This window comes from Achromobacter sp. EG18 (assembly GCF_059759395.1).
Genome location: NZ_CM186213.1, coordinates 390,960 through 501,547, shown reverse-complemented (window position 1 = coordinate 501,547; position 110,588 = coordinate 390,960). Strand labels below are relative to the sequence as shown.

103 protein-coding genes and 1 pseudogene (1 of these 104 only partly in view) are annotated in these 110,588 nt (G+C 69.7%); 61 read left to right on the top strand and 43 right to left on the bottom strand.

The genetic code is table 11. The features are described from left to right. Nucleotides 1–10 precede the first annotated feature (10 nt). Nucleotides 11–1,000: a methyltransferase gene (locus tag AC6CR5_RS02415; RefSeq protein ID WP_238920392.1), complete on the bottom strand. Its 990-nt coding sequence runs from the start codon at nt 998–1,000 to the stop codon at nt 11–13. A 341-nt stretch (nt 1,001–1,341) separates the two neighbouring features. On the opposite strand from AC6CR5_RS02415, the gene AC6CR5_RS02410 reads away from it, so the two are divergent. After that, the gene (locus tag AC6CR5_RS02410; protein WP_006386411.1) at nt 1,342–2,106 is read left to right on the top strand and encodes a sulfite exporter TauE/SafE family protein; all 765 of its coding nucleotides are present in this window, start codon (nt 1,342–1,344) and stop codon (nt 2,104–2,106) included. A gap of 123 nt (nt 2,107–2,229) precedes the next feature. Then, nucleotides 2,230–2,931 (top strand): YoaK family protein, encoded by a 702-nt coding sequence (locus tag AC6CR5_RS02405; RefSeq protein ID WP_052102861.1) that lies wholly within the window; start codon nt 2,230–2,232, stop codon nt 2,929–2,931. Here AC6CR5_RS02405 and AC6CR5_RS02400 read toward each other — a convergent pair. The 3 genes from AC6CR5_RS02400 to AC6CR5_RS02390 are packed head-to-tail and all read right to left on the bottom strand — an operon-like array spanning nt 2,919 to nt 4,865. Continuing rightward, nucleotides 2,919–3,122 (bottom strand): hypothetical protein, encoded by a 204-nt coding sequence (locus tag AC6CR5_RS02400; RefSeq protein WP_054438901.1) that lies wholly within the window; start codon nt 3,120–3,122, stop codon nt 2,919–2,921. The genes AC6CR5_RS02405 and AC6CR5_RS02400 overlap by 13 nt on opposite strands. Beyond that, complete coding sequence (locus tag AC6CR5_RS02395) at nt 3,119–4,183, bottom strand: Lnb N-terminal periplasmic domain-containing protein (RefSeq protein WP_006386413.1); 1,065 nt, start codon at nt 4,181–4,183, stop codon at nt 3,119–3,121. The genes AC6CR5_RS02400 and AC6CR5_RS02395 overlap by 4 nt, the downstream gene beginning before the upstream one ends. Beyond that, nucleotides 4,167–4,865, bottom strand: a complete 699-nt coding sequence (locus tag AC6CR5_RS02390; protein WP_006386414.1) for a MarC family NAAT transporter — start codon at nt 4,863–4,865, stop codon at nt 4,167–4,169. The genes AC6CR5_RS02395 and AC6CR5_RS02390 overlap by 17 nt, the downstream gene beginning before the upstream one ends. 183 nt (nt 4,866–5,048) lie before the next feature. On the opposite strand from AC6CR5_RS02390, the gene AC6CR5_RS02385 reads away from it, so the two are divergent. Then, complete coding sequence (locus tag AC6CR5_RS02385) at nt 5,049–6,440, top strand: lysozyme inhibitor LprI family protein (RefSeq protein WP_054514134.1); 1,392 nt, start codon at nt 5,049–5,051, stop codon at nt 6,438–6,440. Between the two features lie 7 nt (nt 6,441–6,447). Here AC6CR5_RS02385 and AC6CR5_RS02380 read toward each other — a convergent pair whose 3' ends face one another. Together AC6CR5_RS02380 and AC6CR5_RS02375 are read right to left on the bottom strand one after the other, a co-directional pair. Beyond that, nucleotides 6,448–7,836, bottom strand: coding sequence for an amidase (locus tag AC6CR5_RS02380; protein WP_024068572.1), 1,389 nt, complete (start codon nt 7,834–7,836; stop codon nt 6,448–6,450). Next, complete coding sequence (locus AC6CR5_RS02375) at nt 7,833–9,125, bottom strand: MFS transporter (protein WP_024068571.1); 1,293 nt, start codon at nt 9,123–9,125, stop codon at nt 7,833–7,835. Before AC6CR5_RS02375 ends, AC6CR5_RS02380 begins: the two co-directional genes overlap by 4 nt. Before the next feature lie 188 nt (nt 9,126–9,313). On the opposite strand from AC6CR5_RS02375, the gene AC6CR5_RS02370 reads away from it, so the two are divergent. Beyond that, nucleotides 9,314–10,354: a LacI family DNA-binding transcriptional regulator gene (locus AC6CR5_RS02370; RefSeq protein ID WP_006386418.1), complete on the top strand. Its 1,041-nt coding sequence runs from the start codon at nt 9,314–9,316 to the stop codon at nt 10,352–10,354. A 76-nt stretch (nt 10,355–10,430) separates the two neighbouring features. Here the strand turns inward: AC6CR5_RS02370 and AC6CR5_RS02365 are convergent. After that, nucleotides 10,431–10,628: pseudogene (locus AC6CR5_RS02365) on the bottom strand (SAM-dependent methyltransferase); the annotation flags it as partial. A gap of 105 nt (nt 10,629–10,733) precedes the next feature. Here AC6CR5_RS02365 and AC6CR5_RS02360 point away from each other — a divergent pair. From AC6CR5_RS02360 to AC6CR5_RS02350, 3 genes are all read left to right on the top strand, one after another. Further along, nucleotides 10,734–11,117, top strand: coding sequence for a DUF4180 domain-containing protein (locus AC6CR5_RS02360; RefSeq protein WP_047992830.1), 384 nt, complete (start codon nt 10,734–10,736; stop codon nt 11,115–11,117). Nucleotides 11,118–11,326: 209 nt separating this feature from the next. After that, nucleotides 11,327–11,908, top strand: coding sequence for a TetR/AcrR family transcriptional regulator (locus tag AC6CR5_RS02355; protein ID WP_047992962.1), 582 nt, complete (start codon nt 11,327–11,329; stop codon nt 11,906–11,908). A 92-nt stretch (nt 11,909–12,000) separates the two neighbouring features. Then, entirely contained in the window at nt 12,001–13,209 is a 1,209-nt protein-coding gene (locus AC6CR5_RS02350) for an MFS transporter (RefSeq protein ID WP_498085250.1), read from the top strand. A gap of 58 nt (nt 13,210–13,267) precedes the next feature. Here the strand turns inward: AC6CR5_RS02350 and AC6CR5_RS02345 are convergent, their stop codons facing one another. Beyond that, on the bottom strand, nt 13,268–14,461 hold the full coding sequence (locus AC6CR5_RS02345) for an MFS transporter (protein ID WP_241145420.1): 1,194 nt from the start codon (nt 14,459–14,461) through the stop codon (nt 13,268–13,270). 176 nt (nt 14,462–14,637) lie between these two features. Between AC6CR5_RS02345 and AC6CR5_RS02340 the strand changes: the two genes are divergently transcribed. The 3 genes from AC6CR5_RS02340 (at nt 14,638) to AC6CR5_RS02330 (ending at nt 17,553) form a co-directional block, all read left to right on the top strand. Then, complete coding sequence (locus AC6CR5_RS02340; RefSeq protein ID WP_498085249.1) at nt 14,638–15,582, top strand: LysR family transcriptional regulator; 945 nt, start codon at nt 14,638–14,640, stop codon at nt 15,580–15,582. 136 nt (nt 15,583–15,718) lie between these two features. Beyond that, nucleotides 15,719–16,519: an N-formylglutamate deformylase gene (hutG, locus tag AC6CR5_RS02335; RefSeq protein WP_006387048.1), complete on the top strand. Its 801-nt coding sequence runs from the start codon at nt 15,719–15,721 to the stop codon at nt 16,517–16,519. 20 nt (nt 16,520–16,539) lie between these two features. Beyond that, nucleotides 16,540–17,553 (top strand): LysR family transcriptional regulator, encoded by a 1,014-nt coding sequence (locus tag AC6CR5_RS02330; RefSeq protein ID WP_054438884.1) that lies wholly within the window; start codon nt 16,540–16,542, stop codon nt 17,551–17,553. A gap of 39 nt (nt 17,554–17,592) precedes the next feature. On the opposite strand, the gene AC6CR5_RS02325 is transcribed toward AC6CR5_RS02330, so the two are convergent. Then, the gene (locus AC6CR5_RS02325; protein ID WP_054471060.1) at nt 17,593–18,780 is read right to left on the bottom strand and encodes an NAD(P)/FAD-dependent oxidoreductase; all 1,188 of its coding nucleotides are present in this window, start codon (nt 18,778–18,780) and stop codon (nt 17,593–17,595) included. 225 nt (nt 18,781–19,005) lie between these two features. Further along, on the bottom strand, nt 19,006–19,971 hold the full coding sequence (locus tag AC6CR5_RS02320; protein WP_006387045.1) for a LysR substrate-binding domain-containing protein: 966 nt from the start codon (nt 19,969–19,971) through the stop codon (nt 19,006–19,008). Nucleotides 19,972–20,064: 93 nt separating this feature from the next. Here AC6CR5_RS02320 and cydC point away from each other — a divergent pair, with 93 nt between their 5' ends. Further along, on the top strand, nt 20,065–23,679 hold the full coding sequence (cydC, locus tag AC6CR5_RS02315; protein WP_498085248.1) for a thiol reductant ABC exporter subunit CydC: 3,615 nt from the start codon (nt 20,065–20,067) through the stop codon (nt 23,677–23,679). Here cydC and AC6CR5_RS02310 read toward each other — a convergent pair. Next, nucleotides 23,645–26,233: a penicillin G acylase gene (locus AC6CR5_RS02310; RefSeq protein WP_498085247.1), complete on the bottom strand. Its 2,589-nt coding sequence runs from the start codon at nt 26,231–26,233 to the stop codon at nt 23,645–23,647. The genes cydC and AC6CR5_RS02310 overlap by 35 nt on opposite strands. A 150-nt stretch (nt 26,234–26,383) precedes the next feature. Between AC6CR5_RS02310 and AC6CR5_RS02305 the strand changes: the two genes are divergently transcribed. Continuing rightward, nucleotides 26,384–27,346 carry a LysR family transcriptional regulator gene (locus AC6CR5_RS02305; RefSeq protein WP_024068561.1) on the top strand — a complete coding sequence of 321 codons (963 nt, stop codon included), beginning with the start codon at nt 26,384–26,386 and terminating at the stop codon, nt 27,344–27,346. Here the strand turns inward: AC6CR5_RS02305 and AC6CR5_RS02300 are convergent. The 7 genes from AC6CR5_RS02300 to AC6CR5_RS02270 all read right to left on the bottom strand — a co-directional run bounded on the left by AC6CR5_RS02300 (nt 27,333) and on the right by AC6CR5_RS02270 (nt 33,290). Further along, nucleotides 27,333–27,677 (bottom strand): hypothetical protein, encoded by a 345-nt coding sequence (locus AC6CR5_RS02300; protein WP_053498039.1) that lies wholly within the window; start codon nt 27,675–27,677, stop codon nt 27,333–27,335. The two genes, AC6CR5_RS02305 and AC6CR5_RS02300, sit on opposite strands and share 14 nt — an antisense overlap. 74 nt (nt 27,678–27,751) lie before the next feature. Continuing rightward, the gene (locus AC6CR5_RS02295) at nt 27,752–28,144 is read right to left on the bottom strand and encodes a PPC domain-containing DNA-binding protein (protein ID WP_006387040.1); all 393 of its coding nucleotides are present in this window, start codon (nt 28,142–28,144) and stop codon (nt 27,752–27,754) included. Nucleotides 28,145–28,146: 2 nt separating this feature from the next. Continuing rightward, on the bottom strand, nt 28,147–28,710 hold the full coding sequence (locus AC6CR5_RS02290; RefSeq protein ID WP_049054485.1) for a PCC domain-containing protein: 564 nt from the start codon (nt 28,708–28,710) through the stop codon (nt 28,147–28,149). A gap of 58 nt (nt 28,711–28,768) precedes the next feature. Then, nucleotides 28,769–29,533 carry an SDR family NAD(P)-dependent oxidoreductase gene (locus tag AC6CR5_RS02285; protein WP_006387038.1) on the bottom strand — a complete coding sequence of 255 codons (765 nt, stop codon included), beginning with the start codon at nt 29,531–29,533 and terminating at the stop codon, nt 28,769–28,771. An 84-nt stretch (nt 29,534–29,617) separates the two neighbouring features. After that, nucleotides 29,618–31,249 (bottom strand): acyl-CoA synthetase, encoded by a 1,632-nt coding sequence (locus AC6CR5_RS02280; protein WP_054499892.1) that lies wholly within the window; start codon nt 31,247–31,249, stop codon nt 29,618–29,620. Then, complete coding sequence (locus AC6CR5_RS02275) at nt 31,246–32,418, bottom strand: acetyl-CoA acetyltransferase (RefSeq protein ID WP_020927227.1); 1,173 nt, start codon at nt 32,416–32,418, stop codon at nt 31,246–31,248. Before AC6CR5_RS02275 ends, AC6CR5_RS02280 begins: the two co-directional genes overlap by 4 nt. Before the next feature lie 44 nt (nt 32,419–32,462). Continuing rightward, a complete protein-coding gene (locus tag AC6CR5_RS02270) occupies nt 32,463–33,290 on the bottom strand; it encodes an IclR family transcriptional regulator (RefSeq protein ID WP_035200224.1) in 828 nt (275 codons plus the stop codon). Between the two features lie 235 nt (nt 33,291–33,525). Between AC6CR5_RS02270 and AC6CR5_RS02265 the strand changes: the two genes are divergently transcribed. From AC6CR5_RS02265 to AC6CR5_RS02255, 3 genes are all read left to right on the top strand, one after another. After that, on the top strand, nt 33,526–34,539 hold the full coding sequence (locus AC6CR5_RS02265; RefSeq protein ID WP_026383642.1) for a TRAP transporter substrate-binding protein: 1,014 nt from the start codon (nt 33,526–33,528) through the stop codon (nt 34,537–34,539). Beyond that, nucleotides 34,536–36,428 (top strand): TRAP transporter large permease, encoded by a 1,893-nt coding sequence (locus AC6CR5_RS02260; RefSeq protein WP_047992840.1) that lies wholly within the window; start codon nt 34,536–34,538, stop codon nt 36,426–36,428. Before AC6CR5_RS02265 ends, AC6CR5_RS02260 begins: the two co-directional genes overlap by 4 nt. Before the next feature lie 396 nt (nt 36,429–36,824). Beyond that, complete coding sequence (locus AC6CR5_RS02255) at nt 36,825–38,735, top strand: ABC transporter ATP-binding protein (RefSeq protein WP_047992841.1); 1,911 nt, start codon at nt 36,825–36,827, stop codon at nt 38,733–38,735. Between the two features lie 91 nt (nt 38,736–38,826). Here AC6CR5_RS02255 and AC6CR5_RS02250 read toward each other — a convergent pair whose 3' ends face one another. Continuing rightward, complete coding sequence (locus tag AC6CR5_RS02250) at nt 38,827–39,456, bottom strand: LysE family translocator (RefSeq protein WP_026383643.1); 630 nt, start codon at nt 39,454–39,456, stop codon at nt 38,827–38,829. Between the two features lie 132 nt (nt 39,457–39,588). Here AC6CR5_RS02250 and AC6CR5_RS02245 point away from each other — a divergent pair, with 132 nt between their 5' ends. Next, the gene (locus tag AC6CR5_RS02245) at nt 39,589–40,071 is read left to right on the top strand and encodes an Lrp/AsnC family transcriptional regulator (protein ID WP_006387030.1); all 483 of its coding nucleotides are present in this window, start codon (nt 39,589–39,591) and stop codon (nt 40,069–40,071) included. On the opposite strand, the gene AC6CR5_RS02240 is transcribed toward AC6CR5_RS02245, so the two are convergent. Beyond that, on the bottom strand, nt 40,028–40,732 hold the full coding sequence (locus AC6CR5_RS02240; protein WP_047992842.1) for a DJ-1/PfpI family protein: 705 nt from the start codon (nt 40,730–40,732) through the stop codon (nt 40,028–40,030). The genes AC6CR5_RS02245 and AC6CR5_RS02240 overlap by 44 nt on opposite strands. On the opposite strand from AC6CR5_RS02240, the gene AC6CR5_RS02235 reads away from it, so the two are divergent. Further along, a complete protein-coding gene (locus AC6CR5_RS02235; protein ID WP_020927220.1) occupies nt 40,727–41,698 on the top strand; it encodes a GlxA family transcriptional regulator in 972 nt (323 codons plus the stop codon). The genes AC6CR5_RS02240 and AC6CR5_RS02235 overlap by 6 nt on opposite strands. Before the next feature lie 91 nt (nt 41,699–41,789). Further along, nucleotides 41,790–42,176, top strand: a complete 387-nt coding sequence (locus AC6CR5_RS02230; RefSeq protein WP_047992963.1) for a hypothetical protein — start codon at nt 41,790–41,792, stop codon at nt 42,174–42,176. A 42-nt stretch (nt 42,177–42,218) separates the two neighbouring features. Here the strand turns inward: AC6CR5_RS02230 and AC6CR5_RS02225 are convergent, their stop codons facing one another. Beyond that, nucleotides 42,219–42,941, bottom strand: a complete 723-nt coding sequence (locus tag AC6CR5_RS02225) for an SDR family NAD(P)-dependent oxidoreductase (protein WP_047992843.1) — start codon at nt 42,939–42,941, stop codon at nt 42,219–42,221. After that, nucleotides 42,938–43,942 (bottom strand): Bug family tripartite tricarboxylate transporter substrate binding protein, encoded by a 1,005-nt coding sequence (locus AC6CR5_RS02220; protein WP_006387025.1) that lies wholly within the window; start codon nt 43,940–43,942, stop codon nt 42,938–42,940. The genes AC6CR5_RS02225 and AC6CR5_RS02220 overlap by 4 nt, the downstream gene beginning before the upstream one ends. 158 nt (nt 43,943–44,100) lie before the next feature. Between AC6CR5_RS02220 and AC6CR5_RS02215 the strand changes: the two genes are divergently transcribed. The 4 genes from AC6CR5_RS02215 (at nt 44,101) to AC6CR5_RS02200 (ending at nt 48,955) form a co-directional block, all read left to right on the top strand. After that, the gene (locus AC6CR5_RS02215) at nt 44,101–45,135 is read left to right on the top strand and encodes a cyclase family protein (RefSeq protein ID WP_024068548.1); all 1,035 of its coding nucleotides are present in this window, start codon (nt 44,101–44,103) and stop codon (nt 45,133–45,135) included. A gap of 4 nt (nt 45,136–45,139) precedes the next feature. Then, nucleotides 45,140–46,747, top strand: coding sequence for an AMP-binding protein (locus tag AC6CR5_RS02210; RefSeq protein WP_047992844.1), 1,608 nt, complete (start codon nt 45,140–45,142; stop codon nt 46,745–46,747). A gap of 11 nt (nt 46,748–46,758) precedes the next feature. Beyond that, complete coding sequence (locus tag AC6CR5_RS02205) at nt 46,759–47,502, top strand: GntR family transcriptional regulator (RefSeq protein WP_020927213.1); 744 nt, start codon at nt 46,759–46,761, stop codon at nt 47,500–47,502. Between the two features lie 175 nt (nt 47,503–47,677). Beyond that, nucleotides 47,678–48,955, top strand: a complete 1,278-nt coding sequence (locus AC6CR5_RS02200; protein ID WP_498085731.1) for an ABC transporter substrate-binding protein — start codon at nt 47,678–47,680, stop codon at nt 48,953–48,955. A 130-nt stretch (nt 48,956–49,085) separates the two neighbouring features. On the opposite strand, the gene AC6CR5_RS02195 is transcribed toward AC6CR5_RS02200, so the two are convergent. The 5 genes from AC6CR5_RS02195 to tet all read right to left on the bottom strand — a co-directional run bounded on the left by AC6CR5_RS02195 (nt 49,086) and on the right by tet (nt 54,227). Next, nucleotides 49,086–49,685: a 2-hydroxychromene-2-carboxylate isomerase gene (locus tag AC6CR5_RS02195; protein ID WP_498085246.1), complete on the bottom strand. Its 600-nt coding sequence runs from the start codon at nt 49,683–49,685 to the stop codon at nt 49,086–49,088. 7 nt (nt 49,686–49,692) lie between these two features. Then, nucleotides 49,693–51,021: an MFS transporter gene (locus tag AC6CR5_RS02190; protein WP_026383651.1), complete on the bottom strand. Its 1,329-nt coding sequence runs from the start codon at nt 51,019–51,021 to the stop codon at nt 49,693–49,695. 43 nt (nt 51,022–51,064) lie between these two features. Next, nucleotides 51,065–51,850, bottom strand: coding sequence for an aldolase (locus AC6CR5_RS02185; protein WP_020927209.1), 786 nt, complete (start codon nt 51,848–51,850; stop codon nt 51,065–51,067). Between the two features lie 162 nt (nt 51,851–52,012). After that, entirely contained in the window at nt 52,013–52,888 is an 876-nt protein-coding gene (locus AC6CR5_RS02180) for a LysR family transcriptional regulator (protein WP_006387017.1), read from the bottom strand. A gap of 142 nt (nt 52,889–53,030) precedes the next feature. Beyond that, nucleotides 53,031–54,227 (bottom strand): Tet(A)/Tet(B)/Tet(C) family tetracycline efflux MFS transporter, encoded by a 1,197-nt coding sequence (tet, locus tag AC6CR5_RS02175; protein ID WP_047992846.1) that lies wholly within the window; start codon nt 54,225–54,227, stop codon nt 53,031–53,033. A gap of 81 nt (nt 54,228–54,308) precedes the next feature. Here tet and tetR point away from each other — a divergent pair, with 81 nt between their 5' ends. Genes tetR through AC6CR5_RS02160 form a run of 3 tightly spaced genes read left to right on the top strand, consistent with a single transcriptional unit; the run spans nt 54,309 to nt 56,208 of the window. Then, the gene (gene tetR, locus AC6CR5_RS02170; protein ID WP_047992847.1) at nt 54,309–54,908 is read left to right on the top strand and encodes a tetracycline resistance transcriptional repressor TetR; all 600 of its coding nucleotides are present in this window, start codon (nt 54,309–54,311) and stop codon (nt 54,906–54,908) included. Further along, nucleotides 54,905–55,351: an NUDIX hydrolase gene (locus AC6CR5_RS02165; RefSeq protein WP_020927206.1), complete on the top strand. Its 447-nt coding sequence runs from the start codon at nt 54,905–54,907 to the stop codon at nt 55,349–55,351. Before tetR ends, AC6CR5_RS02165 begins: the two co-directional genes overlap by 4 nt. A gap of 47 nt (nt 55,352–55,398) precedes the next feature. Continuing rightward, nucleotides 55,399–56,208, top strand: a complete 810-nt coding sequence (locus tag AC6CR5_RS02160) for an aminoglycoside phosphotransferase family protein (protein ID WP_020927205.1) — start codon at nt 55,399–55,401, stop codon at nt 56,206–56,208. 16 nt (nt 56,209–56,224) lie between these two features. Here AC6CR5_RS02160 and AC6CR5_RS02155 read toward each other — a convergent pair whose 3' ends face one another. Continuing rightward, entirely contained in the window at nt 56,225–56,983 is a 759-nt protein-coding gene (locus tag AC6CR5_RS02155; protein ID WP_047992848.1) for an AraC family transcriptional regulator, read from the bottom strand. Nucleotides 56,984–57,121: 138 nt separating this feature from the next. Here AC6CR5_RS02155 and AC6CR5_RS02150 point away from each other — a divergent pair, with 138 nt between their 5' ends. After that, the gene (locus AC6CR5_RS02150) at nt 57,122–59,281 is read left to right on the top strand and encodes a TonB-dependent siderophore receptor (protein WP_498085245.1); all 2,160 of its coding nucleotides are present in this window, start codon (nt 57,122–57,124) and stop codon (nt 59,279–59,281) included. A gap of 119 nt (nt 59,282–59,400) precedes the next feature. Beyond that, nucleotides 59,401–60,795, top strand: a complete 1,395-nt coding sequence (locus AC6CR5_RS02145) for a GntP family permease (protein WP_006387010.1) — start codon at nt 59,401–59,403, stop codon at nt 60,793–60,795. Here the strand turns inward: AC6CR5_RS02145 and AC6CR5_RS02140 are convergent. Next, nucleotides 60,774–61,694 carry a LysR family transcriptional regulator gene (locus AC6CR5_RS02140; RefSeq protein WP_498085244.1) on the bottom strand — a complete coding sequence of 307 codons (921 nt, stop codon included), beginning with the start codon at nt 61,692–61,694 and terminating at the stop codon, nt 60,774–60,776. The two genes, AC6CR5_RS02145 and AC6CR5_RS02140, sit on opposite strands and share 22 nt — an antisense overlap. Nucleotides 61,695–61,820: 126 nt before the next feature. On the opposite strand from AC6CR5_RS02140, the gene AC6CR5_RS02135 reads away from it, so the two are divergent. Beyond that, nucleotides 61,821–62,564, top strand: coding sequence for an SDR family oxidoreductase (locus AC6CR5_RS02135; RefSeq protein WP_038503275.1), 744 nt, complete (start codon nt 61,821–61,823; stop codon nt 62,562–62,564). Between the two features lie 53 nt (nt 62,565–62,617). Further along, complete coding sequence (locus AC6CR5_RS02130) at nt 62,618–63,304, top strand: YiiX family permuted papain-like enzyme (protein WP_233638951.1); 687 nt, start codon at nt 62,618–62,620, stop codon at nt 63,302–63,304. 26 nt (nt 63,305–63,330) lie between these two features. On the opposite strand, the gene AC6CR5_RS02125 is transcribed toward AC6CR5_RS02130, so the two are convergent. Next, nucleotides 63,331–64,023, bottom strand: coding sequence for a hypothetical protein (locus AC6CR5_RS02125; protein WP_198918216.1), 693 nt, complete (start codon nt 64,021–64,023; stop codon nt 63,331–63,333). A gap of 1 nt (nt 64,024) precedes the next feature. Beyond that, nucleotides 64,025–64,804 (bottom strand): hypothetical protein, encoded by a 780-nt coding sequence (locus AC6CR5_RS02120; protein WP_498085243.1) that lies wholly within the window; start codon nt 64,802–64,804, stop codon nt 64,025–64,027. Nucleotides 64,805–65,087: 283 nt separating this feature from the next. On the opposite strand from AC6CR5_RS02120, the gene AC6CR5_RS02115 reads away from it, so the two are divergent. The 4 genes from AC6CR5_RS02115 to AC6CR5_RS02100 all read left to right on the top strand — a co-directional run bounded on the left by AC6CR5_RS02115 (nt 65,088) and on the right by AC6CR5_RS02100 (nt 69,211). Then, the gene (locus tag AC6CR5_RS02115; protein WP_498085242.1) at nt 65,088–65,882 is read left to right on the top strand and encodes an enoyl-CoA hydratase; all 795 of its coding nucleotides are present in this window, start codon (nt 65,088–65,090) and stop codon (nt 65,880–65,882) included. After that, nucleotides 65,879–67,030, top strand: coding sequence for a CaiB/BaiF CoA transferase family protein (locus tag AC6CR5_RS02110; protein ID WP_054472531.1), 1,152 nt, complete (start codon nt 65,879–65,881; stop codon nt 67,028–67,030). The genes AC6CR5_RS02115 and AC6CR5_RS02110 overlap by 4 nt, the downstream gene beginning before the upstream one ends. 76 nt (nt 67,031–67,106) lie before the next feature. Continuing rightward, nucleotides 67,107–68,051, top strand: a complete 945-nt coding sequence (locus AC6CR5_RS02105; RefSeq protein WP_006384372.1) for a LysR family transcriptional regulator — start codon at nt 67,107–67,109, stop codon at nt 68,049–68,051. 176 nt (nt 68,052–68,227) lie between these two features. Then, nucleotides 68,228–69,211, top strand: coding sequence for a Bug family tripartite tricarboxylate transporter substrate binding protein (locus AC6CR5_RS02100; protein ID WP_498085241.1), 984 nt, complete (start codon nt 68,228–68,230; stop codon nt 69,209–69,211). Between the two features lie 17 nt (nt 69,212–69,228). Here the strand turns inward: AC6CR5_RS02100 and AC6CR5_RS02095 are convergent, their stop codons facing one another. After that, entirely contained in the window at nt 69,229–69,549 is a 321-nt protein-coding gene (locus AC6CR5_RS02095) for a helix-turn-helix domain-containing transcriptional regulator (protein WP_054446859.1), read from the bottom strand. A gap of 181 nt (nt 69,550–69,730) precedes the next feature. Beyond that, the gene (locus tag AC6CR5_RS02090) at nt 69,731–71,830 is read right to left on the bottom strand and encodes a TonB-dependent receptor (RefSeq protein ID WP_409142718.1); all 2,100 of its coding nucleotides are present in this window, start codon (nt 71,828–71,830) and stop codon (nt 69,731–69,733) included. A gap of 435 nt (nt 71,831–72,265) precedes the next feature. Between AC6CR5_RS02090 and AC6CR5_RS02085 the strand changes: the two genes are divergently transcribed. Then, on the top strand, nt 72,266–73,150 hold the full coding sequence (locus AC6CR5_RS02085) for a crotonase/enoyl-CoA hydratase family protein (protein WP_049055057.1): 885 nt from the start codon (nt 72,266–72,268) through the stop codon (nt 73,148–73,150). A gap of 21 nt (nt 73,151–73,171) precedes the next feature. Here AC6CR5_RS02085 and pdeR read toward each other — a convergent pair whose 3' ends face one another. Continuing rightward, a complete protein-coding gene (gene pdeR, locus AC6CR5_RS02080) occupies nt 73,172–75,169 on the bottom strand; it encodes a cyclic di-GMP phosphodiesterase (protein ID WP_020927192.1) in 1,998 nt (665 codons plus the stop codon). A 313-nt stretch (nt 75,170–75,482) separates the two neighbouring features. Further along, the gene (locus AC6CR5_RS02075; RefSeq protein WP_047992858.1) at nt 75,483–76,478 is read right to left on the bottom strand and encodes a tripartite tricarboxylate transporter substrate binding protein; all 996 of its coding nucleotides are present in this window, start codon (nt 76,476–76,478) and stop codon (nt 75,483–75,485) included. A 220-nt stretch (nt 76,479–76,698) separates the two neighbouring features. Here AC6CR5_RS02075 and AC6CR5_RS02070 point away from each other — a divergent pair, with 220 nt between their 5' ends. Further along, nucleotides 76,699–78,474: an IlvD/Edd family dehydratase gene (locus AC6CR5_RS02070; RefSeq protein ID WP_054508106.1), complete on the top strand. Its 1,776-nt coding sequence runs from the start codon at nt 76,699–76,701 to the stop codon at nt 78,472–78,474. A gap of 18 nt (nt 78,475–78,492) precedes the next feature. Then, nucleotides 78,493–79,176 (top strand): GntR family transcriptional regulator, encoded by a 684-nt coding sequence (locus tag AC6CR5_RS02065; protein WP_047992859.1) that lies wholly within the window; start codon nt 78,493–78,495, stop codon nt 79,174–79,176. Between the two features lie 19 nt (nt 79,177–79,195). Here AC6CR5_RS02065 and AC6CR5_RS02060 read toward each other — a convergent pair whose 3' ends face one another. Next, nucleotides 79,196–80,104, bottom strand: coding sequence for a LysR family transcriptional regulator (locus AC6CR5_RS02060; RefSeq protein WP_054508141.1), 909 nt, complete (start codon nt 80,102–80,104; stop codon nt 79,196–79,198). 173 nt (nt 80,105–80,277) lie between these two features. Here AC6CR5_RS02060 and AC6CR5_RS02055 point away from each other — a divergent pair, with 173 nt between their 5' ends. The 16 genes from AC6CR5_RS02055 to ccmI (AC6CR5_RS01980) all read left to right on the top strand — a co-directional run bounded on the left by AC6CR5_RS02055 (nt 80,278) and on the right by ccmI (AC6CR5_RS01980) (nt 93,656). Next, nucleotides 80,278–81,240: a 3-hydroxyacyl-CoA dehydrogenase family protein gene (locus tag AC6CR5_RS02055; RefSeq protein WP_006384995.1), complete on the top strand. Its 963-nt coding sequence runs from the start codon at nt 80,278–80,280 to the stop codon at nt 81,238–81,240. Further along, nucleotides 81,237–82,082, top strand: a complete 846-nt coding sequence (locus AC6CR5_RS02050; RefSeq protein WP_110059798.1) for a beta-keto acid cleavage family enzyme — start codon at nt 81,237–81,239, stop codon at nt 82,080–82,082. The genes AC6CR5_RS02055 and AC6CR5_RS02050 overlap by 4 nt, the downstream gene beginning before the upstream one ends. A 309-nt stretch (nt 82,083–82,391) precedes the next feature. Further along, entirely contained in the window at nt 82,392–82,550 is a 159-nt protein-coding gene (gene napE / locus AC6CR5_RS02045; RefSeq protein ID WP_006384993.1) for a periplasmic nitrate reductase, NapE protein, read from the top strand. Between the two features lie 23 nt (nt 82,551–82,573). Next, on the top strand, nt 82,574–82,891 hold the full coding sequence (locus AC6CR5_RS02040; RefSeq protein WP_006384992.1) for a chaperone NapD: 318 nt from the start codon (nt 82,574–82,576) through the stop codon (nt 82,889–82,891). Further along, nucleotides 82,875–85,370, top strand: coding sequence for a periplasmic nitrate reductase subunit alpha (gene napA / locus AC6CR5_RS02035; RefSeq protein WP_150100253.1), 2,496 nt, complete (start codon nt 82,875–82,877; stop codon nt 85,368–85,370). The genes AC6CR5_RS02040 and napA overlap by 17 nt, the downstream gene beginning before the upstream one ends. A 16-nt stretch (nt 85,371–85,386) precedes the next feature. Continuing rightward, entirely contained in the window at nt 85,387–85,863 is a 477-nt protein-coding gene (locus AC6CR5_RS02030) for a nitrate reductase cytochrome c-type subunit (RefSeq protein ID WP_006384990.1), read from the top strand. Nucleotides 85,864–85,879: 16 nt separating this feature from the next. Next, nucleotides 85,880–86,512 carry a cytochrome c3 family protein gene (locus AC6CR5_RS02025; RefSeq protein WP_006384989.1) on the top strand — a complete coding sequence of 211 codons (633 nt, stop codon included), beginning with the start codon at nt 85,880–85,882 and terminating at the stop codon, nt 86,510–86,512. Further along, nucleotides 86,499–87,215, top strand: a complete 717-nt coding sequence (ccmA, locus tag AC6CR5_RS02020) for a heme ABC exporter ATP-binding protein CcmA (RefSeq protein WP_024068526.1) — start codon at nt 86,499–86,501, stop codon at nt 87,213–87,215. The genes AC6CR5_RS02025 and ccmA (AC6CR5_RS02020) overlap by 14 nt, the downstream gene beginning before the upstream one ends. Then, on the top strand, nt 87,181–87,846 hold the full coding sequence (ccmB, locus tag AC6CR5_RS02015) for a heme exporter protein CcmB (RefSeq protein WP_006394227.1): 666 nt from the start codon (nt 87,181–87,183) through the stop codon (nt 87,844–87,846). The genes ccmA (AC6CR5_RS02020) and ccmB (AC6CR5_RS02015) overlap by 35 nt, the downstream gene beginning before the upstream one ends. Before the next feature lie 12 nt (nt 87,847–87,858). Beyond that, a complete protein-coding gene (ccmC, locus tag AC6CR5_RS02010; RefSeq protein ID WP_150100251.1) occupies nt 87,859–88,632 on the top strand; it encodes a heme ABC transporter permease CcmC in 774 nt (257 codons plus the stop codon). After that, a complete protein-coding gene (ccmD, locus tag AC6CR5_RS02005; RefSeq protein WP_020927183.1) occupies nt 88,629–88,790 on the top strand; it encodes a heme exporter protein CcmD in 162 nt (53 codons plus the stop codon). Before ccmC (AC6CR5_RS02010) ends, ccmD (AC6CR5_RS02005) begins: the two co-directional genes overlap by 4 nt. Continuing rightward, nucleotides 88,787–89,242 (top strand): cytochrome c maturation protein CcmE, encoded by a 456-nt coding sequence (gene ccmE, locus AC6CR5_RS02000; protein WP_049055634.1) that lies wholly within the window; start codon nt 88,787–88,789, stop codon nt 89,240–89,242. Before ccmD (AC6CR5_RS02005) ends, ccmE (AC6CR5_RS02000) begins: the two co-directional genes overlap by 4 nt. Continuing rightward, complete coding sequence (locus tag AC6CR5_RS01995; RefSeq protein ID WP_238911065.1) at nt 89,239–91,242, top strand: heme lyase CcmF/NrfE family subunit; 2,004 nt, start codon at nt 89,239–89,241, stop codon at nt 91,240–91,242. Before ccmE (AC6CR5_RS02000) ends, AC6CR5_RS01995 begins: the two co-directional genes overlap by 4 nt. A 1-nt stretch (nt 91,243) precedes the next feature. Further along, nucleotides 91,244–91,765 (top strand): DsbE family thiol:disulfide interchange protein, encoded by a 522-nt coding sequence (locus AC6CR5_RS01990; RefSeq protein ID WP_024068522.1) that lies wholly within the window; start codon nt 91,244–91,246, stop codon nt 91,763–91,765. 95 nt (nt 91,766–91,860) lie between these two features. Then, nucleotides 91,861–92,322: a cytochrome c-type biogenesis protein gene (locus AC6CR5_RS01985; RefSeq protein WP_162270069.1), complete on the top strand. Its 462-nt coding sequence runs from the start codon at nt 91,861–91,863 to the stop codon at nt 92,320–92,322. After that, nucleotides 92,319–93,656 carry a c-type cytochrome biogenesis protein CcmI gene (gene ccmI, locus AC6CR5_RS01980; protein ID WP_150100245.1) on the top strand — a complete coding sequence of 446 codons (1,338 nt, stop codon included), beginning with the start codon at nt 92,319–92,321 and terminating at the stop codon, nt 93,654–93,656. The genes AC6CR5_RS01985 and ccmI (AC6CR5_RS01980) overlap by 4 nt, the downstream gene beginning before the upstream one ends. A 59-nt stretch (nt 93,657–93,715) precedes the next feature. Here the strand turns inward: ccmI (AC6CR5_RS01980) and AC6CR5_RS01975 are convergent, their stop codons facing one another. The 7 genes from AC6CR5_RS01975 to AC6CR5_RS01945 all read right to left on the bottom strand — a co-directional run bounded on the left by AC6CR5_RS01975 (nt 93,716) and on the right by AC6CR5_RS01945 (nt 103,533). Beyond that, nucleotides 93,716–96,901 carry a tetrathionate reductase subunit A gene (locus AC6CR5_RS01975; RefSeq protein WP_498085240.1) on the bottom strand — a complete coding sequence of 1,062 codons (3,186 nt, stop codon included), beginning with the start codon at nt 96,899–96,901 and terminating at the stop codon, nt 93,716–93,718. 37 nt (nt 96,902–96,938) lie between these two features. Continuing rightward, nucleotides 96,939–97,973, bottom strand: a complete 1,035-nt coding sequence (gene nrfD / locus AC6CR5_RS01970) for an NrfD/PsrC family molybdoenzyme membrane anchor subunit (protein WP_020927176.1) — start codon at nt 97,971–97,973, stop codon at nt 96,939–96,941. Between the two features lie 13 nt (nt 97,974–97,986). Continuing rightward, nucleotides 97,987–98,754 carry a sulfate reduction electron transfer complex DsrMKJOP subunit DsrO gene (gene dsrO, locus AC6CR5_RS01965; protein WP_006384797.1) on the bottom strand — a complete coding sequence of 256 codons (768 nt, stop codon included), beginning with the start codon at nt 98,752–98,754 and terminating at the stop codon, nt 97,987–97,989. Nucleotides 98,755–98,857: 103 nt separating this feature from the next. Continuing rightward, nucleotides 98,858–99,541 carry a molecular chaperone TorD gene (torD, locus tag AC6CR5_RS01960; RefSeq protein ID WP_006384798.1) on the bottom strand — a complete coding sequence of 228 codons (684 nt, stop codon included), beginning with the start codon at nt 99,539–99,541 and terminating at the stop codon, nt 98,858–98,860. 47 nt (nt 99,542–99,588) lie between these two features. Beyond that, nucleotides 99,589–102,102: a trimethylamine-N-oxide reductase TorA gene (gene torA / locus AC6CR5_RS01955; protein WP_020927174.1), complete on the bottom strand. Its 2,514-nt coding sequence runs from the start codon at nt 102,100–102,102 to the stop codon at nt 99,589–99,591. Nucleotides 102,103–102,109: 7 nt separating this feature from the next. Continuing rightward, the gene (gene torC / locus AC6CR5_RS01950; protein ID WP_006384800.1) at nt 102,110–103,330 is read right to left on the bottom strand and encodes a pentaheme c-type cytochrome TorC; all 1,221 of its coding nucleotides are present in this window, start codon (nt 103,328–103,330) and stop codon (nt 102,110–102,112) included. A 38-nt stretch (nt 103,331–103,368) separates the two neighbouring features. Further along, a complete protein-coding gene (locus tag AC6CR5_RS01945) occupies nt 103,369–103,533 on the bottom strand; it encodes a periplasmic nitrate reductase, NapE protein (RefSeq protein ID WP_006384801.1) in 165 nt (54 codons plus the stop codon). A gap of 412 nt (nt 103,534–103,945) precedes the next feature. On the opposite strand from AC6CR5_RS01945, the gene ccmA (AC6CR5_RS01940) reads away from it, so the two are divergent. The 9 genes in view from ccmA (AC6CR5_RS01940) to ccmI (AC6CR5_RS01900) are tightly spaced (at most 11 nt apart) and all read left to right on the top strand, a layout consistent with a single transcriptional unit that may run on beyond the window. Then, a complete protein-coding gene (ccmA, locus tag AC6CR5_RS01940; RefSeq protein WP_006384802.1) occupies nt 103,946–104,572 on the top strand; it encodes a cytochrome c biogenesis heme-transporting ATPase CcmA in 627 nt (208 codons plus the stop codon). Then, nucleotides 104,569–105,249, top strand: coding sequence for a heme exporter protein CcmB (gene ccmB / locus AC6CR5_RS01935; RefSeq protein ID WP_173001018.1), 681 nt, complete (start codon nt 104,569–104,571; stop codon nt 105,247–105,249). Before ccmA (AC6CR5_RS01940) ends, ccmB (AC6CR5_RS01935) begins: the two co-directional genes overlap by 4 nt. 11 nt (nt 105,250–105,260) lie before the next feature. Further along, on the top strand, nt 105,261–106,043 hold the full coding sequence (ccmC, locus tag AC6CR5_RS01930; RefSeq protein ID WP_076468908.1) for a heme ABC transporter permease CcmC: 783 nt from the start codon (nt 105,261–105,263) through the stop codon (nt 106,041–106,043). Next, entirely contained in the window at nt 106,040–106,252 is a 213-nt protein-coding gene (gene ccmD, locus AC6CR5_RS01925; RefSeq protein WP_082401475.1) for a heme exporter protein CcmD, read from the top strand. Before ccmC (AC6CR5_RS01930) ends, ccmD (AC6CR5_RS01925) begins: the two co-directional genes overlap by 4 nt. Then, nucleotides 106,249–106,698 (top strand): cytochrome c maturation protein CcmE, encoded by a 450-nt coding sequence (ccmE, locus tag AC6CR5_RS01920; protein ID WP_269877748.1) that lies wholly within the window; start codon nt 106,249–106,251, stop codon nt 106,696–106,698. Before ccmD (AC6CR5_RS01925) ends, ccmE (AC6CR5_RS01920) begins: the two co-directional genes overlap by 4 nt. After that, nucleotides 106,695–108,683 (top strand): heme lyase CcmF/NrfE family subunit, encoded by a 1,989-nt coding sequence (locus AC6CR5_RS01915; protein ID WP_498085239.1) that lies wholly within the window; start codon nt 106,695–106,697, stop codon nt 108,681–108,683. Before ccmE (AC6CR5_RS01920) ends, AC6CR5_RS01915 begins: the two co-directional genes overlap by 4 nt. Next, nucleotides 108,680–109,213, top strand: coding sequence for a DsbE family thiol:disulfide interchange protein (locus AC6CR5_RS01910; RefSeq protein WP_498085238.1), 534 nt, complete (start codon nt 108,680–108,682; stop codon nt 109,211–109,213). Before AC6CR5_RS01915 ends, AC6CR5_RS01910 begins: the two co-directional genes overlap by 4 nt. Continuing rightward, nucleotides 109,203–109,766: a cytochrome c-type biogenesis protein gene (locus tag AC6CR5_RS01905; protein WP_107316508.1), complete on the top strand. Its 564-nt coding sequence runs from the start codon at nt 109,203–109,205 to the stop codon at nt 109,764–109,766. The genes AC6CR5_RS01910 and AC6CR5_RS01905 overlap by 11 nt, the downstream gene beginning before the upstream one ends. Then, nucleotides 109,763–110,588: the 5' portion of a c-type cytochrome biogenesis protein CcmI gene (gene ccmI / locus AC6CR5_RS01900; RefSeq protein ID WP_464089824.1), read on the top strand. The gene runs 116 nt beyond the window's last position; 826 of the gene's 942 nt are visible here — the first part of the coding sequence; its start codon is at nt 109,763–109,765; its stop codon lies off the right edge, out of view. Before AC6CR5_RS01905 ends, ccmI (AC6CR5_RS01900) begins: the two co-directional genes overlap by 4 nt.

The window sequence follows — 110,588 nt, the reverse complement described above, 5'->3', positions numbered from 1 at the left end:
GGATAACGCATCAGACCTTGACGGCCGACAGCAGGCAAAACCCGCTGCTCTCCTGGCGCAGCACGGCCTGGCGCTCAAATCCGGCGGCCGCGATCTGCGCCTGCATGTCGCCCACCGTCCAACTGCGCCCGCCATCCCACAACGCCAGCGCGGACAGGTTGTGCAAGGTGGTGAACAGCGGCGCGCGCCGGTCCTCGGCAAGGAAGTAGCCTTGCACCAACAAGGTTCCGCCCGGGCGCAATGCCTGCCTTGCGCGGTCCAGCATCGATCGGCACACCTGCGCGCTCTCCTGATGCAGCACGTTCGAAAAGAGCAGCGCGTCGGCCGCCTCGCCAAAGCCGTCCTGCCGATAATCGGCCACCTTGGCGCTCACGCGGTCCGCCAGGCCGGCAGCGCGCACGGTTTCGCGCGTGATCTCGACAACCGGCGCCAGATCCAGAACCTGCGCGGTTACGTCGGGCCGCGCCGCGCACAACGCAATGGAATACGTGCCTGCGCCCCCGCCCACATCCACCAGGTGGCGAATGGGCACGTCTTGCAGGGCCTGCGCAAACGCGGGGCCCGAACGGGACGCGAACTGATGCATGCCGAGAATGAAGTCACGCATGAACTGGGGGTCCTCGCCCAGCCACTTGGATTGGTTGTCCACCGCCTCGCCTCGCCGCACCGCCTCGGCCAGCTGCGTCCAGGGCTGTTTCCAGCGCGCCATGACGCGCAGCCAGCACAACAGGGATTCGGGGCTGTCTTCGGTGAGAAAACGCGCACTGAGATCGGTATTGGCGTAGCGCTTGCCGTCGCATGCCAGCAGTTTTTGCGCGACCGCGCAGTCCAGCAAGCGTTCCAGTGGCTCGGATTCGCAACCGATTTCCCGAGCCAGCTCGGCGCAGGTACGGGGTTCAGCCAAACGCTGGGCAATCCCCAGCTCGGCCAGGGCATACAAGGGTTGCCCCTCCCAATGCCCGAATGCCAACCGGGAAAACGCCATGAAGCTCACATCCATCGAGATTCCCTCCTGATTCAACGGTGATGGCCCGACGGGCCAGACAGGTGAACACGCAACAACCCCGGGGACGGAGTTGGAAACCAGCGATCAGGATGTATGCACGCAAAGCCGATGGAGATCCGGCCGCATGCGCCATCCTGGGAGTTGACAGCGATCTTGCGGGGCGGCTAAAAGGCGTCGCCGGAGTGTCTTCAATGGTCCATATTCTGGACCATTATTTATTATTTAATTTTCGAGCATTCTATACCCACGAAGAAAATAGGCAATAATAAATTTCACCCGATATTTTTTGGTCCATTATGTAGACCATAAACGCTGTTTAACGAAGAGGTGTGGGCATGGAGTGGACCATCGCGGCACTGCTGGCCGGCGCGGGCACGCTGGGCGGCGTCATCAATGCGCTGGCGGGCGGCGCCACCTTGATTACCTTTCCCGCGATGGTGGCGGCGGGCCTGCCGCCCGTCATCGCCAATGCCTCCAGCGCGGTAGCCATATCACCCGGCCATATCCTCGCGGCACTGGCGGATCGTGAAAATCTGCCCGCTCCCGATCGGCGCTTCTGGCTGTTATCGATCGCCACCACCGCGGGCGGCGCGCTGGGCGCATTCATCCTGCTCGCCATTCCCCCCGCCTATTTCATCCTGCCGGTGCCGGCGCTGATCGCGTTCGCCACCCTGCTGTTTGCCTTTGCGCCCCAGGTGCAGGCCTGGAGCGCGCGCCGACGCGGCGGCCAGGCGCAGGACGGTCCCGCGCGCGGCGTGCTGCCGATCGCGCTGGCCTCCGTGTATGGCGGCTTTTTCGGCGCCGGGCTGGGCGTGATCCTGACCGCGGTGATTTCCATCACGGATCCCGGAAACCTGCGCGCCATCAAATCACTGAAAAACCTGCTGGCCACGTTTGTCACCGCCGCGGCGATCGTCATCTTCATCGTGCAGGGCTCGGTGCACTGGCCGGCCACGCTATGCATGCTGGCCGGCGCGCTGGCGGGAGGCTACCTGGGCGGCCACTTGATACGCGTCCTGCCGGCTTCGGCCATCCGGGCGTTCGTGATCGTCACGGGCGCCGCCATGACCGTGATCTATGCGGCGAAGTACTGGTTCTGAACGCCCCGCGCCATCGCCGGCCTGAGCGGATCGCCGGCGTCATCGGAACATCGTCCTGCGTGCGTGAACGCCGCAACTGCGATACAACGGTAGGCACTCTGCCGTCACCCGGATGGAACACCGATGTCCGCGCCCGCCACCACCGTTCCCGCTGCCGCCTCCACCGACGAGCGCCTGCCGCTGCTCCTGAGCCTGAACGCGGGCTATGTCGACACCCTTGGATTCATCGCGCTGCACGGCCTGTTTTCGGCGCACGTGACCGGCAACTTCGTCACCATCGGCTACGCGCTCGGCAACGGCGCCTCGGGCGCCTGGACCAAGCTGGCGGCCCTGCCGATGTTCTGCCTGGGCGTGTTCCTGGCGCGGCTTTACGGGCAGGCGCGACGCGACGCGGGCAAGCCGGCGTTCATGCGGCTGCTCACGGCCAAGACGCTGCTGCTGTGCGTGGCCGCGGCGCTGGCCCTGGCGCTGGGGCCGTTTGCCCCGGGCGACAGCTGGGGGCTGTTCGCCACCGGCATGACGCTGGTGCTGGCGATGTCGATCCAGAACGCGGTGCATCGGGTGCACCTGGGCGCGGCCCCGCCCTCGACGCTGATGACGGGCACCACCACGCAGATCATGCTGGACCTGGCCGACGCCGCGCGCGGCCAGGCCGACGAGGCGGCCAGGCGCCGCATGGGACGCATGGGACGGGCGGTGCTGGCGTTCGCGATCGGTTGCGGCGCGGCCGCGCTGCTGCACGTGTCGATCGGGCTGTGGGCCTTCGCGCTGCCGCCGCTGGTGTCGCTGGCGGGACAGGCGCTGGCGCGCCCCTACCCCGGCTGACGCGCCTGGCTGGCGCGCCGGGCCTGTGCGCCCTTGCCCTGGGGCCGCGGATCGCGTGGCGTCTGGCCGGCCCGCCGGCCGCGCAAGCGGCGGGCAATGGCATCATAGAGCCGCACGCCGGGCGTGCGCATCAGCAGGAACACCAGTACGCCCAGCAGCAGGGCCAGCCATACGGCGCGCAGCGAGATCATGGCGCTCCCCCCGCCGGTTCGGCGCGCAGGTGACGGCGGATCGACCGCGAGAAACCGATCGAATCCTCGCCCAGGATCGGCGGAATGCCGACGAAGCCGCGCTCGCGCAGCGTCTGCAGTGGCAGCCGGGTATCGAGTCCGCCTTGCTCATAAAGGTATTCGGGCAGGTAGCCCGACAACAGGATGCGGTAGTCCAGCGGCAGGCCGGGTACGATGGCGCGCACCATGCGGTAGACCAGCGTGGTGCAGTTGGCGGTGACCGTGTGGTAGAAGCGCGGCGTGTCCGCCAGCTCGTTGGCGGTGCGCACGTACGACAGGAACAGTTCGCGCATGGCATCGACCGGCATTTGCACCGGGTAGATGTAGACATTCTCGGCGCGCGGACCGGCGCGCACGTAGAGCACGTCGCGCTCGTCGGCAGCAACCACGCTCAACTCGAACTTCTTGAAGAAGCCGCCCAGTTCCGAGAATTGTTCGCCGCGCTCCTTGCGGATCTCGACCGAGAACACCACGTGACGGCCATCGGCGAAACCGAACGAGACCAGGGTGTGGGCGATGGCGGGGCCGTCCCAGTACGACAGCACCATGTCGACCGACCGCAGGTCGTTCAGGTCGTAGACCCGGGTTTCCCAACGCTGCGTGTAATCGCTGTCCGAGCGCCACTTGAAGTCACGCACATTGTCCAGCGTGACGATGCTGCCCGCGACATTGCCGCGCAGGGTGCGGGCCACGTCGTCGGCCCAGACCCGGTCATTGGAGGGCGCGATGCCTTGCCACCAGGCCGCCAGCGCGATCACGGCCAACAGGTAGGCCCACAACGCGGGCCGGCGGCGCAAGCGACCGACGCCATGCCACAGCCGTAGCAAGGCATACAGCCCCAGCGCGACCCAGGCCAGCATCAGCACCGCCTTGGCCCAGACGGCCCCCGGCCCCTGATACCAGAACGCCAGGCAGGCCCACCCGATGGAGAACAGCATCAGCAGGCTGAGCGCGGCCCGGCCCAGCAGCCGCAGGCCGCGCCTGGCCCAGCCGGCGCGGGTGGCGTCAGGCACCGGCGCCATGCTGGCTCACGATTTCCAGCACGCCGTTGATGACGAACTGCACGCCCATGCACACGAGCAGGAAACCCATGATGCGCGAGATGGCCTCGACCCCGCCGTTGCCGATCAGGGCGACGATGCGGCCGGCCGAACGCAGGCAGATCCAGAACAAAAGGCCCAGCAGCGAAAAGACGATGACCGGCGTGACGGCGATGGTCCACGCGGGATACTGGCTGGCGGTCTCGCCGCCGACGGTCGAAGCCGCGCTGATGATCATGGCGATGGTGCCCGGCCCCGCCGTGCCCGGCAGCGCCAATGGCACGAAAGCGATGTTGGGCACCTGGCGGTGAATCGCGACATCGGCGGCGACGTCGGCCTCGCGCTCGTCACTGGCGGCGCTGGCCGCCGACGGAAACAGCATGGTGAAACCGATGCTGACCACGATCAGTCCGCCGGCGATGCGCAGGCCCGGGATCGAGATGCCGAACGTGGCCATGATCCAGGCGCCGGCGTAGTACGTGACCAGCATGATGCCCACCACATAGCAGGCGGCCTGCCGGATCTGGCGTTCGCGCTCCTTGTAGGGAATGTGCTGTCCCAGGGACAGCAGCATGGTCATGGAGGTCAGGGGATTGGCCAGCGGCAGCATGAGCGCCAGGCCCAGGCTGACCAGCTTGCCCAATTGAACCAGATCATCAATCATCGCGGCGAAGGAGAAAACGGCGGATCGGGAGGGACGAACAACGCGCGCGTCCGGCGTCATCGACCGCGCTACACCGCACAGTGTAATGTAAGCAAAGGCAAACATCCGTATTTACCGGGTGGCGCGCTCCGGTACCATGCTGCCCGGGTGGCCGCCGGCCACGATCCCTAGAGGAATTGCGCCGTGACCGTCCTTCGCCCGCGCGGCTGGCTTGCCGCCCTGTCCCTGCTGTTCGCCCTGCCCGCCGCGCCCGCCGTGGCCGGCATGGATTGCGCGCGGGCGCGCACGCCCACCGAGAAGACGCTGTGCGCCGATGCCGCGCTGTACCGGCTCGACGATGAGCTCGGCGCCGCCTATGCCAGGTTGCGCGCCGCCCAGCAGCCCGGGCAGAACGAGGCGCTGCGCCAGGCGCAACGCGGCTGGCTCAAGCAGCGCGACGCCTGCGGCAGCGATGCCGAATGCCTGCGCCAGCGCTACGACACCCGCCTGGCGCAACTGCAGGCGCAGCAGTCCCGCGCGCTGGCCTATCGCCCCGACGACATCGATCGCCTGGCGCTGGAAGACCTGCGCCAGGCGATCGAGGCCGCGCGCCAGTCGAATCCGGAATTTGCCGTGGAAACCGTGCTGGCGGCGCGCTCGCTCAAGGCCGAGGCCAGCGCCATCCACAACGAACGCGCGGCGGACGGCGACGGCCCGGCGCGCCTGCCCGCCGCCCGCCCGGCGGGTGTCACCGAGGACGAATGGGCCGCCGTGCTGGCGTCGGACCTGGAATCCGACGCCGAAGAAGGGTCCGTCTCCTACCTGCTGCTGGACCTGGACGGCGACGGCCGCCGCGACCTGGTGCTAGACAGCTACATCGGCGGCACCGGGCTGTTCTCGGAGGTCAGCGCCCTGCGCCGCGACGGCGACCGCTTCCTGCCGGCCGACCTGAGCGGCGCGCCGGACGCCGGCGCCTCGCTCTATACGATCAATGGCCGCGGCGCCAACCAGTCGGGCGACTGGATCCGGCTGCGCGACCGCGTCTACGCCGTCTACCGCGTCGGCGCCTACGGCGAAGACCGGCTCCATCTGCTGCGGCCGCTGCGCCGGGTGGGCGAGGTGCCGACGCTGACGGTGCGCTACCGCTACGAACTGTCGGTGCCGCGCCAGCAGAAGAACAGCGACAAGGGCACGGTCAGGACATTGGACGAGACGCTGCACGCGGCATTGACGCGCGCCGTGGCCGCCGTGCCCGCCGACCGCGCCTGGGGCGACGCGCCAAGCCGCAAGCCGCTGTGTCCCGTGCCGGCCGGCGCCGCCCAGGACGAAAGCGGCGCCTACTTCGGCTTCGGGCCGGGCCACTACAGCTACGAGACCGTCGCCGACGTGACGGTGCAGGCCGGCCCGCGCTGCTACGTGGGTCGGGTGGTGGACTGGTTCGGCGACTACAGCGCCAAGTCGGGACTGTCGGCGCAGATCTGGATCCGCGACCCCGCGCCCGGAGACCGGCAGGAATCCTTCGACCTGCACGGCAGGCGCCGCGCCGTCGGCGTCGAAGCCGGCATCGGCCCCGTGGTCGGCGACAACGGCGCGTAGCCCGCGGTCAGCCCCCCGGCCGGCGCCAGTGCCGCGCCGCCAGCGCCAGCAGGCGCGCGTCGGCGCCTTCGGCGGCCACCAGTTGCAACGCCACCGGCATGCCGTCGACAAAGCCGGCCGGCAAGGCGATGGCCGGCAGCCCCAGCAGGTTCCACGGATTGGTCAGGCCCAGCAGCGTCTCGCGCACGGCGGCGCTGCCGGGGCCGGCCACGCTGCGCTGCTGCAGCGCCGGCGCGGTGATCGCCACCGCCGGCAACGCCAGCACGTCGACCCGCTCGAAGATGCCCGCGAACACGCCGCGCAACCGCTCGCGGGTGTTGCGCGCGCGGACGTATTCCCAGCCCTGCACCGGACGCGAGGCGCGCAGGCGCTCCAGCACTTCGGGATCGAACTTGCCGGGTTCGTCCTCGACCCGCTCGGCGTGCACTTCATAGGCTTCCGAACGCTGGATGGCGCCCAGCGCCGCCTGCAAAGCGCGAGCGTGGCGCGTGACCTCGGCGCCGTCTACCAACACGCCGCCGAAGCCTTCGGCGAGCGCGCGGGCGCGGGCCGTGACGGCCGCATCCTCGATGGCGAACGGCGCGTTCGGCACCCACATCATGCGCGGCGCGGCCAGCCCGGGATCGGCCGCCTCGGCATAGGCGCCGATCGCACCGCCGGACAACGCCTGCATGAAGACCTGCGCATCCTCGACGCTGTTGGCCAGCACGCCGGCATCCTCGATGCTGGGCGCCAGCGGGAACACGCCGCGGGCCGACACGCGGCCATGGGTCGGCTTGAAACCGACCACGCCGCACAGCGCGGCGGGCACGCGCACCGAGCCGCCGGTGTCGGTGCCCAGCGCCACCGGCACCATGCCCGCGGCCACCGCGGCGCCGCTGCCGGCGCTGGAGCCGCCCGTGATCTGGCTGGTGCGCCACGGATTGCGCGCCGCGCCCTGGACGCTGCGGTCGCCGGTGGGGCCGTAGGCGAATTCATGCGTGAGGGTCTTGCCGATGACGATGGCGCCCGCCGCGCGCAACAGCGCCACGCAGTCGGCGTCGGCCGCGGGCCGGTGCCCAAGGAAGTGCGCCGCGCCCATGGTGGTGGGCATGTCGCCGGTATCGACGTTGTCCTTGATGGCGACGGGGATGCCGTGCAGCGGCCCGCGCACCTGGCCGCGGGCCCGCTCGGCGTCCAGCGCGCGGGCGGCGGCCAGGGCGGCGTCGGCGTCCACGTGCACGAAGGCGTTCAGTTGCGGGTTCAGGCGCTCGATGGCCGCCGCCGCGTGGCGCACCAGCGCTTCGGCGTCGAGCGCGCCCTGGCGCATGGCGTCCTGCAGTTCGGCCACGGTGCGGCCGGCGAAAAAGCCGGGTTCGACGGCCAGCGCCGGAACGGGGTTGGATTGCGGATTCATCGCGTGGCTCCCTGGTAGTTGGCGGGCAGGCGCGGGCCGACGCCCGGACGCACCTGCAACATGGCGATCATGCCGACCGCCGTGGCGACCGAGGCGGCCACGAACATGACCGAATAGCCGTGGCGCGCCGCCAGGTAACCGGTCAGGGTCGGCGCCAGGATCGAGGCGATGTTGGCGAAGAAGTGCATCAGGCCGCTGAAAGTGCCGACGCGGCTGGCGGGCGCGGTATCGATCACCACGGCCCAGTAGACCGAGTTGGGCATGGCGTTGAGCGCGTTGGCCAGCGTCATCAGCGCGATCACGGCGAACACCGACTGCGCCTGCGACACCAGCAGGAAGCACAGCGTGGTGGCCAGCAGGCAGCCGGCGGCGAACCAGCTGCGGGCGATCTTCAGGTTGCCGGTGCGCCTGGCCAGCATATCGGAGATGCGGCCGCCCAGCAGCACCGTGACGCAGGCGCCGGTCCAGGGAATCATGCCCATGTACCAGAGCGAGGACAGGCTGTAGCCGAAGGTGTCCTGCAGGTACTTGGGAGTCCAGGTCAGCAGCAGGAAGTTGACGTAGTTGAACGAGAAATAGCCCAGGGTGTTCAGCACCAGCGTCTTGCTGCGAAAGAAGCTCCACCACGGCAGCGCCGGCGCGTCGCCGCCCTGCCCGGCCGCCGCCTGCTCGGCGCGCGCCGCCTGGATCTCGCGCAGTTCGGCCGGGGACACGCGCGGGTTGGTGTCGGGCCGGTCGGTGAAGATGCGCATGAACAGCACCAGCACGAGCAGGCCGGCCGCGCCCAGGATGTAGAACATGGCGCGCCAGCTGCCGGTCAGGCTCAAGAGGCCCACCGCCACGGGCGCGGTCAGCAGCGCGCCCAGCGGCGTGCTGAGCAGGCCGAAGCCGACCACGAAGCCGCGTTCGCGCGGCGTGGCCCAGTTGGCGATGGTCTTGTTGATGATGGAGTACGCCGGCCCCTCGGCCGCGCCGAACAGGATGCGGATGGTGGCAAAGCCGGCCAGCGCCGAGCCGCCCAGGAAGGCCAGGCCGAAGTCGCCGGCCCAGGCGGTGGCGATCTCGAAGATCGACCAGGTCACGCCGGCCACGATCCAGACCTTGCGCGGGCCGTAGCGGTCGGCCAGCATGCCGCCGAACAGCGCGCCGACCATGTAGCCATAGCCGAAGTAGCCCAGCACGGCGCCCCAGTCGCCGCGATCCAGGCCATATTCGCCGGTGATATGCGCGGCGGCGTAGGACATGGCGCCGCGGTCGATGTAGTTGATCAGTGCCAGCAGCACGACCATGGTGAAAATTCGGTAACGGAACCGCGAGTTCCGGGATTCAAGTGTCATTGCGATCAATCCAGTCGATTTACCCAAACGTTTGGGTTGCGCAATGCTAAGGGCTCCGAACGCAAAAATCGACACCGTGTAAACCCTAGGTTGCCGCCTAAGGCCCTGGGACGGTATTCGTGCGTGTATCCTCCAGCTCCATGAACAAATCCCGCCCTGTCACGTTGCAAAGCCTGGCGCGGCAGCTCGGCCTGAACGTGTCGACCGTGTCCCGCGTCCTCAATGGTTCCGAGGACGACGCCCGCGCCGCCGCCGCGCCCGACACCGTCAAACGGATCCGGGCGCTGGCCGCCGAGCTGCAATACCAGACCAATCCCCACGCCGCCAGCCTCAAGACGCGCCGCAGCCGCACCATCGGCGTGCTGGTGCCGCGCCTGTCGGACATGGTGCTGGCCACCATCTACGAAGGCATCGACGAGGCCGCGGCCGAACACGGCTACCTGACCTTCGTGTCCAACACCCAGGACGTGCCCGACAAGCAGCGCAAGCTGATCGACATGGCGCTGGCGCGGCGCGTGGACGGCCTGATCCTGGGCGACGCCCACAGCCACGACGGCGCCGCGCCCAATCCGCTGCTGGCCGAACTGGCGCGGCGCGACGTGCCGTTCGTGCTGGTCAGCCGCCATGCCGACGACCACTGCGCCGTCACCTGCGATGACCTCGAAGGCGGCCGGCTGGCGGCCGAGCACCTGCTGGCCATGGGCCACCGGCGCATCGCGGTGATGGTGGGCGAACCCTTCACCAGCACGGGCCGCGACCGCTCGGCGGGCTTTTTCGCGGCCTGTGCCAGGCACGGCGTCGAGGTCCCGGCCGCATGGCGCATCGAAAGCCCGTTCGACACCGACGCCGGCCGCCACGTGGGCGCGCGCTTGCTGGCCGGCCCGGACCGCCCCACCGCCATCTTCGCGGTCAACGACTTCCTGGCGGTGGGCGTGATGGGCGCGGCGCGCGAGCACGGCCTGGAGGCCGGCCGCGACGTGGCCGTGGTGGGCTACAACGACACGCCGCTGGCGGGCGCCCTGCCCATCGGCCTGACCACCATCCACTCGCCCATGCACCAGATGGGGCGGTTGGGGCTGGAACTGTTGCTGCAGAAAATCGCCGGCGGCCGCCCGGACAGCGTGCGGCTGGCGCCCACGCTGGTGGTGCGCGGCAGCAGCGACCGGCCGATACCGGGCTGAACCGCGCCGACAGGCTCGGCCACCGGCCGCATGGCCAACCGCCCGGCCCGATCGGCCCGGACGATCGCCGCTTTCCTCACCCCCGCGCCGGTTTGATCGCCCGCGTCGCCAGGAACGTCGGCACGTAGCGGTCGATCAGGAAGCGCGGCCGCGGCTGCTGGTCTTCGTGAAAGCCCGCCAGCAGGAAACCGGCGTCCAGCTGGCCGCCGATCTGGTCCCGCAGGCTGTGGCCGAACACCAGGGCCTCGCCGCGCGCGCGCTTGGCGTCCAGCGCCGCCGCGTCGAGCATCGGGCGGCAAACCCCTGCCGCCAAAGAGATTCGCGGCCCGGATATCATGATCGCCCCAAGACAACGCCCTTTGAACCAGGCATCCACGCCATGAGCACCTCATCCCCCAGGCTCGTCGACATCGGCGGCAAGCGCGTCCTGCAATACGGCGAGACCGGCCCGGCCCTGGCCACCGGCCAGGACACCAATGACCTGATCAGCGCCGCCTGGGAACACGAGGCCGAATGGCTGGCGCTGCCCGCCGCGCGCGTGCATCCCGATTTCTTCCGGCTGGAGACGCGCATCGCCGGCGAGCTGATCCAGAAGTTCGTCAACTACCGCCTGCATTGCGCGGTGGTGGGCGACATCTCGGCATATCTGGCCGCCAGCAAGTCGCTGCGCGACTTCGCCTACGAGACCAACCACGGTCGCGTGTTCTGGCTGCTGGACGACATGGCGGCGCTGACCGCGCGATTGACTGCAGGCCAAGGCTGAACGGGCCATAGGTCGGCTGCCTGGCTCGTCTCCTGCCCGGCGAGCCCGTGACGCGGCTAGTGGTTATTGCCGGCATGGAAAAGGCGGGAATTCAAGGAGCGCCAAGCTCGGCCCATTGCGCAAAGCCCCTTCGGCGCGGACGGTCTTGCTTGACGCTGGCTCGCCATGAACCTTATTCTTATTTGAACGATCATTCCAAAAAACACGCCATGCGCACCAAGGATTTCGAGCCCGACGAAGTCGCCGACGCCGCCATGCAGGTGTTCTGGCGGCGCGGCTATGCCGCGACCTCCGTGCAGGATCTGGTGGACGGCACCGGGCTGGGACGCGGCAGTCTCTACAACGCCTTCGGCAGCAAGCAAGGCCTGTACGAGGCCGCGCTGCGGCGCTATCACGAACTGACGGCCGCCAATCTCGACTTGCTGGCCCGTCCCGGCAATGCGCGCGAGCGCATCGGCCGTCTGCTCGACTTCATCGCCAACGACGAATTGCGCGAACCCACCCGGCGCGGTTGCCTGGTCGCCAACGCCTCGCTCGAAATGGCGGGGCAGGACGAGATGGTGGCCGAACTGGTGCGGCGCAATTTCCAACGCCTGGAAAAGGCGCTGGAACAGATCCTGGCCAACGGCCAGGCAAACGGCGAGATCGACGCCGGCAGGTCGCCGCGCGCGCTGGCCCGCTTCATCGTCACCACCATCCAGGGCCTGCGCGTGGTCAGCAAAGGCAGCAACGCGCGCGAGCGCCGCCAATGGCTGGGCGACGTGATTTCAGTGGCGCTGGGCACGATCTAGGGCCTGGCATACTGGGGCACCTCGGCACCCGCGCTTTTTTTCGTTCTTTTTTGGAATGATCATTCCAATTTAATCGCAATCGGAGCTTCCGCATGAGTTTCACCTCTCCCCTGCCCGCCGAGGGCTGTCCCGAACACGGCGCCGACAGCCTGCCCATGGGCAGGCTGCTGGCCCTGGCGCTGGCGGGCTTCATCACCATCATGACCGAGACCGTGCCCGCCGGCCTGCTGCCGCAGGTCGGCCAGGGCCTGGGCGTGTCCGAGGCGCTGGCCGGCCAACTGGTGACCCTGTTCGCGGCCGGCTCGGTGCTGGCGGCCATTCCCATCATCGTCGCTACCCGCGGCTGGAACCGCCGCCCGCTGTTGCTGCTGGCCATCGGCGGCCTGTGCATTTTCAACATGGTGACCGCGCTGTCGGCGCACTACGCGCTGGCGCTGGCGGCGCGCTTTGGCGGCGGCATGGCGGCCGGCCTGCTGTGGGGGCTGCTGGCTGGCTACGCGCGCCGCATGGTGGCCACCCGCCAGCAGGGCCGGGCCCTGGCGGTGGTGGGCGCGGGCCAGCCGCTGGCGTTGTGCCTGGGCGTGCCGGCCGGCGCCTGGCTGGGCAGCCTGATGGACTGGCGCGGCGTGTTCTGGCTGATGGCCGCCGTGTCGCTGGCGCTGGTGGTGTGGATCCGCGCGGCCGTGCCCGACTTCGCCGGCCAGGCCGCGCGCCAGCGCCTGCCGATCGCGCGGACCCTGCTGCTGCCCGGCATCCGGCCGATCCTGTTCGTGCTGTTCACCTGGATCCTGGCGCACAACGTGCTCTATACCTACATCGCGCCCTACCTGATCCACCTGGGCCGGCCGGCGTCCGTGGACATGGTGCTGCTAGTGTTCGGCGCCAGCGCGGTCGCCGGCCTGTTGTTGACGGGCGTGCTGGTGGACCGCCGCCTGCGCCGGCTGACGCTGCTGTCGCTGGCACTGTTCGCGCTGACCGCCACCGCGCTGGGCCTGGCCGGCGCCCACCCCGTCGTCCTGATGGCTGGCGTGGCGTTGTGGGGACTGAGCTTCGGCGGCGCGCCGACGCTGTTGCAGACCGCCCTTGCCGACACCGCCGGCGAACATTCGGAGGTGGCGCAATCGATGCTGGTCACGATCTTCAATCTGGGTATCGCCAGCGGCGGCCTGCTCGGCGGCGTGCTGCTGGACACGGCCGGCGCGGGCTCCTTCGCATGGACGGTGGCGGCCCTGGCCGCGATCGCGCTGCTGGCGGCCTGGCGCGCCCGCGGCCACGGCTTTCGCCCCGGTCACCGGCACTGACGTCAGGGCCGCGGCGGGCGTACGGCCGCCGTGACCGAGCGGCGCGCCGCGGCGACCCTCAGTCGCGCGCGCTGCGGCCGGCGATCGCCGCCAGTGGCGCCAGCATGCATGCGGCGGCGGCCAGCAACGTGGCCGGCAGCCCCCAGCGGTCGACGCCGATGCCGCCCGCCAGCGCCCCCAGCGCGATCGCCAGATTGAACACGCCGACGAACCAGGACGTCGCCGCCTCGATGGCGCCGCGTGAAGCCTGCATCACCCAGGTCTGCAACGCGACCGAAACGCCGCCGTACGACAGGCCCCATAGCAGCAACAGCGCCACCACGGCGCCGCGCGCCTGGCCCAGCCACGGCAGCAATGCCAGCGTCGCCAGCAGGCCCAGCAAAATCGCCAGCAGGGTCGCGCGCGGGCGCCGTCCCGCCATGCCGCCGGCGGCGAAATTGCCCGCGATGCCGGCCACGCCGTAGGCGAACAGCAGCGGGCCGATCCAGGCCGGCGCGAACCCCGCCATCGACTGCAATACGGGCCGCACGAAGGTGTAGGCCATGAAATGCCCGGCCACCAGGAACAGCGTGATGAACAGCCCCCGCCGCACGTCGGGGTTGCGCAACTGCCGGCCCAGCTGGCGCGCCGTGACCGATTGCGCCACCGGCAGCGGCGGCAAGGCCAGCGCGGCGAACAGCAGCACGGCCGCGCTCAGCGCCGCCATGGCGCCAAACGCGCTGCGCCAGCCCGCCAGGTTGCCGATCAATGCGCCCAGCGGCACCCCCAGCACCGACGCCACCGCCACGCCGCCGAAGATCACGGCGGTGGCCATGCCGATGGCGGCGGGCGGCACCAGCCGTCCCGCCAGGCCGCCGGCCACCGCCCAGATGCCGCCGATGCAGACGCCCACCAGCACGCGCGCGGCCAGGAACCACGCCATGTCCGGCGCCAAGGCGCTGCCCAGGTTGGCGGCGGCCAGCAGCAACAGCAGGCCGCACAGGATGCGGCGGCGGTCGACGCCACGCGCGCCCATCACCACCAGCGGCGCGCACAGCGCGGCCAGCAGGCCGGGCACCACCATCAGCCAACCGACACGGCCGGTCGACGCGTCCAGGCTGGCGGCGATCGGCAGCAGCAAGCCCACGGGCAGCATCTCCGTGGTGACGACGCAGAACGTCGCCATGCCGGCCGCCAGCACGCCGGCCCAGGCAGCGGGCGGGCTGGTGGCCGCCGTGGCGGGCCGGGGTTCGATGGCGATGCTGCGGGTCATGGGAGGTTTCTCACCTGAGGGGAACAATGGAAAAGTGAATGGCGGGCCGGTCGTGGGGTCCGTCCACCTGGCCAGTCTACTGTTTCCATTTCACTGATAAAGTAGCTTCATAAATAAACAAAAGGGACGATTTGTCGCCAATCGAGCGCTCGCTCCCTTTCCTGTTGGAACTACCCATGACGCCCCTCACCGCCACCGGCATCGACCACCTCGGCGACGTGCTCGCATTCGTGCGCGTCGCCGACGCGCAGAGTTTCACGCTGGCCTCCGAACGGCTGGGCCTGTCGCGCTCGGCCATCGGCAAATGCATCGCGCGGCTCGAACAGGGCCTGGGCGCGCGGCTGTTGCATCGCAGTACCCGCAGCGTCAGTCTCAGCGACGAAGGCCGACTCTTCTACGAGCACGCGCAGCGCATCCTGGCCGAAGTCGACGACGCCACCGGCGCCATGGCCAGCCGCCAGGAGGCGCCGCGCGGCCGCCTGCGCATCGACCTGCCGGTGGCGCTGGGCCGCCTGCACGTCATGCCGCTGCTGGCGGGCTACCTGCGGCAATGGCCCGAGGTAGAGGCCGACGTGAGCTTCAGCGATGACTACACAGACCTGGTGCGCGATGGCATCGACCTCGCCATCCGCATCGGCGGCGAGGCCGACAGCCGGCTGGTGCGGCGCGTGCTGGCGCCGCATCGGCTCATCACCTGCGCCGCCCCCGCCTACCTGGAACGCCACGGCGTCCCGGCCTCGCCCGACGCGCTGGCGCGCCACCGGACGCTGGCCTTTACCCACATGGGCGCACCCGTGCCGTGGCGTTACGCCGGCCATGGCCAGGAGCGCAGCGTTGCCGTGGCCGGGCGCCTGCGGCTGGGCGACACCGAAGCGCTGCGCGATGCCGCGCTCGACGGCGCCGGCATCGTCCAGCTGGGCGCCTTCCTGGTCGGCGAAGACCTGCGCCAGGGCCGCCTGGTGCCGCTGCTGGAAGCCTATGCGCCGCCCGGCGCGCCGGTCTGCGCCGTGTACCCGCACCGGCGACACCTGGCGCCCAAGGTACGCCGCCTGATCGACGAGATCGCGGCGCGCTGGGCCGGCGGCGCGCCCTGGGGCGGGTTCGGGTCGCCTCCGATTTGAATCAGCTATCATGATGATCAGCATCGCCTTGCACGATGCAAACGCCCGCGCCGCGCAGCCTCACACTAGCATAGCGCGGCACCCAGCCGGCCTTCTTGCCGCGCTAGCCTGACCCGCCTTACCCCCGGAGTTTTTCTTGAGCGACATCTATCACTTCAGCCGCGGCACCGCGCCGCTGCTGATCTCCATTCCCCACCTGGGCAGCCAGTTGCCCGATGCGCAGCGCGCCCGCATGACGGCCGTCGGCCAGCAGTCCGGGGACACCGACTGGCACCTGGACACCCTGTACCAGTTCGCCGACGCGCTGGGCGCCTCGGTGCTCGGCGCGCGCTACTCGCGCTACGTGGTCGACCTGAACCGCCCGCCCAACGACGAAAGCCTGTACCCCGGCCAGACCAAGACCGGCCTGTGCCCGACCCACACCTTCCGCGGCGAGGCGCTGTACCAGCACAACGCGGCGCTGACCGACGACGAGCGCGAGCACCGCCTGCAGACCTACTGGCAGCCGTACCACGCCAAGCTGCGCGAGGAACTCGACCGCATCCGCGCCGAACACGGCACCGTGCTGCTGTGGGAAGCCCATTCGATTGCCAGCGTGCTGCCGCGCCTGTTCGAAGGCAAGCTGCCCGACCTGAACGTGGGCACGGCCGACGGCGCCAGTTGCGCGCCCGACATCCTGGACGCCATCGCCGAACGCCTGCCCGGCTGCGGCTACACCAGCGCCGTGAACGGCCGTTTCAAGGGCGGCTACATCACCCGCCACTACGGCTCGCCGGCCGAGGACATCCATGCCGTGCAACTGGAGATGTGCCAGTCCACGTATATGGACGAGTCCTATCCCTACGGCTACCAGGCGAACGCGGCCGCCAAGGTCATCCCGGTGGTCGAGGGCATGGTGCGCGCCGCGCTGGCGCAAACGCTGGCGCGCAAGCGCTGATCCGCCCGCCCGATCGCCCGATGAACCGCCTGCCCGACCGCGACGCGGATCCGTATCCCGAATGGAGCCTGCTGCTGGCCTGGGTGGCGGTGGTGCAGGCCGCGTCGGTTTCGGGCGCGGCCCGTTTGCTGGGACTGTCACAGGCGGCGGTGTCGCAACGGATCAAGCAGCTCGAAGCCGCGCTGTCGACCGAACTGCTCGACCGCAGCACCCGGCCGGCGCGCCCCACCCCCGCCGGCGACCTGCTGTTCGAGCACGCGTCGCGCCTGCTGGCGCAGGCCGGCGACATGACCGAAAGCGTGCGCAACCTGAGCCGCGCGCGGCGCAACATCGTGCGCTTCGGTTGTGTCGACTCGTTCGCCGGCACCCTGGGGCCGACGCTGATCCACGGGCTGTCGGGCGCGTCGCGCCAGATCCGGTTGTGGTCCGGCATTACCCCGGTGCTGGACAGACAAATGGAAGAACGCCAGCTGGACCTGGTGATCAGCACCAGCGCCGCCGCCGATGCGCCGGCCATCCGCAAGCTCGGCCTGTTCAGCGAGCCCTACCTGCTGGTGCTGCCGCGCGCCACGCCGCCGCGGGATGCGCGCTCGCTGGCCGAACTGGCGCGCCGCAGCCCGTTCATCCGCTACAGCGCGCGTTCGCACATCGGCGCCGCCATCGACCGGCTGCTCGAATCGCGCGGCGTCTTCATCGAGCGCACCTTCGAATTCGATAACACCGATCCGCTGCTCAGCCTGGTCACGGCCGGCCTGGGCTTCGCCATCAGCACGCCGCTGTGCATCTGGCAATCGCGCCATTTCGTCGATCAATTGCGGGTGCTGCCGCTGGCGCCCTGCCTGGACAAGACCCGCGCCGATGCGCCTGACCTGGCGCGCAGCTTCTACCTGGCGGCGCGGCCGCAGGAGGCCGGCAAACTCCCGGCCGAGGCCCGCAACGTGATCCTGGTGGCGGTCGAACGGCTGATGCGGCAAGACGTGGCGCCGGCGCTGGGCTTGCCGCCTGCCACGCTGTGGCGCAGCCTGCGCCGCTGAGCCGCCGGCCGCGCGCGTCGGGCGTCCCGGCCCGCGCCGTCACGACACCGCGCCGCGCCCATAGCTGCCCGTCAGCAGCGCGCCGCGCGTGAAACGCGCCAGCGCATACGGCGCCAGCGGGACGTCGGTCGCCAGCCCCAGCGCTTCCTGCGCCAGCACCCGCCCCACCGCGGGCGACAGCTTGAAACCGTGTCCGGAAAAACCGAATCCGGCCACCAGCCCTTCGACCCCGGCAATACGTCCCAGCACGGGATTCCAGTCGGGCGTGACGTCGTACACGCCCGTCCACGACGCGGCCAGTCCGGCCTCGGCATAGGCCGGAAAGCGCGCGGCCACCTGTTCGCCGACCTCGGCCACGTAATCCAGCGGCACATCGCCCTGCTCCACCTCTCCGGGCGCCAGCCTTTCGCCCTCCGTGCCCTCGCTGACCAGCATCTGGTTGCCGCCATAGCTGCGGCAATAGAGCATGCCGGGCGAGGCCAGGTCCTTGTAGACGGGCATCGTGTAGGTATAGGGCGCGGCGGCGCATTGCAGCGCCAGCACCGCGTGGCGCTCGGGCGCCAATGGCATCGCCACGCCGGTCCAGGCCGCCAGTTCGGCGGTCCAGATGTTCTGGGTGCTGACCACCACCGCGCTGGCGTAGTCGCCCGCCGACGTGGTCACGCCGGTCACGCGCCCGTTTCGCGCCAACAGGCCGTGCACGGCCACGTTCTCGCGGATCGTCACGCCGCGCCGGCGCGCGGCGCGCGCAAAGCTGGTCGCGACCAGGTAGGCGTCGGCGAAACCGGCCTCGGGCTCGAAGCCGATCAGCGCGGCATCGCCGAAATCGGCGATCGGCAGCAGCTCGCGCGCCTGCGCCGCGTCCAGTTCGTGCACCGGGATGCCCAGCGCGCGCTGCTGCGCCAGCGCCGCGGCCAGCGGCGCGCGCTTGTCATCGTCGGCCGCGGCTATCAGGTAGCCGCAGCGCACCAGGCCGCTGGCGGCGTCGTCGTCGCCGACGTAGGCGGCAAAGTCGGTGAACGCGCCCCACGAACGCCGCGCCAGTTCGACGTTCTCGCGCACCGAGTAATGGGTGCGCAGGATGCCCGACGATTGCGCGGTGGTGCCGGCGCCGATGGCGCCGCGGTCCAGCACCAGCACGTTGCGGGCGCCCAGGGCCGCCAGGTGGAAGGCGACCGAGGCGCCGACCACGCCGGCGCCGATCACGATCACGTCATAACTCTTCATGGCCACGCTCCAGAAAGCAATGGCGGCAGTGTGACGCGGGCCGCGGCCGGCGCCCGCTATATCAGCGCGGCGAATGTTGAGTAGAAGCGATCGATGGGCAACGATGGAAGGAAAACGGCGTCATGGCAGCCGGCCCGCCAGCGTCCAGGCCAGGCGCCAGCGGCTGCGCGACGGCCAGTGTGCTGTCCCGTGGACACGCCCGCACGAAATCCAGGGGACAGCACACTAGGCCGCGCCCGGCTGACGCCACGACATCGTCGCGCCGCGCCCCTCCTCGGCCAGGAACTCCACCAGCGCCGGCAACGAGGCGTCCATCGGCCGGTTGGCGTGGATGCGCATCACGTATCCCCACGAGCCCGGCATGCGCAGCCCCGGCGCCAGCGTCACCAGCCGGCCGCTGGCCAGTTCCTCGTCGATCAATGGCGCTCGCCCCAGCGCGATGCCGACGCCGGCGGCCGCCGCCGCCACCACCGTGCTCAGGCCGCTCAGCACCAGCGGATCCTGGCCGGCGCTTTCCGGCAGGCCCAGGCGCGGACGCCAGGTGCGCCAATCGGTTTCGGGACTGTCGATGTGCTTTTCCTCCAGCCAGCGGTGGCGCGTGAAGACCGCGGGGTCGTCGCGTTCGTCGGGCGCGACCAGCGCCGGGCTGCACACCGGCACCACGGTTTCCGTCATCAGCGGGATATCGCCCGGCGCCGCCAGGTGCGGGCCGAGGGCGCGCACGTGCAGGAAGGCCAGGTCGATGTCCTGCGCTTTCCAGGCAGGGTCCTGGCTGGCGTGCAGGAACACCTGGATGTCGATGTCCGGGTGCAGTTCGATGAAGCGGCCGATGCGCGGCGCCAGCCAAAGCGCGGCCAGCGAGGGGTTGGCCGACACGTTCAGGTTGTAGCGTCGCTTGCCGCGCGCGCTGCTGCGGGCATGGCGGCAGGCGGTCTCCAGCAGGGTCAAGGCCTGTTGTACCGACACCAGCAGCGCGGCGCCGGCCTCGGTGGTTTCCGCCCGGCGCACCGTGCCGCCCCGGCGCAGCAGGCTCACGCCCAGGTCGGCCTCCAGCGCGCGCAGCTGATGGCTGACGGCGCTCTTGGTGACGTTGAGCTCGGCCGCGGCGCGGCTGAGGCTGCCCAGACGGGCGACGGCCTCGAAGGCGCGCAGCGCGGCCAAGGGCGGCATATGGGTGGGCAGGGTCGGCATGGGTTGAGTTTATCTCAACCCATGATTGAATAACTATCGCTATCGCGCAAGGGCCGGATGCGTGACCATGCAGGCTCTGCAAGGAGCATTGATATGTATTTCGATTCGAGGCTTTGGCAACTGACCGCGGGGCTGCGCGCCGGCATGGCGGGCGGCATTTTCCTCGGCCTGCTGGCGCTGGCCGCGGGCATCGCCCGCTACGTTTTCCTGGGCCAGCTGCTGGCGCGCGTGTTCGACGGCGCGCCCTGGCAGGACTGGCTCGCGCCGGCCCTGTACGCCGGCGCCATGGTGCTGCTGCGCGCCCTGCTCGACCACCTGCGCACGGTGCAGGCCAACCGCTGCTCGGCGCAGGTGCAGCAGACGCTGCGCGCGCGGCTCTACGACCGCATCGTGGCGCTGGGGCCGGCCTGGTTCGCCAACCAGCGCACCGGCGGCGTGATGCTGACGGTGGTGGACGGCGTGGAGCAATTGCAGACCTTCTTCGGCCAGTACCTGCCGCAGGTCGCCATCGCCGCGGCCGCGCCGTTCGCGATCTTCGCCGTCATCGCTTTCTGGGACGTGCCGACCGCGCTGGTGTTCCTGGTCGCGGCGTTGTTCGCGTTGTTCGGGCCGATGGCCGTGCACATGCTCGACCGCCGCGCCAGCCTGGCGCGCACCCGCTCGCTGAACGAATTCGGCGAGGAATTCCTGGACGCCGTCCAGGGCCTGCCGACACTGAAATCGTACGGCCAGGGCAAGGCCTGGGGCGAGCGCCTGGCCGCCCGCGCCCGGGCCCTGTCGGACAACACCTTCTGGGTGCTGTCGGTGAGCCTGCTGACGCGCGGCATCAGCGACCTGGGCGTGGCGCTGGGCGCCGCGCTGGCGCTGACCGTGGGCGCCTGGCGCGTGGCCGCCGGCGACATGAGCGTGGAAGCGCTGCTGATCGTGCTGATGGCCGGCACCGAGATCTTCCGCCCGCTGCGCGACCTGCGCTCGGTGCTGCACCGGGGCATGCTGGGCCAATCGGCCGCCGCCAGCATCCACGCGCTGATGGACGCGCAGCCGCTGACCGCCGCCCCCGCCGTGCAGGCGGGCGCCGCCCCCGCGCGGCTCGACCCCACTATCGAATTCGACGCGGTGGCGTTCTCGTATTCGCCGCAGCGCCCGGCGCACCAGGGCCTGTCGTTCCGCGTCGCCGCCGGCGAACGCGTCGGCATCGTCGGCCCCAGCGGCGCCGGCAAGTCCACCATCGTGCGCCTGCTGCTGCGCGAGTGCGTGCCGCAGGCCGGCGCCATCCGCGTCGGCGGCCACGACGTCAACCGGCTCGACACGCAGACACTGCTGGGCCAGATGGCGCTGGTCAGCCAGGACATCACGCTGTTCCACGGCACCATCGACGAGAACCTGCGGCTGGGCCGGCCCGACGCCAGCCATGACGAGGTGCGCGCCGCCGCCCGCGCCGCCAACATCGACGACTTCATCATGGCGCTGCCGCAAGGCTACGCCACCCGCATCGGCGAGCGCGGCCTGCAACTGTCGGGCGGCCAGCGCCAGCGCGTGGCGATCGCCCGCGCCCTGCTGCGCGACGCGCCCATCCTGATCCTGGACGAGGCGCTGTCGTCGGTCGACACCGAGAACGAAGCGCTGATCCAGCAGGCCCTGGACCGCCTGATGGCCGGCCGCACCACGCTGATCCTGGCGCACCGCCTGGCCAGCGTGATCGGCGCCGACCGCTGCCTGGTGCTGGACCAGGGCCGCGTGGTCGAGCAGGGCCCGCACGATGAACTGATGCGCCAGCGCGGCCTGTATTACCGCCTGATGCATGAACAGGCCCTGGCGCTGGCCGCGCCGGCCGCGCCCGCCCCGGCCGCGATGGCGCGCGCGGCCACGCCCGCCGCCCATGGCAACGACGATGACGCCGGCGGCCAGGGCCCGGCGCTGCGCTCGCTGGATGCCGATGCCGAACAGGTCGGCTGGCGCGCCACGCTGGCGACCCTGCTGTCGGTGGTGCAACCCTGGCGCGGCACCCTGATCGCCACCATCCTTCTTGGCGTGGCGCGGGTGGCGGCCTTCATCGGCGTCGGCGTGCTGAGCGCGCTGGTGGTGGCCGCCATCCGCGACGGCCGCGACACCTCCGCGCTGATCGTCGGCCTGCTGATCGCCGCGCCGCTGGCCGCGCTGTTCCACTGGCTCGAATCGTGGCTGGCGCACGCCATGGCCTACCAGCTGCTGGCCGACATGCGCGTCAAGCTCTACGACAAGCTGGAGCGGCTGGCGCCCGCCTACCTGCTGCAACGCCGCTCCGGCGACCTGGTGGCGCTGGCGACGCAGGACGTCGAAATGGTCGAGTACTTCTACGCCCACACCATCGCGCCGGCCATCGTCTCGGTGCTGGTGCCGCTGTCGGTGCTGGGCTTCCTGGCCTTCTACAGCTGGCCCGTGGCGCTGGCGCTGCTGCCGTTCCTGGCCTATGCGCTGGTGTCGCCGGTGCGCGGACGCCGCAAGGTCGACGCGCTGGGCGACCACGCCCGCCAGGCGCTGGGCGAGATGAGCGCGCACACCACCGACACCATCCAGGGCCTGGCCGACCTGACCGCGTTCCAGGCCACCGGCCGCCGCCGCCAGGAATTCCTCAAGGTCGCCGACCAGTACCGCGTGCGCCGCCTGGATATCCTGCGCGACCTGTCGCGCCAGACCGCCTGGTTCGAGACCGCCATGGGCCTGGGCGGCCTGGCCGTGGCCGTGGTCGCCGCGCTGCAGGTGTCGGCCGGCGCCCTGTCGGCCAGCATGCTGCCGCTGCTGGTGCTGATCGCGCTGGCCACGTTCCTGCCGGTGTCGGAGATCTCGCAGGTCAGCCGCCAGCTGGCCGACACCATCGCCGCCACCCGCCGCCTGCACGTGGTCAACAACGAGCCCGAGCCGGTCACCGACGGCCCGCTGCCGCCGCCGGTGGCGCCGCACGGCTTGTCGCTGGCGTTCGACCACGTGTATTTCACCTATCCCGGCAAGAGCCAGGACACGCTGCGCGACCTGAGCTTCACCGTGCCGGCCGGCGCCACCGTGGCCGTGGTCGGCGCCTCGGGCGCGGGCAAGAGCACCGTGGCCAGCCTGCTGCTGCGCTTCTGGGATCCGCGCCAGGGGGCGGTCAAGCTCGACGGCGTGGACGTGCGCCAGCTGCGGCTGGACGGCCTGCGCGAACGCGTGGCGCTGGTGACGCAGGACACCTATCTGTTCAACGACACGCTGGAGGGCAACATCCGCCTGGCGCGTCCCGACGCCAGCCGCGAGGAACTGGCGCGGGCGCTGGAACAGGCCGCGCTCGGCGATTTCGTGCGCAGCCTGCCCGAGGGCCTGGCCACGCGCGTCGGCGAACGCGGCATGCAGCTGTCCGGCGGCCAGCGCCAGCGCATCTCGATCGCCCGCGCCTTCCTGAAGAACGCGCCGGTGCTGATCCTGGACGAAGCCACCTCGCACCTGGACACCCTGTCCGAGATGCAGGTGCGTGGCGCGCTGGATGTGCTGATGCGGCACCGGACCACGCTGGTGATCGCGCACCGCCTGGCCACCATCCGCGACGCCGACCTGATCCTGGTGCTGGACAACGGCGCCCTGGCCGAGGCCGGCACCCATGACCAGTTGCTGCGCAAGCAAGGCGCGTACGCCCGGCTTGCCAGCCACCAGGGGGCGCGCGACCTTACCGCCGGTAGCGCAACGTCTCTTCCGACGTAGCGTTGCGCCGCACCTCGTCCGCCGTGAACCACACCCGCTTGCTGCCAAAGCTGTTGTACAGGTCGAACTGGTCGCGGGTGTGCGGCGACGGCGTGCCGTCCGGGGCGACGAAGCCGCTCTGCCCCGGCGCCACCACGTCCACCGCGCGCACCGACCTGCCGTCGAACACCGTCATGTTGTTCTCGGTGCCGCGGTTCTGCGTGGCCGGATAGCTCAACACCGCCTTGGCGTCGGCCTGCGGCACGCCCAGGAAGTTCTTGGGCGCGAACACCATCGGCGGCGCCGGGATCTTCCACGCGGCCGGATCCTTGCCATAAGCCTGGCGCAAGGCCGCCAGCGCGTCGTCCAGCGCCGCCAGGATGACATCGTCGGCGCGCGCGCCATTGAAGAAGTCATACCGCTGCGGCACCCCGGCAGCCGGACCCGCCAAGGCGTTGAACAACACCTTCACGCCGGTGGTCAGGTTGAGCGAGCCGGTGGCAGGCGCCTGCGGCGTCGGATACCCGGTGGCGCTGTACCACTTGAAGAAGTCGGCCGGCATCTCGTCGGCCAGGGTGCGCTTGAGCATGGCGCGCAGCCAGGCGTCCATCACCGCCGGGCCGGCGTTGTCGTAGTAGCCCGGCTCGCGCTCGCTGGTCATCATGCCGTCCCAGCCCCCCAGCCCCGCCACCAGCCGCACGCGCGGATCGTCGGCCGGCAGCCCCTGCACCGCGCGTTGCAGGAACGGCAGGAAATGGCGGCGGTTGACGTCGGCATAGCTGGTGGTGCGGATCAGGTCCCACATCTGTTGCGGGCTGACCTTGCCGCCGTTGGCGGTCATGGCCTTCAGGCGCGTCTCGATCTCGGCATAGCGGTCGGCCTGCCCCCAGACGATGGCGAACAGGTCGGTGGCGGGATAGCCGCGCATCGGCTGGTTGTTCCAGTTGGCGATGAACCCCTGGCCCGGGTTGTAGACCTGCGGATTGGTCGAGAACGGCAACAGGCCCAGCCAGTCCATTTCGCCGGTGCCCGGCACCGGCAGGCGCGGATCGTGGCCCGGCCGGCGCCTGGGATAGAAGCCCGTGTGCGCGTAGCCGATGTTGCCGCGGTCGTCGGCGTAGTACCAATTGATGGTCAGCGCGTGGCGCGCCGCCTGCGCCTTCCATTGTTCCCAGTTGGCCGACTGCGTCTTGCGGGTCCAGGCCATCAGCGATTGCAGTTCAAAGCCCTCCCAGGCGCGCGCCTTGGCATAGGCCACGTGCTGCGCGTCGTCGAACTTGACGATCAGGCCATGCACGCTGCGGTACACATCCAGCGTCACCGGCGCCGCGTCCTTCACCAGGATCAGGTCAGTGCGCTTTTCCAGCGTCTTCCATTGGCCGTCGTGGAAATAACGGTTGCGGTCGGCCGGATCGAGCTTCTCGGCGTAGATGTCGACATCGTCGCCGAAGCCCGCGGTCGAGCCCCAGGCCACGTGCGCATTGTGGCCGAACAGGATGGAGGGATAGGCGAACGGCGTGTTGCCGACCACGTCGAAGCCGGCGCCGTGCAGGCCGATGCCGTAGGTGTAGGCCGGATTCCACCAGCCGAACTGCGGGCCGTTCAGCAGGATCGAACGGGCATCCTTGGCATGCTCGCGGCCCACGATCCACATGTTGCTGGTGGTCGGGAAGCCTGCGATGCCCGGCTGGCCCGATTGCGCGTATTGCTCGGCCAGTCGAGCCCGCAGCGTGGCGGGCGCGCCATCGACCACGCCGCGCGTGGCCGGATCGCGCACCACGCGTTCGAGCATCGGCGGCGTGCCGTCGTAGCGCGGCAGCGCGTAGGCCAGCTGGTCCGCGCCTTCCGGCTGGAACACGGCCGGCTGGTAGCTGCCCTCCTGGGGCGGCACCGTGGTCGGCGCGCGGCTGTCCGTCAGCCAGCGCAGCTGGTTGAAGATGCGCATGGCCTCGGCCTCGCCGTGCCTGTCCTTGAGCGCCGTCAGCAGCGCCAGGTTGTCGATCTCGCTGTTGGCGTCAGAGAAGCGGTTCGCCATGGTGCCGATGAAGATCATCGCCACGTCGTAGGCGGTCCAGTCGGCCGGCGCGAAGCCCAGATCGTTGAATTCCTTGGGCATCAGCTGCCCCGGCTGCGCGCGGATCCGCGCCAGCCAGGCGTTCATGCCGGCCGCGTAGCCGTCCAGCACCTGGCGGTCGGCGGCCGGCAGCGCCGCCAGCTGGCGCTGGATGCGTTCGGGCGAAAAATTGCCGCGGATGGATTTGTCGAACGCCACCATCGACGCGCCGAGCACTTCGGCCACCCGGCCCTGGGTGCTGCGCCGCGCCATCTCCATCTGGAACAGCCGGTCCTGCGCCACCGCGTAACCGTAGCCGTAGAAAATGCCGTACACCGTGTCAGCGTAGACGTGCGGCATGCCATGGGCGTCGCGCCGGATCGTGACCTTGCCGTCGACGCCTTGCGCCGGGGCCGCGACGGCTGCGGACTCCTGGCCCGCGGCTTGCGCCACGGGTTGCGCCATCGCGGGCAGGCAGGAACAGGCCGCCACCAGGGCGGCCGACAACACATGCTGCTTCATTGAATCTGTCTCCGTATCGAATGGGACCGCGCCGCGAGCCTGCCGCGGGCGATGGCGGCGCCTCTGCCGGGCGCCGTCCGCGGACCATGATACGGAGCCGCTATCTATAATTCCAATGCATTTAATTCATACGATTCATGCGGTTGGAACATGGACTTCCAGAAACTCAAGCACCTGCTCGCCGTGGTCGAACACGGCACCTTTTCGCGCGCCGCCGACAAGGTCAATCTGTCGCAGCCCGCGCTCAGCCGCAGCATCCAGGCGCTGGAGGCCGAGCTTGGCCTGCCGTTGCTGGACCGCGGCACCCGCCAGGTGCGCCTGACGCCCTACGGCGCCTGCGTCGCCGAACGCGCCCGCCGCATGCGCTACGAGGAAGCCGAACTGCGGCGCGAACTCAAGACCCTGGCCGGCGGCGAATCCGGCGCGCTTTCGATCGGGCTGAGTCCCACGCCCGCCTCGCTGCTGCTCACGCCCTTCCTGGCCCACATGGCCACCCATTACCCGCAGGTGCGCGTGGCCGCCGAACTGGGCACCACGGCCGCCCTGGTCGACCTGCTGCGCGCCGAACGCATCGACGCCATGGTTTGCGACGCCCGCATGCTCCATGGCGCCGCCGACATCGAAACCCGCCCCCTCGCCCCCCTGCGCGCCGGCATGGTCTGCCGCAAGGGTCATCCCATCCTGGCCCACCGCCGCCCCGCCATCGAGCACATCCGCCAATACCCGGTCGCCTCCAGTACCCTCAGTCCCGAGGTCGCGCTGCGCCTGGCCGAAACCCTGGGCGCCGCCGGCGCGCCCGAACAGATGGTCAGCGTGCGCTGCGAGAATCTCGACCCGCTGGTCCGCCTGGCCCTCGCCACCGACACCCTGCTGCTGGGCGTCATCTGCGTCACCCGCCAGGAACAGCAGGCCGGCCAGCTCGTGGAAGTACCGCTGCCGCCCGATCCCCAGCGCCAGGGCCACTACGTCCTCGCGCGGCTGGCCGGCCGCAGCCCGCTGAAGGCGCAGGACGCGCTCTACAGCTACACGCAGCAGTGCTGGAGCGGCTTTGCCGGATTTCGCGCGAAGCAGCCGGCGGCGCGGCCGCGGCCAGGGCCGGTCAAGGGCCCGTGACGCGCGTGATCCAGTACGGCGCGAGATAGCCGAGCAGGACGCCCAGCGCGACGGCCAGCAGGTAGCCGTCGATGCCGGCGCCGAGCAGGGCCGCGACCAGCAGGCATCCCGCCACGGCGCAGCCGACCTGCCACAGCGCCGGATAGCGGAACGCTTTCGGCTCGATGACCGGCGCCCCGATCGCGCCGAAGATGGCGCCGGTCAGCGCGAGCCAGATCACGCTTTCCAACGAATAGCCCGTGGTCCAGCCGCCGATGACGACAAACAGCGCGGCGAAGATCAGGCAGGCCGCAAGGGCCAGTCTGATGCCGGCCGACAGGGTGCGTTTCATGTCATTTTCCTTGGCGCATGGGTGGCCAAGTGTATCCGTCCCGGCCGCCGCATCGCGCCTCACCCGCCCGCGCCTCAGCCGCCGTCCGGCAGCCACTCCTCCAACGTCACCTCGAACGTCATGCAGACAGGGTTCGCCCCCGGGACGAACACCCCGCCGTGCACCCGCCCCGCCGGGTCCGCCACCACCCCCGACAGCGAGGCCACCACCGACCCGTCCGCCTGCGCGCGCACCTCTCCCGCCAGGCTCACGATCTCCACCGCCGGCCCCTCCAGCTGCCGCACCTCCCCGCCGCGCGCATACAGGCAGGCATCCACCAGGCTCCCAAGCGCGCCGCGCACGAAGGCGTTGCGAAACCCCTCCGCCAGGCACAGCTTCTCCACCCCCTGCACCAGATCCTCGTTGGGCCCGATGCGCGCATACGCCACCCGCCCCATGCTTCCGCTTTCGACCTCGGCCGGCATCATCGTCAGATCTCCCGCGGCTGCAGTAGCCGCAAATTGGTTTCGGCGTCATAAGTGGCGCGCAGTTCGAAGCCTTCCAGCGCCGTCACCAGTACCGTCACCGGCCCCGCGCCCACGATCGATGTCTGCGGAATCAGGTGCCCGCCCAGCAGCGCCCCGCCCTGATCGCAAAACGCCGCGTGACAGTGCACCAGCGGCTCGCCGTTGTCGCCCTTGCCCAGCGTGGCGTTGCCGAAGATCAGCGTGGCCGCGCCCGCCGCGATCGGCGCGGTGTACGCCACCACCCGCAGATGCGCCGGGTCCGGCGGCGCGGTGCAGTAGTCGAGATGGCTGAATTCGCCGCTCAGCAGCGTCATCGAGGCGTTCTCCACGCCCAGCGGCGCCAGGCCATTGACCAGCGCCTCGAACAGGCTGGCGCCGGGCTGCAGCGCCAGCCGGACATGGCGGCCGCGCCGCGCGCAGCGGCTGTGTATCCGGACCGGGTTGAAGGCTCCCGGGTGTATCAGCGTCCTGGGGCGGGGCAATACCGGTGATCCCCGCAACGAACGATCCACGGTGGTGGTTCGCATGATGTGCACTCCGTGCGCTTGTGGCGCAAGATGGGAATGAAAGCTGAAAACGCGGGCGTCAATGCACCGCCGGCAGCATGCCCGCCGCGGTGAAGCCGCCGTCCACACAGATCACCTGCCCGGTCACGTAGCTGGACTGCGACTCGTCCAGCAGCCAGCCGATGGTGCCGTTCAGTTCCTCCGGCGCCGCGTAGCGATGCTGCGGCACCACCCGACGCCAGGCCGCGCGCGCCTCATCCGTGTGCATCTGGCTCACCAGCGGCGTCTCGATCGGCCCGGGCGCGACCGCGTTCACGCGGATGCCGTAGGCGGCCAGCTCCACCGCCATCACCCGGGTCAGCGTCACCACGCCTCCCTTGGAAGCCCCGTACGCCGCCCGGCCCGCGTTGCCGCGGATGCCCGACACGGACGCGATGTTCACGATCGACCCGCGGCCGCGATCGCGCATGCGCCGGGCCGCCTCGCGCGCCACCACGAACGACCCCACCAGGTTCACTTCCAGGATCCGCCGCAGCAACGCCGCGTCGGTCTCCAGGAACGGCACGTCGCGGCCGATACCCGCCGAATTGACCAGCCCGGCGATCGGCCCGAAGTCGGACTCCAGCCTCGCGATCGCCTCGCTCACCTGCGCCTCGTCGGACACATCCATCCGCACGCAGCCCAACCGATCCGCCGGCGCCAGGCCTCGCACCTCGTCCAGTCGTTCCTGCGACACGTCGGCCACCAGCACCCGGCGTCCCGCGCCCAGCAGGCCACGCGCAACGGCCAGGCCAATGCCCGACGCGCCTCCCGTGACCAGCACCGCTTCCTGCGCTCCATCCATGACTCGGTCTCCTCGTTGTGTGCTCGCGATGTGTTCGCGATGTCCGCACCCTCTTGCGCGGCCGCCGCGCGGCGGCCCCGTTTCCTAGGCAGGCGCCAGGCAGCCCCGCTCGCGCAGGGCCTCGCGCACCAGCTTCTTGGTGATCTTGCCGTAGCCCGACCGCGGCAGCGCATCCCAGAAGAACACCTGGCGCGGCAGCTTGTAGCGCGCCATGCGCGATCCGAGCCAGGCCAGCAGGGCCTCCTCTTCCAGTGTCTCGCCGGGTCGCAGCACGCACACCATCACCCCCACCTCGCCCCACACCGGGTCCGGCACCCCCAGCACGGCCGCCTCCGCGATCGCCGGATGCGCCAGCACCTTTTCCTCGACCTCGCGCGGATAGATATTGGAGCCGCCCGAGATGTACATATCGGATTCGCGGCCGGTGATGTAGAGATACCCCGCGTCGTCCAGGTAGCCCAGGTCGCCGGTGCGGAACCAGCCGTTGCGGAATGCCTTGGCGTTGGCGGCCGGGTTGTCGTAGTAGCCGGCGAACACCGCCGGCCCGCAGACGCAGATCTCGCCGGTCCGGCCCGCCGGCAGCGGGTTGCCGGCCTCGTCCTGGATGCTGACCTGCATGCCGATGCGCTCGTAGCCGCAGGTCCCCACGCGCGCCTCGGGGCCGTCGCCGTCATGGTGCTGCGCCGGCGGCAGCACCGTGATGTTGCCGGTGACCTCGCCCAGCCCGAAGTACTGCACCAGCACACGGCCCAGCTTGGCCAGCGCGCGCTTCTGGTCTTCGCGGTACATCGGCGCGCCGGCGTAGATCACATAGCGCAGGCTGGTGTGGTCGAAGGCGTCCACCGCCGGATGCTCGACCAGCAGCTTGACGATGGTCGGCACGGTGAACATGTTGGTCACCCGGTGCGCCTGCACCAGGCGCCAGGCCTCTTCCGGGTCGAAGCGCTCGCCCTCCGGCAGCACGGTGGCGGCCGCGCGCGCCACCTGGGTCAGGAAATGGATGCCCGCGCCATGCGACAAGGGCGCCACCACCAGGCTGACGTCGTGTTCGGTGGTGCCCGGCATCAGGTCGCACAGGTGATTGGTCAGCACGAAGGCCATCTGGCCATGCGTCAGCACCGCCGCCTTCGGATGGCCGGTGGTGCCGGAAGTGAAGAAGAACCAGCAGGGGTCGTCGTAGTCCACGTCGACGCAGGCCGCCGGCGCGTCCTGCAGGCGCGCATCGATCAGGGAGGCGGTGTCGGCCGCGCCGAACTCGCCCGGGCCCAGTCGCGCCAGCAGGGCCAGGTCCGGCATGGCCTGCGCCACCGCCGCGGCGTGCGCCGGCGACTGGCCCTCGCACAGGAAGGCCTTGACCCCGGCCGCCCGCGCCAGGTAGACGGCCTCGTCCGGTGAAATGCGGCAGTTGGTCGGCACCCAGACCGCGCCCAGCCGCAACACGGCAAACAGGGTTTCGGCGAACGCGAAGCTGTTGCGCGCGTGAACCAGCACCCGGTCGCCCTTGCCCACCCCGTGCTCGGCCAGCGCCCGCGCCAGCGCGGCGGTGCGCGCGTCCAGCTCGCGCCAACTCAGGCGCGCCTGGCCGCAGACCAGCGCGGCGCGCGCCGGATGGCGGCGTGCCGCCTGCACCAGGAAATGCGCCAGGTTCATCACCCGCCGCGATACCGGCGCCACGCCGCCGGGCGGCGCCGCGACCTGCTGCAACGGGCCGCTCATTTGACGCGCTCCAGGATGCTGACGTAGTTGGCCACGGCCGCGCCGCCCATGTTGAAGACGCCGGCCAGCGTCGCGTCCGGCACCTGCATGGCGCCCGCCTCGCCGGCCAGTTGCAGGCACGCCATGACGTGCTGCGACACGCCGGTGGCGCCCACCGGATGGCCCTTGGCCTTGAGTCCGCCCGACGGGTTGACGGGCAGGCGCCCGCCCTTCTGCACCCAGCCTTCGCGCAATGCCCGCACGCCATGGCCGCGCGGCGCCAGGCCCATGGCCTCGTACTCGATCAATTCGGCGATGGTGAAGCAGTCGTGCGTCTCCACCAGGCTCAAATCGTCCAGGGTCGCGCCGGCCTCGGCCAAGGCCTCGCGCCAGGCCCGCGCCGCGCCCTCGAAGGCGATGGGATCGCGCCGGCTCAGCGGCAGGAAGTCATTGACGTGGCGCCGCGCGCGAAAGCCGATGGCGCGGCGCAGGTCCGCCGCCGTTTCCGCGTCGGCCAGCACCAGCGCCGCCGCGCCGTCGGAAATGGGCGAGCAATCGGTGCGCCGCAGCGGCGCCGCCACATAGGGATTTTTTTCGGAAACGGTATTGCAGAACTCGAAGCCCAGGTCCTTGCGGATCTGCGCATAGGGATTGTCCAGCGCGTTGGCGTGGTTCTTGGCGGCGATGCGGGCCAGCGCCTCGCCGTGGTCGCCATGGCGCTCGAAATAGGCCGTGGCGATACGGCTGAACACGCCGGCAAAGCCGCCCGGCAGCGTGGCTTCTTCCTTGCGGTAGCTGGCATTGAGCAGGATATCGCCGGTGTCCTCGGTGGAGCGGGCGGTCATTTTCTCAGCGCCCACCACCAGCGCCACGCGGCCGCGCCCGGCCTCGATGAAATCCATGGCCGCGTACAGCGCGGCCGACCCAGTGGCGCAGGCGTTCTCCAGCCTGGTTGCCGGCACATGGGCCAATGCCGGATCGGCCAGGGCCACCAGCGCGGCCTGGAAATCCTGCTTCTGGAAACCGCTGTTCATGACGCCGGCATAGATGCCGTCCACGGCCTGCGGACTTACGCCCGCGTGCTCCAGCGCGGCGCCGGATACCCGCGCCATCAGGCTTTCGGTGTCGGGGTCGTCGAGTTTGCCGAATGGGATGTGCGACCACCCCACGATGACGGCACGCTTGCTCATTGCTGTCTCCTCTGTTGGCAGCCCCGCCCCGCCGGCATGGCGGATCAGGGCTTGGGCTTGGCGGCCGGCGGGCGCGCCCGCGCCTCGCGGCCTGCCGGGTTGGCCTGCGCAAGCAGGCGTTTGGCCTCGCGTGACAACAGCTTGGCCAGCTGGAACTGCCTTTCTTCGTCCATGCGCGATTCGACCGCGGCGATGCTGAGCGCGCCCAGCACATGGCCCTGCTCGTCGCGCAGCGGCATGCCGATGCCCCACGAACCCGGCACCACCAGGCCGCGGTTGACGGCATAGCCCTGTTCTCGCACCTCATCGACCAGCGTGCGGATCAGCGGCACGGAGTAATGCGGATAGCGCCGTTCTATCAGGCCGGCATTGGCCTGCAGGCAGGCGTCGACTTCGTCGTCGGGCAGCGCCGCCAGGATGGCCAGGCTGCCGGCGCCGATGCCCAGCGGATGGCGATCGCCGGGCAACAGCACGTGGGTCTTGAGCGGGTAGTCGCCGTCCTCGCGCAGCACGCAGACCGCGAACACGTCGCGGCGCAGCGAAAAGAAGGCGGAATCACCGCATTCGTGGGCCAGCCGCGCCACCACCGGCGCGGCCAGCCGGTTGATGCCGAAGCGCTCGCTGGCGATGTTGCCCAGCACGTGGCATTCGGGGCCCAGAAAGTAACGGCGGCTGGCGAGGTCCTGCTCGACCATGCCTTCGGCGGCCAGCGCGGCCAGGATGCGGTGCACGGTGGGCTTGCTCATGCCGGTGTCGCGCGTCAACGCCAGCAGGCCCGCGCCTTCGCCGCGGGTGCGCGACACCGCGCGCAGCACCAGCATTGCGCGGGATATCGCCTGGGCGCCACCGACCTGGGATGAGGTCTCCGTCACGTCTCCGCCTGTTTTTTCATCAGGTCCATTTTGTGGACCATCAATGTGATTTTGTTTTTTCATTCTGCACCAGTTTTATAGATTTACGCTAGCTAATCAATATGATTTAATTAATTTAAGGGTAGTAATAAGGTCCATATAATGGACCTCATGCAAAGATAAAGCAACAAGCCTGGCAAGGCGCTTTATCCGGCCGTCCTCGACGGCGGCCGGATCTCATAACCAAGGAGACAGCATGAACACGACTCGACGCAACCTCATGCGCGCCGCGGGAGGCGGCGCGCTGCTTGCCCTGGCCCCGTTCCAGCGCACGCTGGCGGCGCCCCAGTTCCGTTACAAGTACGCCAACAACCTGCCGCCCTCGCATCCGATGAACCTGCGCGCCAACGAGGCCGCGCAGAACATCCTCAAGGACACCGGCGGCCGCTTCGAACTGGCGGTGTTCCCCAGCAGCCAGCTGGGTTCCGACACCGACACCCTGAGCCAGTTGCGCGCCGGCGCCGTCGAGTTCTTCACCCTGTCGGGCCTGATCCTGTCGACCCTGGTGCCCAGCGCGTCGATCAGCGGCGTGGGCTTCGCCTTCCCCGATTACGCTTCGGTCTGGAAGGCCATGGACGGCGACCTGGGCGCCCACATCCGCGCCGACATCAATGGCAAGGGCCTGTTCGTCATGGATCGCATCTGGGACAACGGCTTTCGCCAGGTCACCACCAGCTCGCGCGCCATTACCGGCCCGGACGATTTCCGCGACCTGAAGATCCGCGTGCCGGTCAGCCCGCTGTGGACCTCGATGTTCAAGGCCCTCGGCTCGTCGCCGGCCAGCATCAACTTCAACGAAACCTATTCGGCGCTGCAGACCCGCGTGGTGGACGCGCAGGAAAACCCCCTGGCCATCATCCAGACCGCCAAGCTGTACGAAGTGCAGAAGTACTGCTCGATGACCAACCACATGTGGGACGGCTTCTGGTTCCTGGGCAACCGCCGCGCCTGGGAGAAGCTGCCGGCCGACATCCGCGAGATCGTCGCCAAACACATCAACGCCGCCGGCATGGCCGAGCGCGCCGACGTGCTGGCGCTCAACAATCAGCTGCAGGCCAAGCTGGCCGAGCAGGGCCTGGCCTTCAACACCCCCGACCCCGCGCCCATCCGCGACGCGCTGCGCCGCGCCGGCTTCTACGCCAGCTGGAAGGAAAAATACGGCGACAAGGCCTGGGGCCTGCTGGAGCAGGCCGCCGGGAGCCTGTCATGAGGGCTGCGCTCACGCATCCGGCGGAAGTGCTGCCCACGGCCGGTGCCGCCCCGGGCAGCCGGCGGCCCTGGGCCATCGCCGCCGACAATGCCCTGGGCCACCTGGTGGAGATTCCCGCGGCCATCCTGGTGGTCGCGGAAATCGTCATCCTGTTCTCGGGCATCGTGGCGCGCTACGTGCTGCACACGCCGCTGGTGTGGTCCGACGAGCTGGCCTCGATCCTGTTCCTGTGGCTGGCCATGCTGGGCGCGGTGATCGCCTTTCGCCGCGGCGAGCACATGCGCATGGGCGCGCTGGTCAATCGCGCCTCGCCCGCCACCCGCGCGCTGCTCGACATGGTGGCCGTGGCGGCGGCGCTGGCGTTCCTGCTGCTGCTGCAGGCGCCGGGCTACGAGTACGCCTCGGAGGAACAGTACGTCACCACCGCCGCGCTGGAAATCCCCAACGTCTGGCGCGCCGCCGCCTTGCCGGTGGGCACCGCGCTGATGCTGCTGATCGCGCTGCTGCGGCTGGTCGAACGCGCGCAGTGGCGCGTCACCGGCCTGGCGCTGCTGCTGGTCGGCGGCGTGGTGGCCGCCATGACGGCGCTGCAGCCGGTGCTGGCGGGACTGGGCAACCTGAACCTGCTGATCTTCTTCGTCGGCGTGGTGGCGGCCACGGTGTTCGCGGGCGTGCCGATCGCCTTCTCGTTCGGGCTGGCCACCTTCGGCTACCTGTCGCTGACCACCGACGTGCCGATGATGGTGGTGGTCGGGCGCATGGACGAAGGCATGTCGCACCTGATCCTGCTGGCGGTGCCGCTGTTCGTGTTCCTGGGGGTGCTGATCGAGATGACCGGCATGGCCAAGCGCATGGTGGCCTTCCTGGCCAGCCTGCTGGGCCACGTGCGCGGCGGCCTGTCGTACGTGCTGATCGGCGCCATGTACGTGGTCTCGGGCATCTCGGGCGCCAAGGCGGCCGACATGGCGGCGGTGGCGCCGGTGCTGTTTCCCGAAATGCGCGAACGCGGCGCCGACGAGGGCGACCTGGTGGCGCTGCTGTCGGCCACCGGCGCGCAGACCGAGACCGTGCCGCCCAGCCTGGTGCTGATCACCATCGGCTCGGTCACCGGCGTGTCGATCACGGCGCTGTTCACCGGCGGCCTGCTGCCCGGGCTGGTGCTGGGCGTGATGCTGTGCCTGGTGGTCTGGTGGCGCAACCGCCGCGAAGACCTGAGCGCGGTGCGCAAGGCCAGCGGCCGCCAGATCGGCCGCGCCCTGCTGGTGGCGCTGCCGGCGCTGGCGCTGCCCTTCGTGATCCGCGCGGCCGTGGTCGAGGGCGTGGCCACCGCCACCGAGGTGTCCACCATCGGCATCGTCTATGCCACGCTGATCGGGCTGCTGGTCTACCGCTGCTTCGACGCCAAGCGGCTCAAGCCCATGCTGGTGGACACCGCCTGCCTGTCGGGCTCGATCCTGCTGATCATCGGCACCGCCACCGCCATGGCCTGGGCGCTGACGCAATCGGGCTTCTCGACCCAGCTGGCGCAGGCCATGGCGGGCCTGCCCGGCGGCGCGGCCACCTTCATGGCGGTGTCGATCGTGGCGTTCGTCATCCTGGGCAGCGTGCTGGAGGGCATCCCCGCCATCGTGCTGTTCGGTCCGTTGCTGTTCCCGATCGCGCACCAGATGGGCATCCACGAGGTCCATTACGCGATGGTGGTGATCCTGGCGATGGGCCTGGGCCTGTTCGCGCCGCCGTTCGGGGTAGGCTACTACGCCGCCTGCGCCATCGGCCGGGTCGCGCCCGAAGCCGGCATCCGGCCCATCCTGGGCTACCTGGGTTCGATGGCGGTCGGCATCGTGGTCATTGCCGCGGTGCCGTGGATCTCGACGGGGTTCCTGAAGTAATGCGCCTGGCCGGCCGCCGCGCCCACGTGGCGCGGCGCGCCGGCGCACCTACCGCCGTGGGGAAAAACCCACACGCGAGCATTCCCCCACCGCTCGCGCGGTTGATCCGCCTACACCACTTCTATAGAATCTTCAATTCGGGCCTGTGCCCATTCTTTTTTCCCTTCACCTACACCTGGGAGGCGCAAGATGATGAATCCGCATACCGCCATCCCGCGCGTATCTCCGCGACGCCATTAAGTCGTCGCCCGCGCGGCCCCATCGCCAGACTACCTGGCGACTGGTCCGCCGTGCCCGCCCCAAACCCCTGAACGCAATGCCCGCGCCATGAGGCGCAGGTCGTATCACCTTCTTCCCAAAAGGAAACCGGCGCCTTCGCGTTGCCGGGCGATCGCAATGAATCGAACAAAAATCGATCTGCGAGGACAAGCCTTCAAGGACGTCCTCGGCTTTACCTTCCGCTATTGGCGCGCCCAGCCCTGGCGCACCACCCTCATCGTCGCGCTGGCCCTGTTGTCGGCCGTGGCCGATGTGCTGACCCCGCTGTACGCGGGCCGGCTGGTCGACGCCGTGGCCTCCGGCGCCTCGTCCGACGCGCAGGTCTGGGGCGCGGCCGTCACCGCGTTCTGGCTGCTGATCGCGCTGGGCATCGGCGGCACGCTGCTGCGCCAGGGCGTGTTCCAGAACATCATCGTCTTCACCCTGAAGATGATGAACGGCATGGTGTCCAACGCCTTCTACCGCGTGCAGCGCTTTTCCACCGACTGGCATGCCAACAGCTTCGCTGGCTCAACCGTGCGCAAGATCACGCGCGGCATGTGGGCGGTGGACGTGCTGAACGACACGCTGCTGGTGGCGCTGCTGCCGTCGGTGGTGATGCTGGTCGGCGCCACCGTGCTGCTGGGCGTGTACTGGCCGGTGATGGGCCTGGTGGTGGGCCTGGGCTCGGTGCTGTACATCGCGGTGACGGCGGTGCTGTCGCTGGGCTATGTGGCGCCGGCGGCGCGGCTGAGCAACGCCTGGGACACCCGCATGGGAGGCGCGCTGGCCGACGCCATCAGCTGTAACCCGGTGGTCAAGGCCTTCGGCGCGGAAACGCGCGAAGAAGGACGCCTGGGACGCGTGGTCGACAAGTGGCGCCGCCGCACGCGCCGCACCTGGATCCGCGCCACGATCAACGGCGGCATCCAGGGCGCGATGCTGGTGGCGATGCAGGCCGGCATCCTGGGCGCGTCGCTGCTGCTGTGGTCGCGCAACCAGGCCAGCGTCGGCGACATCACCTTCGCGCTGACGATGTTCTTCATGCTGCAGGGCCACCTGCGCGACGTGGGCATGCACATCCGCAACCTGCAGCGCTCGGTCAACGACATGGAGGAACTGGTGGCGCTGGAGAAGCAGCCGCTGGGCGTGGACGACCGCGCCGGCGCGGGCGAGATCCGCGTCACGGCCGGCGAGATCCGCTTCGAGGACGTGACCTTCCGCTATGGCCGGCACGACGTGGCGCTGTACGACCGCTTCTCGGCGCGCATCGCGCCGGGCGAGCGGGTCGGCCTGGTCGGGCATTCGGGTTCGGGCAAGACCACGTTCATCAAGCTGATCCAGCGCCTGTATGACGTCAACGGCGGCCGCATCACCATCGACGGGCAGGACATCGCCCAGGTCAAGCAGGCGTCGCTGCGCAGCCAGATCGCCATCGTGCAGCAGGAGCCGGTGCTGTTTCACCGCACGCTGGCCGAGAACATCGCCTACGCCCGCCCTGGCGCGACGCAGGCCGAGATCGAGCAAGCGGCGCGGCTGGCCAGCGCGCATGACTTCATCATGGCCCTGCCCAAGGGCTACGAGACGCTGGTGGGCGAGCGCGGCGTCAAGCTGTCGGGCGGCGAACGCCAGCGCGTGGCGATCGCCCGGGCCTTCCTGGCGGACGCGCCGATCCTGATCCTGGACGAAGCCACGTCGAGCCTGGACAGCGAAAGCGAGGTGCTGATCCAGCAGGCCATGGAACGCCTGATGGTCGGCCGCAGCACGCTGGTGGTGGCGCACCGCCTGTCGACGGTGCGCGCGCTGGACCGCCTGCTGGTGATGGACCGCGGCCGCATCATCGAGGAAGGCAGCCACGACCAGCTGATTCGCCTGAAGGGCGGCCTGTACCGGCGCCTGTTCGAGCGCCAGGCCCTGGAGCTGACCAAGGGCCTGACGCAGGCGGAGATGCTGGCCGACGGCGCCCGCCCCGTGCCGGCGCGCGCCGATGGCGAAGACCAGGACCAAGGCCAAGACCAGGACGAAGCGTCCTTCGCCTTCGGCAAGTAGGCAAAAGGCCTGACACAAGTCAGGCCTTTTTTTTCTTTGCCGCCGGCGCGTCCCGCACGCGCCGCCCGCGCGGCTCCCGTCCTGGGCCGCCTCAGCGATTCAGCGTCAGCCGCAGGCCGAAGGCGATCAGCGCGCCGCCGAACACGGCGCCCTGCCATTTCTGCACCCGCGGATGCGCCGCCATCCAGCGCCCCAGCGCGCCGCCGGCCAGGGCGCACAACACGTCGAAGGTCAGCCCCAGGCTGACCAGGATCACGCCCAGCAGCGCGAACTGCTGGCCGATCGGCCCTTGCGCGGGCGACACGAACTGCGGCAGCAGCACCGAGCAGAACAACAACGCCTTGGGGTTGAGCACGTTGGTCAGCACCCCGCTGAGCAACGCCGCGCCAAGCCCTTTGCCGCGCGCGGCCGCCTGCGCCTCGTGCGCCACGCCGTACGACATGGGACCGGCGCGCAGCAACCGCAAGCCCAGCCAGATCAGGTAGCCGCCGCCCACGGTGCGCGCCGCGTCGAAGGCCCACGGATGGGTCTTGAACAGCGCCGCCAGCCCCAGCGCCGCCAGCGTCACGTGGGCGGCGCGCGCCAGGGCCAGGCCCACGGCCACCGCCAGCGCCTGGCCGCGCCCGCGCAGCGCCCCGGTTTCAAGCAGCAGGATCATGTCCGGCCCCGGCACCACATAGACAATCAACAATGCCCCGAGAAACAACGCCATATCGGCCATGAGCCACGCTCCGTGCAGCAGGAAATGGCGATCATTCTAGGGAAAAGGCATCGGCATGTGCTTGCTATTCCTGCCAACAGGAATAACATGATTGGCATACTGATCCAATTAGTCGCACCAAAATTTCATTCCATGCCAAAACGCCAATTGGACGCCTATGACCGGCGCATTCTCGAGGCCCTGCAGCAGAACGGCCGACTGACCAACGTCGAGCTGGCCGAGCAGATCGGCCTGTCGCCCTCGCCCTGCCTGCGGCGGGTGCGGTTGATGGAGGAAGCCGGCGTGATCCAGGGCTACGAGGCCCGGCTGGCGCCGGACGAAGTCGGACTGGGCCTGACCGTCTTCGTCGGCGTCAAGGTCGAGCGCCACCACGAGCGTGACGCCGAGCAGTTCCGCAAGGAAGTCTGCGCCCTGCCGGAAGTGGTGGCGGCGCACCTGGTGTCGGGCGAATCGGACTTCCTGCTGCAAGTGGTGCTGCCCGACCTGCGCGCCTACGAACGCTTCCTGCTGACCACGCTGCTCAAGCTGCCAGGGGTGAAGGACATCCGCAGCAACTTCGCCATCCAGACCGTCAAGCCGCAGAGTCCGCTGCCGCTGGACCACCTGGGGCATTGAGCGCGGCCTGGCGCACCTTGGCGCTGCGCTGCTCGAAGCGCGCCTGCGACTGCGCCAGGTACTGCCGCACGATGTCCGGTTCCGAGGTCCTGGGCGTGCCGCCGGGAAACGGCGGCTCGGGGTCGTATTCGATCTGCAGCTGGATCAGCTTGGCGACCTCGTCGCCGCACAGCGTGGCCACCACCTTCAGGGCCATGTCGATGCCCGACGTGACGCCGCCGGCGGTGAAGACGTTGCCGTCCACGCACAGCCGCGCGTCGGTCGGCACGGCGCCGAAATGCGCCAGCAGTTCGCGCGCGCGCCAATGGCTGGAGGCGCGCTTGCCGCGCAGCAGGCCGGCCGCGCCCAGCAGCAGCGAACCGGTGCAGATGCCGAAGACGTAGCGCGCGCCCAACGCCTGCCTGCGCGTGAAGGCTACCCAGTCCGGGTCGAGGATGGCATCATCCGTGCCCGGCCCGCCCGGCACCACCAGCAGATCGCAGGACGGCGCCGACGCCAGCGTCTGGGTCGGCACGAAACACAGGCCGCGATCGCTGCGTACCGGATCGGGCGATTTTGCGACAAAATCGACGCTGAACCCGGGCGCGGCGGCGAGCACCTCGTAAGGCCCGGTCATATCGAGCTGGGTCAGCCCTTCGAACAAGAGAATATTGACATGCACGACGATGCTCCTTCGCAGAATGGAACCGCCAGCGTAGACCGACAGGCCGGCGCGCGTGCGCCAAATGGCGGCACGATCGCGCCAAAACGCATTGTCTTCCTGCTGTACGACGGCTTCCAGCCGCTCGACCTGGCCGGGCCCTGGCAGGCATTCAGCGGCGCCAACGACGAAGGCGGCGCCGGCTACCAGTTGAGCACCGTGGCGGCCACGCCGGTGGTCGCCACCTGGGACCAGGGCCTGCGCATGCAGGTCAACGCCACCTTCGCCACCGACGACGACGCGCCGATCGACATGCTGTTCGTGCCGGGCGGCCCCGGCATCGACCAGGCCGCCGCCCATGGCGAAACCCTGGCCTGGCTGCGCCGCCGCAGCCCGCAGGCACGCCGCACCTGCAGCGTGTGCACCGGCGCCTTCCTGCTGGCCGCTGCCGGCCTGCTCGATGGCCGCCGCGTCACCACCCACTGGCGCTCGGCCGACCGCCTGCGCCAGCTGCATCCCGGCCTGAAGGTGGAAGATGATCGCATCTACATCGAAAGCGGCGCCGTCTGGACCTCGGCGGGCGTGACCGCCGGCATCGACCTGGCGCTGGCGCTGATCGAGCGCGACGTGGGCGCGCGGGTGTCGCAGGACGTGGCGCGCCGCCTGGTGGTCTTCATGCGGCGCGACGGCGACCAGCGCCAGTACAGCCAGTCGTTGCGCCTGCAGGACCGCCTGGCGGCGCCGTTCCGCGACCTGGTGGAGAAGATCGAGGCCAGCCTGTCGGCGCGCTGGTCGGTCGACGACATGGCCGACGCCTGCCATATGTCGCGCCGCACCTTCCAGCGCAAGTTCGCGGCGCATTTCGGCGTGACGCCGGCCGAGGTCCTGCGCCAGTTGCGGCGCGAGCGCGAAGGCGCTCTGCGCGCGGCCGGCAGGGCCTCGGACAAGGCCGTGCGCCATGCTCTCGGGGCAGCGGGCAGGCCCTAGGGCCGGTCGCGCCAAGACAAACCTTGCGCCGGCATTGCCGCCGCGCGCGGACTGCCCCTATCATCCCGTCCAGGCCCGTTTTCCATACGCCATGAGCGAATCCGCCCCGTCCTCCCCCTGCCCGGAATGCGGCCAGCCCCAGACCGTCACCGAACAGGGGCTGAGCCTGATCGCGCGCTGCGGCGGCTGTGGCTGGATGGTGGCGACCACCAATCCGCACCACCCGATCATGGACCGCACGCCCTACACGCTGCGGGTGCGGGTCGGCGACCTGCCCACGGCCAGCGCCGTCGCCCGCCTGGCGGTGGCGCTGGGCATCGGCGTCAAGCGGGCGCGCGACCTCATCGCGCAGGACCTGCCGGTGGCCGAGAACGTCCTGGCGCTCGAGGCCATCCGGCTGCATGGCGTGCTGGCCGGCGCCGGGTTGCAGGTGGAGATCACGCCGCCACTTCGCTGGCCGCTGGAGCGCCTCGACTGACGCGGCGGCGCCCCCGCGCGAGGCGCTTCGCCGTGTGAACGCCTACCCGGCCAGACCGACCGACATGCCGCCGCAGACGTACAGCACCTGCCCGGTCATGAAGCCGGCGCGCCGGTCCAGGAACGACGACACCGCGTGCGCCACGTCCTCGGGCCGGCCGATGCGCCCCACCGGGATGGCGGCCTCCAGCGCCACGGTCCTGGGGTCGCCCGGCGGGTTGGACTGGTCGAACAGTTCGGTGGCGATCGGCCCGGGCGCCACGGTGTTGACCGTGATGCCGGCCTGGCCCAGTTCCAGCGCCCAGGTGCGTGTCATGCCCACCAGGCCGGACTTGGTGGCGCCGTAGACCGTGCGGCCCGGCTTGCCCAGGCCGGCGCGGCTGCCGATGTTGACGACCCGGCCGTAGCCCGCCTGGCGCATGCCGGGCAGCAGCGCCTGCATCAACAGCAATGGCGCGGTCAGGTTCACCGCCACCATGCGCGCCAGTTCCTCCTGGGTCACGGCTTCGATGTCGGCGACCTGGATCATGCCGGCGTTGTTGACCAGGTGCAGCACCGGCCGCGCCGCCGCCAGCGCGGTGGCGGCCGCGGCCGTGGCGGCGGCATCGCCCAGGTCCACGGACTGGAAGGTTTCGCCCGGCAGCGCCGCGTCCGGCGGCCGACGGCTGAAGTTGACGACCTCGAAGCCGTCCTGCAACAGGCGCGCGACGATGGCGCGTCCGATGCCCCGGCTGCCGCCGGTGACCAATGCGATGGGGGTTGTCATTGCGCCGTGATTCCCTTGTCCTTGATGAGGCCGCCCCATTTGGCGCGTTCCTGTCTTTCGAACGCGGCCAGGTCGGCGCCGAACAGCGTGCCGGGCCGCGCGCCCATGGTGGCGAAATTGGTGGCAATGGCCTGCGAGCCCAGGCCGCTGCGCGCCGCCTCGATCAGCTGGCGCACCACCGGCTCCGGCGTGCCGCGCGGCGCGTACAGGGCGAACCAGGCCGTCACGTCAAAGCCCGGCAGGCCGGACTCGGCCACGGTAGGCAGGTCGGGCAGCGAGGCATCGCGCGCCGCCGACGTCACCGCCACGCCCCGCACCAGGTTGCCGTCCTTGATCTGCGCCAGCGCGCCGGGCAGGTTGTCGAACAGCAGGTCGACCTGGCCGCCCGCCACCGCCGGCAGCGACGCCGAGGTGCCCTTGAACGGCACGTGCAGCATGGTCACGCCAGCCATGGCCTCGAAGTAGGCCCCGGTCAGGTGCACCGACGAACCGATGCCGGGCGACGCATAGGTCAGTTTCTTTTCCTTGTTCTGGCGCGCCGCCTGGATCACGTCGGCCACCGTCCTGTAGGGCGACTTGGCGCTGACGGCGATGACGTTGGGCGTGGTCGACACCAGCGCGATCGGCACCAGGTCGCGCTCGGGGTCGAACGCCATGTTGTTGTACAGGAACTGGTTGATGGTCTGCGTGCCGATGGTGCCCAGGCCCAGCGTGTAGCCGTCGGCCTTGGCGCGCGCCACGTAGGCCATGCCGATGTTGCCGCCCGCGCCCGGCTTGTTCTCGACCAGCACGGTCTGCTTCAGGCCCGGCTGCAGCGCGTTGGCGATGGCGCGGCCGAAGATGTCGGCGCCGCCACCCGGCGGATACGGCACGACCACGGTGACGGGATGCTCCGGATAGCCGGCCGCCTGGACCGCATGGATCGGGGCCGCGGCCAGCACGGCCAGCGCCGCCGTGGCCAGCGCGCGCCGCCCGGCGCGCCTGTGCAGGGAATGCGTCATGGATCTGTCTCCTCGCGAATCCGCTTGGCGCGGATTTCTTCTGGCTCCGCCTCGGGGCGGATGCTGTCGATGGGCGCCCGCGGAATGCGGACACTTCCTATAGTACGTAAATACGTACTATATTCACAAGAACGCGAAAAACATACCGGAGACAAACCATGAAACGCTGGACGCGCCGTCCCGAAGGATCGACCTGGGGCGATTTCGGGCCTGACGACGAGATCGGCCGCCTGAACCTGCTGACCGAGGAAAAAGTGCTGCAGGCGGTGCGCGAGGTGCGGACCGGCAAGGTCTTCTGCCTGTCGCTGCCGCTGGACCTGCCCGGCGGCAACGTGCTCAACCCGCGCCGCCACCCGCCGCAACTCAAGCCCACCTTCCGCGACGGCACGCCCTACCTGAACTTCGCCATGGCGCGCCTGCAGCCCGACGCCGTCGACGTGCTGTCGGACGACCAGGTCACGCTCAGCCTGCAGTACTCGACCCAATGGGACGGCCTGTGCCACGTGGGCGCCCAGTTCGACATCCAGGGCGACGGCCAGGCCCGCCGCGTCTACTACAACGGCTATGCCGCCGGCGTCGACGTGTTCGGCGGCGAGGACGCCGGCCCCGACGCCTGCTGCCCGCCGGGCGGCTCGTATGCGCGCAGGCTGGGCATCGATCGCTATGCCGAAAAAGGCATGCAGGGCCGCGGCGTGCTGGTGGACCTGGCGCGCGCCTTCGGCCCCGGCCGCACGCTGGTGGGCCATACCCAGCTGCAGGCGGCGCTGCGCGAGCAGCGCGTGGTGGTCGAGCCGGGCGACATGCTGGTGCTGCGCACCGGCTTCGCCGAAACGCTGGTGGAAATGGCCGGCCAGCCCGATCCGCACCAGCTGGAGCAGACCGGCGCGGTGCTGGACGGCGCCGACCCGGCGCTGCTGGACTGGATCACCGACAGCGGCATCGCGGCGATCTGCGCCGACAACTACGCGGTCGAGGCCTATCCGGCGCGCACCACCGGCCCCGGCCATTCGATCCTGCCGCTGCATCATCACTGCCTGTTCAAGCTGGGCGTGCCGCTGGCCGAGCTGTGGTACCTGAAGGCGCTGGCCGACTGGCTGCACGCACAGGGCCGCAACCGCTTCCTGTTGACCGCGCCGCCGCTGCGCCTGCCGGGCGCGGTGGGGTCGCCCGTGACGCCGATCGCCACGGTGTGACGCCATGACGCAATCCTCCCTCCTCTTTTCGCAACACCTCGACGCCCTGGCGGCGCGCCACCCCGGGCGCCCCGCCCTGATCGACCGCGACCGGGCCATCAGCCACGCCGAACTGCGCGCGCGCAGCCGCGCCCTGGCCGCCGGCCTGGCGCGCATCGGCGTGCGGCCCGGCCAGCGCGTGGCCGTATGGCTGCCCAATTGCGCCGCCTGGGTCGAGACCTTCCTGGCCTGCGCCCACCTGGGCGCGCTGGCGCTGGCCGTCAACACGCGCTTTCGCGCCCTCGAACTGGCCGACATCCTCGGCCGTGGCGGCGCCGACTGGCTGGTGTTCTGGCCTGGCTTCAAGGGTATCGACTTCCAGGGCATCCTGGACGGCGTCGCGCCCGAACACCTGGCGCGGCTGCAAGGCATCGTCGCCGTGTCCGAAACGGACGAACCCGCCGCCGCGTCGCTGCGCGGCAAGCCGGTGCACCGCTACGCCGACCTGCGCGCCTGCGCCGACACGCCCCCGCCGCCCCAGCCCGACGCCGGCGTGCTGTGCTTCACCACGTCCGGCACCACCTCACAGCCGAAGTTCGTGCTGCACGACCAGGGCACCCTGCTGCGCCACGGCGCCGCGGTGGCGCAAGCGTTCGGCTACGGCGACGACAGCCGCGTGCTGGCCAGCGCGCCGTTCTGCGGCGCGTTCGGCTTCGCCACGCTGGCGGGCGGGCTGGCGCGGGGCTTGCCGGTGGTGTGCGCGCCGGTGTTCGACGCGGCCGAATCGGCCGCCGCGATCCAGCGCCACCGGGTCAGCCACACCTACGCCAACAACGAGGCGCTGGTCGCCATGATGCGCGCGGCCGCGCCCGGCGCATTCGCCTCGGCGCGCCTGTTCGGCTTCGCCAGCTTCACGCCGGCGCTCGACCACATGCTGGACCTGGCGCGCGCGGCCGGCGTGCCGCTGACGGGGCTGTATGGGTCCAGCGAACTGATCGCGCTGGTGGCCGGCCAGCCGCGCGACCCCGCCGAGGGCGACGTGGCCGCGCGCCACCAGCCAGGCGGCACGCTGATCTATCCCGAGGCGCGGGTGCGGGCGCGCGACCCGGCCAGCGGCGCAATCCTGCCGCACGGCGAATCGGGCGAGCTGGAAATCCTGTCGCCCAGCCTCATGCGCGGCTACCTCGACAACCCCGAGGCCACCGCCCGCGCCTGCACCGACGACGGCTACTTCCGGACCGGCGACCTGGGCTACACCCTGAACCCGCGCCAGTTCGTGTTCCAGACCCGCATGGGCGACTCGTTGCGCCTGTCCGGCTTCCTGGTGAATCCGGTCGAGATCGAACAGATGGTGGAAACGCTGCCCGGCGTGCGCGCCTGCCAGGTGGTCGGCGCCACCCGCGACGGCAAGACCGTGCCCTACGCCTTCGTGCTGCTGCGGGAAGGCGCCAGCGCCGACGCGACCGGCTGGACGGCGGCCTGCAAGCAGGCCATGGCCGGCTTCAAGGTTCCCGCCGGCTTCACGGTGCTGGATGCGTTTCCGTCCGTGGAAAGCGCCAATTCGGTCAAAATCCAGAAACACCGGCTGCGCGAGATGGCCGACGCCCTGCTCGCCGCCCCCGCCACCTCCTGACCGATCCGACCATGCCCGCGCGCCCGCTTTTCTCGCACAGCCCTCAACCGCTCTACCTGCAGGCGGCGGCGCTGTTTCGCAGCCATATCCAGAACCGCACCTGGCGGCCGGGCCAGCAGATCCCGCCGCTGGAAGCGCTGATGGAAACCTATGGCATCTCGCGCGCCACCATCCGCCAGGCCCTCGGCCAGCTGGAACAGGACGGCCTGATCCGGCGTTCGCGCGGGTCCGGCACCTTCGTCAACGCCGACCTGCCGGAGACGCCGACGCTGCTGATTCCCAAGACCTGGGCCGAGACGGTCGAACTGAGCAACCAGCTAGGCACGGTGTCGCTGGTGGAGTCGAGCGCCGATTCGCCGCTGCCCGACACGCTGGGCATGCCGTGCGCGGCGCAGCGCGGCGGCAGTTTCCAGTACCTGCGGCGGGTGCACACCACCGAGGCCGGGCCGTTCTGCTATAGCGAGGTATTTCTGGAAAGCAGCCTGTTCCGCAAGCATCGCGCCCGCATCCAGAAAAGCACGGTGGCGCCGGTGCTGGACCAGTTCTACGGCGCCCGCATCAGCGAGGCGCGCCAGGTGCTCAATGTGATCGAGGCCGGCCAGGAGTCGGCCGAATCGCTGCGCATCCCGGTGTCCTCGCCAGTGGCCGAACTGCGCCGCTACGCCTGCATCGACGGCCGCGTGGTGTATTTCGCGCGGCTGGAATTTCCGTTCCGCAAGGTGCGCATGGAGTTCGACCTGTTGAGCCAGCGCTAGCGCCACCGACCTTCCCAGGAGACTTCGCCGGCCGACGCGCGGCCGGCGGCGCACGCGCCAACCCGCGTTCGCCCGCTGTTCCCGACCCATCACAAAAGCGCGGCCATCCGGCCAAAGCGCCCGCAGTGCCCGCAAGCATCCGGCATAACCATAAATGGAGACAACCATGACCCCCATGCCCCGGATTTCGCAGCATCGCAGCCCCTCTCCCCGCCGCTTCCCGCGCGCCGCAGCCATGGCCGCGGCCTGCGGCGCCAGCCTGTTCGTCGGCGCCGCCAGCATGGCGCAGACCACCCCCGCCGCCATTTCCGACGATATCGTCCGCCTCGGCCTGATTCTGGACATGAGCGGCATCTATGCCGACGTGACCGGCAAGGGCAGCGCCACGGCCGCCCAGATGGCCATCGACGACTTCGGCGGCAAGGTGCTGGGCAGGAAAATCGACCTGATGGTGGTCGACCACCAGAACAAGGCCGACATCGCCGCCGCCCGCGCCCGCGAGTGGTACGACACGCAGAAGGTCGACGCCATCCTGGACGTGGCCGGCTCGGCGCCCGCCCTGGCGGTGCTGGAGGTGGCGCGCGAGAAAAAGAAGATCGTGGTGTTCAGCGGCCCGGGCACCGAGCGCATCACCAACGACCTGTGCTCGCCGTATTCGGTGCACTACACCTACGACACCTGGTCGCTGGCCAACACCACCGCCCGCGCCACCGTCGACCGCGGCGGCAAGAGCTGGTACTTCCTGACCGCCGACTACGCCTTCGGCCACACCCTGCAGGCCTCGGCCACCGAGGTGGTGAAAGCCCGCGGCGGCACCGTGCTGGGCGCCGCGCGCCATCCCATCGGCACCAGCGATTTCGCTTCGTACCTGCTGCAGGCGCAGGCCAGCCGCGCCCAGATCGTCGGCCTGGCCAACGCCGGCGGCGACACGGTCAACGCCATCAAGGCGGCGCGCGAATTCGGCCTGACGCAAAGCGGCCAGAAGATGGCCGGCCTGCTGCTGTACATCAACGACATCCACGCCATCGGCCTGGATGCGGCGGCCGGCCTGATGCTGACCGAGGCCTTCTACTGGGACATGAATGACCAGACCCGCGCCTGGTCGCAGCGCTACTACGACAAGCTCAAGAAAATGCCCAACATGAGCCAGGCCGGCACCTATTCCTCGGTGATGCACTACCTGAAGGCGGTGCAGGCCGCCGGCACCGACGCGCCCGACGCGGTGATGAAGCAGATGAAGGCCATGCCGATCAATGACTTCTTCGCCACCAACGGCCGCATCCGCGAGGACGGCCGCATGGTCCACGACATGTACCTGTTCGAGGTGAAGACGCCAGCCGAATCCAGGCGGCCCTGGGACTACTACAAGCTGGTGGCGACGCTGCCGGGCGACGAGGCCTTCATGCCGCTGTCCAAGTCCACCTGCCCGCTGGTGAAGCCGGCGGCGAAGTAGGCCCGCGGGCCGGTCCGCCGGCGCTGGCTGGCCCTGGCGACGGCGCCGCCACGGCATCATCGCCCAGGGCCGAACGACAATGGCGCCGCGAGCCACGAAAGCGCCCCTGGCTCGCGGCGCCCGCCTGCGTTCAGCGCGAGGCGGCGACCGCCTCTTCCAGCATCTCCAGCCGGTCCTGCCCCCAGAACAGCTCGCCGCGATACACGTACGACGGCGAGCCGAACACCCCGGCCGCCACCGCCGCGTCGGTGTTGTCGCGGTAGGCCCGCCGCGCCGCCGGCTGTTCGGCGGCGGCCATCAGCGCGCCGGCATCCAACCCCTGTTCCCGCAGGATGGCGCGCAGCGTGTCCGGCGACGAGATGTCCCGCTCCTCGCACCACTCGGCGGCCAGGATGGCCTTGTACAGGGCCGCCACCGGCAGGCCGGCGGCATCGGCCGCGATCACGATGCGCGAGGCCAACCCCGCGTCCGGGCACATGTAGGCCGGCGTCGGATTGACGTGGATGCCCAGCTTGCGGCACCAGCGCGCCAGCTCTATCACCCGGTAGGCCTGGCGTTCAGGCGCGCGCTGGCCCAGCAGCACGCCGCCAGTGCGCGCATAGACCTCGGGCAGGTCCACCGGCAGGTAGCGGATGCGCGCCTGCTGGCGCGCCGCCAGCGCCTCCAGCCGGTCGGCCCCCAGGTAGGCCCAGTCGGAGTTCAGCCAGAAGTAGTAGTCGATGGTCTTCATGTCGTCCTCAGGTCCGGGCGCCGGCCGGCACGCCCAGCGCGGCCTGCGCCGGCGCATCGCCGCGCATGCGCCAGGCGCTGAACACCGCCACCACGCCCAGCGCGCTCAGGTACCACACCACGTACTTCGGATCGCCGCCGGCGCGCGCCAGCAGCCAGGTCGCGACGATCGGCGCCAGGCCGCCGCCGATCGCGCCGGATACCTGCACCGCCAGCGAGATGCCGGTGTAGCGCACCTCGGCCGGGAACTGGCTCGAGAACAGCGTGCCCTCGGGGCCGTACAGGCAAGCGTAGACCAATCCCACCGCCAGGCATACCGCGACGATGATCCAGCCGGTCTGGCCGGTGGCCAGCAACTGGAAGAACAGCGGCGCGCACGCCAGGATGCCGACCGCGCCGGCCATGAACACCCACTTGTGGCCAATGCGGTCGCCCAGCATGCCGAACAGCGGCATGGTGAACAACGCCAATGCCGCGCCCCAGATGGTGGCGTCCAGCATCACCGCACGGGGAATGCCCAGCGTGCCGGTGGCGTAGGCCAGCGAAAACGTGACCACCGTGTAGAACCAGGTGACCTCGGCCAGCCGCGCGCCCACCACCGTCCACAGCGCGCGCCGGTGATGGCGCAGCACGGCCGCCACCGGCACCTCGACCTTGGCGCCCTTGTCGCGCATCTGCTCGAAGTCGGGCGACTCGGCCACCTTGACGCGGATGAACCAGCCCACCGCCAGCAGCACCACGCTGGCCAGGAACGGCAGGCGCCAGCCCCACGACAGCATGTCCTGCTCCGGCAGCCCGGCCACCGCGCCCATCGCCAGCGACGACAGGATCAGGCCCGGCGCCACCCCGGCCTGCGGCAGGCTGCCGAAAAAGCCCTTCTTGCCCTCGGGCGCATGCTCGACCGCCATCAGCACGGCGCCGCCCCACTCGCCGCCCACCGCGATGCCCTGCAGAAAACGCATCAGCACCAGCAGCACCGCGGCCCAGTAGCCGATCTGCTCATACGACGGGATCAGGCCGATCAGGATGGTGGGCACGCCCATCAGCAGCAAGGTGATCAGCAGCATGGACTTGCGGCCGATCCTGTCGCCGTAGTGACCGAAGATCACGCCGCCCAGCGGCCGCGCGAAAAAGCCCACCGAATAGGTAGCGAACGCCGCCAGCGTGCCGGTCAGCGGATCGAACGACGGAAAGAAGATCTTGTTGAAGATCAGCGCGGCGGCCGTGCCGTACAGGAAAAAGTCGTACCACTCGATGGTGGTGCCCATCATGCTGGCCAGGCCGGCCGTTACGTAGTCCCGGCGCGAACGCGCGGGCGCTGTCTTGGTCGTCATCATCGTGACTTCCCCTTGGAGATATAGGTATGTGAGCGGCGTCGAATCAGCGGGCGGGCCGCGGCAGCGGCGCGACGCCGTGCGTCTGGCGGCACCAGTAGTCGAAGGTGGCGCGCACGATCGACGGCTTGAGCAGGTAGTCGTGGGCCTCGCGCGCCAGCGCGTCGTCCACCGGCGTCAGCGGCCCGAAGGCCTGCGCGCGGATCTGCATGCGCGCCGCCCGTTCCAGGTAGACCGACAGGTAGGTCGCCTCCTCACAGGAGGCGCCAGCCGTCAGGTAGCCATGGTGCGCCAGGATGATGGCGCGCTTGGCGCCCAGCGCGCCCGAGATGATGACGCCCTCCTGGTCGGCGATCGGCACCCCGGGCCATTCGCCCAGGAAGGCGCAGTCGTCGTGCAGCGGCGTCATGTCCATCTGCGCGATCACCAGCGGCTGGCGCGCCGCCGCCAGCGCCGAGGCCCAGGGCGAATGGGTGTGGATGATGGACTGCACGTCGGGCCGGGCCTCGTAGACCCACAGGTGAAAGCGCGTCGCCGGGTTGGCCATGCCTTCGCCCGTGAGCGTGTGCAGGTCGCGGTCGACCTCGATGAAGTCGGCCGGCGTGGCTTCGTCGAAACCCAGGCCGAAGCGCAGCGTCCAGTAGGCGCCGGGGCGCTCGGAACGCACGCTGATCTGGCCGGCCAGGCCCGCTTCCTGCTCGGTCATTGCCAGGATGCGGCAGGCATAGGCCATGGTCTCCTGGATGGTGCGCGGCACGGCGCGCAGGTGCTGCGCCATTTCCTGGGTGGCGCGGGTGTCGAAGTACGCTTTTTCGCGCAGGGTGTTGTCCATGCTGCCGCCTCCTGATGCGGTCGGGTGGCGCGCACGGAGGGCGCGCCTTGGCGGACAGTATGGAAAGCGCCCCGCCGGCGAGCCATGCAGCGGCGCTCATAGCAGCTATTCGGCGCGGCGCTCCCCAGGGACGCCGGCGGGGCGGTACGGGTAAACGCCGACTCAGTCCCGCGCGATGCGGCGGGCGCAGTCCAGCAGCTCGCGCACCAGCGGCAGCGGCGGCCGCTGCGCCAGCGTGATGGCCACCACCCGCCGGCGCAGCACCGGCTGGCGGATGACGACCTTGCGCAGGCCGTAGTCGGCCAGCAGCTTGTCGGGGATGCGCGAGGGCAGGATACAGGCGCCCACCCCCGAGGACACCAGCTTGAGCATGGCGTCGATGGTCTCGGCCTCGGCCACGAACTCGGGCTGCAGGCCGGCGCTGTGGATCATCTTGCGCAGCGCGTAATGCGGCGGAAAGCCCACCAGCCGCAGCGTCATGGCGGCCAGGTCGGCGCCATCCTCGACCGCGACCCCATGCCGCACGATCAGGCACATGTCGTCGTCGAACAGCGGCGTCGAGGCCAGCGCGTCGGAGGCCACCGCGGCGTCGTAGACGAAGCCGATGTCGGCCTTGCCGCTTTCCACCAGCGCCACCACCTCCGGCGAACTGCGGCCCATGACCGACAGATTGACGTGCTCGCGGCTGCTGACGAATTGCGCCACCACTTCGGCCATGAAGTAGTAGCTGAGCGTATGCACCGTAGCCAGCCGCACCGAGCCCTGCGTCACGCCTTCGCGCTGGCGCACCGCCTCCAGCGTCTGGTCGATGCTGCGATAGGCCGGCAGGATGCCATCGAGCAGCCGCGCGCCCGCCTCGGTCAGTTCGACGCCGCGGCCGGTGCGCACGAACAGCGGCTTGCCCACGTGGGCTTCCAGCGCCGCCAGCTGGCGGCTCAGGCCGGACTGGGTCTGGTCCAGGTCCTCCGCGGCCCGCGACAGCGATTTCAATTCCGCGATCCGCACGAAATAGCGCAATTGCCGGTCCGGCGTGTCCATGCTGCTTCCCCCCGCGAGCCCGAGCGCAGGCCCTGTCGTTATCCAACGCGCTCATGGCGGCGCGCTTGACAGTGTGCACCAAGGGGCGGGCCGCCACTACCGGGATTTGCGCTAGGCCGCCGCGGCCCGGACGGGCGATCTGCTAGCGGGCCCGCGGCGCCGCGTCGCCAGGCGCGCCCAGTCGCGCCAGCGTCGGCGCGCACAGCAGGTAGAGCGCCGCGCCCGCCACCCAGGGCCAGCCGGTCCAGCCGCCGACGCTGGCCGCGTACAACGTGGTGAAGGCCAGCGGGCCAGCGATCGCGGCCGCACTGGCCAGGCTGTTCATGGCGCCCTGCAACTGCCCCTGGCTGCCCGCGCCCGCCCGCGCCGACAGCAGCGCCTGCAACGCCGGCGCGCCCACGCCGCCGGCGGCCAGCAGCAGCATCAGCGGCGCCGCCATCCAGCCCTGCGTGGCGCACGCCAGCAGGACATACCCCGCCGCGTCCGCCGCCATGCCCACCACCAGCGCGCCGCGCTCACCCAAGCGCGCGCTCAACGGGCCCGGCAGCGTCGCCTGCGCCACGGCGTGCAAGGCGCCGAACCCGGCCAGCGACAGGCCCACCGCCGCCGCGTCCCACTGAAAGCGGTCCTGTCCGTACAGCACCCATAGGGATCCCGGCACCTGCCCCGCCATCTGCATCACCAGGAACACCCACAGCAGGCCGGCCAGGTTCCTGCCGCCCAGTGCCTGGCGCAGACCGCCAATCGGATCCAGCGCGCGCCACGACCACGGCGCGCGAGCGCCCCGGCGCGATTCCGGCAGCCACGCCAGGGCCGTCAGGAAGGCCACGCCATTGGCCGCCGCGGCCGCCACGAACGGCATGCGGGCGCCGGCCAGCCCCGCCAGGCCGCCCAGCGCCGGCCCGAGGATCATGCCCAGCCCGAAACAGGCCGACAACTGGCCGAAGCGCCGCGCGCGCCGCGACGGATCGCCGGCGTCGGCGATGCAGGCGCCGGCCACCGCGCCGGTGGCGCCCGTAATGCCCGCCAGGATGCGTCCCGCGTACAGCACCCACAATGCCGGCGCGGCCGCCATCACCAGATAGTCGACGGCGGCGCCCGCCAGCGACACCAGCAGCACCGGCCGCCTTCCGTAGCGATCCGACAGCGCGCCCAGCACGGGCGCGGCCAGGCACTGCGCCAGCGCATACAGGGACAGCAGCACCCCGTAATGGGCCGGCGTGGCCGCGGCATCGCCAAGCTGGTCGAGCAGGCCCGGCAGCACCGGCATGATCAACCCGGCGCCCGCGGCATCCAGGGTGACGATGAACAACAGCAAGGCAATGGCGCGGTCCGGCATCGAGGCAACAATTTATCAGTGATAAGTTTGTGCATCATAAATTGATCAGTGATAAATTATCAAGCCCAACAAGGAGTCCCTATGGCCAAACTGCAACGCGACGCCGTCATCGCCGCCGCGCTGGACTTGCTGAACGAGGTGGGCGTGGACGGCCTGACCACGCGCAAGCTGGCCGAACGCCTGGGCGTGCAGCAACCGGCGCTGTACTGGCATTTCAAGAGCAAGCAGGCGCTGCTGGACGCGCTGTCGGACGCCATGATGCGCGAGCACGTGCATACCCTGCCGTCTCCGGGCGGCCCCTGGAAGGAATTCCTGTACGCCAACGCGCGCAGCTTCCGCCGCGCGCTGCTGGCCTATCGCGACGGCGCCCGCATCCACGCCGGCACCCGCCCCGCCGAACCGCAATACGATCGCGTCCAGGCGCAGATCAAGCTGCTGTGCGACGCCGGCTTCACGCCGCTGCGGGCCGCCAATGCGCTGGTGGCCATCAGCCACTACGTGGTCGGCTCGGTGATGGAACAGCAGGCCGGCGAGGCCGCCGCGCCCGAGCGCGTCGCGCCGCCCGCGCCCCCGCCCGCCCTGGCACGCACCATGAAGGCGCTGGACCGGCAGGGACCGGACGCGACCTTCGAATATGGATTGGCGATGATGCTCGACGGCCTCTCGCCCGACCTGCCATGACCGCCCAGCCTTCCCGCCCCATCCCCGCCACCATCGCCGCCGTGCTGCGCGACGGCCACGTGCTGCTGGTGCGCCGCGCCAACCCGCCGGACCAGGGCCGCTGGGCCTTTCCCGGCGGCAAGATCGAGGCCGGCGAGCGCCTCGAAGACGCGACCGCGCGCGAGCTGTTCGAAGAATGCGGCGTGCGCGCGCAGGCGCTGCAGGTGTTCGACGCCGTCGACGTGTTCGACCACGACGACAGCGGCGCGCTGCGCCGCCATTACATCCTGGTCGCGGTACTGTGCCGCTGGCAGTCGGGCGAACCGGTGGCCGGCGACGATGCGCTGGACGCCCGCTGGGTGTCCCTGGCCGAACTGGACGGCCAGGCGCTGGCCACCAGCTTCGGGGTGGCGGCCATCGCGCGCAAGGCGGCGGCGCTGGCGGCGGCGGCCGGCATTCTCTGATACCGTAGCCCTGCCCGCCGCCGACCCGGCGCCCTACCCGCCCGCCCATGTTCGACACCTACCTGTCCCGCTGGAACCTCGTGCCCGATGGCGCCCCCATCACGACCCATGCCGCGCGCCTGCTGCCGGTGCGCCAGGCCGGCGTGCCGGCGATGCTGAAGGTCGCGGTCGAGGAAGACGAACGGCAAGGCGGCGTGCTGATGACCTGGTGGGACGGCCACGGCGCCGCGCGGGTCCTGGCGCACGACGGCGACGCCATCCTGCTCGAACGCGCCACCGGCACGCGCTCGCTGGCCGGCTATGCCCGCAACGGCCGCGACGACGAAGCCACCCGCATCCTGTGCGGCGTGCTGCGCGAGCTGCACGCGCCGCGCGCCAGGCCGCTGCCGCCGCTGCGGTCGCTGGAAGAATGGTTCGTCGAACTGTGGCCGATGGCGCGGGCGCGCGGCGGCATCCTGGCGCACAGCGCCCGCTTCGCCCGCGCGCTGCTGGACGACCCGCGCGACCAGGTGGTGCTGCACGGCGACGCGCACCACGACAATGTCCTGGACTTCGGCGAACGCGGCTGGCTGGTGATCGACCCCAAGCGCCTGTACGGTGAACGGGCCTTCGATTACGCCAATATCTTCTGCAACCCCGACCTGTCCGATCCGGAGCCCCCGGTGGCCATCGCGCCGGGCCGCTTCGAGCGCCGCCTCGGCATCGTGCTGGAGGAATCCGGACTGGAGCGCCGCCGGCTGCTGCAATGGGTGGTGGCCTGGTGCGGGCTGTCGGCGGCCTGGTTCATGGGCGATGGAGACGATGCGGCGATCGACCTGGAGATCGCCAGACAGGCGCTGGCGTTACTGGACCGCTAGAACCGGCGTCCCCGCCTCAACCGCCGGCGATCTGCTCCAGATACCGCGTCGGCGACACCCCCATCACATTGCGGAACATATAGACGAAGGCGCTCGCGCTGGCATACCCCAGGGCTCGCGCCACGCTCACCACCGACTGCCCCTGCAGCAGCCGGCAGATGCCCTCGTCGATGCGTACCTGCAGCCGCCAGTTGTGAAAGCTCATGCCGGTCTCGTCCTTCATGCGCCGCGCCAGCGTGCGCGCGCTGGCACCCATCCGTTCGCCCCACTGCTCCAGCGTGTCGTCGTTGCCGGGCGATTGCAGCACGGCGGCGCAAACCTTGCGCAGGCGCCGGTCGAACGGCAGCGGCAACTGGCGATGCTGCCGCTCGGTGCCGGCCAGCAGGTTCAGCAACAGCTCGGCGCTCAGGCGCTGCACGGGCCCGTGGCGCGCCGCCGGCTGGTTCAGCGCCAGGATCAGTTCGCGCATCAGCGGCGCCACGTCCAGCGCGCAGGTATCTTTCCACAGCCAGGGCGCGGCGTCCGGCGCGATGAAGGCCGAGCGCATCGTGACCTGGCCGACCATGCGCACCTCGTGCGCCACGCCGGGCGGAATCCACAGCGCGCGCATCGGCGCCAGCAGCCAGGCGCCGTCCTCGGTCATGACGCGCATGATGCCGGTGGGCGAATACATCAGCTGGATGCGCTCGTGCGAATGCGGCTCTTGCCGCTGGCCATCTTCGTAGTGGAACGAGCGTGCCACCACGGGCGGCGCATCGAGGGGAAATTCACGCATTGGCGGGATTTCGATAGCAAGGGTTGATCGGCCCCTAATCCAGCCAGTTATGTCCGTTTTTCGACATTTTCTGTCCAGCAAACAGGGAACTTGCTTTTTATCATTAATGCAAATGATTCCCATTGTTTTCAAAAGAAAATGACGCCCGTCGCACTTCCCCCTGTCGCATTTGTCCCACGCCGCCTCCCCGCCTTCCGCCTGACCCTCGCCGCCGCCCTGCTGGCCCAGGCCGGCCTGCCCGTCCTGGCCCGCGCCGCCGACGAGGTGCCGCAACTGAGTCCTGTGCGAGTCACCGGTGCCGCCGAAAAGCTGTCGGACCCCGGCCAGACCGAGGGTTCGCAGTCCTACACCGCCAATACCGTCACCATCGGCAAGACCGACGCCAACGTGCGCGACATCCCCAACTCGGTGTCGGTGGTGACGCGCCAGCGCATGGACGACCAGAACATGGTCACGGTGGAGGACGCGCTGCGCCAGACCACCGGCGTCAGCGCCATGACCTACGGCGACGGCACCGCCTACTTCACCGCGCGCGGCTACGAGACCGACGTGCAGTTCGACGGCGTGCCGGCCAACGGCGCGCTGCAATACCTGCCCCAGTTCGACCTGGCGCTGTACGACCGCGTCGAGGTGCTGCGCGGCCCGGCCGGCCTGCTGCAGGGCTTCGGCAGCCCCGCCGGCACCGTCAACCTGGTGCGCAAACGGCCACAGGACGCCTTCAGCCTGACCGGCGCGGTGATGGCCGGCTCGTGGAACAACTACCGCACCGAGCTGGACGCGACCGGCCCGATCACGGCCGACGGCCGGGTGCGCGCCCGCGCCGGCCTGGCCGCGCAGGACCGCGACTTCTTCTTCGACAAGGCCCACAATCGCCAGGGCCTGGCCTACGGCTCGCTCGAATTCGATCTGACTGCCAACACCACCCTGACGCTGTCGGCGGCCTACCAACGCCAGCGCGAGGCGCCGTTCGACTACGGCCTGTCGATCTACTCGAACGGCCACATCATCGACTCGCCGCGCAAGGGCTTCTACGGCACCGACTGGTCGCGCGGCGACACCACCCTGTCGGAAATCTATTCGGAACTGAGCCACCGCTTCGCCAATGGCTGGACCGGCCAGGTGTCGATGAACTACCGCTCGACCGACATGGACAGCCGCTACGGCTACGTCAACGGCCCGGTCAATCCCGCCAACGACCGCGCCGGCTACCGCCTGCAGACGCAGAAGGACCAGATCCGCTGGATCGGCTTCGACACCCATGCCTCGGGCCCCTTCAGCCTGCTGGGCCGCACCCACCAGGCCATGATCGGCGCCAACTACGCCGAACGGCGCCAGGACAGCCGCTCGGGCGGCATGAGCCTCGGCAACGTGTCGATCCACGACATCGACGTGCCCGATCCGGACCTGCCCTACACCTCGGGCGACGACTCCAAGTCCAGCCAGATGGGCATCTACGGCCAGCTGAGCTTGAACGTGGCCGACCCGCTGACGCTGATCGTGGGCGGACGCCAGAGCTGGTACCGCAACGCCACCCAGGCCATCCTGCCGGTGGCGGGCGACACGCAGCGCGATCCCGAGGTGCGCAAGTTCGTGCCCTACTACGGCGCGGTAGCGCAGTTGAATTCGTGGCTGTCGGCCTACGCCAGCTATTCGGACATCTACGCCTTCTCGGAAGCCTGGCAGATGACGGCCGACGGCAAGCCGCTCAAGCCGCGTACCGGCAAGCAGTACGAAATCGGCCTGAAGGGCCAGTTCCTGGACGGCGCGGCCAATGCCTCGCTGGCGCTGTTCCGCATCCGCGACAAGGACCGCGCGGTGGCCGACGACGCCAACCCGGGCCGCTACCTGGCGCAGGGCGAGGCCCAGAGCCAGGGCGTCGAGGCCGAGGTCAGCGGCCGCCTGCTGCCGAACTGGGACCTGTACGCCGGCTACACCTATCTGCAGACCCGCTACCTGTCCGACCCGACGCAGGAAGGCCAGATCGTCAACCCGGAAACGCCCAAGCACCTGTTCAAGGTCTGGACCACCTATCGTTTCACGCCCGATGTGCTGCCGGGCTGGCGCGTCGGCGGCGGCGTGCGCGCGCAGAGCCGCACCAGCCGCAACAACGTTTCGTGGCAAGGCGGCTACGCGGTGGTCGACGCGCAGGTCGGCTACAAGGTGAACCGCAACCTGGACGCCTCGCTGACGCTGAACAACGTCTTCGATCGCCACTACTACGCCCGCGTGCCGTCCAACTTCTACGGCATCTACGGCGAACCGCGCAACGTGATGCTGACGCTGCGCGCCACCTACTGACGCGCGCATGGGGTCCGGTCCGACAACGGGCCGGCATCCCGCCCTGTCAAACAGCCGCCGGGAACGATCGGTTAAGGTGTAGCCCCACACCTCTTGACCCTTCATTCCTGGAGTAACGAATGACCGGATTGTTTATCGTGGTGGCGGCGCTGGCATTCCTGATGCTGGCGGCGTATCGAGGCTACAGCGTCATCCTTTGCGCGCCCATCGCGGCCATGGGCGCGGTGCTGCTGACCGACCCGTCGGCGCTGGCGCCGGTGTTCTCGGGCATTTTCATGGAGCGCATGGCGGGCTTCGCCAAGCTCTATTTCCCGGTGTTCCTGCTGGGCGCGGTGTTCGGCAAGCTGATCGAGCTGTCCGGCTTCTCGCGCGCCATCGTGCAGGCGGTGCTGCGGCTGATCGGCGCCGAGCGCGCCATCATCGCGATCGTGCTGGTGTGCGCGGTGCTGACCTACGGCGGCGTGTCGCTGTTCGTGGTGGTATTCGCGGTCTACCCGTTCGCGGCCGAGATGTTCCGCCAGGGCGGCATTCCCAAGCGGCTGATGCCGGGCGCGATCGCGCTGGGCGCGTTCACCTTCACCATGACGGCGCTGCCCGGCACGCCGCAGATCCAGAACATCATCCCCACCACCTTCTTTGAAACCACCACCTGGGCCGCGCCCTGGCTGGGGCTGATCGGCGCGGCCTTCACGCTGACCGTCGGGGTGGCCTACCTGGAATGGCGCCGCAAGCGCGCCGCGCTGGCGGGCGAAGGCTACGGCACCGAACTGCGCAACGAACCGGACACGCCCGCCGGCGGACGCGAGCATCACCCGCTGGTCGCGCTGCTGCCGCTGGTGGTGGTGGGCGTGGCCAACTTCCTGCTGACGCGCTGGATTCCCGGCTGGTACCCGGCCGGCTCGCAGGTCGAACTGCCCGGCCTGCCGCAGCCCCTGCCGGTCAACGCGCATGACCAGGTGGCGCTGTGGGCGGTGATGGGCGCGCTGATAGCCGGCATCGCCACCATCCTGCTGTTCTCGTTCTCGCACATCAAGGCGCATTTCGCCGAAGGCAGCAAGAGCGCGGTCTCGGGCGCGCTGCTGGCGTCGATGAATACGGCGGCGGAATATGGCTTTGGCGGCGTGATCGCGGCGCTGCCCGGCTTCCTGATGGTGGCCAGCGCGCTCAAGGCGATTCCCGACCCGCTGGTGGGCGAGGCGGTGGCGGTGACCTCGCTGGCCGGCATCACCGGTTCGGCCTCGGGCGGCATGAGCATCGCCCTGGCGGCCATGGCGCAGACCTTCATCGACAGCGCCCAGGCGGCCGGCATCCCCATGGAGGTGCTGCACCGCATCGCCGCCATGGCCTCGGGCGGCATGGACACGCTGCCGCACAACGGCGCCGTCATCACGCTGCTGGCCGTCACCGGCCTGACGCACCGCCAGTCCTACGGCGACATCTTCGCCATCACCCTGATCTCGACGCTGTCGGTGTTCCTGGTGATCGCGGTGTACTACCTGACCGGCATCGTCTGATCGTCCTGGCCGAAGGCGCGGCCAAAGATGCCGGCCAGCCACTGGCTGAACACCCGTACCCGCGCCGACACCTGGCGGTTCTGCGGATACAGCACCGACACCGGCATCGGCGCCGGCGGCGCGCCGGGCAGCACCAGCTTGAGCCGGCCGGCGGCCAGGTCCTGGGCCACGCGGTAGCGAGGCACCTGGACCAACCCCAGCCCGGCCAGCGCCGCGCTGGCGTAGAGCTCGGCGCCGCTGACGCTGATGACCGAGCCCGGCCGCACCAGCACGTTGCGCCCGTCCACCGTGAAATCCAGCGGCAGGCTGCGGCCGCTGGACGAGGACACATAGTCCACCGCCCGGTGCCCTTCCAGATCATCCAGCGTGGCCGGTTCGCCGTAGCGCGCCAGGTAGGCCGGACTGGCGACGGTGACCTGCGGCATCAGGGCGATCTGGCGCCCCACCAGCGATGAGTCCTGCAGCGTGCCGGCGCGCAGCACGCAGTCCACGCCCTCGCGCACCAGGTCCACCAGACGGTCGTCTTCGCCCAGGTGCAGCACCAGGTCGGGATAACGCTCCAGGAAGCCCGGCAACGCCGGCATCACGAACACCCGCGCCAGGGTGCCCTGCATGTTGACCCGCAACAGGCCCTTGGGCGCGGTGTTCAGGAAGGCGCCGTCCGCTTCCTCCAGGTCGGCCAGCAGGCGCACGCAGCGCCGGTAATAGGCCTCGCCGTCATGGGTCAGCCGCACCTGGCGCGTGGTGCGTTCCAGCAGGCGCGCGCCCAGGCGCTTTTCCATGCGCTTGATCAGATTGGTGACGGTGGCCCGCGGAATCCGCAGATCCTCGGCCGCCTTGGAGAAACTGCGCCGCTCGGCGATCCGGACGAACACCTGCATTTCCTGGAAACGGTCCATGCGCGGGCTCTATTATTAATACAGATGAAATTATGTTAGCAAAACTGGCGTAATTATCTTTGGTTTGGAATAGTCCATGATTCGTTCCACCGCATGATTCGTCCTACATTCCACCCAGGAGTCACCATGAATTCCCAAGCCTCCCAACGCGTTGCCCTGGTCACCGGCGCCTCGCGCGGCATCGGCGCCGCGATCGCGCGCCGCCTGGCTGCCGACGGTTTCGCCGTCGCCATCAACTACGCCGCCAGCGCGGCCGAAGCCGACGCCCTGGCCGGCGAGATCCGCGCCGCGGGCGGCCGGGCGCTGGCGGTGCGCGCCGACGTGTCCAAAGCCGCCGAGGTGCGCGCCATGTTCGACCAGGTCGAGGCCGGCCTGGGACGCATCGACGTGCTGGTCAACAGCGCCGGCGTGCTGAAGCTGCAGGCGCTGGCCGAAGCCACCGACGAGGTCTACGACCAGACCTTCGACATCAACACCCGCGGCACCTTCAACACCCTGCGCGAGGCCGGCACGCGGCTGGCCGATGGCGGCAGCATCGTCAACGTCTCCAGCACCACGCTGGCGCTGAACCTGCCCACCTACGGCCTCTACATCGCCAGCAAGGCGGCGGTGGAAGGCTTTACCCGCGTGTTCGCCAAGGAACTGCGCGGCCGCCGCATCACGGTCAACGCCGTGGCGCCGGGCCCGGTCGCCACCGACCTGTTCAAGCAGGGCAAGAGCGCGGAACTGATCGAGCACTACGCCAAGATGCCGCCGCTGGAACGCCTGGGCGAACCCGAGGACATCGCCGGCATTGTGTCGTTCCTGGCCGGCGCCGACGGCGGCTGGATCAACGGCCAGGTGTTGCGCGCCAACGGCGGCATCGCCTGACGCGCCGATCCGGCGCGGATGCTACTGTTGCGCCCATGCCAGGAATCGACGCAATGGACCCGACGACAACGCCCCGCGCAATCCGCGCTCCTCATCCAGAAAACGCCCGGCGCGGCGCGGCCGGCCTGCGGGCCAGCGCCGTGGCGGCCGCGGCGCTATGCCTGGCCCCGCTGGTCTCGCCCGCCGCCTGGGCCACGCCGCCGGTGCAGACCGGCGACCTGGTCTTCCAGCAATCCCGTTCCGCGCAGAGCCTGGCCATCCAGCAGGCCACCCGCTCGCCCTACAGCCACATGGGCATGATCGTGATGCGCCAGGGCGCGCCCTACGTGCTGGAAGCCGCCGCCACGGTCAGCTACACGCCGCTGGCCGCCTGGGCGGCGCAAGGCGAACGCGGCGCCTATGTCGTCAAGCGCCTGCGCGACACGGCGCGGCTCACGCCCGCGGCGCGCGAACAACTGGCTCGCGTGGGCACGGACTATGTCGGCAAACCCTACGACCTAGTGTTCGGCTGGTCGGACGAGCGGATCTACTGCTCCGAACTGGTCTGGAAGATCTACCAGCGCGCGCTGGGCGTGCGGATCGGCGCGCTGCAACCCTTGAAGAGCTTCGATCTGAGTCCGCCCGCCGTCCAGGCCAAGATGCGCGAGCGCTACGGCAAGGACATTCCCTGGGACGAGCCCATCATCTCGCCCGCCGCGATGTTCTCTTCTCCGTTGCTGCGGACGGTCGGGGACCGGTAGCCGGGCCAGGGGCCGTCGCCGGCGTGCTAGAGGCCCGGCACCGTGGTGAAACCGCCGAAGAACGCGCATTGGCCGGGAAACCCCGGGCGCGCGTCGCACGCCTTCAGGCAACCCGGCTTGTCCCCCGCAAAACGCGCCGCCACCGACATCGCGAACCCGTAGGTGGGCGTGGTGACATCGAAGCGGCTCTCGCAGACCCTCTTGAGGCTGTAGGCAAACGTCATGGCTTCGCTGCGGCCATTGATGGAGAAGGCGACCTGGAAGCTGTCCAGGCTGCGCCATCCGGCCCGGGACAGCACCAGGAAGCGGTAGCGTTTCTCGTCCAGGCGCTCGCCAAATATCTTCAGCTTGGCCGTGGATGAATCCGTTTTTGGCGACGGATACGGCAGCGCCAGTAACGCGCGTGGGTCGCCCAGCACGCCCAGCTCGAACCCGAGGCCTTTCTGATAGAACGGAATCTCGATATTCGGATAGCCCGATATCGCCAGGTGCCTGTTGGGCGCCAGGCCTTGCGCGGACCGCGGCGCGTAGTCCGGCGCCCGGGCAAACGTTACGTCCAGCGTCAGCACCGCATCGGCGGGGTTGGCCTCTTCGCTGCGGATGTCGTCAAGGCGGTTGGGGCCATGGCTGGCGCAGCCTGCCAGCAGCGCCACCGACAACGCCAGCGGCGCGAGGCATGCACGGCGCGCGACACGGCGCGCAAAGAACATCAACGCCATGTCACCGCTCCTGCCTGACCGGAATGACGGTCAGGCCCTGCCCGCGGAATTGCCACCCGTTTTTTGATTCCTGCCAGCGGAAGTTCCGATTGAGCCACTCGGCCTTCATGTTGTCGTACAGGCGGCGCTGGTCGATCCGCCTGCCGGCTTCCCGCTGTTGCCTGGCGATCACGTAGGTTTCGTCCCAGATCGGCCCGAAGGCCTTGCTTTGCATTGCTTTGGTGAACGGCACGCGGGCATAGACCCCTTCGTCCACCGCGCTGAGCCGGATTTCGTCATCCAGCAGCAAGGCGGCGCTGCGGTTGTCCGGCGAAACCGAAACCAGGCGTGAGACGGGGCTCCCGTCCTGCCCGGGAATGCGGTCTTCGAACCACAGCACCTGCCCGGTGCTCGTGACCAGCGCGCGCGAACCCGCGATGAACAGCAGCAGGTCCTGCCGGCCCGGCTGCGCCAGGCCCAGGTCCGGATCGCGCATGTCGATGACCGGGCTGAGGACGCGCGCCAGCGGTGTGTCGTTCTGCACTGAAATCAGGAGAGTGCCCACGCCCATGAGGTCGCTCGATACCGCCAGCAACACCGGCTGGCCGCCGATCATCGGGCCCAGGGCCTTGACATGGATGAATTCAAAAGCGTTCAGGGGCCGATAGGTCTGGCCGCGATAGCTGATCCTGCGCAGGTGCGACCCTTTGCGCCCGTCCAGCCGAAACGCGCCGATCTCCTCGCTGATACGGCTGTCTGCCACCGGCTGCGCCGGGGCGGCCGCTTGCGCGCCGGCGGCCATGGGCGCAAGCGCCACCGCCCAGGCCAGGCCCACGCCGGCCAGAACGGCGGGCAAAGAAAGAAAATCGGATCGAAAGAAGTGCGTCACGGCTTCCCGGCAACCCACGCCCAAGTTGAAACCAAGGCATTCTATCGCCCGGCGCTTCACGCCCCGCCCGCCTCCTCACAAGAAGATTCATTCCACTATGTACTTAGTCCATGAAAATTACTTGTTTGTAGTGATCAACCCGCAGGCCTAGCATGACCGGCATCGCCCCCCCGATTCCAATGGAGACAGCAAGCCGATGAGCACCCCGATTCCCGCCTTCCCCCACAGCCACATCGAGCGCGACGCGCGCGGCGTCTACACGCTGCGAATCGACGACGCCAAGAGCCTGAACATCCTGGCCTCGCCGGTCACGCTGGGCCTGACCGAAGCCGTGCGCTGGATCGCCGCGCAGGCCGACGCCCGCGCGCTGGTGCTGCGCGGCAGCGGCGACAAGGCCTTCGTCGGCGGCGCCAACATCTATGAGATGGCCGAACTCGATCCGGACGGCGGCCGCGCCTTCATCACCCGCCTGCGCGACCTGTGCGAAGCGGTGCGCGCGGTGCCGGTGCCGACCATCGCCCGCCTGCCCGGCTTCTGCCTGGGCGCCGGCATGGAACTGGCGGCGGCCTGCGACATCCGTCTGGGTTCGCGCGACGGCGTCTTCGGCATGCCGGAGGTGCAGGTCGGCATTCCGTCGGTGATCCATGCCGTGCTGCTGCCGTCACTGATCGGCCCGGGGGCCACCAACTGGCTGCTGCTGACCGGCGCCACGGTCGATGCCGAGCAGGCGCTGCGCTGGGGCTTCCTGCAATTCCTGGGCGAGGCCGGCGAGCTGGACGCGCTGGTCGAGCGCACCGTCGCGCCCATCGCGGCCAGCGGACCGCTGGCCGTGCGCTCACAGAAGGCGCTGCTGCGCTATTGGGAAACGTCCACGGTCGAGGCCGGCCTGGACCGCAGCGTCGACGCCTTCGGCGCGGCCTTCGCCACCGACGAGCCGCGCCGGCACATGGCGCCGTTCCTGGCCCGCAAGCGCGCGCGGGAGGCGCAATGACGGCGGCTGTCCCGGCCGCCGGCCCGCTGGCCGGCGTGCGCGTGATCGACATGACGTCGGTCGGCATGGGCCCCTACGCGACCCAGATCCTGGGCGACATGGGCGCCGAGATCATCAAGATCGAAGCGCCCGAGGGCGACGTGTTCCGCGCCTCGGCGCCGGCCGCCTCGCCCGGCATGGGCGCCGTCTACCTGAACCTGAACCGCAACAAACGCAGCGTCACCCTGAACGCCAAGGACCCGGACGACCTGCGCCGCCTGCTGCGGCTGGTCGACGATGCCGACGTCTTCATCTCCAACGTGCGCCCGCGCGCGCTGGCGCGGATCGGCCTGGACGCCGCCAGCCTGCGCGCGCGCAACCCGCGCCTGGTCTATTGCTCGGCGGTGGGCTTCGGCCAGGACGGCCCCTACGCCGCCCAGCCGGCCTTCGACGACATCATCCAGGCCATGAGCGGCCTGGCCGACCTGCAGGGCCGCAACAGCGGCGCGCCGGCCTACATCAACACCATCATGGCCGACAAGGTGGCCGGGCTGACGCTGGCCTACGCCATCCCGATGGCGCTGTACGAGCGCGAGAAATCCGGCCTGGGCCAGGCGATCGAGGTGCCCATGTTCGAGACGCTGGTGTCCTTCACGTTGATCGAGCACCTGGGCGGGCGCACCTTCGAACCGCCGCGCGGCGGCATGGGCTACAGCCGCGTGCTGTCGCCCGAGCGCCGGCCCTACCGCACCCGCGACGGCTTCCTGGCGCTGCTGCCGTATACCGATGCCCAATGGCGGCGCTTCTTCACCCTGGCCGAACGCGCCGACCTGGCCGCCGATCCACGCTACGCCAGCGCCCGGACGCGCGCCGGCAACTTCGACGCGCTCTACCGCGACCTGGCGGACATCGTCGCGTTGCGCAGCACCGAAGACTGGCTGGCGCTGCTGGCCGACGCCGACATCCCGCACTCGCGCGTCAACCCGCCCGAGGCGCTGTTCGACGACCCGCACCTGGCCGCCACCGGCTTTTTCCAGCGGGTGGAGCATCCCACCGAAGGCACGCTCACGGCCACCGCGATCCCGGTGCGCTTCTCGCGCACGCCCGGGTCGATCCGCCGCCTGGCGCCGCGCCAGGACGCGGATCGCGATATGCTCGATCCGGATTGATTCCCCGGGACGCGGCGGGCGCGTGCTTGCGCGTCCCGGGACCACCCGGGGCGCCCGCCCCCATTCCGTCGCGACCATGAACATCACCCTGAAGCAGTTGCGCGTGTTCTGCGCGCTCTACGAGTTGCGCAGCTTCACCGCCGCCGCCCGCGCCGCCTTCGTCACGCAATCGGCCGTCAGCAAGCTGTGCGCCGAACTCGAGGCCGAAGTCGGCCAGCCGCTGTTCGAGCGCTCGACCCGCAGCGTCACGCCCTGCGAGGGCGCGGCCGACTTCTACGCCTATGCCCAGGAAATCCTGGGCACGGTGCGCGCGGCCGAACGCAGCATGTCCGGGCTGCGCTCGCTGGAGCGCGGCGTGGTCGGCGTGGCCTGCTCGCCGATGATGATGGTCGGCCTGCTGGGCGGGGTGATCGCGCGCTACCACCGCCGCCATCCGGGCGTGAAGCTGGACCTGTTCGAACTGAACACCGACGAGACCATCGAGCACGTGCGCCACGGGCGCGCCGACTTCGGCATCGTCTCCACCGACATCGACGGCGACGAGCTGGCCGCGCGCGTGATCTACCGCGACACCATGCATGCCGCCTACGCGCCCGGCCATCCGCTGGCGCGCCGCAAACAGCTGCGCTGGGCCGACCTGGCCGCGCACGAGCACATCACGCTGCGCAACGTCTACAGCGTGCGGCGCGCCGTCGACCGCATCAGCGGCGAACTCGACCTGCAATTCCAGTCCGGCATCGAGGCCGGCATGCTGACCTCGGTGCTGAACCTGGCGCGGGCCGGCCTGGGCATCACGGTGGTGCCCGGCTACGTCTGCGCCTTCGCGCGCCAGCTGGGCCTGGTCACCGCGCCCATCGGCGGCGGCGGCCAGCGCGGCCATGCGCTGTGGCTGATCCAGCGCCACAGCGCGCGCCTGTCATTGGCGGCGGACGCCTTCCTGGCGGACCTGGAAAAGACGCTGCGCGCGCGCGAGGCCGCGCCCGACCCGACCCGCTACGACGAGGACGCCGCCGAACCGTGAGGCGGCGCCGGGCGTGAGGCGGCGCCGGGCCGATGCGCACGGCGCGGCACTTATCCGGATACGGAATAGGTCTATGAAAATTAGTCCCTTGTTGCGATAAGCCGCGCGGCCGCATCATGACGGAAATCGCGGCAGTTGCACGCCATCGCGGCCGCAGAAGAACACAGGAGACTCTCATGACCCGATCCCCGCAACGCAGCCGCATGCGCCGGTTCGCCGCCTGCTGCGCCCTGGCCCTGGGCACAGCAGCCAGCGCCGTCCAGGCCAACGACGCCTATCCCGGCAAGCCCATCACCATCGTGGTGCCGTTCTCGCCCGGCAGCGCCACCGACACCAGCGCCCGCATCCTCACGGAAAAGCTCGGCCCGCGCCTGGGCGTGCCGATCGTGATCGAGAACAAGCCCGGCGCATCCGGCACCATCGGTTCGTCCACCGCCGCGCGCGCCGCGCCCGACGGCTACACCCTGATCCTGACCAGCAGCTCGACGCACTCGGCCACGCCCGCCCTGTTCCGCAAGCTGCCCTACGACCCTACCGGCGACTTCATCCACGTCATCCGCATCGCCACCATTCCCATGATGCTGGTGGTGCGCGCCGATTCCCCCTACGGCTCGGTGTCGCAGCTGGTGCAGGCCACCCGCGCCAAGCCGCTGAACTATGCCTACGGCTCGCCCACCAGCCAGATCGCCGGGGCCACCTTCAACAGCGTCGCCGGCGCCGCGGCCAACGCCGTGCCCTACAAGAGCCAGCCGCCCGCCGTCACCGACCTATTGGGCGGCCACGTCGACTACCTGTTCGCCGACCTATCGGTGGTGACCTCGTTCATGCACAGCGGCAAGCTCAAGGGCATCGCCTTCACCGGCCAGGCGCGTTCCAAGGACTTCCCCGACGTGCCGACGCTGGCGGAACTGGGCTACCGGAATTTCGACCTGGTGGTGTGGGTGGGCGTGGCCGCGCCCAAGGACACGCCGGCTCCGGTGGTCGAGCGCCTGAACCGCGAAATCACGCGCATCCTGAGCGAGCCCGACAGCATCGCCAAGTTCGAGACGCTGGGCATGCAGGTCGCGCCCAACACGCTGGCCGAACACCGCGCCTTCGCGCAATCGCAGCGCCAGATCTGGACCCAGCGCGCGATCGACGCGAAGATCGAACCGCAATAAACGCGCCGGACGCGGCCTCAGCCCATCCGGACCGGGGCCGCCGCGTTGGCCAGCGGCATCACGGCCAGCCGCAGGCCCATCGCCTTGAGAATCGCCAGCAGGCTGGCCAGCGATGGGTTGCCCTTGGGCGACAGCGTGCGGTAGAGCTGCGTCGGATTCAGCCGCGCCTGCTCCGCCACGGCCTGCATGCCGCCGAACGCCTGCGTCATCTGGCGCAGCACGATCAACAATTCGGCCTGGCTGCCATCCGCGAGAATCTCGTTGAGCGTCGCCAACGCAAGATCCGGATCGCCCGCGTACACCTGCGCCATCGCTTCGTCATGGAGTCTGCTTTTCATGGTTCCTGTCCCAGCCCAATAGCCATTCGATTCCAGCTTGGCGAGACCGTACCGCCGCGGCCGCACCATGCCTCGTCAATAAACGAATCTTAAACGGACACGCGCCAAACGCCCGGCGTTTTTCGAAAAAGCAGACGGGCGCCAAAGCGCCCGTCCGTCCTGCCGGGATGTTGGCTACCCGTCAGAACCGATACTGCGCCGTGGCGATCACCGTGCGCGGCTCGCCCACGCGGATCTGGCCGGCGCTGGTGGCCGAGGCGTAGTAGGTCTTGTCGGTGATGTTGCGCACCGCCAGGCGCCAGTCCCACTGGCCGACGCGGTAGCCGACCAGCGCGTCCCAGGTGGCGTAGCCGGGCAATACCGCGGTGTTGGCGTTGTCGGCGTAGCGCTGGCCGACGAAGGTCAGGCCGGTTTCGCCGTACAGGCCCTCGGCCGGCTTGTAGGTCAGGAATACGCTGCCGTTGCGCCGCGCCACGTTGCTGACGCGGTTGCCGGCCAGGCCGTTGTTGTCCTGAACGATGGCGGCGTTCTGCAGGCCGATGCCGCCGCGCAGGTACCAGTTGCCCGCGAGCCGTCCGGCGGCCGTCAGCTCGATGCCGCGCGAGCGCTGCTTGCCGGTCAGCAGCACGAGGGTCGGATCGACCGGATCGGTGGTGCGACGGTTGTAGAGTTCCAACTGGTACAGCGCCAGCGTGGTGCTCAACTGCCCGTCGAGCCAATCGCTCTTGACGCCCACTTCGTATTGGCGAGTGTGCTCGGGGTCGACGTCGTTGGTGTTGCCGCGCGCGTTCGGCGTGATGCCGATCAGGCTGCCGCCCACGGGCGAGAAGGTCTTGCTGTACGAGGCGTAGAAGGAATGGTCGCGCAGCGGCGTCCACACCACCCCGGCGCGCGGGCTCACGCCACGGCTGTCGCGGCGGGCCGAGAGGTCGAGCATGCGATTGGTCGAATCGACGCTGAAGCGGTCCATGCGCAGGCCCAGCAGCACCTGCCAGGCGTCGTCCAGCTTGATCTGGTCCTGCACGTAGTAGCCCTGGCTGCGGGTCTTGTGGCGGGCCGAACTGCTGAGCGTCATGGCGCCGTCGTGCTGCCGCGACAGGTCCGGATCGTACAGGTCCAGCGCCGGCACCGGTTGCGCGCCCGGTCCCCGCGCCAGCGTGGTGTAGAGATCGGGCGTGCGGTCCTGGTTCGCCACTTCCACGCCGAACAAAACCCGATGCTCGACGCTTCCCGTGTGGAACAGGCCCTCGGCTTCAAGGTTGTTGTTGATGCTGCGCGTGGTCAGGTCCTGTTGCCAGCGGGTGCGGCTGACCTTGCCGGTGGCGGCGCTGTAGCCGGTCAGGTAGGTATTGTCGAACTTGCTGTCCAGCGCGAACACGCCCAGCGTGTAGCGCAGTTGCCAGCCCGGCGCCACGCTGTAGGCCAGCCGCGAGCGGAACGATTGCGCGCGGTCGTCGATGTAGTCGCGGTCGGGGTCGCCGTAGACGGTCGAGCGGCCGACGTCGGCCGGCCGGCCGTTGACGCTGGGGATGCCGCGGTCCGGGGTGCGGTCGTAGCGGCTGTACTCGTACTGCACCAGCCAGTCCAGGTCGGGCGTGATGCGCCAGTTCAGCGACGGCGCCACCAGTTGGCGAGTGCCGCCGATCTTGTGGCGGAAGCTGTTGCTGTCTTCCTGGCCGATGTTCAGGCGCACGCTGACGTCTTGGCCGGGGTCGGCGCTCAGGTCGCCGTAGAAGCTGCGCAGGTCCCAGCTGCCGGCCACGGCCTCGAGCGTCGATTCGCGCCCGGGCTGCGGCGCCTTGCTGACGCGGTTGACGATGCCGCCCTGGCTGCCGCGGCCATACAGCACCGCCGCCGGGCCCTTGAGCACCTCGATCCGCTCGATGTTGTGCAGGTCGCGCACGTACTGGCTGTCGTCGCGGATGCCGTCCAGGTAGAAATCGTTGCTGGCGTCGAAGCCGCGGATGCGCAGCGAATCGAAACGGGTGTCGGAGGCGTTGCTGACGTTGGGGATGCCGGACAAGGCTTCGCCCAGCGTATTGATGCCGTAGTTCCGCAGGTTCTCGACCTTGACGCTGTCGATGGCCTGCGGCACGTAGCGCGCGGCGGTCTGGGTGCGGGTGGCGGTGGTGACTTCGGGCACCCGCGGATCATCGGCGTTGGCGCCTTCGACACTGATGGCGGGAAGCTGCGCGGGTTCGGCGTGGAGCGTGGCAACGGGGACCATCAAGGCCAGCGCGGCCCCAAGCGTGAGGCGGCGCGGTACAGGAAAAACGGGCATCGCAAGCTATCTGTAAGATTCATCGAGCCGCGATAATATCGATAATGAAACTTATTTGTAAATGAGAATCTTATCATTTACAAAACCCTTGCTTTGGCTGTTGCGGTGTCGCAACGACACCCGCGCGCCAGCACCTCGCCGGTCGCGCCACGCCATCCCCCGCCCTCCATTCGCATGAGCCGACGGCGTCGTGCGCGCGCCTTGCAACGCTCGCGAATCTGCGACGGTCCTCATCCATGCCGACGAGTCTCGGGTCATCCAGCCGCATGACATCGCGGCCCCGGCCGCAATGTTTTCCAAACAATCACTCCGATGTTTGCACTACGGAAAACTCTAGCCGGCCGGACGAGGTTTGCATGAGAGGGACGGGGCGACACCTGTATTAGGCTGGCCCGGCAGTACTCCGACTCACCTTGATCGATTGGACGAAAGCAAATGAATCAACTCATTCATCCGGACTGCCATCCCTTTACCGCCGCAGGCAATTTGAAGCAAGTCTCCGCGTTCTATGAGGAAGGACGACGTGTCATGTGGATGATGCTGCGCGCCCAGCCGCGCCCCTGCTTTAACCATGAACTGATCGACGAAATCATGACCCTGGCGCGCGCCGCCAAGGACTCCGGCCTGCCCATCGACTTCTGGGTCACGGGCTCGCTGGTGCCGCAGATCTACAACGTCGGCGGCGACCTCAACTTCTTCGCCGAAGCCATCCGCACCGGCCGCCGCGAGGCGCTGCGCGCCTACGCCCGCGCCTGCGTCGATTGCGTGCATGCGGCCACCCGTGGCTTCGACACCGGCGCGGTGTCGCTGGCCATGATCGAAGGCACGGCGCTGGGCGGCGGCTTCGAGGCGGCGCTGGCGCACCACTTCGTGCTGGCGCAGAACAACGCCCGCATGGGCTTTCCCGAAATGGCCTTCAACCTGTTCCCGGGCATGGGCGGCTATTCGCTGGTGGCGCGGCGCTCGGGCATGAAGCTGGCCGAGGAATTGATCGGCAGCGGCGAATCGCACACCGCCGAATGGTTCCAGGCGCGCGGCCTGGTGGACGTGCTGTTCGAGCCGGGCGACGCCTACAAGGCCACCCGCACCTTCATCGACGTGATGCGGCCCAAGCTGAACGGCATGCGCGCCATGCTGCGGGCGCGCCAGCGGGTGCTGCAGCTGACGCGCTCGGAACTGATGGATATCACCGAGGACTGGGTCGAGGCCGCCTTCTCGATCGATCCGAAGGACCGCGCCTACATGGAACGGCTGGTGATGGCGCAGAACCGGCGCTCGCCCGCGGGTCCCGATGGCCTGATCGACGCGACCATGCATTGAGGCCGGCGCGCGCCGGCCGCGTCAGGCGATCAGATGCAGCCGGCGCCGCTGCGCCAGCCAGGTGGTCAGTTCGGCCGCCGGCATGGGCTTGGCGTACAGGTAGCCCTGCTTGGCGTCCACCCCCAGCGTGTCCAGGAAGGCGGTTTCCTCCTGGGTCTCGACGCCCTCGGCGATCACCTGGAGTTCGAGCGTGCGGGCCACCGCCACGATGGCCCGCGCCAGCGCCTGCGACACCGGGTTCTCGTTGACGCCGCGCACGAAGCTGGCGTCCAGCTTGATCGCGTCCAGCGGAATGCGGGCCAGCTGCGACAGCGACGAATAGCCGGTGCCGAAGTCGTCCAGGTGGACGCGCGCGCCCAGCTGGCGGAACTGCTTCATCAGCTCGATCGCCGCGACTTCGTCCTCGATCAGGCAGCTCTCGGTCAGCTCGATGTCCAGCAGGCAGGGGGCCAGGCCGGCGTCGCCGACCGCCCGCATGAATTCACTGACCACGCCCTTGTCGTCCAGCTGCCGCGCCGACATGTTGATCGCGACACGCAGGTCCAGCCCGTCGCGCTTCCATGCCGCGGCCTGGCGCGCGGCCTCGCGCATCACCCACACGCCCAGCTGCGAGATCAGGCCGGACTCTTCCGCGTAGGGAATGAAGACGCTGGGGCAGATCATGCCGCGTTCGGGCGAACGCCAGCGCAGCAGCGCCTCGACCCCGTCGACCTCGCCGCCGCGCCCGGCCAGCTTGGGCTGGTAGTACAGCATCAGGTGGCCTTCGGCCAGGGCCTTGCGCAGGTTGGTGTCGAGCCAGACGTAGTCGGCGTTGCGGCGGTCCATTTCGGGCTGGAACACCCGATAGGTGTGGCGCCCGGCCTCCTTGGCCACGTACATGGCGATATCGGCGCTGCGCACCACGCTGTCCAGGTCGTCGCCATGCTCGGGATACATGGCGATGCCGATGGAGCAGCTGGTGTAGACCTCGATCAATTCCTGGCGGAACGGCTCGCGCAGGCGTTCGATGATGCGGCCGGCGGTGGCCTCCAGCTGCCACGCCTCGGCGTGTTCCTGCAGCACCAGGAATTCGTCGCCGCCCAGCCGCGCCAGCGTCTGGCCGGGCGCCAGGCAGCTGGAAATGGCCACCGACACCGACTTGAGCAGGCGGTCGCCGAAGCCGTGGCCGTAGTGGTCGTTGATGCGCTTGAAGTTGTCCAGGTCCAGGAACAGCACGCCGCCGCGCGCGCCCTCGCCTTCGGCCAGCGCCGTCTTCAGGCGCGTGGTGATGGCGTGGCGGTTGGGCAGGTTGGTCAGCACGTCGGTGTTGGCCAGCACCCGCAAGCGCTCCTGCGCCTGGCGTTCCTCGGTGATGTCGGTGCCCGAGCAGATCAGGTAGACGCGCTTTTCGCCGCTGCCGCTGGTGACGAACTTGTTGCGGAACAGGAACAGGCGCGGGCCCTTGACCGTGTTGATCAGGCGCTCGACCTCATAGGACTGCCCGCGCTTGTAGAACTCGGCGATGTTGCGGCGCGAGGCGGCGGCCTCCTCGCGCGTCATGAACATGTCGAACACGCTGCGCCCGACGATGTCCTGCTCGCGCTTGCCGGTGTATTCCTCGCTGACCTTGTTGAAGCGCTGCACGCGCCCGTGCTGGTCGACGATGACGATGACCGAGTTGGCCTCGGATACCACCGTCTCGGCGAACGACAGGCCTTCGACCAGGTCGCGCGCCACCGAGTCGGTGTCGCTGTGCGCCGAGGCCGTGCCGGCCCATTCGTTGGGATTGATCTTGCGGCCGACCAGCCGCAGCTGTATCGGATCGCCGTACAGGACGATGTCGATGCGCAGGCTGGCGGTGATGCCGGTCAGGGCGCGGATGGCCTGCGCCTGCTCGGGCTTGAGCGCCATCGCGATGTTGGTGGCGCCCTTGACCGCGGATAGTTCGATCGCGTCGCTGTCCGCCGCCAGCCTCCAATAGGGGCTCGGCGTACCGAAATGCAGGTACAGGATCGATTTTTCGTCCTGAGTCTCAGTCATTGGTGTCCCCCGCCGTCCTAGGAAGGCCTGCGAGAAACATACGGCCTAGCCAGTTCGGGGTCAACCACCCGTGCGAACAGCGTTTGGGCTGTATTGCGGATTATTTCACCGTCCCAGGCAACTGTAGCGTCATCATCGCCCTTGGCGCTATGGACGATTCACGGGAGGAAAGCCAACTTCACGACCGTTGCGCAACCCGGCGTCCACCATGCAAACAATAACGCCGGAAATTTGTGACCATTTCCCGCATGTGGCGCAAATGAAGCAACGCGAGGGACGCGCCGGTGCCGCCGCGTCCCCCGCCCGCAAGGCCTTACTCGGGCTTGACCCCGGCCTCGTCGATGACCTTGGTCCAGCGCGCCACCTCGGCCGACACGCGCGCGCCGGCGTCGGCCGGGCTGGTCCATTCGGCAATGGCGCCCTGGTTCAGCAGCGAAGCCTTGACCGCCGGCTTGGCCAGGATCTTCTTGAGCTCGCCGTTCAGGCGGTCGATCACCGGCGCCGGCGTGCCGGCCGGCGCGACGATGCCGAACATGGAGCTGACCTCGAAGCCCGGCAGGCCGGCCTCGGCCGCGGTCGGCACGTCCGGCAGCGCCTCGACGCGTTGCGCCGAAGTCACCGCCAGCGCGCGCAGCTTGCCGGCCTTGATGCTGGCCTGCGAGGCCGGCACGGTCTCGATCATGCTGAGCACCTGGCCCCCCATCAGGTCGGTCATGGCCGGGCCGCTGCCCTTGTAGGGCACATGCAGGATGTCCACGCCGGCGGTGCGCTTGAACATCTCGCCGGCCAGATGCTGCGGCGAACCATTGCCGGCCGACGCCATGGTGACGTAGCCCGGGCGCGACTTGGCCAGCGCGATCAACTGCTTCAGGTCATTGGCCTGCACCGAGGGGTTGACCACGAACACCAGCGGCACGGTGCCGACGATGGACACCGGCGCGAAGCTCTTTTCCACGTCGTAGGTGACGCGGCCGCGGTACAGCGCCGCGTTGATCGAATGGCTGGTGAGCGCGCCCATCAGCAGCGTGTAGCCGTCGGGCTGGGCCTTGGCAACCTGGTCGGCGCCGATGTTGCCGGCGGCGCCGGCGCGGTTTTCGACGATCACCGACTGGCCCAGCGCGCCGGTCAGTTCCTGCGCCAGCACGCGGCCGATCACGTCGGTGGCGCCCCCGGGCGGGTACGGCACGATCAGGCGGATGGGCTTGTCGGGATAGGCGTCGGCGGCCAGGGCGGGCGCGGCGGCGCCGGTACACAAGGCCAACAGGGAAAGCAGCAAGGCGCGGCGGGGCCGCAGACGCAGGTCTGACATGTAGGTCTCCTGCCGGGATGGGTATAGGAATGGAACGGACGCCCGGCTCGTCAACCGCGCCAGTGTAGGAGGCCAATCTTGATTGATGAATCAGAATTTTTCTATCGACTGATCTTATTTGGAGATCAATAAATATTTATCGCAAAAGCGCTTGCCGGGCGTTTCCCAGGCTGTATATGATCTTCGCCCTGGATTATCAATAATATTATCGGGAAGCAAAATGACGGACGACACCAAGGGCGGCAAGCCCGCCCAGGGCCCCTTCGACAGCGACGGCGCGCGCAGCACCGGCGTGGCGCGCGGGCTCACCAACTACGGCGACACCGGCTTTTCACTGTTCCTGCGCAAGGCCTTCATCAAGGGCGCCGGCCTGTCCGACGACGCGCTGGCGCGTCCCATCATCGGCATCGTCAACACCGGCAGCAGCTACAACCCGTGCCACGGCAACGCGCCGCAACTGATCGAGGCGGTCAAGCGCGGCGTGATGCTGGCCGGCGGCCTGCCGATGGACTTCCCCACCATCTCGGTGCACGAGAGCTTCTCGCAGCCCACCAGCATGTACCTGCGCAACCTGATGTCGATGGACACCGAGGAAATGATCCGCGCCCAGCCGATGGACGCGGTGGTGCTGATCGGCGGTTGCGACAAGACGGTGCCGGCGCAGTTGATGGGCGCCTCGTCCGCCGGCGTGCCCGCGATCCAGCTGGTGACCGGCTCGATGCTGACCGGCTCGCACCGCGGCGAACGGGTCGGCGCCTGCACCGACTGCCGCCGCTACTGGGGCCGCTACCGCGCCGAGGAGATCGACGCGCCCGAGATCGCCGACGTCAACAACCAGTTGGTGGCCAGCGTCGGCACCTGTTCGGTGATGGGCACCGCCAGCACCATGGCCTGCCTGACCGAGGCCATGGGCATGATGGTGTCCGGCGGCGCGTCCGCCCCGGCCGTCACCGCCGACCGCGTGCGCGTGGCCGAGCGTACCGGCGCCACCGCCGTCGCCATGGCGGCCGCGCGCCTGACGCCCGACCGCATCATCACGGGCAAGTCCATCGAGAACGCCCTGCGCGTGCTGCTGGCCATCGGCGGCTCGACCAACGGCATCGTGCACCTGACCGCCATCGCCGGCCGCCTGGGCATCAATATCGACCTGACCGGGCTCGACCGCATGAGCCGCGAGACGCCCGTGCTGGTGGACCTCAAGCCCTCCGGCCAGCACTACATGGAAGACTTCCACCACGCCGGCGGCATGCTGGCGCTGCTGCGCGAACTGCGCCCGCTGCTGCACCTGGACGCGCTGACGGTGTCGGGCCGCACCCTGGGCGAGGAACTGGACGACGCCCCCGCGCCGTTCGAGCAGGACGTGATCCGCAGCGTCGCCGCGCCGATCTATCCGGTAGGCGGCCTGGCCGTGCTGCGCGGCAACCTGGCGCCCGGCGGCGCCATCATCAAGCAGTCGGCCGCCAATCCCGAGCTGATGGAGCATGAAGGCCGCGCCGTGGTGTTCGAGGACGCCGAGGACATGGCCCGCCGCATCGACGACGAGGCGCTCGACGTGACCGCCGACGACGTGCTGGTGCTCAAGCGCATCGGCCCCACCGGCGCGCCCGGCATGCCCGAGGCCGGCTACATGCCGATCCCCAAGAAGCTGGCGCGCACCGGCGTCAAGGACATGGTGCGGATTTCCGACGGCCGCATGAGCGGCACGGCGGCCGGCACCATCGTGCTGCACGTCACCCCGGAGGCCGCGATTGGCGGACCGCTCGCCTACGTGCAAAATGGCGACCGGATCCGCCTGTCGGTGGCGCGGCGCGAAATCGCCCTGCTGGTCGACGATGCCGAGCTGGCGCGCCGCATGGCCGCCGGTCCGGTCGAGCGCCCCGCCGCCGAGCGCGGCTACCGCAAGCTGTTCCTGCAGACCGTGACCCAGGCCGACCAGGGCGTGGACTTCGACTTCCTGCGCGCCAGCGCCACGCGCGACACCGTGCCCAAGCAATAACGCCTTTCCCCCTTGCCCATGAACGCCATCACCCCCGCCGCCCACGAACCGCAAGCGCCCGACGCCCTGGCGGCGGCGGTCGCCGCGCTGGAGGAAGACATCGTCTTCGGCCGGCTGCATCCGCGCGAGCGGCTGACCGAGGACGAGCTGATGGCGCGCTTCGACATGAAGCGCCACGCGGTGCGCCAGGTGCTGGTGGAGTTGGAACTGCTGGGCGTGGTCGAGCGCAAGCGCAACGTCGGCGCGGTGGTGCGGGCCTTCTCGGCGCGCGAGGTGATGGAGCTGTACGCGCTGCGTGAGGTGCTGGAGGTGCACGCCGCCAGCCTGATGCCGCTGCCGGTGCCGCCCGCGCGGCTGGCGGCGTTGACGGCGGTGCAGCGCGAGCACGACGCCGCCGTGGCCGATGGCGACGCGCGCCGCGTGTTCCGCAGCAACCAGCGCTTTCACCGCGAGTTGTTCGGGCTGCTGGACAACGCGGTGCTGGGCCAGGCCATCGAGGAATACGCGCGCCGCACCCATCCGATCCGCTTCGGTTCGCTGGCGGCCGCCAATTACCGCGAACGCGCCCGCCAGGAACACTGGGCCATGATCCACGCCCTGCGCGACGGCGACCGCGCCGCGCTGATGACGCTGTGCCGCGAGCACCTGCTGCCCTCGCGCGACGCCTACCTGGCGTCGGAACAGGCGCGCCGCGGCGCCTGACACCAGACCCGCCGCGACCTCACCGCGCCTGTTCAGCCAGATACTGCCGCAGCATCGCCACCAGCGCCGCGGCCGCCGGCGGCAGGCTGCGGTTGCGCGCCGTCACCAGCCCGATCGAGCGTTCGGCCACGGGGCCGGTCAGCGGCCGCTGCACGATGCCGTTCTGCGCCACCGCGCCGGCCGCGATTTCCGGCAATGCCGCCACCCCGAAACCGCACTCCACCATCGCCACGATGGTGGTCAGGTGTTCGGCCTCGAAGGCCGGCGTGAAGCGGATGCGGTTCTGCAGGAAGGCCCATTCGGTGTACTGGCGCACGCTGCTCGGATGCACCATCGACACGTGCGCTGCGCCGGCCGTATCGGCCCAGCGCAGCGGCCCCCTGGATCGCGCCAGCGGATGCGCCTCGGGGATCAGCAGCAGGAAGCTGTCGGACATCAGCGGCTGGTAATGCAGGTCGGCGTGCTGCGGATCGGCGGCGGTCAGCGCGAAGTCCACGTCGCCGGCGCGCACCAGGTCGAAGGCCGGCCCCGACAGCGTGTCGCGCACCTTCAGCGCCACCTGCGGATGCGCCTGGCGGTAGGCCATCAACACCCGCGGCAACAGGCGCGCGGCCAGCGACGGCAGCGCCGCCACCGACACCTGGCCGTGCTCGGCGCTGGCGATGCCGCTGACCGCGGCAATGGCGTCGCGGAAGGCCACCTGCAGGGTGGCGGCCTGCTGCATGAAGACCTCGCCCGCCGCCGTCAGCCGCACGGTGCGGGTGGTGCGGTCGAACAGCCGCACGCCCAGCGCCTCCTCGATGCGCTGGATCTGCGTCGACAGGGCCGACTGCGACAGGTGCAACTGCGCCGCCGCCTGGCGGAAGTTGAGGGTGCGGCCCAGCACCAGGGTGGTGTCGATGTCGCGCATCGAAAGATTGATCTGCATGCCGTCCTGCGCCTGGCTCATTGATCCGATTTGTCGATCATTCTATCCAAAAAATCTGATTCATCAATCAAACAAGCTTCTCTACACTCGGCGCCCAATACAGTCATGCGCGCCGACACAAGCGCGGGCACAGACGAGAGATGCAACAGCGGGTTCAGAACAAGGAGCAAACCATGCAGACGGACGCGAAGGCCCTGCCCAATCCGGGCGCGGCGCATGCGGTGGTGGTGGGCGGCGGCACCATGGGCGCCGACGTGGCGGTGGTGCTGACGCGCGCCGCCTGCCGCACGACGGTGATCGAGCCGGACGCGGCGCGCGCGGCCGCATTGCCGGCGCGGGTGGCCGACAATCTCAAGACCATCGGCCGCGAGGCCCAGGTGGCGCAACTGGCCACGGCCGCCAGCCTGGACCAGGTGGACTGGGCCAGCGTCGATCTGGTGATCGAGTGCGTGCCGGAACGGCTGGACATCAAGCAGGCGCTGTTCGCCGAGCTGGTGCGCCGCGCGCGGCCCGACGCCATCCTGGCGAGCAACAGTTCCAGTTTCCCGATCAGCGCCATCGGCCAGGGGCTGGCCACGCGCGAGCGCATGCTGGGCCTGCACTTCTTCATGCCGGCGCACCTGGTGCCGCTGGTCGAGGTGGTGATGGCCGAGACCAGCGACGAGGCCCGCGCCGACGCGCTGATCGCCTTCATGCGCCGCTGCGGCAGCGTGCCGGTGAAGGTGCGGCAGGACCTGCCGGGTTTCCTGGCCAACCGCCTGCAGCACGCGCTGTCGCGCGAGGCCTTCAACCTGATCGACCGCGGCATCGCCTCGCCCGAGGACGTGGACGCGGCGGTGCGCTTCGGTTTCGGTTTCCGCTTCCTGGCGGCCGGCCCGGTGATGCAGCGCGACCACGCCGGCATCGACGTGCACGCGGCGGCGGGCGCGACCATGTACCCGACGTTCTGCAATGACGACCATCCGGCGCGCTGCCTGACCGAGCGCGCCGCCGACGGCCGCCACGGCATGAAGGCGGGCGAAGGCTTCTATGCCTGGACGCCGGAAACCATCGCCGCCGAGCGCGCGCGCTATGACCGGCTGCTGCGCGCGGGCCTGGACCTGATCGCGCCGGAACTGCCGGAGATCCAGCCGTGAACATTCCCCGTCCGGCCCTGGCCGAGTCGCCCGTCATCGTGACGGTGGCGCCCAACGGCGCCTACAAGAAAGCCGCCGACCACCCCGCCGTGCCGCTGACGGCCGAGGCCCTGGCCCAGGAAGCCCGCGCCTGCCTGGACGCGGGCGCGGCAATGATGCACATGCACGTGCGCAAGCCGGACGGCAGCCATCTGCTGGACGCGCAGGCCTACCGCGATGCGCTGGCGGCGGTGCGCCGCGCGGTCGGCGACGAGCTGCTGGTGCAGGTGACGAGCGAGGCGGCCGGCGTGTACAAGGCGGCCGAGCAGATGGCCCTGGTGCGCGAGCTGCAGCCGGAAGCGGTGTCGATCGGCCTGCGCGAGATCGCCGTGCCGGAGATTCCGGAAGACGAGCTGGCGGCGTTCCTGGCCTGGGTGGCCGAGCGGCGCATCATGACGCAGATCATTCTGTACGACGAGGGCGATGTGCGGCGCTGGCTGTCGCTGCGCGCGCGGGGGCTGGTGCCGCCGGGCGCGTGGTCGGTGCTGTTCGTGCTGGGGCGCTACAGCGTGGGACAGACGTCGTCGGCCTATGACCTGCTGCCGTTCCTGGCGGCCTACGATCATTCGCTGCCGTGGGCGGTGTGCGCGTTCGGGGCGCAGGAGAATGCCTGCGTGACGACGGCAGCGGCGTTCGGGGGGCATATGCGGGTGGGGTTCGAGAATAATCTGAAGCTGCGGGATGGTTCGGTGGCTTCGGGAAATGGCGAGTTGGTGCGGCAGGCGGTGGAAGGGGCGATTGCTTTGGGACGGCCGGTGGCGGATGCCGCCGAGGCGCGGCGGATCTATGGGGCGATTGGTTAGCGGTTGATTGATACGGCCTGTATTTGATTGCTGGCCATGGACATCTTGCTTGGGCCGCCCTGCGCGGCCTGCATGGACATACGCGATCCGTTCGCGGTCGCGGGTCCGGGGGCTGGGTTCGCGTTCAGTCGCTTATTGAGTGGGGATGAGTGGGGAGTGCGCTGTTCCTCTCGTTATATATATCAGCACATAATGCCACCGCGAATTATTGCGCTGTGGTGCAACATTGACGCGTCTGAAACGCATCTGCTAAAAACTTCGACATCCGCACGTTAAACGCAATACCCCGACTGTCTGGTGAGGTGGTGTGTGTCAAACGAGTCTGATGGCTACACGAAGCCGCAGGAACTGCGAAGTTTTCTGTTCCTGACGGCGGTCATGGCCCCCGTTCTTACGGTGATCATCGTCGCGGGCTACGGTTTCATGGTTTGGTTCTATCAGTTGTTTGCCGGTCCGCCGGGCAGCTGATGCGTACCGACGGAACCGACCCCATGTCCGCGCATCCTTCCCCGGCCGCCGCGCCGGCTTCCCCCGAATTGCATATCGCCAGCCTGGTCGTGCATGCCACGCCGCGGCGGCTGGACGAGGTGCGCCTTGCGGTGCTCGCGATCGCGGGCGCCGAGATCCATGGCGCGTCCGAGACGGGCAAGCTGGTGGTGACGCTGGAAGCCCCCTCCACTGACGACATGATGGCGCGGATCTCGCAGATCCAGCGACTGGATGGCGTGCTGGCGTCGGCGCTGGTGTACCAGCACGCCGACACGCTGGCCGCGATGAACGAGGAGATCGACGATGGCAATGGCCCGTAGGGATTTCATCAAGCAGTCCGCCGCCGCCGCGGCCGCCACGGTGGCGGGGATTCCAGTGGTGGGCTACACGCAGAACATCGTGACCGAGTCGGAGGCGGCCAAGCTCAAGTGGTCCAAGGCGCCCTGTAGGTTCTGCGGGACCGGTTGCGGCGTGAACGTCGCGGTCAAGGACAACCAGGTGGTGGCCACGCATGGCGACTTCAATGCCGAGGTCAACAAGGGGCTGAACTGCGTCAAGGGCTATTTCCTGTCCAAGATCATGTACGGCAACGACCGGCTGACGCAGCCGCTGCTGCGCATGAAGGACGGCAAGTACGCCAAGGATGGCGAGTTCGCGCCGGTGTCGTGGGACCAGGCCTTCGACGTGATGGCCGAGCAGTTCAAGCGCGTGCTCAAGGACAAGGGGCCAGAGGCCGTCGGCATGTTCGGCTCGGGCCAGTGGACGGTGTGGGAAGGCTATGCCGCGCTCAAGCTGATGAAGGCGGGGTTCCGCTCCAACAACCTGGACCCGAACGCGCGCCACTGCATGGCGTCGGCGGCGGTGGGGTTCATGCGGACCTTCGGCGCCGACGAGCCGATGGGCTGTTATGACGATATCGAGAACGCCGATGTGTTCGTCCTGTGGGGCTCGAACATGGCGGAGATGCATCCGATCCTGTGGACCCGCGTCACCGACCGGCGGCTGTCGGCGCCCAAGACCAAGGTGGCGGTGCTGTCGACCTTCGAGCACCGCTCCTACGAGCTGGCCGACCTGACACTGACCTTCACGCCGCAGACCGACCTGGCGATCCTGAACTACATCGCCAACCACATCATCCAGACCAAGCGCGTGAACCGCGAGTTCGTCGACAAGCACACGGTGTTCCGCGAGGGCAATACCGATATCGGCTACGGCCTGCGGCCCGACCATCCGCTGCAGAAGGCGGCCAAGAACGCCAACGACGCCGGCGGCTCCAAGCCGATGACGTTCGACGAGTTCGCCAAGTTCGTGTCGCGCTACGACCTGGACTACACCGCCAAGCTGACGGGCGTGCCGAAGAAGTCGCTGCAGGACCTGGCCGAAATGTACGCCGACCCCAAGCTGCGGGTGACGTCGTTCTGGACCATGGGCTTTAACCAGCACACGCGCGGGGTGTGGGCCAACAACATGGTCTACAACATCCACCTGCTGACCGGCAAGATCTCGACGCCGGGCAACAGCCCGTTCTCGCTGACCGGCCAGCCCTCGGCCTGTGGCACGGCGCGCGAGGTTGGCACGTTCTCGCATCGCCTGCCGGCCGACTTGGTGGTGACCAACCCCAAGCACCGCGCCCACGCCGAGGAAATCTGGCAGCTGCCGGCCGGCACCATCCCGGAGAAGGTCGGGGCGCACGCGGTGCTGCAGAACCGCATGCTGAAAGACGGCAAGATCAACGCCTACTGGGTGATGGTCAACAACAACATGCAGGCGGCCGCCAACCTGATGAACGAGGGGCTGCCGGGCTACCGCAATCCGGACAACTTCATCGTCGTGTCCGACGCCTACCCGACCGTCACCACCATCTCGGCCGACCTGATCCTGCCGGCCGCCATGTGGGTGGAGAAGGAAGGCGCCTACGGCAACGCCGAGCGCCGCACGCAGTTCTGGCACCAGTTGGTCAACGCGCCGGGCCAGGCCCGTTCCGACCTGTGGCAGCTGATGGAGTTTTCCAAGCGCTTCAAGGTCGAGGAAGTGTGGCCGGCCGACCTCCTGGCCAAGAAGCCCGAGTACCGCGGCAAGACCCTGTTCGACGTGCTGTTCGCCAACGGCAAGGTCAACCGCTATCCGAATACCGACCGCGACAAGGACTACGCCAACCAGGAGGCCGAGGCCTTCGGCTTCTATGCGCAGAAGGGCCTGTTCGAGGAATACGCCGAGTTCGGCCGCGGCCACGGCCATGACCTGGCGCCGTTCGACACCTATCACGAAGTGCGCGGCCTGCGCTGGCCGGTGGTCAAGGGCAAGGAAACGCTGTGGCGCTACCGCGAAGGCAGCGACCCGTACGTGAAGCCGGGCGCCGGCTTCGAGTTCTACGGCAACCCGGACGGCCGCGCCATCATCTATGCCCTGCCCTACGAGCCGCCCCCCGAATCGCCGGACAAGGAATATCCGTTCTGGCTGTCGACCGGACGGATTCTGGAGCACTGGCATTCCGGCTCCATGACGCGGCGGGTGCCCGAGCTGTACCGGGCCTTTCCCAACGCCGTCTGTTTCATGCACCCCGATGACGCGCAGGCCATGGGCCTGCGACGCGGGGTCGAGGTCGAGATCATCTCGCGGCGCGGCAGGATGCGCACCCGGCTGGAGACCCGCGGGCGCGACAAGCCGCCGCGCGGCCTGGTGTTCGTGCCGTGGTTCGATGCCGGCCAGCTGATCAACAAGGTCACGCTGGACGCCACCGACCCGATCTCGTTCCAGACCGACTTCAAGAAGTGCGCGGTCAAGATCGTCAAGGTCTGACGCACCGGAGACAGCCATGAATCGACGCGCCCTCGCTTTCGTATTGTGCGCAGCCTGTAGCATCGCGGCCTGGGCCGCGCCGCCGTTCGAGGTACAGGACCCGATGCGCGGCCCCACGCCCATCGCCGACGAGACCGACCCGCCGCTGATCAGCCCGATCGAGAACAAGGACATCAAGCGGATGCGCACCTATTCGATGCAACCGCCCACCATCCCGCACAGCATCGACGGCTACCAGATCGACAAGAACTTCAACCGCTGCCTGGCCTGCCACGCCCGCGTCAACACCGAGGAGACCCAGGCGCCGCCGCTGAGCGTGACTCACTACATGGATCGCGACAGCAACGTGCTGGCCGAGGTGTCGCCGCGGCGCTACTTCTGCGTGCAGTGCCACGTGCCGCAGGCCGAGGCCAAACCGCTGGTGTCCAACACCTACCAGGACATCGACGTGATCCTCAAGCGCCTGACCGCCCCGGCGTCCGACAAGAAGTAAGGCACGGGGAACCGCCATGGTCAAACTCATCAAGCGCTACTGGAACATCATCCGCCGGCCCAGCGTGCACTTCAGCCTGGGTTTCCTGACGGTGGGCGGCTTCATCGGCGGCATCCTGTTCTGGGGCGCCTTCAACACCGCCATGGAATTCACCAACACCGAGAAGTTCTGCACCGGCTGCCACGAGATGCGCGACAACGTCTACGCCGAACTCAAGGGCACCATCCACTTCACCAACCGCTCGGGCGTGCGCGCCCTGTGTTCCGACTGCCACGTGCCGCACAACTGGACCGACAAGATCGCCCGCAAGATGCAAGCGTCCAAGGAGGTCTGGGGCAAGATCTTCGGCACCATCGACACGCGCGAGAAATTCGTCGACAAGCGGCTGGAGCTGGCCAGGCACGAATGGGCCCGCTTCAAGGCCAACGATTCGCTGGAATGCCGCAACTGCCACAACTACGACTACATGGATTTCACGCGCCAGAGCGTGCGCGCCCAGAACATGCATTCGACCTACCTGGCCGACAAGAGCAAGACCTGCATCGACTGCCACAAGGGCATCGCCCACAAGCTGCCCAACATTCCGCCCGGCGAACTGTCGTCGGTGCCCGGCCTGAACGGAACGGAAAGCCCGCATGCGGCCCGCTGATCCACCCTTCGCCGCCCTGGCCGGCGCCGGGGCGGACAGCGCCAACGCCGCGGCGGACGCCGGCCTGCGCGCGCTCGGTCTGGTCGGCCGGCGCGGCGCGGCGGCCCCCATCGACCTGGCGCTGGCTCCCGGCCAGCTGCTGCGGGTGCGCGGCGCCAACGGCAGCGGCAAGACCAGCCTGTTGCGCATGCTGGCCGGCCTGCTGCGGCCGCTGGCGGGCGGCGTGCAATGGCGCGGCCGCGACATCCGCCGCGATCCGGCCGCCTACTATGCGCAGATGGCGTTCCTGTCGCACGGCAACGGGCTGTGCGGCGAACTGAGCGCGGCCGACAACCTGCGCTATGCGCTGGCGATCGCCGGCGCGCCCGCGGTCGACGCCGGCCCGGCGCTGCGCGCCTGGCGCCTGCAGGCCTGCGCCGACCAGCCGGCGGCGCGCCTGTCGCAAGGCCAGGGCCGACGGCTGGCGCTGGCCGCCACGGTGCTGGCGCGCAAGCCGCTGTGGCTGCTGGACGAGCCCGACGCGGGGCTGGACGCCGCCAGCCTCGCGCTGCTGGACCAGGCGCTGGCCGCGCACCTGGCCGGCGGCGGCCTGGCCGTGGTGGCCTCGCACCGCCCCCCGGACCTGGCCTTGGCCGACACGCAAACCCTGGACATGGACGACTACGCCGATGCTGGCAACGCTGTGGCAGTTGGCGCGCCGTGAACTGCGGCTGGCCTGGAGGCGGCCGGCGGAAACGCTGGGCGCGACGCTGTTCTTCGTGGTGGCGGGTTCGCTGTTCCCGCTGGCCATCGGCCCCGACCCGGCGCTGCTGGCTGCCATTGGCCCGGGCGTGCTGTGGGTCTGCGCCCTGCTCGGCATCCTGCTGACGCTGCAACGCCCCTTCGCCCAGGACTACGACAACGGCGCGCTGGAGCAGCTGCTGGTGTCGCCGCACCCCCTGCCCGTGCTGGTGGCCACCAAGCTGGCCGCGCACTGGTTCAGCAGCTGCCTGCCGCTGATCCTGGCCAGCCCGGTGCTGGCGCTGCAGTTCGGCCTGACGCCGGGCGCCATCGGCGTGCTGGCGTTGTCGCTGCTGCTGGGCACGCCGACGCTGGCGCTGGTCGGCGGGCTGGGCGCGGCGCTGACGCTGGGCCTGCGCGGCGGCGCGCTGCTGCCGCTGCTGGTGCTGCCGCTGTACGTGCCGGTGCTGATCTTCGGCAGCGGCGCGGTGGCGGCCGTCCACGCCGGCCTGGGCGCCGGTCCGCAATTGTCGTTGCTGGGCGCCGGCCTGTGCCTGGCGCTGCTGCTGTGCCCGTGGAGCGCCTCGGCCGCGCTGCGCGTGGCGTTGGACTGAGGACCGGCCATCATGCATTCGCCCCCGCATCTCACCCTGCTGCCGACCCCGCCCGCGCGTCCCGGCTGGCTGCGCTACGCCGCGCCGCAGCGCTTCTATCCTCTGGCCGGCAGGCTGATCCCGTGGCTGGGGCTGGCCGCGGCGCTGTTCGCCGCCGCCGGCCTCTACGTGGGCCTGGTCAAGGCCCCGGTCGACAGCCAGCAGGGCGAGGTCTACCGCATCCTCTTCATCCACGTGGCGGCGGCCTGGATGTCGATGTTCCTGTACCTGGTGATGGCGCTGTACGCCGCGCTCGGCCTGATCCTGCAGACGCGGCTGTCGTTCATGATGATGCGGGCGCTGGCGCCCACCGGCGCCCTGTTCACGTTCCTGACGCTGTGGACCGGCGCGCTGTGGGGCAAGCCGACCTGGGGCGCCTGGTGGGTGTGGGACGCGCGCCTGACCTCGGAACTGATCCTGCTGTTCCTGTACCTGGGCTTCATGGCGCTGCAGGCGGCCAGCGACGATCCGCGCCGCGGCGACCGCGGCGGCGCCATCCTGCTGCTGGCCGGCGTGGTCAACGTGCCCATCATCTATTTCTCGGTGCGCTGGTGGAGCACGCTGCACCAGGGCGCCTCGATCAACCTGACCACCGCCCCCAGCATGGCCCGCGTCATGCTGACGGCCATGCTGCTGATGGTGGCGGCGTTCTGGCTGTACAGCGCGGCCGCGTCGCTGGCGCGGGTGCGCGGCATCATCGCCGAACGCGAGCCGGCCTCGGCCGAACCGCCCCGGGAGCGCCGATGAGCTGGGACGCGCTGTTCTCGTTGCAGGGCCATGGCCCCTACCTGCTGGGCGCCTACGGCGTCACACTCGCCCTGATCGCCTGGGAAGCCGGCACACTGTGGCGCCGGGCGCGGGCGCGCCGCCGCGCCGCCCGCCTGCGCGCCGGGGACGGCCGATGAGCCCGCGCCGGCGCCGCGTGCTGGCGCTGCTGGGCGGCCTGGGCCTGCTGGCCGCGGCCGTCGCGCTGGTGCTCAATGCGCTGCAATCGAACCTGGTGTTCTTCTTCACGCCAACCCAGGTGGCGGCGCGCGAGGCGCCCGCCAGCGGCAGTTTCCGCGTCGGCGGACTGGTGCAGGAAGGCTCGGTTCAACGCGATGGCCTGCGGCTGCGCTTCATCGTCACCGACACCGCGCACGCGGTTCCCGTCACCTACCAGGGCCTGCTGCCCGACCTGTTCCGCGAGGGCAAGGGCGTGGTGGCCGCAGGCAAGCTCGACGCCGACGGTGTGTTCCATGCCTCGGAGGTGCTGGCCAAGCACGACGAGAACTACATGCCGCCCGAGGCCGCCGACGCGCTCAAGCGGGCCGCCGCTGGCGCCACCAGCAACACGGCGCGGGCGGACGCGCGATGATCCCGGAGATCGGCCTTTTCAGCCTGATCCTGGCGCTGCTGGCGGCGCTGGTGCAAGGCACGCTGCCGCTGGTCGGCGCTGCCACGGCCTGGCGGCCGGGCATGGCGGTGGCGCGGCCGGCGGCCGTGGCGCAGTTCGGCCTGACCACCGTGGCCATGGGCTGCCTGGCCTGGTCGTTCCTGCAAAACGACTATTCGGTGCTGTACGTGGCGGCCAACTCGCACGCCGACCTGCCCGCCGCCTACCGCTTCGCTGCTGTCTGGGGCGGCCACGAAGGCTCGCTGCTGCTGTGGCTGTACCTGCTCAGCGCCTGGACCCTGGCGGTGGCGCTGCGCAGCGCGCGCCTGCCGCCGGCCTTCGTCGCCCGGGTGCTGGCGGTGATGGGCTGGATCAGCGCCGGCTTCCTGCTGTTCCTGCTGTTCCTGTCCAATCCCTTCGAACGCCTGATGCCGCCGGCCATGGCCGGCCGTGATCTCAACCCGCTGCTGCAGGACCCGGGCATGATCGTGCACCCGCCCATGCTGTACATGGGCTATGTCGGCTTCTCGGTGGCGTTCGCCTTCGCCATCGCGGCGCTGCTGTCGGGCGAGCTGGACGCCCTGTGGGCGCGCTGGGTGCGGCCGTGGACGCTGGCGGCCTGGACCTTCCTGACCATCGGCATCCTGCTCGGCAGCGCCTGGGCCTACTACGTGCTGGGCTGGGGCGGCTGGTGGTTCTGGGACCCGGTCGAGAACGCCTCCTTCATGCCGTGGCTGGCGGGCACCGCGCTGATCCATTCGCTCATCGTCACCGAGCGGCGCGGCGCCTTCCGCAGCTGGACGGTGCTGCTGGCCATCTGCGCGTTCTCGCTCAGCCTGCTGGGTACCTTCCTGGTGCGCTCCGGCGTGCTGACCTCGGTGCACGCCTTCGCGGTCGATCCGGGCCGCGGCCTGTACATCCTGGGTTTCATGACCCTGGTGGTCGGCGGCTCGCTCGCGCTGTACGCCTGGCGCGCGCCCAAGGTCGGCCTGGGCGGCGGTTTCGCCCTGCTGTCGCGCGAATCGCTGCTGCTGGCCAACAACGTGGTGCTGACCGTGGCGGCCGCCTCGGTGCTGCTGGGCACGCTGTATCCAGTGGTGCTGGACGTGCTGGACTGGGGCAAGATCTCGATCGGCCCGCCCTACTTCGAGGCCGTGTTCGTGCCGCTGATGACGCCGGCCATCTTCCTGATGGGCGTCGGCCCGGTGGCGCGCTGGAAGCAGGCCAAGGTGCCCGAGCTGGGCCGGCGCCTGGGCATCGCGTTCGCGGTCAGCGTGGCCACGGCGGTGCTGCTGCCGCTGGCCATGCCCGGCCCGGCGCGGCTGGGCTCGCCGCTGGTGGTCCTGGGCCTGTGGCTGGCGGCCTGGTCGGTCGCCAGCGCGGCGGCGCACGCCTGGCAGCGCCTGACCGACGGCGACGGCCACTGGCCGCGGCGGCTGGCGCGCCAGCCGCGCGCCTGGTACGGCATGCTGCTGGCCCACGCCGGCATCGGCGTCTTCATCGCCGGCGCCACCCTGGCCAACGGCTACGAGGTCAAGCAGGAACTGCGGCTGGAGCTGGGCGCCGAGCAGGAGGCTGGCGGCTACCGCTTCACCTTCACCGCGCTGGCGCCCGCCAGCGGCCCCAACTACAGCGCGCAGCGCGCCGAGTTCCGCGTCACCCGCGCCGACGGCCAGCCCGTGACCACGCTGTACCCGGAAAAGCGCCACTACACGGTGCAGGACATGCCGCTGAGCCAGGCCGCGATCGACAGCGGCTTCTCCCGCGACCTGTTCGTGGCGCTGGGCGAACCGGCCGGCGCCACGGCCTGGACGGTGCGCATCCAGGTCAAGCCGTTCATGGCGTGGATCTGGTCGGGCTGCCTGCTGATGGCGCTCGGCGGCCTGCTGGCGGCGGGCGACAGGCGCTACCGCCAGGAAACGGTGCGCGCGCCCCATCCCCGCGCCGGCGCCATGCCGGCCGCCTCGCGCGAGGGCTACTGACATGCTGCGCTACCTGGTGCCGCTCGCCGTCTTCCTGGCCATGGCCGTGTTCCTGGCCATGGGCCTGTCGCGCGATCCGCGCGCCGTGCCCTCGGCCATGATCGACAAGCCCGCTCCCGCCATCGGCCTGCCGCTGCTGCAGGCGCCGGGCGAGCGGCTGGAGGTGCAATCGATGCGCGGCAAGGTCTGGCTGCTGAACGTGTGGGCCTCGTGGTGCGCGCCGTGCCGCGAGGAATTGCCGGTGCTGCGGGAAGTTGCGCAGCGCCACGGCGTGCCGCTGTACGGCCTGAACTACAAGGACAAGCCGGAAGACGCGCGTGCCTGGCTGGCACGCCATGGCAATCCGTACCAGGCCTCCGCCAGCGACGTCGACGGCCGCGTCGGCATCGAATACGGTGTGTACGGCGTGCCCGAGACCTTCGTCATCGATGGCGCCGGCCGTATCCGCTACCGGCAACTGGGCCTGATCACGCCGGAGATCTGGCGCACGCGGTTGCAACCGATGATCGAGGCGCTGCAATGAGGCAGCGGCCAACCCCTCGCGCTGGCGCCTGGCGCCCGCCTCGATCTCCCGGCAAGACCGGCGGCCGGGCCGGGGGACGCCCTGGCCGCCGCCCGTTGCGCTGGTTGGCCGCGCCCTTGCTGGCGCTGTGGCTGGCGGCGTGGCTGGCCGCGCCGGTCCAGGCCCAGTCGCCGTTTCCCCCGCTGCCACCCGCGCTGGAGCAACGCGCCGAACGACTGGCGCACGGCCTGCGCTGCCTGGTGTGCCAGAACCAGTCGCTGGCCGAATCCAACGCGCCGCTGGCGCACGACATGCGCAACCTGATCCGCAGCCAGCTGGCCGAAGGCCGCAGCGACGCCCAGATCATGCGTTTCTTCGAAGACCGCTACGGCGATTTCGTGCGCTACGAGCCGCCCTTCAAGCCGATCACCTGGCTGCTGTGGCTGGGCCCGTTCGCGCTGCTGGCGCTGGGCTTCGCGGTGCTGTGGCGCACCGTGGCGCGACGGCCCCGCAGCCGCGCGCCGCTGACCGCCGATGAACGCGCCCGCGCGGCCCGCTACCTGGATACCGGATCATGACGCCGCTCTGGCTTGCCGTGCTGGGCTTGCTGCTGGCCACCCTGCTGTGCCTGGTGCCGCCGCTGTTGCGGCGCCCGCCACCGACGCGCGACGACGCGGCCGACAGCGGCCTGCGCGCCTTCTATCTGGCGCAGCGCGAACAATTGCGGCGCGACCAGCGCGACGGCGCCCTGAGCGCCGATGCGGCCATGCGCGCCGACGAGGAACTGCAACGCGACCTGCTGCAGGACCTGGCCCAACGCCACCCCGGCCGCGCGGCGGTCGGCGGCCAACGCGCCGGCATCGCCGCCGCCTGCCTGCTGAGCCTGGCGCTGCCGCTGGCGGCGGCCCTGCTCTACAACCACCTGGGCAACCCGCGCGCCGCCGCCAGCGCCGCCACGGCCGTCACCGCCGAACCCCATGCCGGCGACGACGGCGACACCATGGCGCTGGCCATCAACGCGCTGGCCCAGCGCCTGCGCGCCACGCCCGACGACGCCGACGGCTGGTACACGCTGGCGCGCTCCTACGAAACGCTGGGCCGCTACGGCGACGCGGCCGCCGCCTATCGCGAAGTGCTGCGGCTGGTCCCGGCGCAGCCGCAGGTGCTGGCCGACCTGGCGGACGCGCTGCTATCGGCCAACCAGGGCGCGCCGGACGCCGCCTCGATCGCGGCGGTGGCGCAGGCGCTGGCCGCCAATCCGGACCAGCCCAAGGCCCTGGCGCTGGCCGGCATGATGGCCCTGCGCCGTGGCGACGCCGCCCAGGCGCTGGAATACTGGCAACGCCTGCAGGCGCTGCTACCGCCGGACTCCGAAGCCGCGCGCCAGATCGAATCCAATATCGCGCAGGCGCGCGCGGTCGCATCGGCAAGCGGCGCGCCGCCTGCGACGCCAGGCCGGATGCCCGGCCAGATGCCCGGCCAAACCCAGGCAGCGGCAACGGCAGCCGCGCAATCCTCGCCCCCGCAAACGTCCGCCGCCAAGCCGCCCGCGAGCCAGGCCGCCGCCCCGGGCAGCGTCAACGGCCAGGCGCGCATCGCGCCCGCCTTGATGGCCCAGGTGCAAGCGACCGACACCGTCTTCATCCTGGCGCGCCCCGCCTCGGGGTCGCGCATGCCGCTGGCCGTGTTGCGGCTGCGCGCCGCCGATCTGCCGCGCGCCTTCACGCTCGACGACAGCAATGCCATGTCGCCGCAGACGCTGCTGTCCAGCGCCGGCCGCGTGCGCGTCGAGATCCGCGTCAGCCGCTCGGGCACGGCCATGCCGCAGCCCGGCGACCTGGGCGGCACGCCGGTGGAAACCGACGTGCCGGCCGGCGGGCTGGAACTGGTGGCCGACACCGTGCTGCGCTAGCGCGCCGGGGCCGCTCGCCGCCGCCAGCGGCGGCGTCGTCCCGGCATCACCGCGCCGCCTCAGGCCCGCTCGATGCGCGCCGGCAACCCTTGCCGCACCGCCGCGCCCGAGACCCAGTCGATCCAGACGTTGGCATGATCGCCGCGCGTCGCGTCGCCGAAGCCCAGGTCGTTCAGGTTCACGCCCGCCGCGAGCGCCGGATCGTGCGGCATCGGCTTGCCATCGACCAGGTGGGCGCGCGCGCCCAGTTCGGTGTGGCCATAGCCGTGCTCGATGCCGACCGCGCCCGGCTGGATGCCGTCGCGCAGCAGCGCCAGCCCGGTCACCGCGCCGCCCGGCGTGACGATGCGCACCCGGTCGCCGTTGCGCAGGCCCAGCCGCTCGCCGTCCTGCCGATTGATCGACACCGGATTGTGCGGATGCACCTGGCGCAGCCGGTCCACGCCGATCGACATCGAACTCATCAGGTTGGACTTGAACGAACTCAACAGGAACGGCCAGTCCGCCCGCGGATACTGCTGGCGCACGTCGCGTCCGTCGGCCAGCCGCGCCGGATACCAGGTGGGGCAGCCGCTGTAGCGCTCGCCCGTCATGGCATGGCGGAACCCGGCCAATTCCTCGCTCCACACCTGCAAGGGCTTGGCCCAGGCCTGGCGGGTCTGGCCGGCATCGGTCCAGGCGTCGCGCACGCGATCGAAACGTCCGCCGCGGCTCATCACCATGGCCACGCGGCGCCACTCCCCGGGCTTGAGCTTGCCTTGCAGCGCATCGCGATAGCGCGCCACGCCGGTCAGCTCAAGATCGTCGTCGCTGGCCTCGGGAACCGGCCGCCCGGCGCCGAAGGCGATGTTGGCGATGCCGCGCAGGAAGAAGTCCTCGGCCGTGTCCAGCGGATAGCGGTTGCCGTCCGCATCGGCGATGGCGTTGGCGCCGAAGCCCGGCATGCCGATGCGCTTGGCGCAGGCGATCAGGAACGACTCCAGGCACACCGGGGCGCCGTCCGCGGTGCGCGCCACGCGGGGTTCGACCGCCGGCCAGCGCACCGTCGACGCCTTGGCCACCACGTCGGCCCACGGCGCCGACACGCCCCAGCTTTCGTAGGTGACGGTGTCGGGAACGATGTAGTCGGCCAGCGCGTTGGTCTCGTTGATGAACGGATTGATCGACACCGCCAGCGGCAGGATCTTCGGGTCCTTCAGCTTGTCCAGCAGCACGTTCCTGAACCCGGCAATGCCGTAGACCGGGTTGCTCATGTGGTTGAACCAGACCTTGGCGCGATACGGATAGCCCGCCAGCGCCGACGCCAGCATCTCGGAACTCAGGCCGCCGGTGGCCGGATACCAGGGCGCGGCGGCCGGATAGACCGGCTGGCCGGCGGCCTGCTTGCGCTTGAACTCGCTCGACTTCTCGTACGGAAAGCGGTTGCGCGACAGGGCCACGCCCTTGGGCGTGGCGCGGTTGGCGAAGCCCGCGATGTTGTAGCGCGGCCCGGCGCCATAGGGCGGGAACGGGCCGGCGTCCAGCACCAGGCCACCCTCGACGTTGAGGTTGCCCACCAGTGTGTTGAGCATGGCGATGGCGTAGGCGGTGTAGAAGCCCGCCCCGCTCATGGTGCCGCCATGCGCATCCGCCACGGCGCGCTTGCCGTGGCTGGTGAAGCGCTCGGCCAGTTCGGAGATCTTGGCCGCCGGCACGCCGCACAGGGCGGCGTATTCGTCCAGCGACTTGCGATGCGCCTCCTGGCGCAGCAGCGACAGCGCACTGCACACGCGCAGCGCGGCCGGCGCGCCCGCCAGGCCCGGCGCCGCCACCGCCTCGTCCACGAACAGCGTGGCAGGCATGGCGCCGGTATGCGGCGCCAGCGTGCCGTCCTCCAGGCGCACCACGTACACGTCCTCCCACTTTTCACCGGCATCGGCCGGCTTGGCCCAGCCCAGGTCGGCGCCGCGCAGGAAACTGCCCTGGCGCGGATGGCCGGGCTCGGCGATCACCAGGTGCGTAGCGTTGGTCCATGCCGCCTCGCCCGCCGCCTTCATGGCCGCCGGGCCGGGCTGCGCCAGCGCGCGCGCGTCGAAGCGCTCGTGGTCCAGGATCCAGCGGATCAGGCCCATCGCCAGCGCCAGGTCGCTGGCCGGATTGACCGGCACCCATTCATTGCCCGAGCCGGCCGACAGGCTGGAGGACGCGGGCAGCATCGGCGACACCACCACATAGGTGAAGCCGGCCTCCTCGGGCCGGGTGCGGGCCTCGGCCAGCTGGCGCGCCTGGCGCTGGAACGGGTTGCCGGCCTGCGCCGGCGCCGCGCCGATGAACAGGCCGAAGCGGGCGTTGTCCCAATCGGGCTTGCCGTGCGGCATGCCCTTCAGGTCGCCCAGCGCCGCGCCCGCGCCGACGCGGAAGCTCTGCCCGCAATAGGAACCGTGGTTGCTGAAATTGACGGTGCCGAACGACTGGCCGGCAAAGCGCTGGATGAGCGGCGTGCGGCCTTCGTTGGAGGCATCGGTGAACAGGAACTGGTTGACCTTGGCGCCGTACTCCGGGTTGGCCGGATCCAGCGGCGTGTCGCGGTCGAAGATGGCGCGCAGGCCATCGACGTGGCCCTCGCCGAACAGGTCGCCGCCTTCGCACACCTCCTGCACCAGCTGCTCGAAGGAAATCGTCTGCCACTTGCCTTCGCCGCGGCCGCCGACGCGCTTGAGCGGCTGGAGCACGCGGTACGGACTATGCATCTGCTCCAGCATGGCCGAACCGCGCGCACAGGACGTGGCGCGGCCTTCCAGGCCGTTGTCGCCGCCCAGTTGCGCGTAGGTCTCGCGCACCGGCGCGTCCATCGCGGCCGGGCGCGTGGTGGCCAGCGGGTGATACGGGTTGCCGGCCACCCGCAGGATGCGGTTGGCCTTGGTATCGACGCGCAGCCGCACGCCGCACTGCGTCCAGCAGCCCAGGCAGCTGGAGGGGCTGACGGTCTGGCCCGGCTGGGTCGACAGCAGGCCCGTGACCGGGTCGATGCGGAATTCGGGCGTCAGCGAATTGCCGCGCACCGCATGCGCGGTGGGCACGCCGGCGGTGCCCTGCGCCAGGCCCTTGACGGCCTTGGCGACGGTCTCGCCGTAGCCGGCCGCGAAGGCGGCCATGCCGCCGGCGACCACGCCGCCGCGCGCGATCAGCTTGCGGCGCGCGGCGTTGTCGGGTTGATCGGGCCCGTCGGCATGGGCGGGGATATCGTCTTGGTGAGGCTTGTCCATGGTCATCTCGATGCGAATTCTTGTCGGGCCGGCGGCATCAGGCCGCCAGGCCGCGGGTGCGGGCCGGGAACAGTTCCAGCGCATAGGTCACGGCGGCCACCAGCGCGACGCACAGGCCCAGCACGCCGATCATGCCGAGCAGACCGTCGCTGCCCCAGGGCATGTCGTACAGGTACAGGCCGGCGCCGTACTTGGGCACGCCCTGCACGCTCATGAACACGACCCAGCGGAAGATCCACGCAGCCGCCAGCATGGTCAGCGCCAGCGCGGCCGACGGCAACGGCGCCGCCAGGGTGCGCGGCGCGCGCTGCAGCAGCGCGATCATGCAGAACGCGGTGGCCACGGCGCCGGCCAGGCTGGCGCGCCACACGGGGAACTCGCCGAACAGCCGCAACGCCGCGTCGAACGAGGCATCCACGCCCAGCAGTCCCAGCAGGATCCAGGCGCCCGCGCCGATGGCCATCATCACCACCGACGTCACGCCGAGGCGGCGCAGCAGCTCGACGGGCAAGGCCGCCATGCCGCCGGGCAGCCAGCGCCCCACCAGGAACATCGCCCCCAGCGCGCCCAGCCAGGCGGTCAGCGCGAAGTTCAGCGGCAGGAACGGCGTGTGCCACAGCGGACGGGCGCGCAGCACCATGACCTCGGCCCCGGTGTAGACCAGGATCGACACGGCCGACAGCGCCAACGCCAGCGCCAGCAGGCGCACCCAGACCATGCGCCCCCACCACCAGGCGGCGCAGAACAGCACGGCCAGCCCGGTGAAGAGCGGCAGCAGCAGCGCCCCCAGCCACATCCACGACCACGGCGTGAGCCGGGTATAGAAGTGCCAGAAGCGGCCCGGCTGGTGCAGGTCGGCCAGCAGCGAGACCGGCGCGGCAATGGCGCACACCAGCAGCACGGTCACGGCGGCCGGCAGCAACCGGCGGGCCGGCGATCCCGCCTCGCCAAAGGCGGCGCCGGCGGCCGTCAGCGCGGCGGTGGCGGCGATGCCGATAAGAAAGAAATACTGCACCGCCCAGGGCAGCCAGGCGGCGTCGTAGACCGGGGTCAACAATTCGGTGATCTGCATGAGGCTCCCCTTCTCAATGGCCGCCGGCCAGGCGCACGCCGGCCTGGCCGTCGATGTGGTGCACGAAGGCATCGGGCAGGCCGATGTAATAGACGTGGGGATCGGTCTTCATCTCGGGCTTGAGCACCTTGATGTCGGCGCGATGCTCGGCCATCAGCCGCGAGATCGCGCTGTCGGGGTCGTTCAGGTCGCCGATGATGCGCGCGCCGCCCACGCAGCTTTCGACACAGGCCGGCAGCAGGCCGGCTTCGAGCCGGTGCTCGCAGAAGGTGCACTTGTCGGCGGTCTGGGTGTCGTGATTGATGAAACGGGCGTCGTACGGACAGGCCTGCACGCAGTAGCCGCAGCCGACGCAGCGCTCGTTGTCGACCAGCACGATGCCGTCCTCGCGCTGGAAGGTGGCCTGCACCGGGCAGACGGGCACGCAGGGCGGGTTGTCGCAGTGGTTGCACAGGCGCGGCAGCATCACCATGGCGCAGGGGCTGCCGTTGTCGGGCTGGACTTCGTATTGCAGGACGGTGGTGCGGAACTGGCCGACGGGCGGCAGGTTTTCCAGCGAACAGCTGACCGTACAGGACTGGCAGCCGATGCATTTGCGCAGGTCGACCAACATGCCGTAGCGCTTGCCGGGAATGCCGGGACGACGGGGAGGTTGCTGGTTGATGCCGGTGCCGGCTTCGGCACGGATGGGGATGATGGTGGCCGCGGCGCTCAGGCCGAGCAGGTTCTTCAGGAAACCGCGTTTGCCCGGGAGGGGGACTTCGGGTGGGGGGTGAGGCACAGACTTCTCCGCGAATTATGTCGTTGTGCCATTAACTTATCGCTTTTGGTTATATAGAGAGTTGATGCCGATCAATAGGGGACGGGTTTATTTAAGACCTTTCTTACCCACCTGCCTCGAAAGACCGCAGATAGTCCCGATCCAGGTGAAGAAACGCGACCAGCAGCCCCGCGACCGCCGGATAGAAGCGGAAGGCCAGGGTGTCCACGCCGTCCACCAGGGCCTGCCAGTGCGCGACCCAGGGCATCAGCGCGGCGTCCAGATAGGCCGCCTGCTCCCCCGCGCAGGCGGCGACGTCATTCGCCCGCCCGCCCTCCCGGCTCCAGCGCGCCAGCGCCGCCAGGATGACGGCAATGTGGTCTTCGGGCTCCTTGAACTGCGCATCCAGCCGCAACTGGCTGGACTCCAGGAACGCGCGCATCAGCCGCGCCGGCTCGCCGTACAGCTGCCCACCTTCCTCCAGGTAATGCGATGCGTAGGGAATGGGCGCCGCCCGCCCCTCCAGCAGGAACAGCGCGGCGAAGTCGGCCGCGTTTTCCAACGGCGCGTCGGGGTGCCCCGCCCATGCCTTGAACACGGCGGCCACGGCATCGGCCTGCCGGCCAAGCCCAAGCGCCTTGAACACCGCCAGCAAATGATCGGCCCCGCCGCCCTGGCACAAGGCCATGGCGGCGGGTTCCATTTCCCTGGCAAAAACGGTGGAAAACCACCCATACAGCTGCGAACGCAGCTGGCAGGCCGCGCCCCAGTCAGGGTCGGATAATGCAAGGTTCAACGCATGCTCCATGAAATCACAGGATCCACACCGGTCGGCGTTCCGCGCCGGCCGAGGCCTCAATGCCGGGCCAGCGCCTTGCCATCGATATCCACCTCGGTCGGGCCGCCGAACGCGGTCACCGGTGGCGCCACGCCCTTGTACGGTTCGATTTCCACCAGGCAGGTGTTGGGGCTTGGCCCCTGCGCCAGCTCGGAGGTGCCGACGTCCAGCGTCAGCGTGTTGGGATCGCCATAGGTGTCCAGCGCGCCGATCTCCGGCCCGGTCGGCCCATACCAGGCGCCCTCCTGGATGCGCACCACCCCGGGAGGAAAGTTGGCCGAAAGCGACGCGCCGGCCAGCAATTGCCCACGGTCGTTGAACACCCGCACCAGGTCGCCATGCTTGATGCCGCGCTGACGGGCATCGTCGGGATTGAGGTAGACCGGTTCGCGCCCCTGGATGGTGTAGGTGGCGCGCCGCGAGGGCGATTCGCAGGTTTGTGAATGCAGGCGGGTATCCGGATGCGCCGACTGCAGCCAGAGCGGGAATTTGTCCGATCGCGGACCGTTGTGGGAGCGTTCGGCCTTTTCCATCCAGACCGGATGCCCTTTGCAATCGCGGTAGCCAAAGCCGGCGATCTTGCGGCTGTAGATCTCGATGAACCCGGACGGCGTGCCCAGCGCGTTGACCTCGGGGTCTTCGCGGAAATCGGCGTGGCGCACCCACGGTTTGCCCTCCGGGAACAGCACGTAGCCCTGCTCCCAGAATTGCGCGAACGGCGGCATGTCGAAGCCCTTGCCGGCATTTTCCTTGCGGCAATCCTCGTACAGCGACTCGACCCACTGCATCTCGTTCATGTTGCGCGTGTATTCCACGTCGCGTCCCATGCGCTTGCAGAAGTCCGTCCAGATATCGAAGTCCGAGCGCGAGTGGTACAGCGGATCGACCAGTTTGTGCATGGCGATCACGCCGCGGTTCGAATAGGAACCGTAAGCGTCGATGTCATTGCGCTCGTAGGGGGTGCAGGCCGGCAGCACGATATCGGCAAAGCGGCAGGTGGCGGTCCAGTTGTAGTCGATGGCCACCACCGTTTCCAGCTTCTGGTACGCGCGCTTCATGCGATTGCGGTCCTGTTGCCGGTGCCACTGGTTGCAGCCCGAGAAGATCGCCACTTTGTACGGCGGCAGCTTGACCTTGTGGCCATTGAAGTTGATTTCCTTGCCCGGTTCCAGCAAGGCGTCGATCACCCGCGACACCGGCACGACGGCGCTGTACCCCTGGTAGTCGTCGTTCTCGTGCCGGGGTTTGCGGCCGGTATCCAGGTTCAGCGGAAACGCGCCCGGCATCGACGCGCCCGAGGCCGACACGCCCACCGAACTGTAGTGGTGCGAATAACTGATGCCGCCTCCGGGCAGGCCGATCTGGCCCAGCATTGCGGCCAGGATCGCGCCCATCCAGTAAGGCTGCTCGCCATGCTGCTGGCGCTGGATCGCCCAACCGAACATCAGCTGCGTGCGATTGGCCGCCATCAGGCGCGCCAGCTCGCGGATGCGCTGCGCCGGCACGCCGCAGATCGACGCGGCCCATTCCGGGGTGCGTTCGATCTTGTCCTCGGTCTTGCCCTCGACGTAGGCGATGAACTCGTCGAAGCCGACCGCATAGGTCTCGAGGAACTTGGCGTCGTACAGGTTCTCTTTCCACAAGGTGTGGGCAATGCCCAGCATGAAGGCCACGTCGGTCAGCGGATTGACGTACTGGTGCTCGCAGTCCAGGTAGTTGCGCGTCTTGCTTTTCACCGGATCGACGCAGATCACCGTGATTTCACGCTTCGCGACCTTCTGCCTGAGCTGCTCGAAATAGGCATAGGCCTCGTGCGTTTCGGTGTTCCAGCCGACCTGCAGGTTCTTGATCGGATCGCTGGCCCAGAACACCAGCACCCGCGTTTCCTTGAGGATGATGTCCCACGACGTGCCCTGCGAATACACCTCGGTCGAACCCAGCACGTAGGGCAGGATGGTCTGGCCGGCCCCGGTCGAGTAGTCGCCCGCGGTGCCGACGCTATAGCCGTGCATGCCCATGGCGCGCAGCATGTGGTTGCCGCAGCTGTGCATCAGCCCCACCGAGCGCCAGCCGACGTTGCCCACATGCAGCGCCCAGGGGCCATGGTCGCGCTGCACCCGCTCGAGCTCGTCGTAGACCAGGTCCAGCGCCTCGTCCCAGCCGACCCGGATGAAGCGGTTGTCGCCGCGCAGCGCCTGGCCCGCGGCGCCGCGCTTGCGATACCAGTCGAGCCGCACCATCGGATAGCGCACCCGCGAGGCGCTGTAGAGCACGTCCAGCGTGCCATCGAGGATCGGCGTCGGATGCTTGTCGAACTCGAAAGGCTTGATTTCCACGACGCGGCCGGCCACGACCCGGGCGCGGAATGCGCCCCAGTGCGCGCCGGAGAACCGCCAGCGGCCCGGGCCGGCGTCCTCATCGCCAAGCGTGGCGGCGCGCAGCACGCGGCCATTGCGCAAGAGCGGCGGCACCACCATGGAACCCAGCGAGGCGGCGACACCACCCAGGAAACGACGACGGGAGAGTTTCATGTCTTTCTCAGTGGGCCGCGGCCACACTGTCCTTTGCAGCAAAATCGGAGGAATGCAGTTGCAGGTATTTCAGGACCAGCTTGGCGGTCTGGTCGTCCATGTTGGTGAAGCCGACCATGCCGCCGAACAGCCCGGGCCATTGGTTGGCGTCGTGCGAGGCCTCGTTCGGCTGGCGGTGGCAGACGCTGCAGCTCTGCGAATAGCTCTTCCTGGCCGCCGTCCAGATCGGCGCGACGTCAGCCACCAGGCCGCCGCCGCGCAGCCAGACCGTGGCGGCGATCTTCTGCCATTGCAGGCCGGTCACATCGTCGATCCGGCTTTCGATGACATGGACCACGCCGTCGTCGCGCGACACCTCCTGGCTCAGCACGGCGCTGGTGATGTTCAGGCCGAACTGGCCGTACAGCACCCGGGCGTAACCCTTGTTCTTCCTCCAGAGTTGCAATTCGACCTGCACCGCGTCCTTTTTCTTCTGCAGCACCTTCACGCCGGTGGCGATCTCGATGGCGCCGATCTCGCGGTCCAGGCCCTCGTCCGCGTAGATCGGCTGCGGCATGACGCTGTAGTACTCGCGGCCGGCGTCGATGGCCGCGCCGCGTGCGTCGGCCGTGAGCGCCGCCAGCGCCGGGTTGCCCTGTGACTTGACCTCGGGCAATCGGTGCGCGATGCCCTTGTGGCAGTCGACGCAACTGGCATTGCGCTCGGCCGCGCCGTGCATCGTGGTCTGCGAGGTCACCCGCATCTTGTCGAAATCCATGCTGGCGTAATCGTGGCAGTTGCGGCATTCCTTGGAATTGTTGGCCTTGAAGCGGGCCCACTCGCGCGTGGCCAGCACGATGCGGTGTTCCTGGAATTTCTCGGGCGTGCCGATCGTGCCCATCAGGTGTCCCAGCACTTCGCGCGAGGCCTGCATCTTGCGCGCGACCTTCGAGGTGAAGTCATGCGGCACGTGGCAGTCCGGACAGTGGGCGCGCACGCCCGAACGGTTTTTCCAATGCACGCTCTGCTGCAGTTCCGGCAGCACGGTGTCGCGCATCGAGTGGCAGGAAATACAGAACGCCTCGGTGTTGGTGGCGTTCATGCCGGTGTTGAACAGCGCCAGGAACGTGACGCCGCCCAGGAACCCGCCGATGACCAGCACGCCCAGGCCGATGCGGGTGGCGGGGCGCAGCAACAGCGCGCCCATCCATTGGATGATGGATTTGGCGATCTTGAAGGGATTTTTCATGTCGGTGGCTCAGGCTGCGTTTTTCTCGGACGGCGCATTCATGTCGGCGGCCCCCAGAACAGGATTTGACCGAACCAGACGATGAATCCGTACACGCAGATCATCAGAAACGCCACGACGGGACACGCTACAAAGGCCAGCGACAGGAACTTTGCCCACTCGGCCCCACCACCATTGCTGCTGTGCTTGGGTTTGCTTTTCACGGAGTACAACTATTTGGATATGAACGGCTACTACGTCGAACCGCGCCGCGGCACAAGCAAGGCCGGCGGTCCCCGCGAGGGCCGTTGGCGGTTCGATGCCTTTTCATGATCGACGCTCGGCCGGCCCCCGCATGTTGATCTCCGTCAAGCGCCGCGGGTCACACACGCCATCGCGCCCATTACTCAGACCGATCTGAAGCCACGGCCCGCCAGCGCTCGAAAACGCATACGGTCGCGTGGCGATCGGCGCCATGATGCGGCCAACGGTAAACGCGTCCGACATAAATCCAAATGCGCCACGGCCACGCAAAACCGCGGCCTGGATTCATTAATATCCCATCCCGTTGTCGGCTTCGCGCCGCCCTTGATGCAGCGGGGATTGTTGTCATGAGTATCTGGATGGGCGCCGGCCATGCTTGAAGCGGAAGGGCTCACCTGTTCGAAAGGAACCCGTCTGCTGTTCGAAGACGTGTCGTTCCAGCTGCGCGCCGGGCAATTGCTGCGCGTGACCGCGCCCAACGGCCATGGCAAGACCAGCCTGCTGCGCATCCTGTGCGGCCTGGCGCGCGCCGACGCCGGCACGGTGTGCTGGCGCGGGGCCGACATCCACCGCCTGGGGCCGGCCTACCGCCAGCACCTGCTCTACCTGGGCCATGCCGACGCCCTCGCCGATTCCCTCACCCCCCTCGAGAACCTGCGCTTCCTGTGCCAGGCCCAGGCCGATGCCGTCAGCACGGCAGCCTGTCGCGACGCCCTCTGCCGGATGGACCTGGCGGCGCTGCTGGACCTGCCGGCGCGTGTGCTGTCACGCGGCCAGCGGCGCCGCGTGATGCTGGCGCGGCTGTCGCTGCGCCCGGCGCGGCCGCTGTGGATCCTGGACGAACCCTTCAACCTGCTCGACGCGGCCACGGTGGCGGCGCTGACACGGACGCTGGCAAGCCATTGCGACAACGGCGGACGCGTCCTGCTGACCACGCACCAGGAGGTTGCCTTCGACCGGCCGGTGCGCACCCTCGACCTTGGCCCGCACACGCCATGACGTGGCAGGACAGCCCCTTCTTCGCCGTCCTGCGGCGCGACCTGCTGCTGCTTGGCCGCGGCCGGGCCGACGCCATTGTCTCGCTGCTTTTCTTCGTGCTGGTCGCCTGCCTGTTCCCGCTGGGCGTGGGCGCCGATGCGTCCTTGCTGCGCGCGCTCGGACCCGGCGTTCTATGGGTCGCCGCGCTGCTCGCCACGCTGCTGTCGCAGCATCGACTGTTCGCGCAGGACCACGCCGACGGCACGCTCGAACAACTGCTGCTTTCGCCGGGCGCCGCCACGCTCTGGGTGCTGGCCAAGATCACGGCGCACTGGATCGGAACCGGTCTGCCTTTGGTGACCGTGGCGCCCCTCATGGGCCTGCTGTTTGACCTGGGTCAGTGTTCGCGCCTGACCCTGTCGCTATCTTTCGCGCTGGGAACGCCGGTACTGGCCCTGGTCGGCGCGATCGGCGCCGCGCTGGCCCTCGGGATGCGCGGCGGCGGCGTGCTGCAGGCCCTGTTGCTGCTGCCCTGGTTCGTGCCGGTGCTGATCTTCGGCGCGGGCTCCGTGTCCGCCTGCGCCACGGGCCAGCCGCCCACGACCGCGTTCCTGCTGCTTGGCGGCGCGCTGCTGGCGGCGCTGGCGCTGGCCCCGCCCGCCTGTGTCCTGGCGCTGCGCTTCGCCGTCGAAGAATGAAGATGCCTTCCATGCCCACTCCCCCCGCCCGCCACGCCACCCGCCTGCTGCGGTTCGCCGCGCCGCAAGCCTTCTATCCGCTGGCGGGCAGGCTGGTTCCCTGGTGCGCCGGAATCGCGATCGTGCTTGGCGCCTGCGCCCTGGCGATCGGCTTTTTCGTCGCGCCCACCGACGCCACGCAGGGCGAGGTCTACCGCATCATTTTCATCCACGTCGCGGCCGCGTGGATGTCGCTGTTCATCTATCTTCTGATGGCGTTCTGGTCCGCGCTCGGCCTGGTCCTGCGCACCCGCCTGTCGTTCATCATGGCGCGCGCGCTGGCTCCCACCGGCGCGCTGTTCTGCTTCGTCGCGCTCTGGAGCGGCGCGCTGTGGGGCCGGCCCACCTGGGGCGCCTGGTGGGTCTGGGACGCGCGGCTCACCTCGCAACTGATCCTGGGGTTCCTGTACCTGGGTTACCTGGCGCTGACCGCCCTGACCGTCGATCCCCATCGTGGCGACCGCGCCGGGGCGCTGGTGGCGCTGGTGGGCGCCATCAACGTCCCCATCATCTATTTCTCGGTGTCATGGTGGAGCACGCTGCACCAGGGCGCTTCGGTCAGCCTGACGCGCGCGCCGTCCATGGCGGCGACCATGCTGGCCGCCATGCTGTTGATGGCGCTGGCCGCCTGGGCCTACACCGCCGCCGTCGCGCTGGCGCGCGCGCGCGTCATGGTGCTGGAACGGGAATGGCCGGCCGGCTGGGTGCGCGACCTGGCGCGCCGCGAGGCCGCATCGCGCAAGGAGCCGGCATGATGCACTGGGAATCCTGGGCCGCGTTCTGGCACATGGGCGGGCGCGCCGGCTACGTCTGGGGCAGCTATGGCGCGCTGGCCCTGCTGGTGCTGGCCGAATGCGCGTCGCTGGCGCGGCGGCGCCGCCGCGCGCTGCGACGCCTGGCCGCGCTCGATCGCGCCAGTCGCCCGGCGTCCAGGCGGCAACGGCGGGACGCGGAACCGGCATGACGACACCCCGCCGCCGGCGCCTGCTCCTGCTGCTCTGTGCGGTCGCGCTGCTGAGCGCGGCGGCCGCCCTGATTCTGACGGCCATGCGCCAGAACCTGGTGTTCTTCCACACGCCCAGCGAAATCGCGCGCGGCGAGGCGCCGCGACAGCGGCTGTTCCGCGTCGGCGGCATGGTGCTGGCCGGCTCGCTGCAACGCGAGGCCGACGGCCTGGGCATGCGCTTCATCGTCACCGACACCGCCCACGAGGTGCCCGTGGTGTATCGCGGCGCCCTGCCCGACCTGTTCCGCGAAGGCACGGGCGTGGTGGCCCAGGGCACGCTGGACGCCGACGGCGTGTTCACCGCCACCAGCGTGCTGGCCCGCCATGACGAGAACTACACGCCGATCGAAGCGCGCGAAGCCATCGAGCGCGCCCACGATGCCGGCAGGACGGTACAGCCATGATCGCCGAGGTCGGCCACTTTTCCCTGATGCTCGGCTTCGCGCTGGCGCTGGCGCAGGCCATCGTGCCGCTGTATGGCGCCTGGCGCGGCCGCGCGGCGCTGATGGCGGTCGGCCGCGCTGCCGCGCGCGGGCAACTGCTGTTCGTGCTGTTGTCATACGCCTGCCTGCACCTGCTGTTCATCGCCAATGATTTCTCCGTGCGGCTGGTGGCGGACAACAGCCACACCCGCACGCCGCTGATCTACCGCATCACCGCGGTCTGGGGCAACCACGAGGGCTCCATGCTGCTGTGGATCGTCTCGCTGTCGCTCTGGGCGGCGGCGGTGACGCGCTGGAGCCGCGGGCTGCCAGAGGCCTTCACGGCGCGGGTCCTGGGCGTGCTGGGCACGGTCAGCGCGGGATTCACCGCCTTCACGCTGCTGACCTCCAACCCCTTTTCCCGCCTGTTGCCAGCGGCGCCGGAAGGCCGCGACCTCAACCCGCTGTTGCAGGACCCCGGCATGATCATCCACCCGCCCTTGCTGTACCTGGGCTACGTGGGCTTCAGCATCGCCTTCGCCTTCGCCATCGCGGCCCTGATGACGGGGCGCCTGGACGCCGCCTGGGCGCGCTGGTCGCGGCCCTGGACCGTGGCCGCGTGGGTCCTGCTGACCGCCGGCATCGCGGTGGGATCGAGCTGGGCCTATTACGAGCTGGGCTGGGGCGGCTGGTGGTTCTGGGATCCGGTCGAGAACGCCTCGTTCATGCCGTGGCTGCTGGGCACCGCGCTGATCCATTCGCTGGCCGTGACGGAAAAGCGCGGCGCGTTCCGCGGCTGGACCGTGCTGCTGGCGATCGGCACCTTCTCGCTGTCGCTGCTGGGCACGTTCCTGGTGCGGTCCGGCGTCGTCACCTCGGTACATGCCTTCGCCACCGACCCGGCGCGCGGCCTGTTCATCCTGTGCCTGCTGGCGGCGGTGGTCGGCGCATCGCTGCTGCTGTACGCCTGGCGCGCGCCGCGGCTGCAGGGTGGCGGCCGCTTCGAGCTCGTGTCGCGCGACGCCGCCTTGCTGGCCAACAACGCGCTGCTGTCGGTGGCCTGCGCGGCGGTCCTGCTCGGCACCCTGTATCCGTTATTGCTCGACGCCCTGGGCCTCGGCAAGATTTCGGTCGGCCCGCCCTACTTCGACACCACCTTCGTGCCGTTGATGACGCCAGTGCTCATCCTGCTGGTGCCCGGCGCCCTGGCGCGCTGGAAGGCCGACACCTGGCAACGGCTGGCGCGCCGCCTGCGGCCGGCCACGCTCGCCAGCGTGCTGCTGGGCCCGGCGCTGGGCTACGGGCTCGGACACTTCACCTGGCGCACCTGCCTGGGCCTGTCGCTGGCGGCCTGGATCGTGCTGGGCAGCCTGCAATTGCTGGGCGAGCGCCTGCGCGGCGGCCGGGCCGGCATCGCCACCCGCCTGCGCGGCATTCCCGGAAGCTGGTGGGGCATGTGGCTGGCCCATCTCGGCCTGGGCGTGTTCATCATCGGCGTCACCATGGTCAACAGCTTCCAGTCGCAACTGGACGTGCGCATGCTGCCCGGCCAGACCGCCCGCCTGGCCGGGTACACCTTCACCTTCGGCGGCGTGGAGCAGGTCGCCGGTCCCAACTGGATCGCCGCGCGCGCCACCCTCGATGTCGCGCGCGGCGGCAAGTACGTCGCCACGCTGCGACCCGAGACCCGCCGCTACGTGGCGCAAGCAATGCCGATGACGCAGTCGGCCATTGACGTCGGTCCCTTGCGCGACCTCTACACCGCCCTGGGCGAAGGCCTGCCCGACGGCAGCTGGATCGTGAACCTGTTCCACAAACCGTTCATCAGCTGGATCTGGGCCGGCTGCGCGTTGATGATGCTGGGAGGCCTGGCCGCCGCCGGCGACCGCCGTTATCGCAAGCAGGCGTCGCGGCGCGACGCCGCGCCCCCGCAACACACCCGGCGACCGCACAGCGAACAGCCATGAAACTCCGATCCCTCCTGCCCCTGCTGTTGTTCATCGGCCTGACGGCCCTGCTCGCCATCGGCCTGGGGCTGGACCCGCGCGAGCTGCCCTCGCCCTTGCTGCGTCGGCCCGCGCCGCCTTTCACGCTGGCGCGGCTGGACGCGCCCGGAAGCCAGTTCGGGCTGGACGACATGCGCGGCCAGGTCTGGCTGCTCAACGTCTGGGCCAGCTGGTGCGTCGCCTGCCGCGCCGAACACCCCGTGCTGCTGCGCGCCGCCCGCGAAGGCCGCATCGCCATCGTCGGGCTGGACTACAAGGACGAAGACAGCGCCGCCCGCGAATGGCTGGCGCGCCTGGGCGACCCCTACACCGCCACGGTGGTCGACCCCGGCGGCAAACTCGGCATCGACTATGGCGTGTACGGCGTGCCCGAGACCTTTCTCATCGACGCCCAAGGCGTGATCCGCTACAAGCACGTCGGGCCGGTCACGCAGGACGTGCTCGACAACATCCTGATCCCCCGGGCGCGGGAGGCGCTGAATGAACCCTGACATCCTCCGCGCGCCCCGCCCCGCGCCCCGGCGCGCCGCCTTGGCCGCCGGCTTGCGCGCGGCCTGCGGCGGCGTCGCGCTGGCGCTGGCCATCGCGGCCCGCGCCACGGCCGGCGAGGCGCCCGCCGCCGCGCCCGACCCGGCCCTGGAAGCGCACGTCCAGGCCTTCACGCGCGACCTGCGCTGCCTGGTGTGCCAGAACGAATCGCTGGCGGACTCGCGCGCGCCGCTGGCACGCGACCTGCGCGACGAAGTGCGCCGCCTGTTCCAGGCGGGCCAGGACGACGCCCAGGTGCGCCAGTTCCTGGTGTCGCGGTATGGCGACTACGTGCTCTATCGCCCCCCGCTGAAAACCCGCACCGCGCTGCTCTGGATCGGGCCCGGCGTGCTGCTTGCCGGCGCCATGGGCGGCCTGCTGTGGCGCTTGCGACGCCATGCCCGCACGCCGGAGCCACCTCTGCCTGCGCCGCAAGCGCAAGCGGCCCGGGCCCTGTTGGCCGCCCCCTCGGAAGACGCCGGTCCGTCCGCTGCCGGCGGGGAGCGCGCTCCGTGACCCTGTTCTGGCTCCTCGCGGCCGGCATGGTCGCCGTCGCCCTGCTGTTCGTGCTGCCGCCCCTGCTGGCGCCGGGGGCCACCGGCCGCCGCGACGGCCCGCCCCAGGCGCAGGCATCCCTGGCGGTATTGCGCGAACAACTGGCGCAATTGCAGGCCGACCAGGCCTGCGGGCGCATCGCCCCGGACCAGTATGCCCAGGCGCTCGCGGAGATCGAACGGCGCGCCCTGCGCGAAGGCTGCGCAGCGCCGGATCCCCTGGATACCCGGCCCGCGCCGCGCTGGGCCCTGGCCGTGGCCCTGGGACTGGGCGCGATCAGCGTCGGCCTGTATGCCGTGCTTGGCACGCCGTCGGCCCTGGCGCCGGCGCACGCCAGCCTGGACGCGGCGATCCCCGCCAGCGCCGGCCACGACGCCAACGATCCCATGGCCGACCGGCTGGCCGGCTTGATCCAACACCTGCAAGCCCATCCGGACGACGCCGCGGCCTGGACGACATTGGCCCACACCTACGCAACGCTGGGAGATTTCGCCGACGGCGCGGCAACCTGGGCGCGCATCGGCGCCCGGGCGCCGCAAGATCCCGGCGTATTGGCGGAGTGGGCCGACCTCCTGGCCACGGCGGCGGACGGCGATTTTTCCGGCGAACCCGACCGCCTGATCGCCCTGCTGCTGACGCTCGCGCCCGACGACGTGAAAGGCCTGGCCCTGGCCGGCACCAGCGCATTTTTCCGGGGCGACTTCCAGCAGGCCATTGACGACTGGGAGCGCCTGCTGCCCCTGGTCGACCCCGACGGTCCCGTCCACGAGCAGGTCCAGGCCA

Excerpts from the sequence above, each read along its gene's own strand:
- AC6CR5_RS02415 (WP_238920392.1), bottom strand. The coding sequence starts at position 1,000 with ATGGATGTGAGCTTCATGGCGTTTTCCCGGTTGGCATTCGGGCATTGG.
- AC6CR5_RS02410 (WP_006386411.1), top strand. The coding sequence starts at position 1,342 with ATGGAGTGGACCATCGCGGCACTGCTGGCCGGCGCGGGCACGCTGGGC.
- AC6CR5_RS02405 (WP_052102861.1), top strand. The coding sequence starts at position 2,230 with ATGTCCGCGCCCGCCACCACCGTTCCCGCTGCCGCCTCCACCGACGAG.
- AC6CR5_RS02400 (WP_054438901.1), bottom strand. The coding sequence starts at position 3,122 with ATGATCTCGCTGCGCGCCGTATGGCTGGCCCTGCTGCTGGGCGTACTG.
- AC6CR5_RS02395 (WP_006386413.1), bottom strand. The coding sequence starts at position 4,183 with ATGGCGCCGGTGCCTGACGCCACCCGCGCCGGCTGGGCCAGGCGCGGC.
- AC6CR5_RS02390 (WP_006386414.1), bottom strand. The coding sequence starts at position 4,865 with ATGATTGATGATCTGGTTCAATTGGGCAAGCTGGTCAGCCTGGGCCTG.
- AC6CR5_RS02380 (WP_024068572.1), bottom strand. The coding sequence starts at position 7,836 with ATGAATCCGCAATCCAACCCCGTTCCGGCGCTGGCCGTCGAACCCGGC.
- AC6CR5_RS02375 (WP_024068571.1), bottom strand. The coding sequence starts at position 9,125 with ATGGTCGTGCTGCTGGCACTGATCAACTACATCGACCGCGGCGCCATG.
- AC6CR5_RS02370 (WP_006386418.1), top strand. The coding sequence starts at position 9,314 with ATGAACAAATCCCGCCCTGTCACGTTGCAAAGCCTGGCGCGGCAGCTC.
- AC6CR5_RS02360 (WP_047992830.1), top strand. The coding sequence starts at position 10,734 with ATGAGCACCTCATCCCCCAGGCTCGTCGACATCGGCGGCAAGCGCGTC.
- AC6CR5_RS02355 (WP_047992962.1), top strand. The coding sequence starts at position 11,327 with ATGCGCACCAAGGATTTCGAGCCCGACGAAGTCGCCGACGCCGCCATG.
- AC6CR5_RS02350 (WP_498085250.1), top strand. The coding sequence starts at position 12,001 with ATGAGTTTCACCTCTCCCCTGCCCGCCGAGGGCTGTCCCGAACACGGC.
- AC6CR5_RS02345 (WP_241145420.1), bottom strand. The coding sequence starts at position 14,461 with ATGACCCGCAGCATCGCCATCGAACCCCGGCCCGCCACGGCGGCCACC.
- AC6CR5_RS02340 (WP_498085249.1), top strand. The coding sequence starts at position 14,638 with ATGACGCCCCTCACCGCCACCGGCATCGACCACCTCGGCGACGTGCTC.
- AC6CR5_RS02330 (WP_054438884.1), top strand. The coding sequence starts at position 16,540 with ATGAACCGCCTGCCCGACCGCGACGCGGATCCGTATCCCGAATGGAGC.
- AC6CR5_RS02325 (WP_054471060.1), bottom strand. The coding sequence starts at position 18,780 with ATGAAGAGTTATGACGTGATCGTGATCGGCGCCGGCGTGGTCGGCGCC.
- AC6CR5_RS02320 (WP_006387045.1), bottom strand. The coding sequence starts at position 19,971 with ATGCCGACCCTGCCCACCCATATGCCGCCCTTGGCCGCGCTGCGCGCC.
- cydC (WP_498085248.1), top strand. The coding sequence starts at position 20,065 with ATGTATTTCGATTCGAGGCTTTGGCAACTGACCGCGGGGCTGCGCGCC.
- AC6CR5_RS02310 (WP_498085247.1), bottom strand. The coding sequence starts at position 26,233 with ATGAAGCAGCATGTGTTGTCGGCCGCCCTGGTGGCGGCCTGTTCCTGC.
- AC6CR5_RS02305 (WP_024068561.1), top strand. The coding sequence starts at position 26,384 with ATGGACTTCCAGAAACTCAAGCACCTGCTCGCCGTGGTCGAACACGGC.
- AC6CR5_RS02300 (WP_053498039.1), bottom strand. The coding sequence starts at position 27,677 with ATGAAACGCACCCTGTCGGCCGGCATCAGACTGGCCCTTGCGGCCTGC.
- AC6CR5_RS02295 (WP_006387040.1), bottom strand. The coding sequence starts at position 28,144 with ATGATGCCGGCCGAGGTCGAAAGCGGAAGCATGGGGCGGGTGGCGTAT.
- AC6CR5_RS02290 (WP_049054485.1), bottom strand. The coding sequence starts at position 28,710 with ATGCGAACCACCACCGTGGATCGTTCGTTGCGGGGATCACCGGTATTG.
- AC6CR5_RS02285 (WP_006387038.1), bottom strand. The coding sequence starts at position 29,533 with ATGGATGGAGCGCAGGAAGCGGTGCTGGTCACGGGAGGCGCGTCGGGC.
- AC6CR5_RS02280 (WP_054499892.1), bottom strand. The coding sequence starts at position 31,249 with ATGAGCGGCCCGTTGCAGCAGGTCGCGGCGCCGCCCGGCGGCGTGGCG.
- AC6CR5_RS02275 (WP_020927227.1), bottom strand. The coding sequence starts at position 32,418 with ATGAGCAAGCGTGCCGTCATCGTGGGGTGGTCGCACATCCCATTCGGC.
- AC6CR5_RS02265 (WP_026383642.1), top strand. The coding sequence starts at position 33,526 with ATGAACACGACTCGACGCAACCTCATGCGCGCCGCGGGAGGCGGCGCG.
- AC6CR5_RS02260 (WP_047992840.1), top strand. The coding sequence starts at position 34,536 with ATGAGGGCTGCGCTCACGCATCCGGCGGAAGTGCTGCCCACGGCCGGT.
- AC6CR5_RS02255 (WP_047992841.1), top strand. The coding sequence starts at position 36,825 with ATGAATCGAACAAAAATCGATCTGCGAGGACAAGCCTTCAAGGACGTC.
- AC6CR5_RS02250 (WP_026383643.1), bottom strand. The coding sequence starts at position 39,456 with ATGGCCGATATGGCGTTGTTTCTCGGGGCATTGTTGATTGTCTATGTG.
- AC6CR5_RS02245 (WP_006387030.1), top strand. The coding sequence starts at position 39,589 with ATGCCAAAACGCCAATTGGACGCCTATGACCGGCGCATTCTCGAGGCC.
- AC6CR5_RS02235 (WP_020927220.1), top strand. The coding sequence starts at position 40,727 with ATGCACGACGATGCTCCTTCGCAGAATGGAACCGCCAGCGTAGACCGA.
- AC6CR5_RS02230 (WP_047992963.1), top strand. The coding sequence starts at position 41,790 with ATGAGCGAATCCGCCCCGTCCTCCCCCTGCCCGGAATGCGGCCAGCCC.
- AC6CR5_RS02225 (WP_047992843.1), bottom strand. The coding sequence starts at position 42,941 with ATGACAACCCCCATCGCATTGGTCACCGGCGGCAGCCGGGGCATCGGA.
- AC6CR5_RS02220 (WP_006387025.1), bottom strand. The coding sequence starts at position 43,942 with ATGACGCATTCCCTGCACAGGCGCGCCGGGCGGCGCGCGCTGGCCACG.
- AC6CR5_RS02215 (WP_024068548.1), top strand. The coding sequence starts at position 44,101 with ATGAAACGCTGGACGCGCCGTCCCGAAGGATCGACCTGGGGCGATTTC.
- AC6CR5_RS02210 (WP_047992844.1), top strand. The coding sequence starts at position 45,140 with ATGACGCAATCCTCCCTCCTCTTTTCGCAACACCTCGACGCCCTGGCG.
- AC6CR5_RS02205 (WP_020927213.1), top strand. The coding sequence starts at position 46,759 with ATGCCCGCGCGCCCGCTTTTCTCGCACAGCCCTCAACCGCTCTACCTG.
- AC6CR5_RS02200 (WP_498085731.1), top strand. The coding sequence starts at position 47,678 with ATGCCCCGGATTTCGCAGCATCGCAGCCCCTCTCCCCGCCGCTTCCCG.
- AC6CR5_RS02195 (WP_498085246.1), bottom strand. The coding sequence starts at position 49,685 with ATGAAGACCATCGACTACTACTTCTGGCTGAACTCCGACTGGGCCTAC.
- AC6CR5_RS02190 (WP_026383651.1), bottom strand. The coding sequence starts at position 51,021 with ATGATGACGACCAAGACAGCGCCCGCGCGTTCGCGCCGGGACTACGTA.
- AC6CR5_RS02185 (WP_020927209.1), bottom strand. The coding sequence starts at position 51,850 with ATGGACAACACCCTGCGCGAAAAAGCGTACTTCGACACCCGCGCCACC.
- AC6CR5_RS02180 (WP_006387017.1), bottom strand. The coding sequence starts at position 52,888 with ATGGACACGCCGGACCGGCAATTGCGCTATTTCGTGCGGATCGCGGAA.
- tet (WP_047992846.1), bottom strand. The coding sequence starts at position 54,227 with ATGCCGGACCGCGCCATTGCCTTGCTGTTGTTCATCGTCACCCTGGAT.
- tetR (WP_047992847.1), top strand. The coding sequence starts at position 54,309 with ATGGCCAAACTGCAACGCGACGCCGTCATCGCCGCCGCGCTGGACTTG.
- AC6CR5_RS02165 (WP_020927206.1), top strand. The coding sequence starts at position 54,905 with ATGACCGCCCAGCCTTCCCGCCCCATCCCCGCCACCATCGCCGCCGTG.
- AC6CR5_RS02160 (WP_020927205.1), top strand. The coding sequence starts at position 55,399 with ATGTTCGACACCTACCTGTCCCGCTGGAACCTCGTGCCCGATGGCGCC.
- AC6CR5_RS02155 (WP_047992848.1), bottom strand. The coding sequence starts at position 56,983 with ATGCGTGAATTTCCCCTCGATGCGCCGCCCGTGGTGGCACGCTCGTTC.
- AC6CR5_RS02150 (WP_498085245.1), top strand. The coding sequence starts at position 57,122 with ATGACGCCCGTCGCACTTCCCCCTGTCGCATTTGTCCCACGCCGCCTC.
- AC6CR5_RS02145 (WP_006387010.1), top strand. The coding sequence starts at position 59,401 with ATGACCGGATTGTTTATCGTGGTGGCGGCGCTGGCATTCCTGATGCTG.
- AC6CR5_RS02140 (WP_498085244.1), bottom strand. The coding sequence starts at position 61,694 with ATGGACCGTTTCCAGGAAATGCAGGTGTTCGTCCGGATCGCCGAGCGG.
- AC6CR5_RS02135 (WP_038503275.1), top strand. The coding sequence starts at position 61,821 with ATGAATTCCCAAGCCTCCCAACGCGTTGCCCTGGTCACCGGCGCCTCG.
- AC6CR5_RS02130 (WP_233638951.1), top strand. The coding sequence starts at position 62,618 with ATGGACCCGACGACAACGCCCCGCGCAATCCGCGCTCCTCATCCAGAA.
- AC6CR5_RS02125 (WP_198918216.1), bottom strand. The coding sequence starts at position 64,023 with ATGGCGTTGATGTTCTTTGCGCGCCGTGTCGCGCGCCGTGCATGCCTC.
- AC6CR5_RS02120 (WP_498085243.1), bottom strand. The coding sequence starts at position 64,804 with ATGGCCGCCGGCGCGCAAGCGGCCGCCCCGGCGCAGCCGGTGGCAGAC.
- AC6CR5_RS02115 (WP_498085242.1), top strand. The coding sequence starts at position 65,088 with ATGAGCACCCCGATTCCCGCCTTCCCCCACAGCCACATCGAGCGCGAC.
- AC6CR5_RS02110 (WP_054472531.1), top strand. The coding sequence starts at position 65,879 with ATGACGGCGGCTGTCCCGGCCGCCGGCCCGCTGGCCGGCGTGCGCGTG.
- AC6CR5_RS02105 (WP_006384372.1), top strand. The coding sequence starts at position 67,107 with ATGAACATCACCCTGAAGCAGTTGCGCGTGTTCTGCGCGCTCTACGAG.
- AC6CR5_RS02100 (WP_498085241.1), top strand. The coding sequence starts at position 68,228 with ATGACCCGATCCCCGCAACGCAGCCGCATGCGCCGGTTCGCCGCCTGC.
- AC6CR5_RS02095 (WP_054446859.1), bottom strand. The coding sequence starts at position 69,549 with ATGAAAAGCAGACTCCATGACGAAGCGATGGCGCAGGTGTACGCGGGC.
- AC6CR5_RS02090 (WP_409142718.1), bottom strand. The coding sequence starts at position 71,830 with ATGCCCGTTTTTCCTGTACCGCGCCGCCTCACGCTTGGGGCCGCGCTG.
- AC6CR5_RS02085 (WP_049055057.1), top strand. The coding sequence starts at position 72,266 with ATGAATCAACTCATTCATCCGGACTGCCATCCCTTTACCGCCGCAGGC.
- pdeR (WP_020927192.1), bottom strand. The coding sequence starts at position 75,169 with ATGACTGAGACTCAGGACGAAAAATCGATCCTGTACCTGCATTTCGGT.
- AC6CR5_RS02075 (WP_047992858.1), bottom strand. The coding sequence starts at position 76,478 with ATGTCAGACCTGCGTCTGCGGCCCCGCCGCGCCTTGCTGCTTTCCCTG.
- AC6CR5_RS02070 (WP_054508106.1), top strand. The coding sequence starts at position 76,699 with ATGACGGACGACACCAAGGGCGGCAAGCCCGCCCAGGGCCCCTTCGAC.
- AC6CR5_RS02065 (WP_047992859.1), top strand. The coding sequence starts at position 78,493 with ATGAACGCCATCACCCCCGCCGCCCACGAACCGCAAGCGCCCGACGCC.
- AC6CR5_RS02060 (WP_054508141.1), bottom strand. The coding sequence starts at position 80,104 with ATGCAGATCAATCTTTCGATGCGCGACATCGACACCACCCTGGTGCTG.
- AC6CR5_RS02055 (WP_006384995.1), top strand. The coding sequence starts at position 80,278 with ATGCAGACGGACGCGAAGGCCCTGCCCAATCCGGGCGCGGCGCATGCG.
- AC6CR5_RS02040 (WP_006384992.1), top strand. The coding sequence starts at position 82,574 with ATGTCCGCGCATCCTTCCCCGGCCGCCGCGCCGGCTTCCCCCGAATTG.
- napA (WP_150100253.1), top strand. The coding sequence starts at position 82,875 with ATGGCAATGGCCCGTAGGGATTTCATCAAGCAGTCCGCCGCCGCCGCG.
- AC6CR5_RS02030 (WP_006384990.1), top strand. The coding sequence starts at position 85,387 with ATGAATCGACGCGCCCTCGCTTTCGTATTGTGCGCAGCCTGTAGCATC.
- AC6CR5_RS02025 (WP_006384989.1), top strand. The coding sequence starts at position 85,880 with ATGGTCAAACTCATCAAGCGCTACTGGAACATCATCCGCCGGCCCAGC.
- ccmA (WP_024068526.1), top strand. The coding sequence starts at position 86,499 with ATGCGGCCCGCTGATCCACCCTTCGCCGCCCTGGCCGGCGCCGGGGCG.
- ccmB (WP_006394227.1), top strand. The coding sequence starts at position 87,181 with ATGCTGGCAACGCTGTGGCAGTTGGCGCGCCGTGAACTGCGGCTGGCC.
- ccmC (WP_150100251.1), top strand. The coding sequence starts at position 87,859 with ATGCATTCGCCCCCGCATCTCACCCTGCTGCCGACCCCGCCCGCGCGT.
- ccmD (WP_020927183.1), top strand. The coding sequence starts at position 88,629 with ATGAGCTGGGACGCGCTGTTCTCGTTGCAGGGCCATGGCCCCTACCTG.
- ccmE (WP_049055634.1), top strand. The coding sequence starts at position 88,787 with ATGAGCCCGCGCCGGCGCCGCGTGCTGGCGCTGCTGGGCGGCCTGGGC.
- AC6CR5_RS01995 (WP_238911065.1), top strand. The coding sequence starts at position 89,239 with ATGATCCCGGAGATCGGCCTTTTCAGCCTGATCCTGGCGCTGCTGGCG.
- AC6CR5_RS01990 (WP_024068522.1), top strand. The coding sequence starts at position 91,244 with ATGCTGCGCTACCTGGTGCCGCTCGCCGTCTTCCTGGCCATGGCCGTG.
- ccmI (WP_150100245.1), top strand. The coding sequence starts at position 92,319 with ATGACGCCGCTCTGGCTTGCCGTGCTGGGCTTGCTGCTGGCCACCCTG.
- AC6CR5_RS01975 (WP_498085240.1), bottom strand. The coding sequence starts at position 96,901 with ATGGACAAGCCTCACCAAGACGATATCCCCGCCCATGCCGACGGGCCC.
- nrfD (WP_020927176.1), bottom strand. The coding sequence starts at position 97,973 with ATGCAGATCACCGAATTGTTGACCCCGGTCTACGACGCCGCCTGGCTG.
- torD (WP_006384798.1), bottom strand. The coding sequence starts at position 99,541 with ATGGAGCATGCGTTGAACCTTGCATTATCCGACCCTGACTGGGGCGCG.
- torA (WP_020927174.1), bottom strand. The coding sequence starts at position 102,102 with ATGAAACTCTCCCGTCGTCGTTTCCTGGGTGGTGTCGCCGCCTCGCTG.
- torC (WP_006384800.1), bottom strand. The coding sequence starts at position 103,330 with ATGAAAAATCCCTTCAAGATCGCCAAATCCATCATCCAATGGATGGGC.
- ccmA (WP_006384802.1), top strand. The coding sequence starts at position 103,946 with ATGCTTGAAGCGGAAGGGCTCACCTGTTCGAAAGGAACCCGTCTGCTG.
- ccmB (WP_173001018.1), top strand. The coding sequence starts at position 104,569 with ATGACGTGGCAGGACAGCCCCTTCTTCGCCGTCCTGCGGCGCGACCTG.
- ccmC (WP_076468908.1), top strand. The coding sequence starts at position 105,261 with ATGCCCACTCCCCCCGCCCGCCACGCCACCCGCCTGCTGCGGTTCGCC.
- ccmD (WP_082401475.1), top strand. The coding sequence starts at position 106,040 with ATGATGCACTGGGAATCCTGGGCCGCGTTCTGGCACATGGGCGGGCGC.
- ccmE (WP_269877748.1), top strand. The coding sequence starts at position 106,249 with ATGACGACACCCCGCCGCCGGCGCCTGCTCCTGCTGCTCTGTGCGGTC.
- AC6CR5_RS01915 (WP_498085239.1), top strand. The coding sequence starts at position 106,695 with ATGATCGCCGAGGTCGGCCACTTTTCCCTGATGCTCGGCTTCGCGCTG.
- AC6CR5_RS01910 (WP_498085238.1), top strand. The coding sequence starts at position 108,680 with ATGAAACTCCGATCCCTCCTGCCCCTGCTGTTGTTCATCGGCCTGACG.
- AC6CR5_RS01905 (WP_107316508.1), top strand. The coding sequence starts at position 109,203 with ATGAACCCTGACATCCTCCGCGCGCCCCGCCCCGCGCCCCGGCGCGCC.